This window comes from Kribbella sp. NPDC049584 (assembly GCF_040675555.1).
Classification (GTDB): Bacteria; Actinomycetota; Actinomycetes; order Propionibacteriales; family Kribbellaceae; genus Kribbella.
In genome coordinates this window covers 114249-226672 of record NZ_JBFAPF010000014.1, presented here as the reverse complement: position 1 = coordinate 226672, position 112424 = coordinate 114249, and the positions used below count along the sequence as shown (strand labels likewise).

General features: G+C 67.9%; 114 protein-coding genes, 2 tRNA genes and 2 pseudogenes (2 of these 118 cut by a window edge). 56 read left to right on the top strand and 62 right to left on the bottom strand.

What is annotated here, in order from left to right:
* Positions 1 to 360, top strand: partial view of a GH92 family glycosyl hydrolase gene (locus AB0J62_RS36660; RefSeq protein ID WP_363881467.1) — the final stretch only. The gene continues 3594 nt to the left of window position 1, outside the view; 360 of the gene's 3954 nt are visible here — the last part of the coding sequence; the start codon falls outside the window, past its left edge; its stop codon occupies positions 358 to 360.
* Between the two features lie 180 nt (positions 361 to 540).
* Here the strand turns inward: AB0J62_RS36660 and AB0J62_RS36655 are convergent, their stop codons facing one another.
* The 5 genes from AB0J62_RS36655 to AB0J62_RS36635 all read right to left on the bottom strand — a co-directional run bounded on the left by AB0J62_RS36655 (position 541) and on the right by AB0J62_RS36635 (position 6624).
* Entirely contained in the window at positions 541 to 855 is a 315-nt protein-coding gene (locus tag AB0J62_RS36655; protein ID WP_363881465.1) for a hypothetical protein, read from the bottom strand.
* Positions 856 to 902: 47 nt separating this feature from the next.
* Positions 903 to 2096, bottom strand: coding sequence for a mannosyltransferase family protein (locus AB0J62_RS36650; protein ID WP_363881463.1), 1194 nt, complete (start codon positions 2094 to 2096; stop codon positions 903 to 905).
* A 113-nt stretch (positions 2097 to 2209) separates the two neighbouring features.
* Positions 2210 to 2635 (bottom strand): hypothetical protein, encoded by a 426-nt coding sequence (locus AB0J62_RS36645; RefSeq protein WP_363881461.1) that lies wholly within the window; start codon positions 2633 to 2635, stop codon positions 2210 to 2212.
* A 70-nt stretch (positions 2636 to 2705) separates the two neighbouring features.
* Positions 2706 to 4952, bottom strand: coding sequence for a transglycosylase domain-containing protein (locus AB0J62_RS36640; protein ID WP_363881459.1), 2247 nt, complete (start codon positions 4950 to 4952; stop codon positions 2706 to 2708).
* Positions 4953 to 5142: 190 nt separating this feature from the next.
* Entirely contained in the window at positions 5143 to 6624 is a 1482-nt protein-coding gene (locus tag AB0J62_RS36635) for a TIGR00366 family protein (protein WP_363881457.1), read from the bottom strand.
* A gap of 202 nt (positions 6625 to 6826) precedes the next feature.
* Between AB0J62_RS36635 and AB0J62_RS36630 the strand changes: the two genes are divergently transcribed.
* The 6 genes from AB0J62_RS36630 (at position 6827) to AB0J62_RS36605 (ending at position 12173) form a co-directional block, all read left to right on the top strand.
* Positions 6827 to 7411 (top strand): PadR family transcriptional regulator, encoded by a 585-nt coding sequence (locus tag AB0J62_RS36630; RefSeq protein ID WP_363881455.1) that lies wholly within the window; start codon positions 6827 to 6829, stop codon positions 7409 to 7411.
* Entirely contained in the window at positions 7408 to 8487 is a 1080-nt protein-coding gene (locus AB0J62_RS36625; protein WP_363881453.1) for an inositol-3-phosphate synthase, read from the top strand. The genes AB0J62_RS36630 and AB0J62_RS36625 overlap by 4 nt, the downstream gene beginning before the upstream one ends.
* Positions 8488 to 8629: 142 nt before the next feature.
* Positions 8630 to 9460, top strand: coding sequence for a DUF72 domain-containing protein (locus AB0J62_RS36620; RefSeq protein WP_363881451.1), 831 nt, complete (start codon positions 8630 to 8632; stop codon positions 9458 to 9460).
* Positions 9461 to 9546: 86 nt separating this feature from the next.
* The gene (locus AB0J62_RS36615) at positions 9547 to 9756 is read left to right on the top strand and encodes a hypothetical protein (RefSeq protein ID WP_134106502.1); all 210 of its coding nucleotides are present in this window, start codon (positions 9547 to 9549) and stop codon (positions 9754 to 9756) included.
* Positions 9753 to 10784, top strand: coding sequence for a hypothetical protein (locus AB0J62_RS36610; protein WP_363881448.1), 1032 nt, complete (start codon positions 9753 to 9755; stop codon positions 10782 to 10784). Before AB0J62_RS36615 ends, AB0J62_RS36610 begins: the two co-directional genes overlap by 4 nt.
* A gap of 201 nt (positions 10785 to 10985) precedes the next feature.
* Positions 10986 to 12173 (top strand): M20 family metallopeptidase, encoded by a 1188-nt coding sequence (locus AB0J62_RS36605; protein ID WP_363881446.1) that lies wholly within the window; start codon positions 10986 to 10988, stop codon positions 12171 to 12173.
* A gap of 66 nt (positions 12174 to 12239) precedes the next feature.
* On the opposite strand, the gene AB0J62_RS36600 is transcribed toward AB0J62_RS36605, so the two are convergent.
* A complete protein-coding gene (locus tag AB0J62_RS36600; protein WP_363881444.1) occupies positions 12240 to 13670 on the bottom strand; it encodes a pre-peptidase C-terminal domain-containing protein in 1431 nt (476 codons plus the stop codon).
* A 104-nt stretch (positions 13671 to 13774) separates the two neighbouring features.
* Positions 13775 to 15220, bottom strand: a complete 1446-nt coding sequence (locus AB0J62_RS36595; protein ID WP_363881442.1) for a M12 family metallo-peptidase — start codon at positions 15218 to 15220, stop codon at positions 13775 to 13777.
* Positions 15221 to 15369: 149 nt separating this feature from the next.
* On the opposite strand from AB0J62_RS36595, the gene AB0J62_RS36590 reads away from it, so the two are divergent.
* On the top strand, positions 15370 to 15807 hold the full coding sequence (locus tag AB0J62_RS36590) for a YciI family protein (protein WP_363881440.1): 438 nt from the start codon (positions 15370 to 15372) through the stop codon (positions 15805 to 15807).
* Here the strand turns inward: AB0J62_RS36590 and AB0J62_RS36585 are convergent.
* Genes AB0J62_RS36585 through AB0J62_RS36575 form a run of 3 tightly spaced genes read right to left on the bottom strand, consistent with a single transcriptional unit; the run spans position 15789 to position 18196 of the window.
* On the bottom strand, positions 15789 to 16934 hold the full coding sequence (locus AB0J62_RS36585; protein WP_363881438.1) for a zinc-dependent alcohol dehydrogenase family protein: 1146 nt from the start codon (positions 16932 to 16934) through the stop codon (positions 15789 to 15791). The genes AB0J62_RS36590 and AB0J62_RS36585 overlap by 19 nt on opposite strands.
* Entirely contained in the window at positions 16931 to 17347 is a 417-nt protein-coding gene (locus tag AB0J62_RS36580; RefSeq protein ID WP_363881436.1) for a thioesterase family protein, read from the bottom strand. The genes AB0J62_RS36585 and AB0J62_RS36580 overlap by 4 nt, the downstream gene beginning before the upstream one ends.
* A gap of 3 nt (positions 17348 to 17350) precedes the next feature.
* A complete protein-coding gene (locus tag AB0J62_RS36575) occupies positions 17351 to 18196 on the bottom strand; it encodes an SAM-dependent methyltransferase (RefSeq protein ID WP_363881434.1) in 846 nt (281 codons plus the stop codon).
* Between the two features lie 191 nt (positions 18197 to 18387).
* Here AB0J62_RS36575 and AB0J62_RS36570 point away from each other — a divergent pair, with 191 nt between their 5' ends.
* Positions 18388 to 19737, top strand: coding sequence for an MFS transporter (locus tag AB0J62_RS36570; protein ID WP_363881432.1), 1350 nt, complete (start codon positions 18388 to 18390; stop codon positions 19735 to 19737).
* Here AB0J62_RS36570 and AB0J62_RS36565 read toward each other — a convergent pair.
* The 4 genes from AB0J62_RS36565 to AB0J62_RS36550 are packed head-to-tail and all read right to left on the bottom strand — an operon-like array spanning position 19639 to position 23940.
* Positions 19639 to 20910, bottom strand: a complete 1272-nt coding sequence (locus AB0J62_RS36565) for an ABC transporter permease (protein ID WP_363881430.1) — start codon at positions 20908 to 20910, stop codon at positions 19639 to 19641. The genes AB0J62_RS36570 and AB0J62_RS36565 overlap by 99 nt on opposite strands.
* Positions 20904 to 21596, bottom strand: a complete 693-nt coding sequence (locus AB0J62_RS36560; RefSeq protein WP_363881428.1) for an ABC transporter ATP-binding protein — start codon at positions 21594 to 21596, stop codon at positions 20904 to 20906. The genes AB0J62_RS36565 and AB0J62_RS36560 overlap by 7 nt, the downstream gene beginning before the upstream one ends.
* Positions 21593 to 22885 (bottom strand): peptidoglycan-binding protein, encoded by a 1293-nt coding sequence (locus tag AB0J62_RS36555; protein ID WP_363881426.1) that lies wholly within the window; start codon positions 22883 to 22885, stop codon positions 21593 to 21595. Before AB0J62_RS36555 ends, AB0J62_RS36560 begins: the two co-directional genes overlap by 4 nt.
* Positions 22882 to 23940 (bottom strand): hypothetical protein, encoded by a 1059-nt coding sequence (locus AB0J62_RS36550; protein ID WP_363881424.1) that lies wholly within the window; start codon positions 23938 to 23940, stop codon positions 22882 to 22884. Before AB0J62_RS36550 ends, AB0J62_RS36555 begins: the two co-directional genes overlap by 4 nt.
* Positions 23941 to 24052: 112 nt before the next feature.
* Between AB0J62_RS36550 and AB0J62_RS36545 the strand changes: the two genes are divergently transcribed.
* From AB0J62_RS36545 to AB0J62_RS36525, 5 genes are read left to right on the top strand one after another with little or no spacing between them, the layout of a single operon-like run.
* The gene (locus AB0J62_RS36545) at positions 24053 to 24760 is read left to right on the top strand and encodes a response regulator transcription factor (RefSeq protein ID WP_134106487.1); all 708 of its coding nucleotides are present in this window, start codon (positions 24053 to 24055) and stop codon (positions 24758 to 24760) included.
* On the top strand, positions 24750 to 26609 hold the full coding sequence (locus AB0J62_RS36540; protein WP_363881421.1) for a HAMP domain-containing sensor histidine kinase: 1860 nt from the start codon (positions 24750 to 24752) through the stop codon (positions 26607 to 26609). Before AB0J62_RS36545 ends, AB0J62_RS36540 begins: the two co-directional genes overlap by 11 nt.
* A complete protein-coding gene (locus AB0J62_RS36535) occupies positions 26606 to 27277 on the top strand; it encodes a hypothetical protein (protein ID WP_363881419.1) in 672 nt (223 codons plus the stop codon). Before AB0J62_RS36540 ends, AB0J62_RS36535 begins: the two co-directional genes overlap by 4 nt.
* A gap of 36 nt (positions 27278 to 27313) precedes the next feature.
* Positions 27314 to 27715: an MmcQ/YjbR family DNA-binding protein gene (locus AB0J62_RS36530; protein ID WP_363881417.1), complete on the top strand. Its 402-nt coding sequence runs from the start codon at positions 27314 to 27316 to the stop codon at positions 27713 to 27715.
* Between the two features lie 20 nt (positions 27716 to 27735).
* A complete protein-coding gene (locus AB0J62_RS36525) occupies positions 27736 to 28269 on the top strand; it encodes a hypothetical protein (RefSeq protein ID WP_363881415.1) in 534 nt (177 codons plus the stop codon).
* A gap of 12 nt (positions 28270 to 28281) precedes the next feature.
* Here AB0J62_RS36525 and AB0J62_RS36520 read toward each other — a convergent pair whose 3' ends face one another.
* The 6 genes from AB0J62_RS36520 to AB0J62_RS36495 are packed head-to-tail and all read right to left on the bottom strand — an operon-like array spanning position 28282 to position 33721.
* Complete coding sequence (locus AB0J62_RS36520) at positions 28282 to 29229, bottom strand: LLM class F420-dependent oxidoreductase (RefSeq protein ID WP_363881413.1); 948 nt, start codon at positions 29227 to 29229, stop codon at positions 28282 to 28284.
* Positions 29229 to 29972, bottom strand: coding sequence for an SDR family oxidoreductase (locus AB0J62_RS36515; RefSeq protein WP_363881411.1), 744 nt, complete (start codon positions 29970 to 29972; stop codon positions 29229 to 29231). The genes AB0J62_RS36520 and AB0J62_RS36515 overlap by 1 nt, the downstream gene beginning before the upstream one ends.
* Positions 29973 to 30007: 35 nt before the next feature.
* Positions 30008 to 30661 (bottom strand): histidine phosphatase family protein, encoded by a 654-nt coding sequence (locus AB0J62_RS36510; protein ID WP_363881409.1) that lies wholly within the window; start codon positions 30659 to 30661, stop codon positions 30008 to 30010.
* On the bottom strand, positions 30662 to 31711 hold the full coding sequence (locus AB0J62_RS36505) for a phosphotransferase family protein (RefSeq protein WP_363881407.1): 1050 nt from the start codon (positions 31709 to 31711) through the stop codon (positions 30662 to 30664). It abuts the gene before it with no gap.
* A complete protein-coding gene (locus tag AB0J62_RS36500) occupies positions 31704 to 32483 on the bottom strand; it encodes an SDR family oxidoreductase (protein ID WP_363881405.1) in 780 nt (259 codons plus the stop codon). Before AB0J62_RS36500 ends, AB0J62_RS36505 begins: the two co-directional genes overlap by 8 nt.
* Positions 32480 to 33721 (bottom strand): acyl-CoA dehydrogenase family protein, encoded by a 1242-nt coding sequence (locus AB0J62_RS36495; RefSeq protein ID WP_363881403.1) that lies wholly within the window; start codon positions 33719 to 33721, stop codon positions 32480 to 32482. Before AB0J62_RS36495 ends, AB0J62_RS36500 begins: the two co-directional genes overlap by 4 nt.
* A 56-nt stretch (positions 33722 to 33777) precedes the next feature.
* On the opposite strand from AB0J62_RS36495, the gene AB0J62_RS36490 reads away from it, so the two are divergent.
* Positions 33778 to 34365 carry a TetR/AcrR family transcriptional regulator gene (locus AB0J62_RS36490; protein WP_363881401.1) on the top strand — a complete coding sequence of 196 codons (588 nt, stop codon included), beginning with the start codon at positions 33778 to 33780 and terminating at the stop codon, positions 34363 to 34365.
* Positions 34366 to 35131: 766 nt separating this feature from the next.
* Here AB0J62_RS36490 and AB0J62_RS36485 read toward each other — a convergent pair.
* Complete coding sequence (locus tag AB0J62_RS36485) at positions 35132 to 36586, bottom strand: M81 family metallopeptidase (RefSeq protein ID WP_363881399.1); 1455 nt, start codon at positions 36584 to 36586, stop codon at positions 35132 to 35134.
* A 39-nt stretch (positions 36587 to 36625) separates the two neighbouring features.
* A complete protein-coding gene (locus AB0J62_RS36480) occupies positions 36626 to 37651 on the bottom strand; it encodes a LacI family DNA-binding transcriptional regulator (RefSeq protein ID WP_363881397.1) in 1026 nt (341 codons plus the stop codon).
* Positions 37652 to 37764: 113 nt separating this feature from the next.
* Here AB0J62_RS36480 and AB0J62_RS36475 point away from each other — a divergent pair, with 113 nt between their 5' ends.
* Complete coding sequence (locus AB0J62_RS36475; RefSeq protein ID WP_363881395.1) at positions 37765 to 39660, top strand: discoidin domain-containing protein; 1896 nt, start codon at positions 37765 to 37767, stop codon at positions 39658 to 39660.
* On the opposite strand, the gene AB0J62_RS36470 is transcribed toward AB0J62_RS36475, so the two are convergent.
* Entirely contained in the window at positions 39620 to 40879 is a 1260-nt protein-coding gene (locus AB0J62_RS36470) for an amidase (protein ID WP_363881561.1), read from the bottom strand. The genes AB0J62_RS36475 and AB0J62_RS36470 overlap by 41 nt on opposite strands.
* Positions 40880 to 40952: 73 nt before the next feature.
* Between AB0J62_RS36470 and AB0J62_RS36465 the strand changes: the two genes are divergently transcribed.
* Positions 40953 to 41402: a GNAT family N-acetyltransferase gene (locus AB0J62_RS36465; RefSeq protein WP_363881393.1), complete on the top strand. Its 450-nt coding sequence runs from the start codon at positions 40953 to 40955 to the stop codon at positions 41400 to 41402.
* 12 nt (positions 41403 to 41414) lie between these two features.
* Here AB0J62_RS36465 and AB0J62_RS36460 read toward each other — a convergent pair whose 3' ends face one another.
* Entirely contained in the window at positions 41415 to 42029 is a 615-nt protein-coding gene (locus tag AB0J62_RS36460; protein ID WP_363881391.1) for a hypothetical protein, read from the bottom strand.
* Positions 42030 to 42047: 18 nt separating this feature from the next.
* Here AB0J62_RS36460 and AB0J62_RS36455 point away from each other — a divergent pair, with 18 nt between their 5' ends.
* Entirely contained in the window at positions 42048 to 42809 is a 762-nt protein-coding gene (locus tag AB0J62_RS36455) for an aminotransferase class IV (protein ID WP_363881389.1), read from the top strand.
* On the opposite strand, the gene AB0J62_RS36450 is transcribed toward AB0J62_RS36455, so the two are convergent.
* A complete protein-coding gene (locus tag AB0J62_RS36450; protein WP_363881559.1) occupies positions 42806 to 44227 on the bottom strand; it encodes a CCA tRNA nucleotidyltransferase in 1422 nt (473 codons plus the stop codon). The two genes, AB0J62_RS36455 and AB0J62_RS36450, sit on opposite strands and share 4 nt — an antisense overlap.
* Before the next feature lie 63 nt (positions 44228 to 44290).
* Here AB0J62_RS36450 and AB0J62_RS36445 point away from each other — a divergent pair, with 63 nt between their 5' ends.
* The 9 genes from AB0J62_RS36445 to AB0J62_RS36405 all read left to right on the top strand — a co-directional run bounded on the left by AB0J62_RS36445 (position 44291) and on the right by AB0J62_RS36405 (position 54724).
* Positions 44291 to 46633 (top strand): hypothetical protein, encoded by a 2343-nt coding sequence (locus tag AB0J62_RS36445; protein WP_363881387.1) that lies wholly within the window; start codon positions 44291 to 44293, stop codon positions 46631 to 46633.
* Positions 46626 to 48272: a murein biosynthesis integral membrane protein MurJ gene (gene murJ, locus AB0J62_RS36440; RefSeq protein ID WP_363881385.1), complete on the top strand. Its 1647-nt coding sequence runs from the start codon at positions 46626 to 46628 to the stop codon at positions 48270 to 48272. Before AB0J62_RS36445 ends, murJ begins: the two co-directional genes overlap by 8 nt.
* A gap of 102 nt (positions 48273 to 48374) precedes the next feature.
* Positions 48375 to 50042, top strand: a complete 1668-nt coding sequence (locus AB0J62_RS36435) for a protein kinase family protein (protein WP_363881383.1) — start codon at positions 48375 to 48377, stop codon at positions 50040 to 50042.
* Positions 50039 to 50755 carry an RNA polymerase sigma factor SigM gene (gene sigM / locus AB0J62_RS36430; RefSeq protein ID WP_363881381.1) on the top strand — a complete coding sequence of 239 codons (717 nt, stop codon included), beginning with the start codon at positions 50039 to 50041 and terminating at the stop codon, positions 50753 to 50755. Before AB0J62_RS36435 ends, sigM begins: the two co-directional genes overlap by 4 nt.
* Before the next feature lie 114 nt (positions 50756 to 50869).
* Positions 50870 to 51631, top strand: coding sequence for a hypothetical protein (locus AB0J62_RS36425; RefSeq protein ID WP_363881379.1), 762 nt, complete (start codon positions 50870 to 50872; stop codon positions 51629 to 51631).
* Positions 51632 to 51761: 130 nt separating this feature from the next.
* Positions 51762 to 52742 (top strand): thioredoxin-disulfide reductase, encoded by a 981-nt coding sequence (trxB, locus tag AB0J62_RS36420; RefSeq protein ID WP_363881377.1) that lies wholly within the window; start codon positions 51762 to 51764, stop codon positions 52740 to 52742.
* Positions 52743 to 52774: 32 nt separating this feature from the next.
* Positions 52775 to 53104 carry a thioredoxin gene (trxA, locus tag AB0J62_RS36415; RefSeq protein WP_134106464.1) on the top strand — a complete coding sequence of 110 codons (330 nt, stop codon included), beginning with the start codon at positions 52775 to 52777 and terminating at the stop codon, positions 53102 to 53104.
* Between the two features lie 56 nt (positions 53105 to 53160).
* Positions 53161 to 54297 carry an N-acetylmuramoyl-L-alanine amidase gene (locus AB0J62_RS36410; RefSeq protein WP_363881374.1) on the top strand — a complete coding sequence of 379 codons (1137 nt, stop codon included), beginning with the start codon at positions 53161 to 53163 and terminating at the stop codon, positions 54295 to 54297.
* Between the two features lie 76 nt (positions 54298 to 54373).
* A complete protein-coding gene (locus AB0J62_RS36405; protein ID WP_363881372.1) occupies positions 54374 to 54724 on the top strand; it encodes a VOC family protein in 351 nt (116 codons plus the stop codon).
* A gap of 2 nt (positions 54725 to 54726) precedes the next feature.
* Here AB0J62_RS36405 and AB0J62_RS36400 read toward each other — a convergent pair whose 3' ends face one another.
* A complete protein-coding gene (locus tag AB0J62_RS36400; protein WP_363881370.1) occupies positions 54727 to 56871 on the bottom strand; it encodes an MMPL family transporter in 2145 nt (714 codons plus the stop codon).
* Positions 56872 to 56955: 84 nt separating this feature from the next.
* Here AB0J62_RS36400 and AB0J62_RS36395 point away from each other — a divergent pair, with 84 nt between their 5' ends.
* Positions 56956 to 57282, top strand: a complete 327-nt coding sequence (locus AB0J62_RS36395; RefSeq protein WP_134106460.1) for a helix-turn-helix transcriptional regulator — start codon at positions 56956 to 56958, stop codon at positions 57280 to 57282.
* Here AB0J62_RS36395 and AB0J62_RS36390 read toward each other — a convergent pair.
* The 4 genes from AB0J62_RS36390 to AB0J62_RS36375 form a co-directional block, all read right to left on the bottom strand.
* Positions 57262 to 57900 (bottom strand): permease prefix domain 1-containing protein, encoded by a 639-nt coding sequence (locus tag AB0J62_RS36390; RefSeq protein ID WP_363881367.1) that lies wholly within the window; start codon positions 57898 to 57900, stop codon positions 57262 to 57264. The two genes, AB0J62_RS36395 and AB0J62_RS36390, sit on opposite strands and share 21 nt — an antisense overlap.
* 29 nt (positions 57901 to 57929) lie before the next feature.
* Positions 57930 to 58322, bottom strand: coding sequence for a DUF2784 domain-containing protein (locus tag AB0J62_RS36385; protein WP_363881365.1), 393 nt, complete (start codon positions 58320 to 58322; stop codon positions 57930 to 57932).
* Positions 58319 to 58978 (bottom strand): GNAT family N-acetyltransferase, encoded by a 660-nt coding sequence (locus AB0J62_RS36380; protein WP_134106458.1) that lies wholly within the window; start codon positions 58976 to 58978, stop codon positions 58319 to 58321. The genes AB0J62_RS36385 and AB0J62_RS36380 overlap by 4 nt, the downstream gene beginning before the upstream one ends.
* A gap of 61 nt (positions 58979 to 59039) precedes the next feature.
* Positions 59040 to 59240, bottom strand: coding sequence for a hypothetical protein (locus tag AB0J62_RS36375; RefSeq protein WP_134106457.1), 201 nt, complete (start codon positions 59238 to 59240; stop codon positions 59040 to 59042).
* Between the two features lie 197 nt (positions 59241 to 59437).
* Here AB0J62_RS36375 and AB0J62_RS36370 point away from each other — a divergent pair, with 197 nt between their 5' ends.
* The 5 genes from AB0J62_RS36370 (at position 59438) to AB0J62_RS36350 (ending at position 64012) form a co-directional block, all read left to right on the top strand.
* The gene (locus AB0J62_RS36370; protein ID WP_363881362.1) at positions 59438 to 60748 is read left to right on the top strand and encodes a PLP-dependent aminotransferase family protein; all 1311 of its coding nucleotides are present in this window, start codon (positions 59438 to 59440) and stop codon (positions 60746 to 60748) included.
* Between the two features lie 144 nt (positions 60749 to 60892).
* Complete coding sequence (locus tag AB0J62_RS36365) at positions 60893 to 61840, top strand: D-alanine--D-alanine ligase (protein WP_329004571.1); 948 nt, start codon at positions 60893 to 60895, stop codon at positions 61838 to 61840.
* An 8-nt stretch (positions 61841 to 61848) separates the two neighbouring features.
* A complete protein-coding gene (locus tag AB0J62_RS36360; protein WP_363881359.1) occupies positions 61849 to 62658 on the top strand; it encodes an SURF1 family protein in 810 nt (269 codons plus the stop codon).
* Positions 62655 to 63008, top strand: a complete 354-nt coding sequence (locus AB0J62_RS36355; RefSeq protein WP_238160120.1) for a DUF3817 domain-containing protein — start codon at positions 62655 to 62657, stop codon at positions 63006 to 63008. Before AB0J62_RS36360 ends, AB0J62_RS36355 begins: the two co-directional genes overlap by 4 nt.
* A gap of 182 nt (positions 63009 to 63190) precedes the next feature.
* The gene (locus AB0J62_RS36350) at positions 63191 to 64012 is read left to right on the top strand and encodes a class I SAM-dependent methyltransferase (protein WP_363881356.1); all 822 of its coding nucleotides are present in this window, start codon (positions 63191 to 63193) and stop codon (positions 64010 to 64012) included.
* Positions 64013 to 64359: 347 nt separating this feature from the next.
* Here the strand turns inward: AB0J62_RS36350 and AB0J62_RS36345 are convergent, their stop codons facing one another.
* The 8 genes and pseudogenes from AB0J62_RS36345 to rpmH all read right to left on the bottom strand — a co-directional run bounded on the left by AB0J62_RS36345 (position 64360) and on the right by rpmH (position 70223).
* Entirely contained in the window at positions 64360 to 65331 is a 972-nt protein-coding gene (locus tag AB0J62_RS36345) for a ParB/RepB/Spo0J family partition protein (protein ID WP_363881354.1), read from the bottom strand.
* An 80-nt stretch (positions 65332 to 65411) separates the two neighbouring features.
* The gene (locus AB0J62_RS36340) at positions 65412 to 66347 is read right to left on the bottom strand and encodes an AAA family ATPase (protein ID WP_166679568.1); all 936 of its coding nucleotides are present in this window, start codon (positions 66345 to 66347) and stop codon (positions 65412 to 65414) included.
* A 521-nt stretch (positions 66348 to 66868) separates the two neighbouring features.
* Positions 66869 to 67504 (bottom strand): 16S rRNA (guanine(527)-N(7))-methyltransferase RsmG, encoded by a 636-nt coding sequence (gene rsmG / locus AB0J62_RS36335; RefSeq protein WP_363881352.1) that lies wholly within the window; start codon positions 67502 to 67504, stop codon positions 66869 to 66871.
* A 46-nt stretch (positions 67505 to 67550) separates the two neighbouring features.
* Complete coding sequence (locus AB0J62_RS36330) at positions 67551 to 68063, bottom strand: R3H domain-containing nucleic acid-binding protein (protein ID WP_363881557.1); 513 nt, start codon at positions 68061 to 68063, stop codon at positions 67551 to 67553.
* A 335-nt stretch (positions 68064 to 68398) separates the two neighbouring features.
* Positions 68399 to 69379, bottom strand: a pseudogene (yidC, locus tag AB0J62_RS36325) (membrane protein insertase YidC); the annotation flags it as partial.
* A gap of 9 nt (positions 69380 to 69388) precedes the next feature.
* The gene (gene yidD / locus AB0J62_RS36320) at positions 69389 to 69718 is read right to left on the bottom strand and encodes a membrane protein insertion efficiency factor YidD (RefSeq protein WP_363881350.1); all 330 of its coding nucleotides are present in this window, start codon (positions 69716 to 69718) and stop codon (positions 69389 to 69391) included.
* Positions 69718 to 70059, bottom strand: a complete 342-nt coding sequence (gene rnpA, locus AB0J62_RS36315; protein WP_363881348.1) for a ribonuclease P protein component — start codon at positions 70057 to 70059, stop codon at positions 69718 to 69720. Before rnpA ends, yidD begins: the two co-directional genes overlap by 1 nt.
* 26 nt (positions 70060 to 70085) lie before the next feature.
* Positions 70086 to 70223: a 50S ribosomal protein L34 gene (rpmH, locus tag AB0J62_RS36310; RefSeq protein ID WP_130386492.1), complete on the bottom strand. Its 138-nt coding sequence runs from the start codon at positions 70221 to 70223 to the stop codon at positions 70086 to 70088.
* A 1355-nt stretch (positions 70224 to 71578) separates the two neighbouring features.
* On the opposite strand from rpmH, the gene dnaA reads away from it, so the two are divergent.
* The 7 genes from dnaA (at position 71579) to AB0J62_RS36275 (ending at position 79343) form a co-directional block, all read left to right on the top strand.
* Positions 71579 to 73195: a chromosomal replication initiator protein DnaA gene (gene dnaA / locus AB0J62_RS36305; protein ID WP_363881555.1), complete on the top strand. Its 1617-nt coding sequence runs from the start codon at positions 71579 to 71581 to the stop codon at positions 73193 to 73195.
* Positions 73196 to 73642: 447 nt separating this feature from the next.
* Positions 73643 to 74788 carry a DNA polymerase III subunit beta gene (gene dnaN / locus AB0J62_RS36300; RefSeq protein WP_363881345.1) on the top strand — a complete coding sequence of 382 codons (1146 nt, stop codon included), beginning with the start codon at positions 73643 to 73645 and terminating at the stop codon, positions 74786 to 74788.
* Positions 74789 to 74813: 25 nt separating this feature from the next.
* Entirely contained in the window at positions 74814 to 75737 is a 924-nt protein-coding gene (gene gnd / locus AB0J62_RS36295) for a phosphogluconate dehydrogenase (NAD(+)-dependent, decarboxylating) (RefSeq protein WP_363881343.1), read from the top strand.
* A gap of 1 nt (position 75738) precedes the next feature.
* Positions 75739 to 76878, top strand: a complete 1140-nt coding sequence (recF, locus tag AB0J62_RS36290; protein ID WP_134106445.1) for a DNA replication/repair protein RecF — start codon at positions 75739 to 75741, stop codon at positions 76876 to 76878.
* Positions 76871 to 77458, top strand: a complete 588-nt coding sequence (locus AB0J62_RS36285; protein ID WP_363881341.1) for a DciA family protein — start codon at positions 76871 to 76873, stop codon at positions 77456 to 77458. The genes recF and AB0J62_RS36285 overlap by 8 nt, the downstream gene beginning before the upstream one ends.
* Before the next feature lie 202 nt (positions 77459 to 77660).
* The gene (locus tag AB0J62_RS36280; RefSeq protein ID WP_363881339.1) at positions 77661 to 77954 is read left to right on the top strand and encodes a hypothetical protein; all 294 of its coding nucleotides are present in this window, start codon (positions 77661 to 77663) and stop codon (positions 77952 to 77954) included.
* Positions 77955 to 78083: 129 nt separating this feature from the next.
* Positions 78084 to 79343, top strand: a complete 1260-nt coding sequence (locus AB0J62_RS36275) for a hypothetical protein (RefSeq protein ID WP_363881337.1) — start codon at positions 78084 to 78086, stop codon at positions 79341 to 79343.
* Positions 79344 to 79349: 6 nt separating this feature from the next.
* Here AB0J62_RS36275 and AB0J62_RS36270 read toward each other — a convergent pair whose 3' ends face one another.
* Genes AB0J62_RS36270 through AB0J62_RS36260 form a run of 3 tightly spaced genes read right to left on the bottom strand, consistent with a single transcriptional unit; the run spans position 79350 to position 81138 of the window.
* Positions 79350 to 79907 (bottom strand): hypothetical protein, encoded by a 558-nt coding sequence (locus AB0J62_RS36270; RefSeq protein WP_363881335.1) that lies wholly within the window; start codon positions 79905 to 79907, stop codon positions 79350 to 79352.
* Positions 79904 to 80506, bottom strand: coding sequence for a hypothetical protein (locus tag AB0J62_RS36265; RefSeq protein ID WP_363881333.1), 603 nt, complete (start codon positions 80504 to 80506; stop codon positions 79904 to 79906). The genes AB0J62_RS36270 and AB0J62_RS36265 overlap by 4 nt, the downstream gene beginning before the upstream one ends.
* Positions 80503 to 81138, bottom strand: a complete 636-nt coding sequence (locus tag AB0J62_RS36260; RefSeq protein ID WP_363881331.1) for a hypothetical protein — start codon at positions 81136 to 81138, stop codon at positions 80503 to 80505. Before AB0J62_RS36260 ends, AB0J62_RS36265 begins: the two co-directional genes overlap by 4 nt.
* Positions 81139 to 81587: 449 nt before the next feature.
* On the opposite strand from AB0J62_RS36260, the gene gyrB reads away from it, so the two are divergent.
* From gyrB to AB0J62_RS36225, 7 genes are all read left to right on the top strand, one after another.
* Positions 81588 to 83564: a DNA topoisomerase (ATP-hydrolyzing) subunit B gene (gyrB, locus tag AB0J62_RS36255; protein WP_363881553.1), complete on the top strand. Its 1977-nt coding sequence runs from the start codon at positions 81588 to 81590 to the stop codon at positions 83562 to 83564.
* Between the two features lie 42 nt (positions 83565 to 83606).
* Positions 83607 to 86264 carry a DNA gyrase subunit A gene (gene gyrA, locus AB0J62_RS36250; protein WP_363881329.1) on the top strand — a complete coding sequence of 886 codons (2658 nt, stop codon included), beginning with the start codon at positions 83607 to 83609 and terminating at the stop codon, positions 86262 to 86264.
* 386 nt (positions 86265 to 86650) lie between these two features.
* Complete coding sequence (locus tag AB0J62_RS36245; protein ID WP_363881327.1) at positions 86651 to 87154, top strand: DUF3566 domain-containing protein; 504 nt, start codon at positions 86651 to 86653, stop codon at positions 87152 to 87154.
* Positions 87155 to 87251: 97 nt separating this feature from the next.
* A tRNA-Ile gene (locus AB0J62_RS36240) sits at positions 87252 to 87325 on the top strand.
* Positions 87326 to 87368: 43 nt separating this feature from the next.
* The gene (locus tag AB0J62_RS36235) at positions 87369 to 87497 is read left to right on the top strand and encodes a DLW-39 family protein (protein WP_305000375.1); all 129 of its coding nucleotides are present in this window, start codon (positions 87369 to 87371) and stop codon (positions 87495 to 87497) included.
* A gap of 10 nt (positions 87498 to 87507) precedes the next feature.
* A tRNA-Ala gene (locus tag AB0J62_RS36230) sits at positions 87508 to 87583 on the top strand.
* A gap of 617 nt (positions 87584 to 88200) precedes the next feature.
* Positions 88201 to 88467 carry a hypothetical protein gene (locus AB0J62_RS36225; protein WP_363881325.1) on the top strand — a complete coding sequence of 89 codons (267 nt, stop codon included), beginning with the start codon at positions 88201 to 88203 and terminating at the stop codon, positions 88465 to 88467.
* 97 nt (positions 88468 to 88564) lie between these two features.
* Here AB0J62_RS36225 and AB0J62_RS36220 read toward each other — a convergent pair whose 3' ends face one another.
* Complete coding sequence (locus AB0J62_RS36220) at positions 88565 to 88768, bottom strand: hypothetical protein (RefSeq protein WP_363881323.1); 204 nt, start codon at positions 88766 to 88768, stop codon at positions 88565 to 88567.
* Between the two features lie 180 nt (positions 88769 to 88948).
* Between AB0J62_RS36220 and AB0J62_RS36215 the strand changes: the two genes are divergently transcribed.
* On the top strand, positions 88949 to 89608 hold the full coding sequence (locus AB0J62_RS36215; RefSeq protein ID WP_363881320.1) for a DUF402 domain-containing protein: 660 nt from the start codon (positions 88949 to 88951) through the stop codon (positions 89606 to 89608).
* A 91-nt stretch (positions 89609 to 89699) separates the two neighbouring features.
* Here the strand turns inward: AB0J62_RS36215 and AB0J62_RS36210 are convergent.
* The 7 genes and pseudogenes from AB0J62_RS36210 to AB0J62_RS36180 all read right to left on the bottom strand — a co-directional run.
* A pseudogene (locus AB0J62_RS36210) lies at positions 89700 to 89945 on the bottom strand (YciI family protein); the annotation flags it as partial.
* A gap of 296 nt (positions 89946 to 90241) precedes the next feature.
* Positions 90242 to 90685: a hypothetical protein gene (locus AB0J62_RS36205; protein WP_363881318.1), complete on the bottom strand. Its 444-nt coding sequence runs from the start codon at positions 90683 to 90685 to the stop codon at positions 90242 to 90244.
* A gap of 68 nt (positions 90686 to 90753) precedes the next feature.
* Positions 90754 to 91221: an NUDIX hydrolase gene (locus AB0J62_RS36200; RefSeq protein ID WP_363881316.1), complete on the bottom strand. Its 468-nt coding sequence runs from the start codon at positions 91219 to 91221 to the stop codon at positions 90754 to 90756.
* 26 nt (positions 91222 to 91247) lie between these two features.
* A complete protein-coding gene (locus tag AB0J62_RS36195; RefSeq protein WP_363881314.1) occupies positions 91248 to 91769 on the bottom strand; it encodes a DinB family protein in 522 nt (173 codons plus the stop codon).
* 36 nt (positions 91770 to 91805) lie between these two features.
* Entirely contained in the window at positions 91806 to 92291 is a 486-nt protein-coding gene (locus AB0J62_RS36190; RefSeq protein ID WP_363881312.1) for an NUDIX domain-containing protein, read from the bottom strand.
* Between the two features lie 10 nt (positions 92292 to 92301).
* Complete coding sequence (locus AB0J62_RS36185; protein ID WP_363881309.1) at positions 92302 to 92997, bottom strand: VOC family protein; 696 nt, start codon at positions 92995 to 92997, stop codon at positions 92302 to 92304.
* A 43-nt stretch (positions 92998 to 93040) separates the two neighbouring features.
* Positions 93041 to 93433, bottom strand: a complete 393-nt coding sequence (locus AB0J62_RS36180; RefSeq protein WP_363881307.1) for a nuclear transport factor 2 family protein — start codon at positions 93431 to 93433, stop codon at positions 93041 to 93043.
* A gap of 54 nt (positions 93434 to 93487) precedes the next feature.
* Between AB0J62_RS36180 and AB0J62_RS36175 the strand changes: the two genes are divergently transcribed.
* The gene (locus AB0J62_RS36175; RefSeq protein ID WP_363881305.1) at positions 93488 to 94039 is read left to right on the top strand and encodes a TetR family transcriptional regulator; all 552 of its coding nucleotides are present in this window, start codon (positions 93488 to 93490) and stop codon (positions 94037 to 94039) included.
* A 37-nt stretch (positions 94040 to 94076) separates the two neighbouring features.
* Positions 94077 to 94856, top strand: a complete 780-nt coding sequence (locus tag AB0J62_RS36170; protein ID WP_363881303.1) for an LLM class flavin-dependent oxidoreductase — start codon at positions 94077 to 94079, stop codon at positions 94854 to 94856.
* Here the strand turns inward: AB0J62_RS36170 and AB0J62_RS36165 are convergent.
* Genes AB0J62_RS36165 through AB0J62_RS36140 form a run of 6 tightly spaced genes read right to left on the bottom strand, consistent with a single transcriptional unit; the run spans position 94853 to position 100971 of the window.
* Positions 94853 to 95599, bottom strand: a complete 747-nt coding sequence (locus tag AB0J62_RS36165) for an ATP-binding cassette domain-containing protein (RefSeq protein WP_363881301.1) — start codon at positions 95597 to 95599, stop codon at positions 94853 to 94855. The two genes, AB0J62_RS36170 and AB0J62_RS36165, sit on opposite strands and share 4 nt — an antisense overlap.
* Positions 95592 to 96596, bottom strand: coding sequence for an ABC transporter ATP-binding protein (locus AB0J62_RS36160; RefSeq protein WP_363881299.1), 1005 nt, complete (start codon positions 96594 to 96596; stop codon positions 95592 to 95594). The genes AB0J62_RS36165 and AB0J62_RS36160 overlap by 8 nt, the downstream gene beginning before the upstream one ends.
* Positions 96593 to 98104, bottom strand: a complete 1512-nt coding sequence (locus AB0J62_RS36155; protein WP_363881297.1) for an ABC transporter substrate-binding protein — start codon at positions 98102 to 98104, stop codon at positions 96593 to 96595. Before AB0J62_RS36155 ends, AB0J62_RS36160 begins: the two co-directional genes overlap by 4 nt.
* 37 nt (positions 98105 to 98141) lie before the next feature.
* The gene (locus tag AB0J62_RS36150; RefSeq protein ID WP_363881294.1) at positions 98142 to 99008 is read right to left on the bottom strand and encodes an ABC transporter permease; all 867 of its coding nucleotides are present in this window, start codon (positions 99006 to 99008) and stop codon (positions 98142 to 98144) included.
* On the bottom strand, positions 99008 to 99934 hold the full coding sequence (locus tag AB0J62_RS36145) for an ABC transporter permease (RefSeq protein WP_363881291.1): 927 nt from the start codon (positions 99932 to 99934) through the stop codon (positions 99008 to 99010). The genes AB0J62_RS36150 and AB0J62_RS36145 overlap by 1 nt, the downstream gene beginning before the upstream one ends.
* Entirely contained in the window at positions 99931 to 100971 is a 1041-nt protein-coding gene (locus AB0J62_RS36140; RefSeq protein ID WP_363881289.1) for a LacI family DNA-binding transcriptional regulator, read from the bottom strand. The genes AB0J62_RS36145 and AB0J62_RS36140 overlap by 4 nt, the downstream gene beginning before the upstream one ends.
* A 160-nt stretch (positions 100972 to 101131) precedes the next feature.
* Here AB0J62_RS36140 and AB0J62_RS36135 point away from each other — a divergent pair, with 160 nt between their 5' ends.
* The 3 genes from AB0J62_RS36135 to AB0J62_RS36125 all read left to right on the top strand — a co-directional run bounded on the left by AB0J62_RS36135 (position 101132) and on the right by AB0J62_RS36125 (position 104312).
* Positions 101132 to 102943 (top strand): beta-L-arabinofuranosidase domain-containing protein, encoded by a 1812-nt coding sequence (locus AB0J62_RS36135; protein ID WP_363881287.1) that lies wholly within the window; start codon positions 101132 to 101134, stop codon positions 102941 to 102943.
* A gap of 50 nt (positions 102944 to 102993) precedes the next feature.
* Positions 102994 to 103632, top strand: coding sequence for an SDR family NAD(P)-dependent oxidoreductase (locus tag AB0J62_RS36130; protein WP_363881285.1), 639 nt, complete (start codon positions 102994 to 102996; stop codon positions 103630 to 103632).
* Between the two features lie 68 nt (positions 103633 to 103700).
* Positions 103701 to 104312, top strand: coding sequence for an FMN-binding negative transcriptional regulator (locus tag AB0J62_RS36125; protein WP_363881283.1), 612 nt, complete (start codon positions 103701 to 103703; stop codon positions 104310 to 104312).
* On the opposite strand, the gene AB0J62_RS36120 is transcribed toward AB0J62_RS36125, so the two are convergent.
* The 4 genes from AB0J62_RS36120 to AB0J62_RS36105 all read right to left on the bottom strand — a co-directional run bounded on the left by AB0J62_RS36120 (position 104309) and on the right by AB0J62_RS36105 (position 107511).
* Positions 104309 to 104941: a response regulator transcription factor gene (locus AB0J62_RS36120; protein ID WP_363881281.1), complete on the bottom strand. Its 633-nt coding sequence runs from the start codon at positions 104939 to 104941 to the stop codon at positions 104309 to 104311. The two genes, AB0J62_RS36125 and AB0J62_RS36120, sit on opposite strands and share 4 nt — an antisense overlap.
* Positions 104938 to 106155, bottom strand: a complete 1218-nt coding sequence (locus AB0J62_RS36115) for a sensor histidine kinase (protein ID WP_363881279.1) — start codon at positions 106153 to 106155, stop codon at positions 104938 to 104940. The genes AB0J62_RS36120 and AB0J62_RS36115 overlap by 4 nt, the downstream gene beginning before the upstream one ends.
* 1 nt (position 106156) lies before the next feature.
* Complete coding sequence (locus tag AB0J62_RS36110) at positions 106157 to 106570, bottom strand: hypothetical protein (RefSeq protein WP_363881277.1); 414 nt, start codon at positions 106568 to 106570, stop codon at positions 106157 to 106159.
* A gap of 113 nt (positions 106571 to 106683) precedes the next feature.
* Positions 106684 to 107511, bottom strand: coding sequence for an endonuclease/exonuclease/phosphatase family protein (locus tag AB0J62_RS36105; RefSeq protein ID WP_363881275.1), 828 nt, complete (start codon positions 107509 to 107511; stop codon positions 106684 to 106686).
* A gap of 246 nt (positions 107512 to 107757) precedes the next feature.
* Between AB0J62_RS36105 and AB0J62_RS36100 the strand changes: the two genes are divergently transcribed.
* Positions 107758 to 108408 (top strand): VanZ family protein, encoded by a 651-nt coding sequence (locus tag AB0J62_RS36100; RefSeq protein ID WP_363881273.1) that lies wholly within the window; start codon positions 107758 to 107760, stop codon positions 108406 to 108408.
* Positions 108409 to 108491: 83 nt separating this feature from the next.
* Here AB0J62_RS36100 and AB0J62_RS36095 read toward each other — a convergent pair whose 3' ends face one another.
* Entirely contained in the window at positions 108492 to 109094 is a 603-nt protein-coding gene (locus tag AB0J62_RS36095; RefSeq protein ID WP_363881270.1) for a pentapeptide repeat-containing protein, read from the bottom strand.
* A 111-nt stretch (positions 109095 to 109205) separates the two neighbouring features.
* Between AB0J62_RS36095 and AB0J62_RS36090 the strand changes: the two genes are divergently transcribed.
* Positions 109206 to 110096 (top strand): NAD-dependent epimerase/dehydratase family protein, encoded by an 891-nt coding sequence (locus tag AB0J62_RS36090; RefSeq protein WP_363881268.1) that lies wholly within the window; start codon positions 109206 to 109208, stop codon positions 110094 to 110096.
* 13 nt (positions 110097 to 110109) lie between these two features.
* Positions 110110 to 110865: a protein phosphatase 2C domain-containing protein gene (locus AB0J62_RS36085; RefSeq protein WP_363881266.1), complete on the top strand. Its 756-nt coding sequence runs from the start codon at positions 110110 to 110112 to the stop codon at positions 110863 to 110865.
* Here the strand turns inward: AB0J62_RS36085 and AB0J62_RS36080 are convergent.
* Together AB0J62_RS36080 and AB0J62_RS36075 are read right to left on the bottom strand one after the other, a co-directional pair.
* Positions 110853 to 111806: a DUF4328 domain-containing protein gene (locus tag AB0J62_RS36080; protein WP_363881264.1), complete on the bottom strand. Its 954-nt coding sequence runs from the start codon at positions 111804 to 111806 to the stop codon at positions 110853 to 110855. The genes AB0J62_RS36085 and AB0J62_RS36080 overlap by 13 nt on opposite strands.
* Before the next feature lie 40 nt (positions 111807 to 111846).
* Positions 111847 to 112424, bottom strand: the final stretch of a protein-coding gene (locus AB0J62_RS36075; RefSeq protein WP_363881262.1) for a glycerol-3-phosphate dehydrogenase/oxidase. Its footprint extends 952 nt past the window's final position; the window shows 578 of its 1530 coding nt (coding positions 953-1530); its start codon lies beyond the right edge, outside the window; the stop codon is at positions 111847 to 111849.

Genomic DNA, 112424 nt, shown 5'->3' with positions numbered 1-112424 from the left:
GGCCGCCCGGTCGGCATGTACACGCTGACCAGCGGCACCACCGGTACGGCGCCGTCCGCGTGGACGCTGGAGGGGTCGAACGACGGCACGACGTGGTCCACGGTGGATCGCCGCAGTGGCGAGACGTTCGCGTGGGCGTCGTACACGAGGTCCTTCAGCATCGCGTCTCCCAAGGCGTACACGCAGTACCGCCTGGTGCTGACCCCGGCGGCGGGCGCTGACGGCGTCACGCTCGCCGAGATCGAGCTCCTCGGGACGCTGAAGGGCGTCGAGACCGGCACGCACCCGAGCGACAAGCGCGTCGCCGAAACGAAGCCGAGCCCGACACCGTCACAGTCCATCGACCGCAACTGGGGCTGACGGCATGACGCGAGGGCGGCGGCTGTGCCGTCGCCCTCGGTGTGGATTACCCGACGGAGCCTGCCCCTGAAAGGTTCCGCCGGAGATCTGGTGTGACGAAGTGTGATGAGGGGTGGCGGTCCCCGCCCGGACTGCCACCCCTTCATCTCTAACGACGCTCGAACCCTCCCGAGGGTTGCCTCACCGCAAAACAGTCCACATGTCGGACATCGTCAGGAACCAGACCAGATTCACGGCCACGACTCCGGCCGTGGCGAGGACCGTGAACGCCCATCCGAGCCCGGCCCGCAGCGCCAGCACCGGGAGCGCCAGCGCGGTCGCCACCCCGCCCAGCTGTACGGCGAACAGAGCGCCACCGGTCTCAGCCGCACAGCTCACCGCGGTGGGAGCGCAGAGTGGGGCGCCGACCTGCCTCATCATCGCGTACGCGACACCTGCCACCACACCGACGAAGGCCGCCTGCACCGTGACCCTGCCGATCGTCCGGCCATCCATAGGATCACGCTAAGGACGCAGCGCGCGGAGTGCCTGAGCAGAACTACTCAGCCGGACCAGCGGCCGGTGAAGAAGCCTGCCGCCCAGATGCCGGCCAACGGTATGGCCACGGCCAGGTAGAGCCGGCCGATCCAGGGCCTCCGCCGGGCCAGGACGGCCAGGCCGATCCACAGCGGCCACATGAGCAGGGTGGCCCGGGTGAGTGAGTAGATCCAGAACGACGTACAGAACGCGCCGACGGTCGCGGCGACCCAGGCGGCCTCACCCCAGGACCGGCGCCAGAACAGCCAGACGAGGAGCAGGAGCAGGGCGAACAGCGCGACCAGCTCAGCGCGGAACATCCAGGTCCAGTCGCTGTGGTCCGGCGAGAAATGGCCCCTGCTCGCGGCCTGGAACGTGTGCTCGAGCGAGATCCACGGCCAGGTGAACTCGCGCGCCCAGCCCTTCTCCTGCGCCTCCTGCCAGGCGAACCACGAGCCGTGGATCTGCTTCAGGTACGCCATGAACCCGAGCACCGGTACGGCGGGCAACGCCAACCAGGGCAGCGACAGCCAGTCACGCTTCTTCGAGGTGACGAACTCGACGAGCAGCGCGAAGATCAGGAAGATCCCGGACACGCGCACCGTCGACGCCAACGCGACGAAGACGGCCGCCCGGGCCCAACGCCCCTGCCGCGCGGCCAGCCACGCAGGGAAGGCGAACGCACAGAACAGCGCCTCCGTGTACCCCGCGGCGAGGAAGACACCGACCGGAGCGCCGTACCAGAACATCGCCGCGTTGGGGCCGATGCCCTTCAGCTCCGGGAACTCGTACTGCGCCAGCCGCGCCAGGTATACGCCCGCGAACGCACTGGCGACCGCGGAGACCACGAGGCCCGCGCCGACGTACCCGATGCCTGTGTAGCTGACGAGCCGGACCAGCAACGGGAAGCCCGGGAAGAACGCGGCCAGCGGGGCGCCGGACGGCTCTCCGTGGTTGTAGCCGAACTCGGCGACCGCCTTCAGGTGCCAGACGTCCCACTGCAGCCAGGCATGCCAGACATTCGGATAGTCGTTGCCCCGGTTGAACAGCAGCGGCGCCGAGACCGACAGCACGAACAGAGCGATCCGGCTGACCAGCCACCACCCCAGCACCTCGCGGGCCTGGGCCGTCGGCATCCACCGCTGCCAGCCGACGCCGTCCACCCGGGCCCGCCGAGCCCGCCCCGGCTTGGGGTCACCGGCGGCCGTGCGCTCAAACACGCGCACACCACCACACACCACAGTCCGCCCGAGTCACGCCTCTATCGTCTCCCACATCGAACCGGCCGACGCCACCCATGGGCTCCGGCCGGTCCCCCGGTCGACGCGCCGCCCTATCTCCAGAAGTTGTACTGGTCCCCACACGCGTTGTAGCCATCAATCAGGGAGCAGACCGTTATGCGGATTCGGTCGATGCCTCCGACGCGGTTCGGATCACCGATAGCAAAGGGAGGAAAATCGATAAGATGCACGTTAGGTCCCACGCTTCCCGCCGCCGTGTCGACCTTCGTCGTGCCTGCAAAGGCTTCGTAGGTGGCTGTCGTGTACCAGGTGGCATTCGTCGGATGGTCAAGCCACGCACGAAGTGTGGCGGTTCGATTGTTCCAGACTATGGTTCCGCCGGTTTCTCCCGTGCCAGGGCAGCTCACATCCTGGCAGGCATAGAACTCTTTGTCGGTGGCGTTGGCAGGTGTTGCGTTGGTCAGAAGAGTGAGCGGCAACAGCACCGCTGCGATCAAAGCACCGATCCGATGACGCATGATGAGAAGTCCCCTCCGCAAAGGCCAGGATTGCGACCAGCAATCGCTTTCCAGGTGACCGTACCAACAATCACTGTCCGCCACCCGGTGCTCTCGGAGTGTCGGTTGGTTTGGTCGGACCGCCGGTTGGGAGGGTCGGAATGACCGGCGTCGTCGTGCGAGTCGGTTTGGTCTTCGTCGGCGTGTTCGTCGGGGTGTTCGGAGGCGGTGTGTTGGTCGGCGGCGTGCTCGGCGGAGGTGTGCTCGGGGGCGGGGTGTTGATCGGCGTGCTCGGCGGCGGGGTGCTCGACGGCGTACTGGTGGGCGTCGGGCTGCCCTCGCTGACGGCATCGCCGCTAGGCTCCGCGAAGTCTGCCGGCTGGGTACCGTCGAGGGCCTTCGTCATGAACGCGAGCCAGGTCTTCAACGGCCACGTACCGCCGAAGAACGCCTTTTCGTCGGTGTAGTCGTCCAGATTGCTTTCGCCGGTCTTGCCGGCCCGATACACGACAGACGTGGACAGGTCAGGTGTGTACCCGGTCCACCAGGAGGTCAGCGTCGCGGAACCGTCCTTACAACCGCCACATGCCTTGTTCTTCGCCCGGTCCTCAACGGCGACTCCGCCCGCAGTACCAGTCTTGCCTGCTACCGGACGATCCAGGTCCTTCGCGCCGGTACCCGTTCCCTTCTTCACTACGTCCTGCAGCACGTAGTTGACCATCCTGGCGGTCTCGACCGGGATCGCCTGCTTCTGCTGCTTCTCGAGGCTCTTGTCCGACCAGAGCACTTTGCCGTCCGGCCCCTTCACTTCTTTGATGGTGTGCAGCGGGGCGTACTTTCCGTCGGCCGCGAAGGTCGCATAGGCCTCCGCCATGTCAACTGCCGACGCGTAGGGATCCGGACCGAGAACGGTCGACGGGTTCTGCCGGCCGGCCTCAAGGTACTTCGTCTTCGGGATCCCCGCCGCTTCGGCGACGTTGACGAGCTTGTCCGGCCCGTTGTCCATCTGATTGTCGACCAGGTCGTAGAAGGCGGTGTTGATGGATTGCTCGGTGGCTTTGAGCAGGCTCACATCGCCGTAGTCCTGATTGAACTCGTTGTTCAGCTTCAGACCCTGGATCTCGATCGGACTGTCACCCTGGAGCGTGTCCCAGATCGATTTCCCGTCCTCCAGCGCGGCAGCCAAAGCAAAGGGCTTGAATCCGGAGCCCGGTCTGGCCTTGCTTGTTGCCCAGTTCAACTGACTCTTCAGATAGTCCGGCCCGCCGTACATCGCGACCAGTTCCCCAGTGCCCGGTTTCACCGACGCCATACCGACGTGCAGGTTGTCGCGCTTGTCGGGCAGCTCGTTCTCGGCGGCCTCGACGATCCGCTGCTGCTGGTCGTAGTTGAACGTAGTCGTCACCCTCAGGCCGCCACCGCTGATGGTGTCCTCGTCGAAGCCTCGCTGCAGGAGCTCCTTCCGGGCCATGTCGAGCAGGAAGCCGGACGCGCCTTTGTAGCGGTTGCCCTTCTTCTTCTGATGGGTCAGATCAGGCAACGACTTCCCGTACCGCGCCTCCTGCGCTTCCGTGATCGTGCCGTTCAGCCGCATTCCGTCCAGAACGTAGTGATACCGCTCGACGATCCTCTTCTTGGTGCGCGGGTCAGTGTCATTCACGTCGAAGAGAGTCGGGTTGTTCAGCACCGTCGCGAGTAAGGCAGCTTGCTGCACCGACAGCTTCCGCGGGTCGGGCTGGCTGAAGTAGGCATCGCCGGCTGCCGAGATGCCGTAGGCACCTTCACCGAAATAAACGGTATTGAGGTAACCCTCGAGGGTTTTGCTCTTGTCCTGCTGCCGACCGAGTTTCGTGGCGATGAACAGTTCCTTGATCTTCCGGCCGACTGTTCGCTCCTGGGTCAGGTACATGACCTTGACGTACTGCTGGGTGATCGTCGAGCCGCCCTGTAGTTGCTCACCGCGCGCGATGTTCACCGCCGCGCGGAGCATGCCGGACGGCGAGATGCCCGGGTTGGTCCAGAATGTCCGGTCCTCAGCAGCTATGACCGAGTCTTGTACTTGCTTGGGAATCTGGGCCAGCGGCACCGAATGCCGGTTCTGGTCGTAGAAAGTACCCAGCGCGCGGGAGCCGTTGTCCCACGTCACGGTGGTCGTGTTGGTGGCGAACTCTTTGTTCGGGTCGGGGATCTTTGTCGTCTGGTAGACGATGAAGAAGGTCGCGACCGCGCCGATGATGCCGAGGAAGACGAGCGCGGCGAGCCAGCCGAGAATGCGGACCGCCCAGTGCCTCTTCTGCCGACGGCGGGCCGGGGCGGCCTTCCTACGAGCTTCACTCACGCTGCAATCCTCGACGATCTGGCTGGAGTCATTGCCCCACAGACTACGGTGGGTGTGGTAACGCGCCCGAATCCGCTCCGGATGCTAGCAACCACGGGGCGTCCAAGTGAAAACGGTCCACCGGGCCCTATCCGCTGACGTCTTACATCGTTGGAAGGTTTGCTTCCCGATGCAGGTTGTGACGCGCCTCTCACGAGGTCACGTGGGGTGCCAGCAGGGTCACGGCGACCAGGGCGGCCGGGAAGCAGGCCAGGAACATCGTGAACGTGTAGCCCATGATGTCGCGCGCCTTCAGTCCCAGGATCGCGAGCGTCGGCAGCATCCAGAACGGCTGCAACAGGTTGGCGCTCGCCTCGCCGAGGTCGTACACCACGACCATCCAGCCCGCGTCGACCTTCAGCTCGTTCGCCGCCTGCAGCACGTACGGCGCCTCGATCACCCACTTGCTCCCACCGCTCGGCACGAAGATGCCGAGGACACACGAGTAGATCGCGACCAGCGGCGGGAACAGGAACTGGTTGCTTGCCTGGACCAACCAGCCGGCCAGCCGCCCGGAGATCCCGGTGTACGCGATCATGCCGAAGATGCCGCCGTACAAGGGGAATTGGAGCAGTACGCCGGCTGCCGCCGGGGCACCGTCGCGTACTGCGCGAGCCATCCGCCAAGGCCGCCAGTGCAGGAGCAGGGCGAGCAGGAACAGGATCAGGTTGACGGTGTTGAGGTCGAGCGCGTTGAAGAAGCTCTTCCCGCTGAAGTAGCGGACCAGATAGACCGCGCCGAGCAGAACGATCAGCAGACTGAACAGCGGTGAATGCTCGAGCCAGTCACCAGGCCTACGTGCCTCTTGACGCTGACCGTTGTACGGCGACCCGCGGCCGATCAGCGGTTTGAGCTCGATGCCCAGATGCTCCGCCGTCCGCGAATTGCCTTCACCCGGTGCGATGAACCACGCCATCGCGACGCCGACGACGTACACGATCAACGTCGCGACGATCGCCTGCCAGGTGAAGATGGTGTCGCTGAGCGGGATCAGACCGCTGGCGTGCCCACTGGCCTTGATCACGTCTTGCACCGGCGGCGGACTGCTGCTCGCACTCGCCACCTGGAGCGCGGCCGAGCCGGACAGCCCTTGCGCCCACACAGTCCCGAGGCCGAGGAACGCCATCGCTCCGAGCGCGCGGTAATCGGCCTTCGGCACGTTGCGTGCGACCTCGCGAGCCAGGATCGCCGCGAAGATCAGGCTGAAGGCCCAGTTCAGGTACGACGCCAGCATCGCGATCGCGGCGACGAACGCGACGGCGCTCCGCGGGTTCTTCGGGATCCGCGCCAGCCGGGTGATCAGGCGGGCGACCGGTCCGCTGGTCGCGACGGCGTACCCGCCGATGATGATCATCGCCATCTGCAGGGTGAACGTGATCAGCGACCAGAATCCGATGCCCCAGGCATCGACCATCCCGAAACCCTTGGTCGCGGCCGGGTCGTCCGGGCGTTTCAGCAGCGGCTCTCCGGTGACGAGGCCGAACAGCAGCACCACGAAGGTGCCGACCAGGACGAACCCGAACGCGTCCGGCAGCCACTTCTCCGTGAACGCGGTGAACCGCAGTGCCAGCCGCGCAAGCCCGACGTCGGCTTCGACCTCGGACCTGGCGTGCTTCCCATGGCTGTCGGCCATGACCCTCCGCTCCGATACCGCGACTCTGAGTGTCACTCGATTAACGCGGATCGGCGTCTGACGTAACAGGTTTCTTGCCGTGGGTGACAAAGGTCGCCTTTGTCAAGAGTTGTCCACAGGCCAGCGCTCTGCTTACAGTGGCGGAGCGATGTATCGAACCGATACATCAGGTCATGACAAACTAGACCGAGGGAGGTGGCTCATGGGAAACCGCAGTGGGGTCCTGGAGCTCGCCGTACTCGGTCTGCTGCACGAAGCGCCGATGCACGGTTACGAGCTCCGCAAGCGCGTCAACGCCCAGTTCGGCTGGGGACGCGTGCTGTCGTTCGGTTCGTTGTACCCGTGCCTGAAGGCGATGCTCCGCAACGGCCTGATCACGGCCGACCCCGGGACACCGGAGTCGGGTCGCCGGCCGAAGATCGTCTACACGATCACCGCCGACGGCAAGGACTACTTCGCGCAGGCGATGCACGAGGCCGGTCCGTCGGCCTGGGAGGACGACACGTTCGGCGTCCGCTTCTCGTTCTTCGGCCGGACCGATCCGGCCACCCGGTTGCGCATCCTCGAGGGCCGCAGGGCCCGGATGGAGGAGCGGCTGGCCAACTTCCGGGCGGCGATGAGCCGGACGGCGGAGCGGGTCGATACCTACACCCTCGAGCTGCAACGGCACGGCCTGGAGTCGGCCGAGCGCGAGGTCCGCTGGCTGAACGAGCTGATCGACGGCGAGCGGCGGCAACAGCGGCCCCCTGAACAGCACCAACCGCCTACCCAAGGAGATTCCAGATGACCTCGATCCGCGTAGCGATCGTCGGTGTCGGCAACTGCGCCAGCTCGCTCGTCCAGGGCGTGCACTACTACCGTGACGCGAAGCCCGAGGAGCGCGTCCCCGGTCTGATGCACGTCCAGTTCGGCGACTACCACGTCCGCGACGTGGAGTTCGTCGCCGCCTTCGACGTCGACGGCAAGAAGGTCGGCCTGGACCTCGCCGACGCGATCGGCGCCAGCGAGAACAACACGATCAAGATCTGCGACGTGCCGCCGACCGGCGTCACCGTCCAGCGCGGTCACACCCTCGACGGCCTCGGCAAGTACTACCGCGAGACCATCACCGAGTCCGACGCCGACCCGGTCGACGTGGTCGCGGCGCTGCGCGAGGCTCAGGTCGACGTACTGGTCTGCTACCTGCCCGTCGGTTCGGAGCAGGCTGCCAAGTTCTACGCGCAGTGCGCTATCGACGCGGGCGTCGCGTTCGTGAACGCGCTGCCGGTGTTCATCGCCGGCACCAAGGAGTGGGCGGACAAGTTCACCGCGGCCGGCGTGCCGATCGTCGGCGACGACATCAAGTCGCAGATCGGCGCGACCATCACGCACCGCGTGCTGACCAAGCTGTTCGAGGATCGCGGCGTCACCGTGGACCGGACGTACCAGCTGAACGTCGGCGGCAACATGGACTTCAAGAACATGCTCGAGCGCGAGCGGCTGGAGTCCAAGAAGATCAGCAAGACCCAGTCGGTCACGTCCCAGCTGCGCGAGGAGATCGAGCCCCGCAACGTGCACATCGGCCCGTCGGACTACGTGGCCTGGCTGGACGACCGCAAGTGGGCGTTCATCCGGCTCGAGGGCCGCAACTTCGGCGACGTACCGCTGTCGCTGGAGTACAAGCTCGAGGTCTGGGACTCGCCGAACTCGGCCGGCATCATCATCGACGCGATCCGCGCGGTGAAGATCGCCAAGGACCGCGGCATCGGCGGCCCGATCCTGTCCGCCTCGTCGTACTTCATGAAGTCCCCGCCGGAGCAGTACGCCGACGACGTCTGCCGCGACCTCGTGGAAAAGTTCATCCGCGGCGAGGTCGACCGCTAACCGCGATAACACGCGCCCCGGCACCCGGTTCCGGGTGCGGGGGCCGCGTGCCATCATGTCCCCGGATGACCAAGATCCGCTCCTACCGCGACCCCGACGGCTTCTCGCTGGTGCACGTCGGTCGGCAGTATGTGCGGGTGCTATGAGGTTGCATGTCGGGTGTGCGCAGTGGACGCATCCTGCGTGGCCGCAACCTTCTCGGGACAAGCTGCGGGCGTATGCGTCCTGGTGCAACGCGGTCGAGAGCAACACGACGTTCTACGGCACGCCGTCGCGGGCGTCGGTGGAGAACTGGGCCGCTCAGACGCCGGCTGATTTCCGCTTCGTGGTGAAGCTGCCGCAGGTGATCACGCACGAGCGACGGCTCACGAACGTCGAGGCCGAGTTCCGCAACTTCCTCGACGCGATCGAGCCGCTCGGTCCGCGCAACCACGCCGTGTGGATCCAACTGCCGGCCGCGTTCTCCCCCACCGATCTCGGCGCGCTCGCCGCCTTCCTCCACCAGGTGCCCCGCGACTTCCGGTACGCCGTCGAGGTCCGCCATCGCTCGTTCTTCGACGAGCCGGAAGCCGCCGCCAACCTCGAGCGTGTACTCGCCCGCGTCGACGCCGAGTGGATCCCGTTCGACACCGGGACGCTTTTCGCCCAGCGCCCGACCAGCCTGGCGGAGCGTGATGCGTGGATGAAGAAGCCGCGCGTGGCCCGTCGTACCCGAGCCCTGACCGCGTACCCGATCGTTCGCTACATCGGCCGCGACTCGGTGACCGAGACCATCGACGGCTGGGGATATCTCGTCGGCCTGGTCGTGCACTGGCTCTCCGAGGGCCGATCGCCGACGATCTTCCTGCACACCCCCGACAACGTCGAGGCGCTGAACCTCGCGCGCCACTTCTACGCGACCGTCGCCGCCGCCGTCCCCGAGCTCGCCCCGCTCCCCGAGCCGGTCGCAACCGAACCGCCAACGCTCTTCTAGTTATCCACAGTTTCAGAATCGGCCGCTGCTTTCGCGGCCGATCTCCGTATGTTCTCCGCCGACTTCACACCTCGGGAGGACATCTCATGGAGCACCCATCCGGTACGACGCTCGGCTCAACCCCTGATCACGAGCAGGCTGCTGCAGCGACCATTGCCGAGCGGCGGGCCCGGGCCGACTGGCTCATCACCGAGTTCGGCCGCCTCGCGGCGCAGGCCGACGACCCGCGCGACCAAGCCCGCTTCCGCCGGACAGCCGACTCCCTCGTCCGTCTGGCGATCGCGTTCCGCTCATGACCTGCAGTTCAGTCGACGAGCTGCTGGCGGCAAGTGGCGAGACCGCACGTGCTCTCGCCTCGGCCGACCAATCCGCGTGGAACGGTCGCATCATCGAGTCCACCGGCGCCGTCCTCGGGCTCGCGCATTGGGACGGCACCCTGTACCTCGACGGCGAAACCATCCTCGATCCGCTGCGTCAGCTGTATGAGCATGCCGGCGAGCAGCAACCGACCGCCAGCCTTGTCCGGTATCGCGAGTCCCTGGCCACGGTGCTCCACGAACACGCCCACTTCCTCGGCCCGTCGGGATCAACGCAGGAAGCCGCCCGCGAGGCGTTCACCAAACCCGGCAGCCGCGAACTCGAGGAGGGCGTCACCGAAGCCTGGGCGCAGGATCACCTAGACGACTACATCCGTCGACTGGGTGTCGACAAAGTTGCCCCCGGCATCGAATCCGTCCAGGCCGGTGGATACTACGCCGCGTTCGTCCCCGCCGTCCGCAAACTCACCAGCGACCTGGAGTCCCGCAACGACCTGCCCCGTGGCGAAGTCGTCGATCTCCTCAACCGCCAGACTGCAGCCGGTCAACTCCCCTTGCTCGTCACGCTCGTCTACAACTCCACTCGCCTCCCCGAGCTGGAGCCGGTCGGCGCCGACACCCGATCCCGTTTGGAGTCCATCCTTCGCGCCGGTCTCGACCACCTCGACGCCTACGAGCTCACCGCACCCGGCTTCGCCGCCGCCAAGTCCATCTCGACCGCCGACCAACTCCTCGACTACCTCAACCAGGAGATCCAGTCCGCCGAGTCCGCCTACACGTTCAGCCCGATCCACGCCGACGGCACCCCGACCCACGCCAACGCCTGCACCCTCCCACCACCAGTCCCAAGCCACCGCACCCCATCCCCCCAGGAAGCAGCCCTGTCCGGCCTCACACCCCCATCCGCACCCCGCAGCCAATCCGCCCACCTGCCCCCATCCCGAGGCCGACCCGCCACCGCACTGACCTCTCACGCCCATGAACGCTGTCGTGAACGCCATGGATGACCTGCACCCCGGTAGGTGATCCTGCGGACGCCGGTGGTGAATGCGGAGGACAAGCTCCGGGTCGTGATCGGCGGGCACTGTCCCGAACGCTCGGCTGGGACCGGGGCGGGAATCGGCGGGGACGGGGGCGGGTGGTTGTCGAGGTGGGGTGGGTACGGTGGCGGGGGTTCGGGTGGGTTGGGTGGTGAGCGGAGGCGTTTGGTGGAGTTTGTTGGTGAGGGCGCGGGGATCGGTGCTGGGTTGGTGGAGTTGCGGCGGGCTTTGCATCGCTCGCCTGAGGTCGGGTTGCAGCTGCCGGGGACTCAGGCGTTGGTGCTCGACGCCATTGGTGGCTTGCCCCTGGAGGTGACGGCCGGGAAAGAGCTGACCTCGGTGGTGGCGGTACTGCGAGGCGGTGCGCCCGGGCCGACGGTTTTGTTGCGCGGCGATATGGATGCCTTGCCGGTGGTCGAGGAGACCGGCCTCGAGTACGCGGCGGAGAACGGGAACATGCATGCCTGCGGCCACGACCTGCACACCGCGGGTCTGGTCGGAGCGGCCCAGTTGCTCAGCGCTCATCGCGAGGAGCTGCGGGGCAACGTGATCTTCATGTTCCAGCCGGGTGAGGAGGGCCTCGGCGGAGCGGGGTACATGCTGCGCGAAGGTTTGTTGCAGGCGACAGGTGACTTGCCGATCGCGGCGTACGCGCTGCATGTCTGGGCGCAGGCCGGGAAGGGCGTGTTCCAGATGCGTCCCGGCACCATGATGGCCAGCTCGAACCAGCTGCACATCACGGTACGAGGCAAGGGTGGGCACGGGTCGATGCCGGACCGGACAGTCGATCCGGTGCCGGTGGTGGCGGAGTTGGTGCTCGCGCTGCAGACGTACGCGACCCGGCGGGTGAACGTGTTCGATCCCGTGGTCATCACCGTGACGCAGCTAGAGGCCGGCGTCGCGATCAACGTCATCCCCAACGCGGCCCGCCTCGGCGCGACCGTGCGGACGTTGTCGGATGCAACGCTCGAGCAGTTGACGCGCGAGCTGCCGGCGCTGGCCGAGCGGATCGCGGCCGCGCACGGCTGCACGGTCGACGCGCGGCTCAACCCGCAGTACCCGGTGACCGTGAACGATGCCGCTCGTACGGCGGAGACCTCGCGGATCCTCACCGGCCTGTTCGGGGAGGACCGGGTTCAGGACCTGGAGAACCCGTTGATGGGGGCCGAGGACTTCTCGATGGTGCTGAAGGAGATGCCCGGCACGTTCGTGATGGTCGGCGCGCGACCGGACGACGTCTCCGCGGAGGAGGCGCCGTCGAACCATTCGAGCATCGTGCGGTTCGACGACGCCGTCCTCACCGATCAAGCGGCGGCGCTGGCGCAGCTCGCCGTCCACCATCTGATTCCGGCGTAGGACCAGACGGGCCCTGAGCCCGGCCTGGGGCTGGTCAGCCCGCCAGAGACCGACCAGCCCCAGGGATCAGGAGGGCGAAATGTTGAGGGTGTACGCGCCGCGACTGCCGTACGTCGAGTAGCCGGTGTTGAGCGGGTCGCCGTAGCCGACGTTGTCGATCCGCAGGTAGTACCTACCCGGCTGGAGGGTGCCGCTAACGCTCGCGCCGAGACCCGTCGGCGTACCGGCGTCGCTCTGTCCGGAAGCCGGGTCGTTCGAGGCTACGACCGTGCCGGAGCCGTCCAGGAGGTCCAGCTTCATGTCGAGGTTGCCACCGGTCGGAGCCGGATTCGCCGTTGCCGTGTAGTTGCCCGCGGCACTCACGTCGACGCGATAGACGTCGGTGTCGTCCTCCGCTGCGATGATCCCGGACACTGGCGTACCGACGGTCAGCGCGGCGGCGTCGTCAGTCGTGCCACCGGCCTCGTCGGCGCGCAGAGCCAGGCCGTGTGTGCCGACGACCGCGTAGTCGTCTTCCTTGTTGTTCGCGTCGGCATACTCGCCCTTGCTCCACTGACTGATGCCGCGGTAGTACCCGACTCCCATGATCGGGGCCCAGGCGCCATGGCCCTGGTAGTACCCGACCGTCGACGTACCGTCGTGCGAAAGCCCGACGTTGTGACCGGCCTCGTGCGACGCGGCCTCGGCGAGGTTCTTCGCACCGGTGCCGACGCCCTTCGTGAACACCAGTGCCGGCTGGTAGTAGTCGTGCTGGCTCGTGCTGTCATACACGCCGACGTATGCGACCCCGCCGCAACCACAGCCCGACTGGTACCAGGTGTCCGGGTCGATCAGCACGCGGGTGCCGTACTGCTCGTCGGACGCACCAGATCGGTCGATGGCGGACTGCGGCGGCTCCTGTGTCGTCACGTCGACGTCGAACGTCGAGTAGTCCTCGGCCACGCGGGCCCACACCTCGTGGACCACGTCCTGCTCGGCGGTGCTGTAGTTCGCCGGGTCGCCATCGGTGTCGTACGCCGACACGTTCACCGGGTCGATGCCCTTCGACGCGTTCCACGCCGTACCGGTGATGGTGTGGCCGTCGAAGTCGAGGTAGAGCACGCGGTTCGAGCCGGGCTTGCTGTGCAGCTCGAACGCCGGGCCGGTCGCGCCGGCTACGGCGGTGCGCGCCCACCGGGGCGACGCCTCGGGAGCCTTCTGGGCAGTGGTCAGACCAGGCTCGCGGAAGAACAACTTGCTGTCGGCATCGAGCCACGCGGTCTTGTCGGTGGCAAGGATCTGCCGCAACTTGTCCACAGGCATCCGGTTGTGGTCGGCAACGTCCGCGAGTCTCGACTGAAGCCTGCCGAGCGCGGCACCACCCGCCAACGGCTGCGACAGCAGCTGATCGACAGGTGTCTGCTGCGCATCGGCCTGGGTGCCTGCGGCGACAGCCAACCCTCCAAGAACAAGAGCACCGGCACACGCGAGCGCACCGGTACGGCGGAATCTGGTCACTCGGAATCCTCCTCACAGGATTCCCCCCGGTTTGGGCGGCGGTTCCCCCCAGAACCCGGGGCCGTCGATCTCGGTGGGATCGACGGCCCCGGGTGGTTCGGGTGTCAGCTCGCGGTGACGCGGACCGAGTAGGCGCCGCGACTGCCGTACGTCGAGTAGCCGGTGTTCAGCGGGTTGCCGTACCCGGTGTTCTCGATCCGCAGGTAGTAGCGGCCTGCCGTGACCTGGCGGCTGATGCTCGCGCTCAGACCGGTCGGCGTGGCCGCGTTGGACTGGCCGGATGCCGGGTCAGCGGTCGCGACGACCGCGCCGGACGAGTTCAGCAACTGGAGCTTGATGTCCAGGTCCGCACCGGAAGCAGCCGCCGAGGCGGCGAACGTGAACGTGCCAGCCGCCAGGTCGATCCGGAAGGTGTCGACATCCGAGTCGTTCGCGTAGATGCCCTTCACGCTGGTTCCGAGCGTCAACGCAGTGGCGTCCGACGTACCGTTGCCGTGGTCGTCGGCCCGCAGCGCCAGCCCGTTCTGGCCGATCACCGCGAAGTCGTCTTCCTTGTTGTTGGCGCCGGTGTACTCGCCCTTGCTCCACTGGCTGATCGCCTTGGAGTAGCCGACGCCCATGATCGGCGCCCAGGAACCGTGGCCGGCGTAGTACCCGACAGACGCCGTGCCGTCGTGGGACAGCCCGACGTTGTGACCGGCTTCGTGCGACGCGGCCTCCGCGATGTTCTTCGCGCCGGTGCCGACGCCCTTCGTGAACACGAGCGCGGGTTGGTAGTAGGAGTGCTGGCTCGTGTTGTCGTACACGCCGACGTACGCGACCCCGCCGCAACCGCAGCCGGACTGGTACCAGGTGGTCGGGTCGATCAGCACACGTGTGCCGTACTGCTGGTCGGAGGACCCGGTCCGGTCGATCGCCGCGGCGGTCGGCTCCTGAGTGGTCACGTCCACGTCGAACGGCGCGTAGTCCTCGGCGACCCGGGCCCACACATCACGTACGACGTCCTGCTCGGCGGTACTCCAGCTGTTGGGGTTCCCGTCGGTGTCGTACGGCGTGACGTTGACGGTGGCCGGCTTGCCGCCGGTGTTCCACGCCGTACCGGTGATCGTCTGGCCGTCGAAGTCCAGGTAGATGACCCGGTTCGAGCCCGGCTTGCTGTGGAGCTCGAAGGCCGGACCCGTCGCGGCAGCGACCGCGGCACGAGCCCAGCGTGGGGACGGGGCGGCGGCGGACTTCCGCTCGGCCGCGGTCGCGACGGGCTCGCGGTAGAACAGCTTGCCGCCGTGGTCGAGCCAGGCGGTTCTGTCCGTCGCGAGAATCTGCCGCAGGTGGTCGGTGGACAGCTTGTTCTGGTCGGCGACCTCGGCGAGCCGGGACTGGACCCGGCCGAGCGCGGACCTGCCTTGCAGGTCCTGGCCGAGCAACTGGTCGATGGGAAGAGGAACTGGCTGCTGGGCGTCGGCCTGGTTGCTGACGACGACTGCGACGGCTCCGAAGACAACTGCACCGGCTACGGCGAGGGCACCGATCCGGCGGGGGCGGGTGAGCATGCTTGGGGTCCTCCTCAGGGACTCCGCGGGGCGGCCTCACATCTCGTGCGTGGGCACGCACTGTGCGTAGCCTGCCCGAAGCTCCCCTTCGCTGTATAGATTCGTCTCGGGATTTAACGCCGACTTGGGAGGGCCCTCAGATGCGCTACATGATGATTTTCAAGGCCAGCGAGGAGTCCGAGGCGGGTGAGCTGCCGAGCCAGGAGAGCCTGACCGCGATGGGTCTGGTGATGGCGGAGATGGCCGAGAAGGGCGTCCTGCTGGCAGGTGACGGACTGCTGCCGAGCTCGATGGGTTTCCGGCTCGGGTTCGACGACGACAAGCAGCGCCGGGTGATCGACGGCCCGTTCGCCGAGACCAAGGAGCTGATCGCCGGTTTCTGCCTGATCGAGGTGGCGTCCCGGGAGGAAGCGATCGAGTGGGGCTGGCGCTGCGTGGCGGCCGACGGCCGCACGGACGGCGAGCTGGAGATCCGTCCGGTCCCGACCGCCGACTTCTTCGGTGACAACTACACGAGCGAGGCGCGCGACCGCAACGAAGAGACCTTCCAGAAGGCTGCGGAGAACCTTCAGAACAGCAATACCTGACGGATCGACGTACCGGCGGCCAGGTCGTCGAAGGCCTGGTTGAGGTCGTCGAGCCCGACGGTCGCGGTCAGCAGCCGGTCGACCGGGAGCCGACCGGCCCGGTACAGGGCGACGTACCGCGGGATGTCGCGGGACGGGATCGACGAGCCGAGGTACGAGCCCTTCACCGTCCGTTCCTCCGCGACGAGGCTCACGGCCGGAACGCTGAACGACTGCGAAGGATGCGGCAGGCCGACCGTGACCGTGGTCCCGCCACGTCTCGTGGCGGCGTACGCCTGCTCGAGCACCCTGGCGCTGCCCACGGTTTCGAAGGCGTAGTCGGCACCACCAGCGGTGGCTTGTCGCACCTCCTCCACCGCGTCGGCATCGCGAGCGTCGACGACGGCGGTTGCGCCGAGATCGAGCGCCAACGAGAGCTTGGCCGGCACGACGTCCACGGCGACGATCGGGTGTGCTCCGACCAGGACAGCGCCGAGCAGTGCTGACAGTCCGACGCCGCCGAGGCCGAAGACGACCGCGCTGCGGCCCGCGCGGACCTGTGCTGTGTTCACCACTGCGCCGACGCCGGTCATGACTGCGCACCCGAAGAGAGCGGCGATCTCGGGAGGGAGAGACGGGTCGATCTTCACGGCCGAATGCGCCGAGATCACCGCATGATCCGCGAACCCGGACACGCCCAGGTGGTGGTGCAGGTCGGCGGTGGCCGAGCCGCCGATCGACGAGCCGTGCGGGCTGGTGAGGCGGCGGGTGCCACCCAAGAGGGCGCCGGCAGTGTTTGCAGCGGCGCCGGGCTCGCACAACGCCGGTCGGCCCTCGGCGCACGGGCCGCAGGACCCGCAGGCGGGAACGAACGCGCAGGCGATGACATCACCCGGCGCGAAGCCGCGAGCCTCGGACACGACGACTTCACCGGTCGCCTCGTGACCGAGGAGCATCGGCATCACGCGTGGGCGGGAGCCGTCGATGACCGAGAGGTCCGAGTGGCACAGACCGGCCGCGCGGATCCGGACGAGCAGTTCGCCCGGACCGGGCGGTGCCAGCTCCACGTCTTCGATCCGCAACGGACGCGACGACGCGTACGGCGCCGGCAGGCCCATCTCCCGCAGTACGGCGCCGCGCACGATCATCCTGTGATCCCTTCGAGTGCGGCGCGGATGCGATCGGGGACCGGCACCGGGCGGCGATCCTCGCGCGCCACGAAGACGTGCACGAACCGCCCGGTCGCGGCCGGCTCGTCCGATCCCTCACGGAACAAGGCGATCTCGTACCGCACGCTGGAATTGCCGAGCTGCCCGCACCGCAACGCCGCATCCACGACGCCCGGGAACTCCAGCGGTTGCTTGAACGTGCACTGCGAATCCACGCAGAGCCCGATCACGTCACCGCCGTGAATGTCGAGACCACCCGACCGGATCAGGAAGTCGTTGATCACGGTGTCGAAGAAGCTGTAGTACTCGACATTGTTGACGTGCCCGTAGACGTCGTTGTCCTTCCACCGCAGCGTGATCGCGAGGTGGTGCGGGTACCCGCTACGGTCCATCCGTCAGGGCTTGCGGCCGACTCCGACCCACAGGCTGCACATGATGTCGGTGAACTCGCCCTTGTCGACCAGACGCTGCGTCTCCTCGTCCGGATACCACCGGAACGGCGACACGACGCCCGGCTCGATCAGCTCGGTGCCCTCGAAGAAGCGGGTGACCTCTTCCTTCGAGCGGACCTGCGCGTCACCGCCGTCGGCCTTGTAGACCACCATCGCCCGCTCCCACAGCTCCGGCGCGAAGTCCGGGGTGCAGTGCGAGAAGATCAGCAGCGATCCCGAGGCGAGCGGCTCGACGAGCTGGCGAACCAGGTCGTACGGCTTCAGTGCGTCGGGCAGGTAGTGGAAGACGCCGACGATGCTGAGCGCGACCGGCTTGCTGAAGTCGATCAGCTCCTTGACCTCGTCGGACTGCAGGATCGCCTGCGGGTCCGTGACGTCGGCCTCGAGGTACGCCGTCTTGCCCGCCGGGTCGCTGACCAGCAAGGCCCGGGAGTGCGCGAGCACGATCGGGTCGTTGTCGGCGTAGACCACATGCGCGGACGGGATGATCTTCTGGACGACCTCGTGCAGGTTCGGCTCGGTCGGGATCCCGGTGCCGATGTCGAGGAACTGGGTGATGCCCTGTTCGGCGGCGTACTTCGCCGCGCGGTGCATCCACATCCGGTTCGACAGGGCGGCCGTGCGGAAGCCGGGGAACGCCTGGAGCAGGTGCTCGGCGGCCTGCCGGTCGATCGCGAAGTTGTCCTTCCCGCCCAGGAAGTAGTCGTACACCCGAGCGCCGTGCGGCCGGTCGAGCTTCAGCTGCTCGTACATCCGCGGGTCGACGTCGGCATCCTGCGATTCAGCCATGAAATTCCCATCCGCGCTGCGCCCAGAACTGAAGAGCCATCGTAACCGGTGCACAACGGACTGTGACACCGGCAGATCGACCCTATCGCTTCCGCGGTCTCCTGCCATCGGCTCCGGCGCGTCCGCCGACGGCCTTTACAGAGGATTGAATCGCGACTGTGCGAGCCATGTACTGCGGTTACAGTGCAGGCGTGCGGTTTCTCCGGGATTTGTGGACGTTGCTGCAGCGTCGCGATTTCCGGCGGCTGTTCGCGGTGCGGCTCACGTCGCAGTTCGGCGACGGTGTGTTCCAGGTGGCGCTGGCGTCGTACGTGTTGTTCTCGCCGGAGCGGGCGCCTGACGCGGCAGCGATTGCCGGTCTGTTCGCGGTCGCGCTGCTGCCGTACTCGATCCTCGGCCCGTTCACCGGCGTACTCCTCGATCGGTGGTCGCGCCGGCAGATCCTCTTCGCCGCCAACCTGACCCGTGCCGTGCTCGTCATCGGAGTCGGAGCGATCGTCGCGGCCGACAACGCCGGCGTGCTGTTCTACGTCGCCGTACTGCTCACCCTCGGCGTCAACCGCTTCCTCCTGTCCGGTTTGTCCGCGGGTCTCCCGCACGTCGTCGAACGCGACGAACTGGTGATGGCCAACGCAGTCACCCCGACCAGCGGTACGGCGTTCTTCCTGATCGGCGGCGGAGTCGGCGCCGGGGTGAAGCTGATCGTCGACTCGGATCTGACCGTCCTCGGGCTGACCGTCGTCATCTACACGGCCGCCGCGCTACTCGCCCTCCGGCTGCGCCGCGACCAACTCGGCCCGGACCTGAACGGCGACGAGCCGGGCATCGGAGAGGCGCTCCGGAGCATCGCGGCCGGTCTGATCGACGGCGCTCGGCACCTCAAAGCACGCCCACAGCCCGCGCTCGGCCTGGCAGCGATCGGCTCGCTCCGGTTCTTCTTCGGGCTGATGACGGTCGCGATGATCCTGCTGTACCGCAACTACTTCTACGGGCCCGGTCAGCTTGATCAAGCGTTCGGTGCGCTGGCGATCGCGACCGGTGCGGTCGGAGCCGGGCTGTTCGTCGCCGCGCTGGTCACGCCGTGGGGCACTCGCCTGATGGCGCTCCGGCAGTGGATCACCTGGCTGTTCGTGGGCGCGGCAGTCGTGAGCGCCGTACCGATCGGGTTGTACACAAAGCCGGCACTGGTGGCCGGTGGGTTCCTCACTGGTTTCTGCGCGCAGGGCATCAAGATCAGCGTCGACACCCTCGTACAGACGGGTGTCGACGATGTGTACCGCGGACGGGTGTTCTCGCTCTACGACATGATCTTCAACGTCGGGCAGGTCTCCGCGGCCGCACTCGGTGCGGCGATCCTGCCCGACAGCGGGAAGTCCTACGCCGTACTGGCGTTCATCGTGGTCGGCTTCGCCGTGACCGCCTTGGTGTACGGGCGGCTGAGCTCACGTGCCGCGCAGCGCGGTGATCGGCTGGATGGCGGAGGCCTTCCAGGCGGGATACGTGCCGGCGACCAGACCGATGAACGCACCCAGCAGGGGTGAACCGAACGCCAGCCGGTTGTCGAGGATCGGCGTCCAGTCCCGGATCCACGACACGCTCACGGTGAGGATCACGCCGACCGCCGTCCCGAGCAGGCCGCCGAGGAATCCGACGATCACGCTCTCGACCAGGAACTGAACGGCGATATGTCTTCGTGCCGCTCCCAACGCCCGTCGCAGGCCGATCTCCGAGATGCGTTCCAGGACCGACAGCAGCGTGACGTTCGCGATGCCGAGACCGCCGACCAGGAGCGCGACCGCGCCGAGCAGCAGGAACAGCGCGTTCAGGTCGGACTCGACCCCCTTCCGGACGGCGCCCTGCTTGGGCGGAGCGTCGACGCGCAAGGTGCTCGGGTTGTTCGGCTCGATCGCGATCGGCGCCTGCTCCGCGATCAGCTGCGCCGCGCCGACCGCCGTACGGATCTCGACCGCGTCCGGCGACTCGAGGTCGTAGGCGTTGCGGGCCGCGCCGTTCGGCATGATCACCGCGTCGTTGAGTTCGGCCCGGCCGCTGACCGAGTCGAGGATGCCGATCACCGTGTACGGCTCGTCGCCGATGAACACCGCGGGCTGCGAGTCGACCCGGTTGATCCCGAGCCGCTCCGCGGCATGCTTGCCGAGGACAACTACCTTGTCGGCGCGCTGGTCGTGGCCCTGGTCGAAGAACCGGCCGGTCTGGAGGGTCGCGCGTACGGCGTCCCACAGGCCTGCGGACCCGGCCATCACCTGAAGGGCCTTGCCGGCGCCGTTGTCCAAACCGGTCACGTTCTGGACCAGGTCGTCGCCGATCTCCAGGTTGCTGACGGTGCCGACCGCTTCGACGCCGTTCAGCCGTTTGATCCGGTCGGGCGCGTCCCAGGGCAACTGCGTCGCGGCTTCGCCTTCCTGTCGGTCCTTGTCGTCGGGTTGCACGACCACGCGAGTCGCCGCGGCCAGGTCGAACCGCTGCGTGATCTGCCCGGCAGCGGTCTGCCCCAGCCCGACCGTCCCCACCAACGCGGCAACACCGAGCACGGTGCCCAGCGTGGTGAGGATCAGCCGGGTCGGACGGGCGGCAACCCCGGCCAACGCCTCGTCGAGGAGATCTCGTACGGCGGGACGAGATCTCAGCCGCCGGCGTCGCCGGGAGGTGGACGGCCCGCCGGCGGGATCCGGGGGGCCTGCTTGGGTTACCACTGGAGGGTTCCGTCGACGATGCGGACCTGCCGCTGAGCCCGGCGGCTGACCTCGGCGTCGTGGGTGATGACAGCCAGCGTCATCCCTTCGGAATGCAGTTCGTCGAACACTTGCAGGATCGCCTCCGCGTTGACGCTGTCGAGGTTGCCGGTCGGTTCGTCCGCGAGCAGCAGGCTCGGTTCCGCGACCAGCGCCCGAGCGATCGCGACCCGTTGCCGCTCACCGCCGGAGAGCGTGGTCGGCGCGAACTCCATCCGGTGCGCGAGTCCCACCCGCTCCAAGGCGACCCTGGCGCGAGCCAGTCGTTCCCGGCGCGGCACCCCGACGTACACCATCGAGAGCGCGACGTTCTCCAGCACGGTCCGGTGGTCGAGCAGATGGAACGACTGGAACACGAACCCGATCCGCTCCCCGCGCAGTACGGCGCGACGCCGCTCGCGCAGGCTCATCGTGTCGACACCGTCGAGCCGGTAGACACCTCCCGTTGGGTTGTCCAGCAGTCCGAGCAGATGCAGCAGCGTCGACTTCCCCGACCCGGACGGGCCGACGATCGACAGGTACTCCCCCTGCCCGATGGTCAGATCGACCCCGTTGATCGCCCGTACTTCGGGTGGTCCCTCGAAGAACCGCCGTACGCCGATCATCTCGACAACCGGAGCTGGCAACGCAACAGCAGTCGCGGTCATTTGCCCACCACCACCTGATCGCCCTCGATCAACTTCGCGTCGCCCTTGGGCGTGACCTGCGCGAACCCGTCCGCGGACAGCCCGACGGTCACCGGCACCAACTCCACCTGACCGTTCCGCAGTACTTCGACCCGCGAGCCGCCGTCGGACCCGGACGACAACGCCGCCAGCGGTACGGCGAGAACCTTGCCGCTGGTGCTCTTCACCGGGATCGTCACCCGCACGTTCGCCTCCCGCAGCAGCGCCAACTGGCTCGCGGTCAACGTGTTCGGCGCGACCACGACGTCGTACGTGCTGCCGTTCTTCGCGACCCGGCGGACCTTCGCCGCGATCGCCGTACCGTCGAGATCGAGCGATGCGACCATGCCGGCCTTCAACCGCTGCGCCGTCTCGGCGTCGACCTTGAGCGTCACGACCAGGGACGAACCGCTGGCCGACATCACCACGCCGTTCACCGTGCCGCCACGCTCGACCTTCACGTCGTCGACGCGGCGCGGCAGCGTCTTCACGTAGACCACCTCGGACACCGGCAGCGGCGTACCCGCCTTGAACTTGGCCTCGCTCTCCGCATCCTCGGCGTCCGCGAGGTTCTCCTCCGCGTCGTCCACGGCACCCTGCTGCACCGACGTGTCCTTGGCCTTGGCCGCCTTCGCCGCCTTCAGCTGGGCCTGCGCCTGCCGGAGCTGGTTCTTCGCGGCGTCCACCTGCTTCTTCGCCTGGTCGACAGCCTGCGTCAATCGCTCCTCCGGCTCCGGGGCGTCGTACCCGGCGTCCTCGTACAGTTGCTCGACCGCGGCCGAGGTGTCGAGCGTGTACTCGTCATCGACCGTCCCCGGGTCGAACCCGAGCCGGTCGAGCGTCTGCTCCAGTTGCAGCACGTCCGGTCCCTTGCTCCCGGGCGAGAGCGTCCGATACATCGGCAGTACTCCGGCCAGCCCGATCACCGGCCGGCCGGTGATCTCGAGCAATGCCTTGCCCTCGGTGAGCGTCGACCCGACCGTCGGCACCTTTCCGGTCACGATCGCCGGCGTGGTGAGCCCGCTCGTCTCGACCCGGATGTTCACCGCGCCGTCGAACGAAGCATCACCGCGGCCCACCACCTTGCTCGACAGCACCTTCTTCGCGACCGGCACAGTGATCTGGGAGGCCTTCGGCGGCGCGGTCTTCGCGGCCGCGTCCTCCGGCGAGCTGATCCGGCTGCCCGCGGCCACGCCGACGCCGAGCGAGACGACGGCGACCCCGGCCACGCTGACGAGGACCCGGCGGCGGGACTTGGGCGAAGCGGTCACCGGTTCGCCATCTCGTCGCGGTACGCCTCGAGCTCGGCCTTGTGCTGGTCGACGAACTCCTTCTCGGCGGCGTACTGCACCTTCTTGTAGGCGTCGTCGTACCCCTTGGCCTTGCACTTCTGGTCCGCCACCGCGAGATCGATCTCGAACTTGCGGAGGTCGGTCAGCTTGGCCGCGTCGACCTTGTCGAACGACGGCGGACCGGTGATCGTCTTCGACGGACCGCCCTTCGGCGGCGGTGTGTTGCCGGTCAGCGCGTCCAGCTTCTGCTGGACCTTGGTGCGTGGGTCGTCGACCTTCGTGAACCCGGAGTGCCCGGCGTCGGCCATGCAGTCGGACCAGGCGCTGGTCGCGTCGACGACCCGCTGGTCGGATTCGATCCGCTTCTGCAGCGCTTGGATGTCCTTGAACAGGCTGTCGAACTTCTTGAAGTTGGCGGCCCGGTCCTCGCCCTTGCCGTACACCTGCTCGACCGCCTTGCCCCGGCAGCCCAGGTCCTGCTTGCCGCTGTCGGACGGGCCGCCGCCGCCCTGGATCACGACGGCGCCGCTCCCGGTCGCGTTCGGTCCGTTCAGCGCCTTGTCGTACGCCTTCTGCGCGGCCGGCGAGAGCGCGTTGCGGATCTTGGTGTTCGGGTTCGTGTCGTCGTCGCCGGCCTTCGACCAGTCGATCGTGCTGATGCCGTACCCGTACTGCTGGGCGAACTTGTCCGGCGGCAGGTTGAACGCGTCGGCGAACTTGCTCTTGGCGTTCTGCTCCGGCGGTACGGCGACGTAGTCGAAGCCGGCCGCCTTCATGCACGCGGCGGTCGCGTCCTCGACCTTGCGCTGCTTGGCCAGCTCCTCCTCGCTCGGCTGCTGCCCGCCGCCGGCGCGCATCGCGATCTTGAACCCGCCGCCCGACGAGCTCGTGAACCCGTCACCCATGTACTCCGCGAGCGGGCTCTTGTCGCTGTTCTGGTCATCGGACGCGACCGGCGCTTTGTCGTTCCCGCAGCCGGCCACCGCGAGGATGGCCAGCAGGGCCAGCGCGGATGCGGTTCGTGAGGTCTTCATGGCGATCGAGCGTGCCGTCGCGGCAGTGAAGAACCTGTGAAGGACCGGTATGCACCCGATGCTCTCAGCCGATCTTCATCGGATTCTCATCAACCTCAGGGACATTGTCGTTATGCCAGCGCGGATCCTGGTCGCCGAAGACGACCTGAAGCAGGCCGAGCTGATCCGGCGGTACCTCGAGCGGGAGGGGCATCTGACCGTCGTCGTGCACGACGGCCGGGCCGCGATCGACGAGGCCCGCCGGCGCAGCCCGGACCTGCTGGTGCTCGACGTGATGATGCCGAAGGTCGACGGCCTCGACGTCTGCCGGGTACTGCGTGCCGACGGCCCGGGCGATTCCGGGGTGCCGATCATCATGCTGACCGCCCGCTCCACGGAGGACGACCTGCTGCTCGGGCTCGACCTCGGCGCGGACGACTACCTGACCAAGCCGTACAACCCGCGCGAGCTCGTCGCCCGCGTGCGCACCGTGCTGCGGCGGACCCGCGTGCGCGCCGAGGGCGAGGTGTACCGCGTCGGCGAGCTCGAGATCGACCCGGGCCGGCACGAGGTCCGGCTGGCTGGGGAGCTGATCGACCTGACGCCTGCGGAGTTCAAGATCCTTGCCTGTCTCGCTGCATCGCCGGGGCGGGCGTTCTCACGGCAGCAGCTGCTCGAGCACGCGTTCGGGTTCGACCACTATGTGTTCGACCGGACCGTCGACGTACATGTGATGAATCTGCGGAAGAAGATCGAGCCGTCCGCCGTTCCGACGTACCTGAAGACCGTGTACGGCGTCGGGTACAAGCTGGCCGACAAGGTGGTCAGCCATGCGTCGTAGTGTGCTCGTCCGGTTCCTCGGGCTGTCGCTCGCAGTAGCGCTCGGTGCGGTGATCGCGACCGCGCTGATTGCGACGTACAGCACGTCGGAGAAGTTGCAGGGCGAGATCGACGCGAACACGGGGCAGCTCCAGGTCGACGGTGAGATCTACGGGCAGTTGTCGAAGTACGCCGCGGACCACCCGACCTGGTCGGGCGTGGACAAACTCGTGCACGAGCTGGGCGACAAGCTCGGCCGCCGGGTCGCGGTGACCGCCGACGACGGCTCGGTGATCGCGGACTCGGCCCGGATGCTCGGCGCCGCGCCCGCACTCCCTTCGGTGCCAGCGGCAACCATCGACGCGCGGGGTACGGGCGTGGGCAAGTTCGCGGGCGCGAATATCTACTCCACTCGTAAGACGATTGCCGCCGGCGAGGCCGGCAGCTTCGTCGCGACGGCCCTGATCTCACCGTACGGGGGCTACCCCGGCTGGGGCATGACCGCCGAGGAGAGCAAGCAGCGCGACCAGCTCGCCCGGCAGGCGGTGAACTGCTACAACGCCAAAGGCAAGGCGGCGAGCGTGGTCCGGGCGGGAAGCTCCGTCCCGCAGGTGATGATCGAGTCGAAGGAGTCGCTGGCCGGGGTTCAGGTGAAGTCGAGCGCCCTGACCAAGGACGACTGCACGCCGCCGGGGCTGAACGCGCCTAGTGCCAAGGCGAAGATCGTGAACGACGACGAGATCCGCCGGGCGACCGCATGCCTGGACTCGGCCGGGCTGAAGTACAACATCAACGATTTCGAGGGGCTGAAGGCAGTCGCGCCGAAGACCCAGAGCGATGTCGGAGACGCCTTCGACAACTGCGCGACCCAGGCGCGGGTGCAGGCGTTGACGCCGTACGTCGCGCCGCCGGCGAAGCTGTATCTCGGTGCGAAGAGCACGTTCAACGTGTTCTCCGGCGAGGGGCTCCTGCGTACTGCGGCGACCGCGCTCGGCGTACTGCTGATCGCGGCGCTGGTGATGATCTTCGCGGGACGGCGGCTGGTCCGGCCGATCGTTGCACTGACCGGTGCGGCGCAGCGGATGCGGAACGGGGATCACGCGGCCCGCGTACCGGTGAGCGGGAAGGACGAGGTGGCTCGGCTCGGGCATGCGTTCAACGACATGGCCGAGTCCATTCAGCGGCACGATTTCCAGCGGAAGGCGATGGTCAGCGATGTCGCGCATGAGCTGCGTACGCCGCTGGCCAACATCAAGGGCTATCTGGTCGCGTCCGAGGACGGCGTGGTGCCGCTCGACGGCGAACTCGTCACGTCGTTGCTGGAGGAGACCGAGCTGCTCGAGCATCTGGTCGCGGATCTCCAGGACCTGGCGCTGGCGGATGCCGGCATGCTCCGCCTGCATCCGGCTCCCCGCGACCTCACCGAACTCGCACAGCAGGTCGTCGCTGCCCACCGCCCGAGCGCCGACGCCGCGGATGTCACTGTCACGGCTGTTGGCGGACCCTCGCCCGCGAGGGTCGACAGCGCACGGATTCGTCAGGCGCTGGGCAACCTGGTCTCGAATGCCATCCGCTATACGCCGCCGGGCGGCAACGTGGTGGTCAGCGTACGACGGGTGGGCGACGGCTACGACTTGAGCGTCACCGACAACGGCAGCGGGATCGCGGAGGAGCACCTGCCGTATGTGTTCGACCGCTTCTATCGCGCGGAGCACTCGCGCAGTCGGAGCACGGGTGGAAGTGGGCTCGGCCTCGCCATCACCAAACACCTGGCCGAGGCGCACGGCGGCAAGATCACGGTCACCAGCCGCCTCGGATCCGGGTCCACCTTCACGATCTGGCTCCCCGCGGCTGCCACACTGTCCGGGTGACGCAGCCTCCGTACCCGTCCGGACCCCAGAACAGTGGCTGGCAGCAACAGCCCCCACCCGGCACCCCCGTCGGCCCCCCAGGACCGAACGGACCAACCGGACCGGCGTGGGACGGGCGGGGGTATGCGCCCGGGTTCGGTCCGCGTGCGCCGCGTCGGTCGCGGACGACCTTGTACGTGGTGATCGCGGCCGCCGGGATCATCGTGTTTCTCGGCGTCGTCGCGCTGCTGCTTCCCGGCCTGATGGGCGGTGACGACGACCAGGGCAGCGGCCCGACCGCGCCGTCCCCCGCGGCAGCTCGGCCGACCGACTCCCCGCAGCCGACCGCCCAACCATCGCAGACCCCCGGCGGCCCGCGCCTCACCGAGGCCACGACGCTCGCCACCAGATTCCTCGCGTACCTGAACGCAAACGACCAGAAGCACGCGACAGCACTCGCCTGCGCGGACAGCAAGAACCTGCTGGCCGGCCAGTTGATCGTCATGATCGACCCACCGACCAAGCTGGCGGTGAGCGGACCCGCCGCCGCGGTGAGCAGCTACTACCCGCGCATCTCGGTCCCGTTCTCCGGCACCACCAAGGGCGGCGTCCCGCTGGCGGGTACCGTCGACATCATGGATCAGCCGACCCGTCCGCTCTGCGTCCGTCTGACGTCGCTCGCGCACTGATCGGTCCTGCTCCGGATGGCGCCGAGGAAAGCCCGCGTGGCCGACGTACACGAGATCGCGTCGGGGATGCCGCATGTCACCAAGTGGGAGCGCGACGACGGCACGGATCGTCCCGTGTACCAGGTCGGCGGGAAGTCGTTCGTCTTCTTCCGTACGCCGCGACCGGACGCGGTCGATCCCGTGACCGGCGAGAAGTACGACGACGTGATCATGATCTGGGTCGAGTCCGAGGACGAGAAGCTCGCACTGGTCTCGGACGAGTCGACCCCGTTCTTCACGACACCGCACTTCGACGGCCACCCATCCGTCCTCGTTCGCGGCAGCGAACTGGGCGAGATCTCCAAGCAGGAGCTGACCGAGATCATCCAGGACGCCTGGCTCTCCAGAGCATCCAACCGCCGCGCGACGACGTGGCTCAAAGAACACCGCTTGAGCTGATCAGGCTTCACACTGAGTGGGTGAGCTCACCGCCCTCCGGACCGGACTACAGCTGGCAGTCGCAGCACAAGGACTACAAGTCGGCTCCCACCTACGGCCAGCCGCCGCGCCAGAGCCGCGCCGGTCTGATCATCGCGCTCATCGTCGTCTTCGCCCTGGTCGGCATCGGCGCCGCCGGCATCCTCGTCTACCGCCTCGTGTCGGATCACCTGAACACGACGTCCGGCACGGCGACGCCCGCGACTGAGGTCGCTCCCGCGGCAGCCGCGACGCAACGCGCCCGCCAGTTCGTCGCGCAGCTCAACGCGAACAAGTCCGCCGCGGCGGTCGCCCTGTCCTGCGAGGACTCGAGGCAGATGATTCCGAACCTCATCCAGGCCGTGACCGCGCCGCCCACGAGGCTCACCCTCGGCGCCCCGTATTACCAGGCCGACGTGATCGTGTTCCCCCTCACCGGCACCACCAAAGGATCCACCGTGACCGGCACCCTCGTCCTCCACCAAAGGGCGCCGGAAGGCCTGTGCGTGAGTGAATTCCAACTCACGGCACGCTGACGAACTGCTCGTCTACCGCGGAGCCAGAGCGCGCGCGGTGTCCAGCAAGTCGGTGCCGGTGGGGAGGGTGGCGATGATGGGGGTGTCGAGGCCGTTCTCGACGTACCGGTTGATGTGGGTGCGGCACTGTTCGGGCGTGCCGTGGACGATCAGATCGTCCAGGACCTCCACGGGTACGGCGGCCATCGCGGCGTTGCGGTCGCCTGCGGCCCACGCGTCGCGCATCGGTTTCATCGCTGTACCGCGGCCGAGCCAGTCGTGGAAGGCGGCGTACCCGGGCACCGTCAGATAGGTCGCGATCAGGAAGCGGCCGATGTTGCGCGCCATCTCCGCGTCCTCGGTGACGCAGACGAAGATCCGCGCGGCCAGCTCCTTGTCCGGCCCGAGCTCGGCGCGCACCTGCCGTACGTCGTCCGCCGACAACCAGTTCGTGATCGCCCCATCGGCCTCACGCGCCGCCAACCGCAGCATCTGCGGGCGCAACGCAGCCAGCATGATCGCCGGCGGCACGTCCGGCGCCTTCTCCAGCCGGAACCGGTTGATGGTGAAGCTGTCGAACGACCCGTCCACCCTCTCCCCCGCAAACGCCTGCCGCAGGAACCGCAGTACGTCGCGGGTCCGCGCGTACGGCGGGTCGTACGCGATCCCGTTCCACCCGGTCACGATGGTCTCCGACGACGCCCCGATCCCGAGCACGAACCGCCCCGGCGCGAGATCCGCCAACGCCGCCGCGCTCATCGCGAGCGCAGCCGGCCCCCGCGTGTGCACCGGCACGACCGCTGTCCCCAACCTCAACCGCTGATCCCACTCCGACGCCAACACGAGCGGCGTGAACGCGTCCGCCCCGGCCACCTCCGCCGACCACAGATCCGTGTACCCGAGCTCGAACAACTCGGAGATCAGCGACCGGTGGTCCCGCAGCGGAATCCCGGTCAGCGGAACGGTCAATCCCCAGCGCATCACAGCATCCTCTTCAGTACGGCGACCGGCGCGAACCGCATCACCTGAGCCAGCGGCCGCCACGGCCACGACGGTACGTACGCCTTCGGCTTCTCGGACTCGATCGCGGCCACCATCGCCCGCACGCCCGGCACGGTGTCGACGATCAGCGGCGTGTGCGCGACCCGCTCGTTCATCTCGGACCGGATGTACCCGGGGAAGATCATGCTCACCGTGATCGGCTGCCCGAGCAGCTCGATCCGCAACCCCTCGGCGAGCGAGGCGATGCCCGCCTTGGTCGCGGCGTACGTCGTCACCGTCTTCGGCAGCCCGCGCAGTCCGGAGATCGACGAGATGAAGACCAGATGCCCCGCGTTCCCGGCGCGGAACAGCTCCATTGCCGCCTCCGCCTGGGCGAGCGCGCCGACGAAGTTGGTCAGCGCGGTCTCCCGATTCGCATCGAACCGGCCGGTGCCGAGCGGCGCGCCCTTGCCGAGACCGGCGTTCACGATGATCCGGTCCAGCGGCAGCTCGGCGTCGATCGCGCGGAACACCCTGAACACCTGGTCGTGATCGTTCACATCCAGACTGTGGATAACCACCTGAAGCTGTGGATAACGCTCGGCCAGCTCAGACTGCAGCGCCTCCAGCCGGTCGGTTCGGCGAGCCGTCAGGGCCAGATTATGGCCCTTCGCGGCGAACTGCCGCGCCATCTCCGCACCGAGCCCGGAACTGGCGCCGGTGATCAGGATGTTCCGTCTCATCGCTGTTCCCAACTCTCTGGTCCCAACTGGCTGGCCTATCTGTACGAGAGCATCTCGGTGCCGACGTGGACATGCTCGTTGTAGCTCACCACAGTCAGCCCACTGCGTCCGGACACCACCTTCGTGATCGCGGTGTTGATCGTCACCGGGTTCAGCTTCGCCCACAGGCCGTCGCCGCCGGACAGCAGCCGGCTCACCACCGCCGCGATCGGCCCGCCGGACGTGAAGACGAGCGCCGTTCCACCCTTCCCGAGCCGCTCGGCCGTCCGTCGTACCGCTGCCTCGGACCGCTCGCAGAACGCCTCGAATGTCTCGGTGTAGCCGTCGCCACCGTCGATCCACCGCTGCGTGGCCGAGCTGAACATGTCCTGGAACGCCCGCTGCGGATTACCGGTCCGGGCCAGATCGGCAAGCATCACCGGTCGCACGCGGTACGCCGGTTTGTGCGCGATGATCACCTGCTCGTGGTCGAACTCGTCGTACCCCTTGTCGACCTCAGGCGTGAATCCGGCGAGCGTCGCGGTCTGCTCGTGCCTGCGCATCGAACCGGACACCACCACGTCGGGCTTCACGTCCGACAACGTCTCACCGAGCCGCCGCGCCTGCTGCTCGCCGAGCGATGACAGCTTGTCGTAGTCGCGGGCGCCGAACGACGCCTGCGCGTGCCGGATCAGGTAGATGACCGCCATCTAGGCCTGCCGGATGATGCGGCGGCAGCGGCGCTCGAGCAGGTTGACCGGAAGCCAGAAGTTCTTGAAGCGCGGATTCCTGGTCTGCTTGTGGTGGTAGCGGTAGTAGATCTGCTGCGCGATCACCGCGAGCCGGAACAGCCCGAACACCTCGTAGAACGCCCAGTTGTCCGCCACAAGCCCGGACCGCTTCGCGTAGTACTCCACGATCTCGTCGCGTGTCAGCATCCCCGGCACATCGGACGGCTGCAGCCTGAACCGGCGGAACGCCCAGTCGTCATCGGCCTGCACCCAGTACGCGAGCGCGCTGCCGAGGTCCATCAACGGATCGCCGAGCGTGGCCAGCTCCCAGTCGAGTACGCCGACGACGTGCAGCGGGTCGTCCGGAGTGAGGACGACGTTGTCGAGACGGAAGTCGTTGTGGATAACGCACGTCCGTACGTCGGCCGGCTGGTTCGCCGCGAGCCAGGCCATCACGCGTTCGTAGCTCGGTACGTTCCAGGTCTTCGCCTTGCGGTACCGGTCGGACCAGCCGGCGACCTGGCGCTCGACGTACCCGGCACCGCGCCCGAGATCGGACAGACCCGCCGCTGCAGGGTCGACGGCGTGCAGCTCGGCGAGCGTGTCGATCAACGTGAACCCGAGCTGCCGGGTCTGCTCGGGCGTCAGGTCGACGCCGAGCTTGTGGTGACCGGGGATCGTGCCGGCGACTCGCTCCATCACGTAGAACTCGGAGCCGATCACCGAGTCGTCGTTGCAGTGGGCAACCATCTCGGGGACGTACCGGAACACCGGCTTGAGGCCCGCCTGGATCCGGTACTCGCGGCCCATGTCGTGCGCACTCTTCGCCTTCGTCCCCGCCGGCGGACGGCGAAGGATCAGGTCGTGGCCCGGATAACTCAGCAAATAGGTGAGGTTGGACGCGCCGCCGGTGAACTGCTTGACCTCAGGCAGACCGTCCGGCACCTCCGTCCGCTGCCGCAACCACGCGTCGACGGCGGGCACGTCGAACGCGTCCTCGTCCCGGACCGCCCGCGCGGCATCACCCATTCGTCGTCTCGGCCCGCTGCCGGGCGCGCTCCGCGATCTTGCGCATCTGCCGGTTGTACAGCGGCCGCGCGAAACGCTTCGTACGCCAGGCCATCGCGGCCGGCCGGTCCGGGATGATCAGGAACTGCTTCTTCTTGATCCCCGCGAGTACGGCGGCCGCGATGTCGTCGGCGGACCGCGGCGACTTCTCGATCAACTGCCGTGCCGTCGCGCCCATCGCGCTGTCCGCGCCACGGATCGAATCGGCGAGATTCGTCCGGAAGAACGACGGGCACACGACGGACACGGTCACGCCGTACGGATAGAGCTCGTGCGACAACGTCTCCGACAGCGCGACCACGCCGGCCTTGACCGTGTTGTACGAGCTCATCATTGGCGGGTGGACCAGCCCGGCCGCGGACGCGGTGTTCACGATGTGACCGGAACGCTGCCTTTTGAACAGCGGGGCGAACGCGCGGCAGCCGCGCACCACGCCCATCAGGTTGATGTCGACGACCCGATCCCACTCGTCCAGCGTCTCGACATCGATCCGCCCGCCGGTCGCGATCCCGGCGTTGTTCACGAGGATGTCCAGGCCGCCCCAGTTCTGCTCGCACCACGCGACCGCGGCATCCCAGTCCTCGGCCCGGCGTACGTCCAGCTTCAGGTACGCCGTGCCCTCGCCGTCCTCGGTCACATCCGTCGACAGGACTTGGTGGCCTTCGGCAACAAACTTGGCGACCAGCGCCGCACCCAGCCCGCTGGCGGCGCCGGTGACGAGAACTCGGCTCACTTGGCCTCCTGAGCAGCAGACAGGTACGACGCGAGCTCGATCCTCGCGATCACCCCACGATGCACCTCGTCGGGCCCGTCGGCCAGTCGCAACGCGCGCGCACTCGTCCACGCGGCCGCGAGCGGGAAGTCGTCGGACAGCCCACCACCGCCGTGCAGCTGCATCGCCATGTCGATCACGTCCTGCGCCATCCGCGGTACGGCGACCTTGATCTGGCTCACCTCGCTCAACGCACCCGCGAGCCCTTCGGTGTCCAGCAGGTACGCCGTTTGCAGCACGAGCAGCCGTGCCTGGTTGATCGCGATCCGCGCATCGGCGATCCGCTCGCGGTTGCCGCCGAGGTTCACGAGCGGCTTGCCGAACGCAGTACGACTGGTGCCACGCTGCAGCGCCAGCTCGAGTGCCTTCTCCGCAAGGCCGATCAGCCGCATGCAGTGGTGGACACGCCCCGGACCGAGGCGGCCCTGTGCGATCTCGAACGCTCGGCCCGGTCCCATCAGGATGTTCGACGCCGGAACGCGCACGTTGGTGAACGAGACCTCGCCGTGGCCGTGCGGTTCGTCGTACCTGTGCATCGCCGGCAGCAGGCGCTCGACCTTCACGCCCGGGGCGTCGCGCGGGACGAGCACCATCGTGTGGCGTGCGTACCGGTGGGCGTCCGGGTCGGTCAGGCCCATGAAGATGAGGAGCTGGCAATCCGGGTGGCCGACGCCCGTGCTCCACCACTTGCGTCCGTTGATCACGACCTCGTCGCCGTCGATGACGGCGGTCGCCTCCATGTTGGTGGCGTCGGAGGAGGCGACGTCCGGCTCGGTCATGCAGAACGCGGACCGGATCGTGCCGTCGAGCAACGGCTCCAGCCACTGCTTCTTCTGCTCGTCCGTGCCGTAGCGGAGCAGGACCTCCATGTTGCCGGTGTCCGGCGCGTTGCAGTTGAAGATGTACGGCGCGATGAACGACCGGCCGGTGAGCTCGGCGATCGGGGCGTAGTCGAGGTTGCTGAGGCCGTCGCCGTACTGCTCGTTGCCTGGTTCGGCGGGTGGCAGGAACAGGTTCCACAGGCCGGCCTCGCGCGCCTTCGCCTGCAGGTCCTTGATCATCGGTTGCGGCTGCCACGGGTCACCGGCGGTACGGATCGCGGTGTGCAGCTCCGCCTCGACCGGCTCGATCTCGCTGCGCAGGAAGGCATCTACCCGCGCGACAAGATCCTGAGCCCGGGCCGAAGGTTCGAACCCCATCAAGACTCCCTTCCTCGCCTTGACCGTAGCTCAGCTTCTAAGCAATGCTCAATAGCATGGATCACCGACTGTCGGCGGAGGACCGCAAGAAGCAACTGGTCAAGATCGGCCTGATGATGCTGCGGACCAAACCGATCCACGAACTGTCGATCGATGCCATCGCCGGCCAGGCCGGGATCTCCCGCGGCCTGCTGTTCCACTACTTCCCGAGCAAACGCGACTACTACGTAGCCGTCATCTCCGCCGCCGGCCGCCGCCTCCTCCGCGTCACCAAGCCCGATGAGTCCCTCCCGCCCGAGGAGCAACTGCGCGAGATGCTCACGCAGTTCGTCGCATTCATCGAGCGCCGTCGTACTGCGTACATCTCATTCGTCCGGGGCGCCGCCGGCGGAGACGACTTCGCAGTCAAGGTGTACGACGAGACCCGCGCCGGCCTGACGAAGCGCGTCCTGACCTACATCGGCACGCCCGAAGTGGCAGATGAGCCCAAGTCGCCGGACTACTTGCGGATCCACGCGTGGCTCTCCTACGCGGAGGACCTGGCCATCGAGTGGTCGGGCCTGCGCGAGGAAGACCGCCCCTACACCGCGGACTACCTGATCGACCACGCCATCGAAGCTCTCCACACCCTCCGCAAGCTGTAATCCCCGCGCGCAGCAGACCCCCCGCGCGCTACGCAGCCGCTTTCTTCGTCGCTCCGCTCCTCAGCGCGTCCACTCCGCACGCTCCCACCCACCCCCCGGCTGCCGCCGGTGCATCCCTTCCGGCTACCGCCGGACCTGGCGAGCTGCCGGTCGCGAGCGACTACGGGCTTATCGCCAGGTGCCCCAGCTTGACCCAGAGAGCGCGCTGATCCCGAACCCGCTGCTCCACGCAGGTATCCCGGAGCCGGTCTCCGCCTTGGCCCTCAGCACACCCTCACCACTGGCCTCCTCCTCGTGAACGGCGCGGTCGTGGATCACGACGGACTGCTCACCGCCGACCGAGCCGACCTCACTGGCGAGGTCCCTCGCATGCAGTCCGAGCTTCTAGCCTGGGCGGCAACAGTCCCTGGGGACTGGCGATAGGCAATGGCTTATCGCCAGTCCCCAGCGGCTGTCCACAGATGGGCAAATCACGCGCGGCGGGGAGCTGCGACGCGAGCATGAGATTGGAAGTGTTCGCGGCAGAACGGGGCGGCTGGTTCAGCGGCAGACTCGAGCCGGAGGTCTGGCGAGGAGCCGGACGGCCCGGGGCAGGCCAGCGCCCCGGCGATTAGCCCGTAGTCAATCGCGAGCGGTAGCCGCCACGTCCGGCGATAGCCGGAAGGGGTGCACCGGCGGTAGCCGGGGGGTGGGTGGGGCGCGCGAAGCAGGCGCGGTGAGGAACGGAGTGACGAACGGAGCGCCTGCGTAGTGCGCGGGGTTTCTTCTACGGGAGAAGCTCGGGGGTTAGGTCGGGGGTGGGCATGTTGGGGTCGAAGGGGAAGAGGGGGCGGAGGACGCCGTGGTGGCCCAGGCGGAGGAGGTCTTGATCGACGCCGCCGGGGGTTAAGGCTAGGAGCCAGTCGGCGGCGAGGTTGTAGAGCTCGGGCTCCAGGTACCCGATCTTGACGATGACCAGGTCCGTCGCGGAGGGGTCGAGACCCAGCAGCGTGAAGTCGGCGATGTGGTGGTACGGCTTGCGGCGGGTGGTGAGGATGGAGTGGAGGCCGCCGACCTTGACCACGGCGACCGTCCCGCCGACCGGGTCCTCGGACAGGGAGAAGACGGTGCCGGACATCGGGACCGGGCCGGCAGGGATGTTGTCGACCTTGCCGCCGGCGGTGACCTGCACGTCGTTGCCGACGCCGGCCGCGACGCAGGCGGCGACGGCTTCGGGGTCGGTGATGCTGGCGTGGATCGCGGTCGCCTTGCCGGAGGTCAGGTCCTCCATGGCGAGCAGTTGGCCGAGTGTCCACGAGGTGTCGCCCGCGCCGCCGGCGGTCGGGTTGTCGCCGGAGTCGCTGATCAGGAACGGCCGCGCCGTGCTCGCCAGGCCAGCGGCCACGCACTCCTCCAACGTCCCGGTCGGAGCAACAAACTCGAAGCCATCGCGGGCATCCCAGTACGCCTGCGCCAACTCAGCAGCGCGCGCAGTGATCACCGAAGAGTCATCACCAGTCACAACCACGGCAGCCCGGCACCGCGGCTCGTCGGCCCACGCGTACCCGACCCACACGGCCGCATCCAGCACCCCGGGCTCGTCCGCGATCTCGCCGACCCGGTGATAGATCGACTTGGCCGGCTCGAGTCGGGTCGACGTCTTCTCGCCGGGCAGCAGCACCGGCACCTGGACCCACGCCTTGCCCGGCTTGCCCAGCCCGGAGCGGAGCCGCTCGACGAGGTTGCGCAGGGCGCGCTCGCGGCTCTCCATCGCGTCCTCGTGCGGCGCCATCCGGTAGCAGGTGATGAGATCCACCGCCGTACCGAGCTCGCGCGACACGTTCCCGTGCAGGTCCATCGAAGCCGACATGAGTACGTCGGGACCGATCACGGCCCGGATCCGGGTGGCGAGATCCGCCTCGGCGTCCTGCCGTCCGACGACGCTCATCGCGCCGTGGATGTCGAAGAAGAACCCGTCCAGCTGGCCCGCCCCTTCAAGCCGGGTGATGATCTCCGCGGACAGGTCGTCGTACACCTCCGGCAGTACGGCGCCGCCCGGCAGCGAGCGCGCGTGCAGCAGCGGGACCCAGTCGATTCCCTGCGCCCAGTCCTTCCCGAGGAACTCGTACCGCTCCATCAGGTGGTCACCGCGCCGTACGTCGAAATCGGACAGACCGGCCCGATGCGGCGAGAACGTACTGGACTCGATAGCGATCCCGGCAATGCCGATCCGAAGGTTCATGTCTAAAACCTGCCACAACCGAGCCGTTTCGCGCACTGCCTACCCTGCGATTGTGGACGCCGGACCCGTGCTCCCCCGCACGATCAACTCGGTCGCGAGCTCGACATGCAGCGCCTCCACCTCATGACGGTCCAAGAGGCGGGTCAGCAGGCTGACTGCCATCCGGCCCATTTCCTGCAGCGGCTGACGGACCGTGGTGAGTTGGGGCGTGGTCGCGCGGCTGAGGTCGAGGTCGTCGAAGCCCGCGATGGAGAGGTCGCCCGGGACGGACAGACCGCGTTCGGTGGCGGCCTGGAGCGCGCCGATCGCGGCCTTGTCGTTGAACGCGACCAGGGCGGTCGGGCGCGGCTCGAGGTCGAGCAGTGAGACGGCGGCCCGATAGCCGTGCACAGTGGTCGGTTGGTCGTGGCGGACCAGCGACGGGTCGGGAAGGATGCCGGCGTCGGCGAGCGCGGCGGCGTGACCACTCAGGCGGGCGTCGGCGGCCAGCCATTCGCGTGGCCCGGCGATGACGCCGATGCGGGTGTGGCCCAACGCGGTCAGATGGGCAGTGAGCTGGCGGGCGCCGGAGTGGTGAGCCGCCGAGACCGACGGGATGTCGCGGGGCAGCGCGGTCCGTGGATCGACCACGACGAACGGGAAGCGCCGCGAGCTCAGCCGCACCAGGTCGTCGCTCGACTCCGGCGGAAGAATGAGTACGGCGCCACCGACGTCCCGCCGGGACGCCAAACCACGCAGTACCGGATCGTCCTGCGTCGCCTCACCGGCGTTGAGGATCACCTGTCGACCGTGCCGGTCGAGGGCCTCGGCGATCGACGAGACGATCAGGCCGAAGTAGTCGGTCAGCACGTACGGGCAGCGAACGTAGACGGCACCCTCGACCGGCTTCGGCGTACCGCCCCGGGGCACGGGCGCGGGCAGCCCGAGCTCCTCGATCGCCTGCTCCACCAGCCGTCGAGTCTCCGGCGCGATGCCGCCGACCTGATTGACCACACGGGACACGGTCGCGAGTGACACCCCGGCCGCGGCCGCGACGTCGCGCATCGTCGCTCTAGCGCGCGGCATTTGTTACATCGCTTTGTTTCACGCTCAGCACTCTAGACCTACGCTCCCAGGTCTTGACAGTGGTCGATCGCGGGCGTGTCCTGAGGCCGTTTGTTTCATTCCTGAGGAGTGCGATGAGAACATCCGCCTTCGGCGTCGCCCTTGCTCTCACGGTGGCGTCACTCACCGGACCTGCCCAGGCCCACCCCCCGACGACCCAGGTCAATGTCTGGGTCACCACACCGGACCGCGCCGAGTTGCTGCACCAGCGCGCGCCCCTCACGTTCGACGACGGAGCTAGTGACCGGACCACGATCACGGTCGACCCGCGGACGTCGTACCAGACCATGGACGGGTTCGGCGCCTCGATCACCGACTCGTCCGCGAATGTGCTGTACCGGCTCAGCCCGGCCGATCGCGAGCAGACGATGCGCAAGCTGTTCGACCCGCGCCAGGGGATCGGCGTCAGCTTCCTGCGTCAGCCCGTCGGCTCGTCCGACTTCACTGCCGCGGCCGAGCACTACACCTACGACGACGTGCCGGCCGGCCAGACCGACTTCGGCCTGAAGCACTTCACCATCGCGCACGATCAGCAGCAGGTGCTGCCGTTGCTGCGGCGGGCGAAGCAGCTGAACCCGCAGCTCAAGGTGATGGCGACGCCGTGGAGCCCGCCGGCGTGGATGAAGACCGGGGACTCGCTCGTCGGCGGACGGCTCAAGGACGACCCCAAGGTGTACGACGCCTACGCGCGCTACCTGGTGAAGTTCGTCCAGGCGTACACGCAGGCCGGCGTACCGGTCGACTTCCTCTCGATCCAGAACGAGCCGCAGAACCGCAAGCCGAGCGGGTACCCGGGCACGGACATGCCGGTTCGCCAGGAAGCAGCAGTGATCACCGCCCTGGGTCCACTGCTGCACAAGGCGAGTCCGCGCACGAAGATCCTCGGCTACGACCACAACTGGACCACGCATCCCGGCGACGTCGCCTCGACCCCGCCCGGTGAGGATCCGGAGACCGACTACCCGTACAAGCTGCTCCAGACGCCGGCGGCCAAGTGGATCGCGGGTACGGCGTACCACTGCTACTCCGGCGACCCGTCGAAGCAGACCGATCTGCACAACGCGTTCCCGTCGAAGGGCATCTGGTTCACCGAATGCTCCGGCTCACACGGGCCCACCGACACCCCACCGCAGATCTTCCGCGGCACGCTGACGTGGCACGCGCGCACGTTGATGCTCGGTACGACGCGCAACTGGGCCAAGTCGGTCGTGAACTGGAACATCGCGCTCGACTCCACCGGCGGCCCGCGTCTCGGCGGCTGCGACACCTGCACCGGCCTGGTCACGCTGCAGCCGGACGGGACGGTCACGACGGATGCGGAGTACTACACGATCGGCCACTTGTCGAAGTTCGTGAAGCCGGGCGCGGTGCGGATCGGAAGTACGTCGTACGGGACGACCGGATGGAACGGCCAGCTGATGTCCGCCGCGTTCCGCAACCCGGACGGCAGTACTGCGCTCCTGGTGCACAACGAGAACGACGACCCGCGATCGTTCGCCGTGGCGGTCGGCGAGAAGTCCTTCGAGTACGAGTTGCCTGGTGGCTCGATCGCCACCTTCACCTGGGATCACCTCAATGCCGACGTACCGCAGCAGCTGCCCGTTTCCGGTGCGACGGCGAGTGTGAACGCCGCGGATGCCGGCCTGTTGACCGATCAGGACGGATCGACCGTGTGGCAGACCAAGGCCGCGCAGGCGCCCGGTCAGTGGGTGCAGGTGGATCTGGGCAAGGCGCAGACGTTCCGCTCGGTCGCTCTCGACAGCGGCGGGAATGTCGGCGACTACGCGCGCGGGTATGAGGTTGCTGTCAGCAAGGATGGTCTGAGTTGGCAGACCGTTGCGTCGGGTGCGTCCACGGGACAACTCACCACGGTCAAGCTCCGGCCGACGCAGGCGCGCTTCGTGCGGGTGACGTCGACAGGATCGGCTGCTAACTGGTGGAGTCTGGCCGATCTCCGAGTCTATCGCTGAGCCAGCAGGCGATCGCGGCGGCCTTCTCGTTGCTTGCAGCAATGATCTGCAAGCCGACGGGGAGGCCGTCGGTCGGTAACGGGATGCTGACCGCGGCGTGCCGGGTGAGGTTCGCGAGGCGCGTGTTGTTGAGCACCTGCTTGCGTACTTCGAGACCGCCGTCGGCCGTGGCTGCTTCGGTGATGAGTGGTGCAGTCGTTAGAACGGTCGGGGTGAGCACTGCGTCCACCTGCTGCAGTACGTCGTCCAACTGTCGTGTGATCGCCACCGCGTCTTCCTGTGCACGCGTGTAGTCGGCCGGCTGCACAGCCGAGGCCTCACGCAGCCGCTGCTGGACATCTGGTTGATACCGGTCGTGGGAACGCGCCAAATGATTCGCCACCGCTTCAGGACCCTGGAGGTTGGCTGCGGTGGTGAAGCTGTGAGACCAGTCCGGTAGCTGTACTTCGACGAGGTCGAGTGCGTTCAGTGCAGCTGACCATGCACCGCGAGCCTCAGGAGTGAGCTGCAAATACTCCGGGTTGGTCGCCAAACCGAGGCGAGGTGTTGTCACCTCTGCGGGCGGCAGGTCGGCGAGGGCGGACAGGGCATAGGCAGCGTCGGCCGCGGTGCGGGTCAGGACGCCCACGTGGTCCAGCGACTGCGACAGTGGAAACACCCCGTCACAAGGGATCGTGTTGTACGACGGTTTGAACCCGACGATCCCGCATAGCGCAGCGGGGATGCGGACCGAGCCCGCAGTGTCGGTCCCGATCGCCAGCGGCACCACACCGGCCGCTACAGCAGCTGCTGATCCGGAGCTGGAGCCACCGGTCATCCGCGACAGGTCATGTGGGTTCCGGCACGGGCCGACGCGGTTCGACGTACCTGTGCAGCCGTACGCGAACTCATGCGTGTGTGACAGCCCGATGACGATCGCACCGGCCGCGCGCAACCGCCGTACAACCTCGGCGTCCTTCCGGGCAACCTCATCCATGGACGCGGACCCGCACCGGTACGGCAGGCCCTCGACCTCGACGATCTCCTTCACCAGCACCGGGACGCCTGCCAGCGCTCCAGTCCGGTCGTGCGCGGCGGCGGTCTTGCGCGCGCCCTCAACATCCAGGTGCACGACGGCATTGAGCTCTGCCGCGCCGGCAGCCCGCGCCAACGCGCCCTCAACCAGCTCGACCGGGTCGAGCGACCCGTCACGCACCCCGGCGGCGGTTTCCTCCAGCATCCTCACCGACCCATCAGACCACGGAGAGGAAACGGAAACAGCAGCGTCATGCCGTCTTGCTACCGTCCGAGCCATGGTGATCGAGGGAGTGGAACTGCAGGAAACACCCGCGACGGACCCTGCCATCCGGGCGTTGATCACCGCCCAGCAGGCCGAGCTCGCCGCGATGTACGGCGAGGACCAGCCGCTCGTCGCCCTCCATCCGGACATCACGTTCACGCTCCTCACCCTCGACGGCGCCCCGGTCGGCTGCGTCGGCCTCCAACCGGTCGCCCCCACCCTCGGCGAGATCAAGCGCATGTACGTCGCTCCCACGGCCCGCGGCTGGGGTCTGTCCCGCATCCTCCTGGACGCCGTCGAATCCCAAGCCCGCGCAGCCGGCCTCACCCGCCTACGCCTGGAGACCGGCACCAAACAAGTCGAAGCAATAGCCCTCTACACAAACCACGGCTACAAGCCGACCCCGCCGTACCCGCCCTTCGAACACGAGCCGGTCTCGCTCTGCTACGCCAAGGACCTGTAAAGATCGTCAGTCTTACCGCAGGTTCAGGACCACGTGGTCGCCGTCGCGGTGGAAGCCGAGGTTCTTCAGGTACGGCGTGGAGTCGCGCATGCGGGGTGGCGCGAGGACCTGGTGGAAGCCGTGGTCGGTGAAGACGTCGCTGCGGCGGTAGACGAACTCGCCGGGGGTGAAGTCGCGGTACTTCGGGACGACGTAGTCGAGATCGATCTGCGCGCGGCCGGTGCCGGCGTCGTGGGCGAGGACCACGCCGACGGTGCGGTCGTCGTGCTGGACCAGGAACGCGTACTCGCTAGCACCGGGCGTGAAACCGGGGTTGAACCGGGTGATGTCCTTCGCATGCCGATCCAGGACGTACCCGAGGTACGCGTCGGTCTTGTCGACCTCGAGCACCTGGTACGCCGTCTCGTCGTGCCGGTGCCGCAGCAGCCGCCACAGATGGACGACATTGATGACCGCCAGCACCGCGTTCATGCCGACCATCGGCCAGACACCGACCGCGGCGTTGAATCCGACCAGGATCACGCAGCCGATCAGGTTCAGCACCCGCAACCGCAGGATCCGCGTCTGCAGCAACGACCACACGACGAGCGCGGATCCGCCCCACCCGATGATGCTCCATACGTCCACACCGCGAGACTAGAGCGCGTGACCGATTTTCTGCTGCTGGACGGCGCCTTGTTGCGCGCGGTCGACCCGGTGTTGCTCCGCGCAACCACCTTCGGCCACTTCACCTCGCTGCAGGTCCGCGACGGCCGCGTCGACGGACTCGATCTGCACTTCGACCGCCTGGACCGCAGCACGCGGGAGGTCTTCGGCGAACCGTTGCCCGCCGGCCGCGTCCGCGCCGACCTCCGGGCGGCCATCGACGAGGCCGGCGTGGGCGACCTCTCCCTCCGGGTCAACGTCTTCGCGACCACGCGGCTCCACCTATTGGTCCGCGTCGGCCCACCGGTACCACCGGCCACCGAAGCGGTCCGCCTCCGGAGTTATGAGCACGAACGATCGGTCCCGCACCTCAAGCACACCGGCACGTTCGACCTCACCTACTACGCCCGCAAGGCGACGCGCGAGGGGTACGACGACGCCGTCTTCCACACCGCGTCCGGCGAGATCTCCGAGGCCTCGATCTGGAACATCTGCTTCGCACGAGGCACCGAGCTCGTTTTCCCGTCCGCACCGGCCCTCCCCGGCATCCGCCGGCAGGTGCTCCAACGCGGCCTGCCCACCTACACCACCGCGCCGGTCCCACTGACCGACCTCACCACGTACGACGCGGCGTACCTCACCAACTCGATCGACCCCGCGTTGCCGGTCGCATCGATCGACGACACGACGTACGAGCCGCACCCGGAGTCGGCCAAGGTCATCGCGCAGGCGTACGCGAGCCAGCCGCCGCAGCCGGTCTAGCCGCGCGAGGACCACCAGTCGAGGAGTTTCTCGCGGGCGCGGTCCTCGCCGAGCGGGCCCTCGTCCAGGCGGAGTTCCATCAGGAACTTGTACGCCTCGCCGACCTCGCGGCCCGGCGGGATGCCGAGGATCTGCATGATCTGGTTGCCGTCGAGATCGGGGCGCAGGGCATCGAGCTCCTCCTGCTCCTGCAGCCGCGCGATCCGTGCCTCGAGGTCGTCGTACGCGGCCCGCAGCATGTCGACCTTGCGCTTGTTGCGGGTCGTGGCATCGGCCCGGGTCAGGACGTGCAGGCGCTCGAGCTGGTCGCCGGCGTCGCGGACATAGCGGCGTACGGCGGAATCCGTCCACTCGCCGTCGCCGTACCCGTGGAAGCGCAGGTGCAGCTCGATCAGCTTGCTGACCTGCTCGATCTGCTCGTTGCTGAACCGCAGCGCCTTCATCCGCTTGCGGGCCAGCTTCGCCCCGACCACGTCGTGGTGGTGGAACGTCACCTTCCCGCCGTCCTCGAACTTCCGCGTCTTCGGTTTGCCGATGTCGTGGATCAGAGCGGCGAACCGAACGACGAAATCGGGCGTCGGAACAGACAGGCGGGATTCCAGCTCGATGGCCTGGTCGAGGACGGTGAGCGAGTGCTGATAGACATCCTTGTGCCGGTGATGCTCGTCCCGCTCCAGTTTGAGCGCCGGCAGCTCCGGCAGCACGTACTCCGCGAGCCCGGTCGACACCAGCAGGTCGAGCCCGATCCGCGGCTGGTCCGCGCAGATCAGCTTCTCCAGCTCGTCCCGGACCCGCTCCGCGGACACGATCGTGATCCGGTCGGCCATCGCCGTCATCGCGGTCACCACCGCCGGATCGGGCGTGAACCCGAGCTGCGCGGCGAACCGGGCCGCGCGCATCATCCGCAGCGGGTCGTCGGAGAACGAGTCCTCCGGCGTGCCCGGCGTCCGGATCCGCTTGTGTGCGACGTCCTCGATCCCGCCGTACAGATCGACGAACTGGCGCGACGGCAGCCGGACCGCCATCGCGTTCATCGCGAAGTCCCGGCGGGCCAGATCGCCCTCCAGGCTGTCGCCGTACGCGACCTCGGGCTTGCGCGAGGTGGGATCGTAGGTTTCCGACCTGTAGGTCGTGATCTCCAGAACCCACTCGCCCTTACGACAACCGATGGTGCCGAACGCCTTGCCGATGTCCCACACATGGTCCGCCCACCCGGACAGCAACCGCTCGATCACATCGGGGTGCGCTGACGTGGTGAAGTCCAGATCCTTGCTCCCCCGGCCGAGGAGAATGTCCCGGACAGGACCGCCGACCAGGGCGATCTCATGGCCGGCGGCATCGAACCGGGTGCCCAGTTCGTCGACCACCGGAGCGAGTTGCAGCAAGGCCTGGACGGCTCGTCGCTGCACTGCGGGCAACGATCCGGCGGAGGCTGACTGGTCGGCAAAGGGTGACACGGGGAACTAGGTTACGGTGACGGCGTGTTCAGACGGCGACTGAGGCCTTCCGCGGTGGTGGGCGCGTGCCTGCTGGTTGCTGCTTCGGCAGCGACTCTGGGCGCTCCGGCCGACGCCGCTCCGGCCGACGATCCGGCCGTCCAGGTCACGATCGACTCGTTCGGCCCGGTCGCGCCGAAGCCCGGCCAACCGGTGGTGATCAAGGGCCGGGTGACGAACACCAGCTCGGTGACGTTCAACGATCCGCAGGCGCTGGCCTGTATCGACCGCACCCGGCTCGCGAGCACCGCGGCCGTCGACGCGATCCCGACCGAGCAGAACATCCCGATGAACGACCGGGACAGCTGCAGCAACCTGACCAACGACCCGCAGACCTTCAAGCCGTTCGACCAGCCGCTGGCGCCGAAGCAGACCGTCGAGTTCTCGCTCACCGTGCCGTGGAAGGAATGGCGGATCCAGGACCAGACCGGCGTGTACGTCGTCGGCGTCACGTTCCGCGGCGAACCGCCCAACAGCACCCGGATCATGGCCGGCCGCGCCCGCACGCTGATGCCCGTGGCGGGTACGACGCCGTTGGCCCGCACCGTCGACACCGCACTCGTCATCCCGCTACGGCACCGCCCGACCCAGCTCGGCGGCAAGAACTTCGCCAACGACTCCCTCGCCCAGGCGCTGGCGCCGACCGGCTCGCTGAGCCGCCTGCTCGCGCTCGGCAAGACGCGTAAGGTCACCTGGCTGCTCGACCCCGCGATGCTCGACGAGATCCGGCAGATGGCGAAGGGCTACGTCATCCTCGGTCAGAACGGTGAGTCCACTCCGGGCAGCGGACAGGCCGACGCGACGGCGTGGCTGAAGGACTTCGACGTCACCCGCGCCCACGGCAGCCAGGTCATCCTCCTTCCGTACGGCGACCCTGATGTCGCCGGACTGCTGGATTCGGGCGACCCGCTGAAGAACCTGGTCGCCCGGGCCCGCCAGACGACCCAGGGCTACGCCCTGTCCGGCAGCGTCGAGGTGCCGGCCTCGTTCACCAACGGGCTGTGGCTCGAGGGAGGCGCCGCAGCCGGCCGCTACCTGGGCGCAGCCTCGGGCGGCTTCGCCGGCGCGAGTGAGAGCGACCTCAACCTGGTCAGCAGCTCCTCCTGGTCCGCTGCGACCCGGCCGGTGCTTACGTCGACGCCGGTGTACGACGTGATCACACCCGGCCCGGACACCTTGGTGCGGACCGTCATCGCCGACTCGTCACTCACCAGCGGCGGACCGGACCAGGAGACCGCCTCCAGCCCGCTGCAGGTCCGCCAGCGCTTCGCGGCCGAGACCGCGCTGATCGCCGCCGGCGGCAAGGGCACCGCCGCCTCGGTAGTCGTGCTGCCACCCCGCGGCTGGGACAACGACAGTGCTGCCACCGCACAGCTGGCTGCCAGCCTGTCACTGCCGTGGATCAAGGCAACCGACGTCAACACCGTCGTGGCGAGCAACCCGAAGCCGCAGGTCACCAGAGCACCGAAGGCCGCGCAGACAAACGGCGTACTGACCGAGACGCAGCTGAGCAGCGTCCGGGACCTCGACACCGCGACCAGCACGATGCAGAACCTGCTCGTCGACGAGAACGCGCTGCCCGAAGTGATGACGCACGCACTGCTGCGGTCCACGTCGTCCGGCTGGAACGGCCATCCGGAGGAGTCCCGGCACTTCGCGGCGATCGAGCTCGGCTCGGCGAACCAGCAGCTCGGCAAGGTGCACCTGGTCAACGCCAGCGTCGACCGCGGCCTGCGCAAGGAGATCAAGGTCAATCTGGCCGGCAGCAAGGGCACGTTCCCGCTGACCATCACCAACGACACCGAATGGTCGGTCCGGGTCGGCATCGAGGTCGCTGCCGCCAACCGCTCCGACCTGAAGATCACCCCGCCGCAGACCGCCGTCCTCGGCCCGAAGCAGAAGTGGACGCCGCGGATCACCGCGAGCGCCGAGCAGAACGGCCTGATCCGCGCCAACGCCCAGGTGGTCACCGCGGGCGGCCAGCCGGTCGGCAAGTCGCAGGAGCTGCTGATCCAGGCCAGCCAGTACGGCAGCGTCGGCTGGATCCTGGTCGGCGCCGCCTGCGCCCTGCTGTTCGGTACGTCGTTCGTCCGCATCTACCGCCGGATCCGCACCGAGCGCCGCAACCCGGCTCCCACCACCGAAACGACCGCCGAAACGAACCCCGAAGCGAACCCCGAAGCGACCGTCGAAGCCACGGCAGAAGCCACCGCCGAAACTGCTGACACGCCTGATCCCGCCCACGATCGCCCGCAGGCGAACGGCGTACCCGAAGCTGCGGCTCCGGATGCGTCCTTGAAAGAAGGAGTCGGTTCGAAGGATGGCTGACCGCACCCTGCGATCCGCGGCGGTGATGGCAGCCGGAACTGTGCTGTCCCGCCTGCTCGGATTCGTCCGGATCGCCCTGCTCGCCGCCGCCATCGGCACCGCGCTGCGCGGCGACATCTTCACCGCCGCGAACACGATCCCGAACAGCCTCTACATCCTGCTGGCCGGCGGGGTGTTCAACACCGTGCTGGTCCCGCAACTGGTCCGCGCGATCAAGAACCACGACGACGGCGGTCAGGACTTCACCAACCGCGTGCTGACGTTCGGCTTCGTCGTCCTCGCCGTCGTCACCGTGGGGTGCGTGCTGCTGGCGCCCGCGATCGCGGAGCTGTACCTCCCGAAGGAGCTGCACGATCCGTCCCGGGTGACCGAGAAGGCGAACATGGTGATGTTCGTCCGGCTCTGCCTGCCGCAGATCTTCTTCTACGGCGCGTTCGTGCTGGTCGGTCAGGTGCTGAACGCGCGGCGCCGGTTCGGTCCGATGATGTGGGCTCCGATCGCGAACAACATCGTCGCGTGCGCCTCGATCGTCATCTTCCTGTTCATCTACCGCGTGGGCGACACGCCTCCGACGTACAGCCACGGCGAGGAGCTGCTGCTCGGCCTCGGGCACACGCTCGGTATCGCCGTACAGCTGCTGGTGTTGCTGCCGTACCTGAAGGCGAGCGGGCACAGCTACCGGCTGAAGTTCGGGCTCCGCGGTACCGGTCTGGGGCACACTGCCCGATTGGGCATCTGGACGGTTCTTTTCGTCGCCGTGAACCAGGTGACGCTCGTCGTGGTCACGCAGCTCGCCATCGCCGGTAGCGCGTCGGACGACCCGGGCGCGAAGGCAGGTCTGTTCGCCTACAGCACCGCGATGCTGATCATCCTGGTGCCGCACGGCATCGTCACGGTCTCACTGGCGACGGCCGCACTGCCGCAGATGTCCGCGCTGGCGGCCGACGGCGACACCGCCGCTGTGGCCCAGATGTCGGCGCGTTCGATCCGGCAGACGCTGGCGATCGTCGTACCGGCTGCCGCCGCGATGATCGCGTTCGCCTATCCGATCGTCACGCTGATCGCCGGATACGGCTCGGGCCGGAACAACCTGACGTTGATGTCGTACACGCTGATGACGCTGGCGCTCGGCATCGTGCCGTTCACCGTGCAGTACTTCCAGCTGCGCACGTTCTACGCCTTCGAGGACACCAAGACTCCGTTCTTCCTGCAATGCGTGATCGCGGCAACCAACATCGCCGCGGCCGTGATCGGGGTCCGCGTGCTGCTCGACGCCGAGCACCTGCGGTTCAGCGGCGTGCTGCTCGGAGCGGCGTACGCGCTCGCCTACCTGGTCGCCGTACTGATCTCCCGGCCGGTACTGCGGCGGAAGGTGCCGCGCGTGCCCGGCTCGGGGATCGGCCTCCCGCTGCTGGCGATGGTGATCGCTGCCGTGGCCGGCGCCGGCACGGCCCGCCTGGTGATCTGGGTGCTGAGCCTGCGGATCGAATGGTCCGGACCGCTCGGCGCGATCCTCGAGCTGGCGATCGCGGCGGTGGTCATGCTCCCGGTGTACGCCGCTGTGTCCCGGGTACTCCGTATCCACGAGGTGAATGATGTGGTGTCCATGGTCACATCGAAGTTGCCTGTACGCCGCTGAACCGGAACGCTTGTGCGTTCGTGCACCACGTGTCGCGTCAGCGGGGCACTAACATAGGGCTGCGAAAGGGCCGCTGGGGCATCAAGGAGGGCGAGAGACACCGTGTCGAACCAGACCGTGAGTCCTGGTGCCCTGTTGGCCGGGCGGTACCGGATCGCCGAGTTGCTGGCAGAGATCGACGGTGCGCGGGTGTGGCGGGCCGTGGACGAGGTCCTCAGCCGCGCCGTCGTCGTCGACGTGCTGCCGGTCGGTGATCCGCGGACGAACCTGCTGTTCGACGCTGCCCGCCGCGCCGCCGCGGCGAACGACCCGCGGTTCCTGCGGGTGCTCGACTGCGACATGCACGACGGCGTGACGTACTGCGTCCGTGAGTGGGCAGGCGGGCGGTCCCTGGAGCGCATGCTCGGCACCGGGCCGCTGACCGGACAGCAGGCGGGCTGGCTGGCCCGCGAAGTCTCCGAAGCTCTGGAGAACCTGCACCGCACCGGCTACGCGCACGGAGCGATCAGCCCGGCCACTGTGATCATCACCGACGCCGGCGCGATCAAGGTCGTCGGTGTCGCCACCGAGGCGGCGCTGCGCTCGTCCGGAGCGGGTTCCCCGGAAGAGGACGTCCACGCCCTGGGCGAGCTGCTGTTCGCGTCGCTGACCGGCCGCTGGCCCGGTCCGGCGCCGGCCTGGGGGCTCCAGCCCGCACCGGTCGAGCACGGCCGGCTGCTCAGCCCACGCCAGGTGCGAGCCGGCGTACCGCGCTCGCTGGACGACATCAGCGACCGGCTGCTGGGCGACCCGCCCCGGCACCACGCCCCGCCGATCACCAGCGCTGCCGGCCTGTCCGCCGCGCTGTCCGGAGTCGTCGGCAGCTCGCACGAGCCACCGAACCAGATGGACGAGACCGTCCAGGTCGCCCGGCAGAACGGCAGCATCGACGACGCCACGCAGGTGGTGCCGCAGGCCGGACCGCCGGCGCTCGATCCGACCCCGCCGCCGACGTACGCCGCCGAGCCGAACGGGTACCGCCAGCCGCAACCGGCGTACAACGCCGCGGCCGAGACGCGGCCGGTCCGCCGCCAGCCTCCCCCGCCGTCGAACGGGAACGGCCGGCGCCGGCACGACGAGCCGAAGCCGAAGGGTTCTTGGGGCGGCCGGATCCTGATCTTGCTCGCGATCCTCGCGCTGCTGTCGGTGATCGCGATGGCGCAGTTCCTGCTCAAGGGCGCGATGAACAACGACCAGGACAACAACAGCGGCGGCGCGAAGAGCAGTGCCCCGCCGCAGACCAGCACGCCGCCGTCCGCGACCAGTGGTCCGGCGAAGATCGTCGGCGCCAAGGACTTCGACCCGGAGGCCGACGGCGGGAACGGCGAAGAGCACAGCGAGGACGTGCCGAACACCTACGACGGCAAGGTCAGCACGACCTGGCAGACGCAGACGTACCACAACAAGCCGAACCTGGGCGGCACGAAGCCCGGCGTGGGCATCGTGTACGACCTCGGCGCGAGCACGCCGATCGCGAGCGTGGCCGTCGCGGTGCAGGGTGACGACACGAGCATCCAGCTGATGGTCCCGAAGGGCGACGCCACCAAGTCGCCGGACTCGGTGAGCGGCTGGAAGGCGGTGGACACCAAGGCGGACCAGCCGGAGGGTACGGTCACCTTGACTCCCCAGTCGCCGACCACCACGCGGTACGTCCTGGTGTACCTGACCAAGCTGCCGAAGGCCGACGGCGGATTCCGGGGCATCATCTCGGAGGTCTCAATCCAGAAATGACGGCCCACCTGGACTCGGGCGACCAGCCGCCCCGCCCGGACGTCCCGCGCATCGGCGCCGGCGAACCGGTGACTCAGACTGCGCACACCGGTGCGCCGACGAGTTACGACCAGCTCGACGACCACGAGCTGCTCCGGATGCACGTGGCCGGCAACCCGGACTCGTTCGGGTTCCTGGTCAAGCGGCACCGGGATCGGATGTGGGCGGTCGCGATCCGCACCCTCGGTGAGCCCGAGGAGGCGGCCGACGCGCTGCAGGAGGCGTTCATCTCGGCGTTCCGGCGGGCCGACTCGTTCCGCGGGGACGCGAAGGTGACCACCTGGTTGCACCGGATCGTGGTGAACGCCTGTCTCGACCGGATCCGCCGACGCCAGGTGCGAGCGGCCGACCCGCTGCCCGAGGACGAGGACCGCGCCGCCGAGTTGGCCGGACCGTCGGAGGAGGACCCGGCCGAGGTCCGCGAGCGCCGGCTGGATGTGCTGAACGCCCTGAAGCAGATCAATGAGGACCAGCGCGCCGCGCTGGTCCTGGTCGACATGGAGGGCTACTCGATCGAGGAGGCGGCGGCGATCCTCGACTGTGCTCCCGGTACGGTCAAGTCCCGCTGCGCCCGCGGCCGCGCCAAGCTCCTCCCGCTGCTGCGACATTGGCAGACGACGCGGGCGTCCGACGTACCGGAAAAATCCGCCGCGGAAGCGGTGGGAACCGAATGAACGGGTACCCCGTCGAAGCGAGGTCGCCTGCCTCTGGCGGCCGGACTGCTGATGCCTTCGACCCGGAGCTTTATATGATCACGCCGCGTACCTCCTGTGAGGAGGCGAGCCCCGATGACCGAATCCGGTCTGCCGACCAGTGAACACCTCGAGCACCTGGATACGGACACGATCGCCGATCTGATCGAGAACCTGCTGCCTGCGCCCGAGGCACACCGCGCTCGTGAGCATGTGAAGGCGTGTCCCGAGTGCCAGCAGACGTACGACGCTCTGGTGAAGCTGTCCGAGGACCTCGCCGAGGAGGGTCGCGCCGACATCCCGATGCCGACCGACGTCGCCGAGCACCTGGACGCCGTCATCGTGTCGGAGTCGGTACTGCGGGCGTCGACGGTCGGCGTGCACTCGTTGGCCCAGATCCGCGAGGAGCCCCGCCGCCACCTGCCGAAGCTGCTCGGCGCGGCGGCCGGCGTCGTACTGATCGCCGCGATCGGCATCGGCGTGGTGTTCGCCACCAAGGACAACGCCACCGAGGGCGCGGCGAGCACCGACCAGAACACCCCGCCCGCGGACGCGGTGACGATCACCACCAACGACCTCGGCCCACGGATCCAGCAATGGCTCGAGCACACGCCGAGCGCGATCATGCACGGCTCGGCGGCCGAGCAGGCCTGCGCCCGGACATTCGCGTCCGGCCGGCCGAACCCGAACGTCCGGCTGGTCCAGCCCGCCAAGATCGACGGCAAGCGGGCCACGATCATTGGCCTGCAAGGCGGCTCGTCGCGCGACATCCAGGTGTTCGCGGTCACCGGATGTAGCGAGCCCGGTGGAGTAGCCAGCCCGTTCTACGACACCACGGTGACACTCCGCAACCGATGACGCCCCACCCCGTCAGGGTGGGTACCGTATAAACGCGGCCCCACCCCTCCGCCCCGGTCAGGGGGAATGGACGGCCTCTAGGATCCGTTGAGTACGTCGTACCAATCTCGACTCCCCGAGGAACGCCTGAATGAGCGACTCCACAGTTCGCAACGTCATCATCGTCGGCTCCGGCCCGGCCGGTTACACGGCCGCCGTGTACGCCGCTCGCGCGGCACTCGAGCCGTTGGTGTTCGAAGGCTCCGTGACCGCCGGTGGCGCGTTGATGAACACCACCGAGGTGGAGAACTTCCCCGGCTTCTCGCAGGGCATCCTAGGCCCGGCCCTGATGGACGAGATGCGCACCCAGGCCGAGCGCTTCGGCGCCGAGCTGGTGCCGGACGACGTCATCAAGGTCGACCTGACCGGCGACATCAAGGTGGTCACCGACTCGGCGGGCACCGAGCACCGGGCCAAGACCGTGATCCTGGCCATGGGCTCGGGCTACCGCAAGCTCGGCCTGGCCGACGAGGACCGGCTGTCCGGGCACGGCGTGTCCTGGTGTGCGACCTGTGACGGCTTCTTCTTCCGCGAGCACGAGATCGCGGTCGTCGGCGGTGGCGACTCCGCCGTCGAGGAGGCGACCTTCCTGACCAAGTTCGCGAAGAAGGTGCACCTGGTGCACCGCCGCGGCGAGCTGCGGGCATCGAAGATCATGGCCGACCGCGCGTTCGCGAACGACAAGATCGAGTTCCACTGGAACTCCGCCGTCGACAAGATCCACGGTGAGGACAAGCTGACCCACCTGACGCTGAAGGACACCGAGACCGGCGAGACCCGCGAGCTGCCGGCGACCGGCCTGTTCATCGCGATCGGGCACGACCCGCGCTCCGAGCTGGTCAAGGGCCAGGTCGACCTGGACGAAGAGGGCTACGTGCTGGTCAAGCCGGACAGCACCGAGACCAACCTGCGCGGCGTGTTCGCGTCCGGCGACCTCGTCGACCACACCTACCGGCAGGCGATCACCGCCGCCGGCACCGGCTGTGCGGCGGCTCTGGACGCCGAGCGCTACCTGGCCACTCTTGAGGACGCGGAGCACGCGGCCGCCAGCACCCAGCCTGTCTCTGTCTGACCTGACTCAAAACCACTGAAGGAGATACGCCCATGGGCGAGAAGATGAATGCCGTCACCGACTCCGAGTTCGACCAGACCGTGCTGAAGAGCGACAAGCCGGTGCTGGTGGACTTCTGGGCCGAGTGGTGTGGCCCGTGCCGCCAGGTCTCGCCGATCCTGGAGGAGCTGGCGCAGGACCACAGCGACAAGATCACCTTCCTGAAGATGAACGTCGACGAGAACCCGGTCACCCCGAGCAACTACAAGGTCACCGGTATCCCTACGATCAACGTCTACGTGAACGGTGAGCTGGCCAAGTCCATCGTCGGCGCCAAGCCGAAGGCAGCGCTGCTGAAGGAGCTGGCGGCCTTCACGGACTGACAGAGCATCGCCTGATCTACCCAGGACCCCCGTCCGCCACGGCAAGGAGCAGTTGCATGGCAGTGTCACCGTCTGGCCCGCACGGCTTGTACCGGATCGGCGACAGCGGTGAGGCGGTCGCCGAGATCGTCGGCAAGCTCCAGCGGCTGGGGCTGTTGGACGGCGGTCACGACGTCTACGACGAGGCGACCGCGCACGCTGTCCGGGGGTTCCAGCAGCAACGCGGACTGATGATCGACGGGATCGTCGGCCCGCAGACCTATCGAGCGATCGACGACGCACGTTGGCGGCTGGGCGACCGGCTGCTGACGTACGTCCCGTCGCACCCGCTGTCCGGTGACGACGTACTCGCCCTGCAGGCGAAGCTGCAGGAGCTCGGGTTCGCGGTCGCCCGGATCGACGGGATCTTCGGCGCCGACACCCAGCGCGCGGTGACCGACTTCCAGCGGAACATGGGGCTTCCTGCCGACGGGACCTGTGGACCCTCGACGTTCAAGGCGCTGCAGCGGATCCGCCCGATGGCGACCGGTGGCCGGCCCGACGCACTGCGTGCGCGCGAGGCCGTCCGCGCCGCCGGCCCGCGGTTGTCCGGCAAGACCGTGGTGATCGACCCTGGCCACGGCGGATTCGACTACGGCTGGGAGGGCTACGGCCTGCGCGAGTCCGACATCGCATACGACCTGGCGGCCCGGATCGAGGGTCGGCTCGGCGCCACTGGCGTCCGGGCGTATTTGTCACGGGGCCGCGATCAGGGGCCGGACGAGCTGGCCCGGGCCGCCTTCGCGAACGAGACCGACGCGAACCTGTGTGTCTCGCTGCATACCGACGGTTCGATGAACCCGGAGGCGCAAGGCGTCGCGACGTACTACTACGGCAATGACCTGCACGGCGCCTCGTCGAGCGTCGGTGAGCAGTTCGCCGGCCTGGTCCAGCGTGAGATCGTCGCGCGGACCGACCTGCTGAACTGCCGCACCCACGCCAAGACCTGGGATCTGCTGCGGCGGACCAAGATGCCCGCGGTGCGGCTCGAGATCGGGTACGTCACGAACCCGCACGACTCCGCCCGCCTGGCCGACCCGGCGTTCCGCGATGTCATCGCGGAAGCGATCGTGGTCGCCATCCAGCGCGTCTACCTGCCGCCGGAGCAGGACGCCGCCACCGGCATGCTCCGCTTCGGGCAACTGACCGTCTGAGCCGATTTCCGGCTGGTCGATTTCTGGATGGGCCGTTCGTCAACTGGTTGAGCATCAGTTGACCTAGGAGGGGCTCATGGCACATCCAGTCGTCCACGCCGAGATCCGATCGGCGGATCCGGACAAGACCCGGCAGTTCTTCGCTGAGCTGTTCGGGTGGAAGGTCGCGTCCGAGGGCGCGTACCAGGGGTACACGTTCATCGACACCGGTACGCCGGAGGGGACGTACGTCGCGATCGGCCCGCGGCAGAACACCGAGGACGAGGTGCTGTTCTTCGTCGGGGTCGAGGACGTCGCGGCCACGCTCGCGCGCGCCCAGGAGCTGGGCGGACAGATCGTCCAGCCCGCCCAGCAGGTCCTCGGCACGAGCTTCGGCGTCTTCGCCGATGCACAAGGACACAGGATCGGCGTGGCCGCCAACGGCTGAGGTCAGTCCTTCTCGAGGGCGATCCGCGGCAGCGTCCGGTCGAGCCAACGAGGCAGCCACCAGGCGCGGTTGCCCATGAGGCGCAGTACGGCCGGGACGATGATGCAGCGGATCAGGAGGGCGTCGAGAAGGACCGCGGTCGCCAGGCCGAGACCGAACTGCTTCAGCATCCGGTCCGGGCTCAGCAGGAACGCGCCGAACACCACGATCATGATCGCGGCCGCCGCGGTGATCACACTGCCCGTGGTCGCCAGTCCTTCCCGGACGGCGGCCCGGGCATCCTTCGTCCGTCGCCACTCCTCGTGGATCCGCGACACCAGGAACACCTCGTAGTCCATTGACAACCCGAAGACGATCGCGAAGATCATCACCGGGACGAACGCCTCGATCGGCCCCGCCTGCGCGCCGAACCAGCCCTGCTGGAACACCAGCGTGATCATGCCGAGCGAGGCGCCGATGCTGAGCAGATTGAGTACGGCGGCCTTCAACGGAATCAGCACCGACCGGAACACGGCCATCAACAGCAGCGCCGACAACCCGACCACCACGAGCACGAAGATCGGCAGCCGCTTGCTCACCGCCGAGGCGAAGTCGTCGGCCGCCGCGGTCGCTCCACCGACCAGGTACGTCGCCCTGGTCTCCGACTCGAGCTTCGGCAACGTGTCGTCGCGCAGTCGCTGGACGAGGTCGCTCGTCGCAGCGTCCTGCGGCGCCGACTTCGGGAACGCCAGCACGGTCGCGACCTTGCCGTCCGGCGTCAGCTGCGGCGGCGTCACCGCCGCGATACCAGGATCCGCCGCCAGCGTCTGACCAAGCAGCTGAGCCGCGGTCCGATCCCCCTCGGACACCACGACGAGCGGGCCGTTGAATCCCGGCCCGAACCCGTCGGCCAGCAGGTCGTACGCCTTCCGGCTGGTCTTGGCCGGATCGTCGGTCCCCGCATCGGCGAACCCGAGCCGCATGTTCAACGCCGGGAGCGACAGCGCCACCAACGCCACGACCCCGAGCAGCAACGGCACCCACGGCCCGCGCTGCACCATGCCGGCCAGCTTCCGCCAACCCTCACCCGGCGTACGACGCTGTTTCGCGGCGTGCTTGCGAACGCTCCGCTCGATCCGTTTCCCGAACAACGTCAGCAACGCCGGCAGCAACGTCACCGCTGCGAGCATCGTCATCAGCACGGTCAACGTGACACCGAGCGCAACGCCTTGCAGCGATCCGAGTCCGAGCGCCAACAACCCGAGCAAGGCGATCACGACCGTGCAGCCGGCGAACAGCACCGAACGACCCGCGGTGTCCAGGGCAACGATCGCGGCCGTCTCCCGATCCGTCTCGCTCTTCAACAGCTCGTGGCGATAGCGGGAGAAGATCAGCAACGCATAGTCGATGCCGACGCCCAGACCGACCAGCATCATCACGGGGGTGGTGTAGTCCGGCACCGTGAACAGATGCGACGCGAGCATCAGCAACCCGACCGTGCTGCCAACCGCGAACACCGCGGTCAGCAGCGGAAGTGTTGCCGCAAGCAACGATCCGAAGAGGAACACGAGGATCACCAGCGCGGCCAGGATGCCCGCGCCCTCGGACGCACCGCCCGAACTGTCCGCGGCCTTCCGGGCCAGATCCCCACCGACCTCGACCTGGAACCCCGGTGCCGCGAAGTCCTGCGCCCGCTGGACGATCGTCCGCACGTCCTCCACCGGCATATCCGCCTGTGCGACATCCAGGCTCACGGTCGAGTACGCCGTACGTCGATCTGTCGACATACTGCCTGGGGCGGTGAAGGGATCGGCGACCGAGGCGACGTGCGGCAGGGTCCGGACGACGGCCAGCATCGACGCCATCCGGCTCTTGTCCGCGTCGAGGCCGCCATCGGCCCGGACGACGATCTGCACCGAAGCCGTGTCGCCCTTCGGCTGGTGCGCCTGGAAGATGTCGGTCACCCGCTGGGAGTCCGTGCCCGGGAGCGAGTTGTCGTTCTTGTAGTTCGCGCCCACCACGGTCGCTGCGGCGGTGACGGCGGCCAGGACGAGCACCCACAGCAGGAGCGCGAGGCCGGCGTGCCGCATCGCCCAGCCGGAGACGCGGTGCAGTAGACCCGGCGGTTTCGTGCCGGGCGGTCGTCGTACGGGGGTGTCCACGGTCATCGCCGGGGCCTCCTCACTGCTTGATACGTAGATTGGCTACATGTTGCCTCTCGACACTAACAGACATATGAGTAGACTGGCTACATGAAGGCGGATGCGCTGCGTGGGCACCTCGATCCGATGATCCTGGCGGTCGTCGAGCACGAGCCGCTGCACGGTTACGCGATCATGGAGGCGCTGCTCGAGCGGAGCGGCGGCGAGCTCGACCTGCCGACCGGCACGCTCTACCCGGCGCTGCGACGGCTCGAGCGAGCCGGCTACCTGGCCAGTGAGTGGAGCACGGTCGGCGGGCGTAAGCGCCGGACCTACCAGCTCACCAGCGCCGGATCGAAGATGCTTGCCTCGGGCAAGCAGGAGTGGCTGACCTTCCGCGCCGTGGTGGAAGGGGTGCTACGCCCGCGCGAGGCGTAGCGCGCGGGCTGCCTGCACGCTCACGAGCGCGAGCGGCAGGACGACGAACATCCCGACGATCCCGTACGCCGGCAGGCCTGGAGCGTGGCTGCTGGTCGCGGTCATGGTGACGCCGATCCCCGCGATCAGCGCGGAGCCGGCCAGGGTGAAGAGTGCGGTGATCCGGCTCAGGTGCTCCCGAACCGACGGGAACCGCTGCCCGATGCCGGTGCCGAGCACAGCGAGCACAGCGCCGGCGATCACCACGCCGCCGACATCGCGGACCACGATCTGGAGCAGGTCGTTCAACGCGCTCGAATCGGTCTGGTCCTGGGTCCAGACCCAGGCGCCGCTCTGCCAGACGATCGGCTGGATGATCAGTGCCAGCAACAGCATCATCGCCGTACGCCGGCTCTGACTGATCGCCAGCTCGGACCGGTATCCCGGTGCGACGTCCTCGATCGCCCCGAAGTCGGCGACCGCGTGCTTCTCCGCGTCGTACCGGTCGAAACCGTCGGCCTCGAAGGCCTCGGTCGCGTCGGTCAGGTGGTCGCGGGCCTCGGCCAGCAGATCCGCCTTCCGGCGCCGTGGTCCCCGGAGCTGTTTGCTCAGCGCGGCGAGGTAGTCGTCGATGGGCACCCTCCCAGTATGGGGAGGCTTCGTCCGGCTCACGTCCGGGGTCCCACTGACTCTCCCCTGACCTTGGCCTTCCGACCGTGCCGTACGACGAAGAACCCGGCGTACCCGATCAGCACCAGCGCGAAGCCGATCCGCTCCGCCCATGGGGTCGCGCCCTCCGGCCAGAGGTGTCCTTCGAGGTAGTGGTGGATGTACCCGCCCGCGTAGACGCTCTCGCCGCCCTGCCGACGGAAGTACTTCTCGGTGGCCGTCACCGGGCAGCCGAAGTCGACCAGGACGATGACGAGGTTCCACACCACGATCGCGAGGTGGAACCAGATCAGCTTGGGCCACCGCCAGGCGAGGAAGCCGCCGACCACGAAGAACAGCAGCAGCGCACCGTGCACGACCATCACCACATCGGCCAGTGCGCGCCAGATCATGGGACCTCCGGACCCGACCTCAGCGCGTCCCGGACCGTCACCGGACCGGACGGCGCGGGCTCCGGGCGGATCGCGCCCATCAGCCGCTCGACGGCGGCCTCCATCTCGCTGCGCCAGGTGATCGCCGACCGCAGGTCGAGCCGGAGCCGCGGATTGCGCGGGTGCTCACGGACGACCGCGAAGCCGACGGCGCGGAGGAACTCGGTCGGCCAGACGCAGCCCGGCCCGTTCCACCGCGAGTCACCGAACGCCTCGACCGCCCGGAAGCCACGCTTCAGCACGTCCTTCGCGACCGCTTGGACGAGGATCTTGCCCAGGCCGAGCCCCAGATACCGCGGCTGGATCCGGCCGGTCGCGAGTACGACGGCGTCCGGGCTGACCGGAGCGGTCGGGAACGCCTGGACCCGGGGCAGGTACGTCGCCGGCCCGTAGAGCGCGAATCCGGCCGGATCGTCGTCGACGTACAGCACGACGCCCGCAGGACCCCAGTCGAGCAGGAGCTGGGACAGCCAGGCTTCCTTCTCCAGCGCGGTGTCGCCGTTGCGGTCGGCCTGGCGCGCGGCGACCGGGTCGAGCTCCCAGAACACGCAGTCACGGCACGGAAGCGGCAACTCGCCGAGGTTGGCGAGTGTCAGCGGTTCGAGCCGTCGGGCCATCAGCGCGTCCGGTCAGCGGTGCTGCGTCGATCGTGGCTTGTTAGCTTCGTCACGATGCGTGTCATCGCGTAGCGGGTTCGGTCGCCGGTTCCGGCACCGGGGCCGGGGTCCGCGCGTCCGTCGTGCGAGTCGCCTCGGGGGCGACGTACCGCTGTTGGACCTTCGCGGCGGGTTGCCGCCGGAACAGCTCGGCCGCGAATCCGGCCAGCACGCCCAGCAGCAGTCCGCCGAGGGTCCAGCCGGCTGTCTTGCCCACGCTCATCCCGAATCCTGCCTTCCGCAGTCCACCTCTCAGGCCGCCCCGCGCCGCCCTGGCTGTCTCAGCAGCCAGATCACGGCATGGTCGAACCTGCCCCTATAAGGCATGGTAGTGAGAGGTTGCGCCGATCCACAGCCCGGACTCGGGTCTGTCGACGTAACCTGGTGACTTCCCCCTCGATCACCGTTGGAGTGGCCCTCGTGAGTGCTGACGTGCCTGATGTCCGGCAGACCCGCCTCGACAACTATGTCGAAGCGTACGCAGCCCGGACCAAGGGCATGACCGCCTCGGAGATCCGAGCACTGTTCTCCGTTGCCAGCCGCCCCGAAGTGGTCTCCCTCGCCGGCGGCATGCCGAACATCGGTGGCCTGCCGCTGGACGTGGTCGGCGGCGCGGTCCGCGACCTGGTGATCGACAACGGCGCGGTCGCGATGCAGTACGGCTCCGGCCAGGGCGACCCGGCGCTGCGCGACCAGATCTGCGACATCATGCGGCTCGAGGGCATCGAGGCGCATCCGGACGACGTCGTGGTCACGGTCGGCAGCCAGCAGGCCGTCGACCTGGTGACACGGGTGTTCTGCGATCCGGGCGACGTGGTGATCTGCGAAGCGCCGTCGTACGTCGGTGCGCTCGGCGTGTTCCGTGCGTACCAATGCGAAGTGGTGCATGTCGCGATGGACGACGACGGCGTCGTGCCGGAGGCGCTGGAGCAGGCGATCGCCACGGTCCGCGCGGCCGGCAAGCGGATCAAGTTCTTCTACACGATCCCGAATTTCCACAACCCCGCTGGGGTTTCGCTGTCGGACGAGCGCCGGTCGCGGGTGCTGGAGATCTGTCAGCGGGCCAAACTGCTGGTGCTGGAGGACAACCCGTACGGGCTGCTCGGCTTCGAGGGTGAGCCGCAGCGCGCCCTGCGGGCCGACGATCGCGAAGGTGTGATCTACCTCGGATCGTTCTCCAAGACGTTCGCGCCCGGCTTCCGGGTGGGTTGGGCGGTCGCGCCGCACGCGGTGCGGGAGAAACTCGTGCTGGCACAGGAGTCCGCGACGCTCTGCCCGCCGACGTTCAGCCAGCTCGCCATCTCGTCGTACCTGGTCCGGCACGACTGGATGGGACAGGTGAAGCAGTTCCGCGAGATGTACCGCGAACGCCGGGACGCGATGCTCGCGGCGCTCGCCGAAAAGATGCCTGCAGCAACGACTTGGACGCGGCCGCGCGGCGGGTTCTACGTATGGCTGACGTTGCCGGAAGGCCTTGATGCGAAGGCGATGCTGCCGCGGGCGGTCACCGCGCGGGTCGCGTACGTGCCCGGGACGGCCTTCTTCGCCGACGGTTTCGGCTCGCAGTGCATGCGGCTGTCGTACTGTCATCCGACACCGGAGCGGATCACCGAAGGTGTCGGTCGGCTCGCCGCGGTGATTCATGAGGAGCTCGAGCTCCGCGAGACGTTCGGTCCGCTGCCACCTGGTGCGGGTCGTGACTACGACGCTCCGGGACCGGAGCTGAGTTAGACCACCCTGCTGCGACGAGCGCAAAGGTTGCGCAATGGATCTACGGGTGGCCGTGGGTCGCTGACGCGCTAGCGGTACCGTTCCAATGGGCCTCGGGACCGGCGCCCGTGCCGGAGTCGCCCACGAGTGATCGGGATATTTGTGATGAGTGATCTGGGTCGAGTGCTTGTTCTGGCCGGCGGGCTGTCGCACGAGCGGGACGTCTCGCTGCGGTCCGGCCGGCGGGTGGCGGACGCCCTGCGCAGCGTCGGCGTAGAGGTCGAGCAGCGCGATGTCGACGCGTCCCTGGTCGACCGGCTGCGCAACGATCCGCCGGACGCGGTCTTCCCCGTCCTGCACGGCGTGACCGGCGAGGACGGCGCGCTCCGCCAGGTCCTCGACCTGTACGGCGTTCCGTACGTCGGCGCCGACGCGGCCGCGTGCCGCACGGCCTTCGACAAGCCGGTCGCGTCGACCATGGTCGGAGCCGCCGGGCTGCACACGCCGGCGTCGGTCGTGCTCGGGCATGACACGTTCCGGGAGCTGGGCGCCGCGTCGCTGATGGAATCGGTGATCCACCAGATCGGGCTGCCGCTCGTCGTGAAGCCGGCCCGCGGCGGCTCCGCGCTGGGCGCCTCGATCGTGCGGTCGGCCGAGGAGCTGCCGTCCGCGATGGTGAACTGCTACGCCTACGGTCCGGTGGCGCTGATCGAGCAGTACATCGACGGCACCGAGGTCGCCGTGACCGTGGTCGACACGGGCGACGGGCCGCGGGCTCTGCCGGCGGTGGAGATCCGGCCGGACTCGGGGTTCTACGACTACGAGGCGCGCTACACGGCGGGGGCGACGCAGTTCGTCGTACCTGCCCGGCTCGAGCCTGAGGTCGCGGGTGCGTGCGCCGCGGCGGCCGTGCAGGCTCACCAGGCCCTGGGGCTGCGGGACCTGTCGCGGTCGGATCTCGTCGTGGACGCGGCCGGTGTGCCGTGGTTCCTCGAGGTGAATGTGGCGCCGGGGATGACGGAGACGTCGCTGGTCCCGTTGGCGGCCGAGGCCGCTGGGATCGAGCTCGGTGTGCTCTGTCGCGATCTGCTGGCGACGGCAGCTGCTCGCTGAAGGTTGTGATGCCCGACGTACCCCGGCCGCTGTGGCGGACCGTCCTGACACCGCGATGGATCGGCCTGCTTGTGCTGGCGCTGGCCATCGCTGCGGTGATGTCGGTGATGGGTGTGTGGCAGCTGGGTGTGTACAAATCCAAGACGGCCGACGCCACGGCCCACCGCGCTCAAGCTGCACCGGTGGCGCTGCAGTCGCTGTTCTCGATCGACGAAGGGCTGCCCTCCAAGGCGGTCAGTCGACGGGTGACGGTGGACGGGACATGGGGTCCGGCCGCGGATCAGGTCTTCATCGCCAACCGCTCGCAGGACTCGCGGGTCGGCTTCTGGGTCGTGTCGCCGGTGAAGCTCTCGTCGTCCGACGCCGTGATGGTGGTTCGTGGCTGGGTCCCGACGGTTGGAGATGCCGCTGCGAAGGCCCCTAGCGGCCCGGTGCGGCTGACCGGGACGGTGATCGCGTCCGAGGCGGAGGATTCCTCGGCCGATGCCGCCAAGGGACGGGTGCTCTCGTCGCTGCGAATCCCGACGATCGTCCACCTCGTCGACTACCGGGTGTACGACGCGTTCGTCGTCCAGCAGTCCGTGTCCGGCGGCGTACCGTCCCCCGCGCCGGCCGCCGTCCAGCCGCCCCCGCCGCCGACCGACCACGCCGGGCTGCGGAACATCGCGTATGCCTTCCAGTGGTGGATCTTCGCGGCCTTCACGCTGTGGATGTGGGCGAAGATGGTGCTGGACGCCAACCGCGTGATCGACGAGCCAGATCCGGACCAGGACCGGCCCGGAGAGCGTGTGGAGCCAAGCGGTACCGTTTCAGCGTGACCTCTCCAGCCGACCCCGCCACCTCCGCCGGCTCGCAGCCGTTGACCCCGGCCGTCCGCGGCGCGCTGATGCGCTACCGCGTGATCGCGTACGTCGTCGGCGTGATGCTCCTGCTGTTGGTGTTCCTCGCCATGCCGCTCAAGTACTTCGCGGACAGCCCCGGCGCGATGGACGTGATCGGCCCGACGCACGGGTTCCTGTACATGGTCTACCTGCTGCTGACCTTCGACCTGTTCCGCCGGGTTCGTTGGTCGTTCCCGCGACTGGTGATGATGGCGCTGGCCGGCACGATCCCGTTCCTGTCGTTCTACGCCGAGCGCAAGACGTCGCACGAACTGCTGGGCCGCTAATCCCGTTGTCCCGCAGGGGTTCCGGCCCCTAGTGTCCCGGAAGGGCTGTGGCTTGGACGATAGCGGTGTCCAGGTGCGTGCATCGGGGTGCTTGGTCAGTGGCCTCGATGCGGAGCATCGTGGGCGCTGGCCAAGTGCCGCGAGGTGCGTGCCTGGGCGCCGATAGCGTCAAGCCACAGCCCTTGCGGGACACTGACGTCAACTCCGTGCTGCATGACATCACGGAGTCGAACCGCGCCAGCTGGAACCAGATCCACGCTGCGCGCCCAGGGCAACCAGCGTCGTACTTCGCCGACGGTGGCTCGACGCTGTCCGCCGACGAGCTCGCAGCGGCGGGCGAGGTCCGCGGCTGCCGCGTCCTGCAACTCGCCTGTTCCTGTGGCGACGAGGCCCTGTCCTGGGCCCAACTGGGCGCCGCGGTCACCGGTGTCGACATCTCCGAAGTGGCGCTGGATCTGGCGCGCTCGAAGTCCGTTGCCGCTGGCATCCAGGTCGACTTCCGCCGCGCCGACATGCTCGCCCTCCCGGCGGACCTCACCGGCTTCGATCTCATCTACCTGAGCTGGGGCGCGATCTGCTGGGTCCCCGACCTGACCGTCTTCGCGACTCTGGTCGCTTCACGCCTGGCACCTGCTGGCTCGATCCTCGTGGCCGACCATCACCCCGTCTGGGAAATCCTCGCCGTCCAGGGCCCCGGGGAGTTGACGGTCACCGCCGACTACTTCGGCCGCTCGACCGCGCGCGCCACCATCGAAAACACCAAACTCCCGACCGGCGCCCGCAACAACCCTGCCGCTCCCTCCTTCACGGCCTTCATCTGGCCTCCGAGCGACATCATCACCGCCCTGTCGGCGGCCGGCCTCACGCTGGCCAGGTTCCAGGAGTTCCCCAACCCGGAGATGTACGCCGGCCTGGGCCCCACCGCGAGCCTGCTCCCCGCCACCTACCTGATCAAAGCCACCCGCAATGTTTCACATGAAGCATTGCAGCATGTCCCCAAGTAACTATGTCGACAAATCTCGCATCGGCCCACGAGGTTTGCCACCGGACCGCGCACACCGAGCACCTCGGCCGAGGCGGCTTAGGATCCCGCTGACAGAGGAATCCGGCCCTCGCGGGAGGCTAGTTGTACTGCCCAGGAGTTGGATGGCGGTGGCGGCTTTCCACGATCAAACGCGCCAGCCGCAAACGGGTGCGCGGAGACACCGCAGCGTGAGCGTGGAACGCGAAGGCCTCCTGGCCGTGAGGTGGTTACTAGACATCTCCACTTCACGCCGGGAGGCCTTCACCTATCAACCACGTTCACAACGTGTCATCACACAAACTGAACCAACCTGCCTGGGCAGTACAGCTAGTCGTTCTGCTTGTTGGGGTCCATCAGCGTGACAATGCGTTCGAGGTCGTCCAGGGAGGCGAACTCGACGGTGATCTTGCCCTTGGTCTTGCCGAGATCCACCTTGACGCGCGTCTCGAAACGGTCGGAGAGCCGGTCGGCTAGATCGACCAGGCGCGGGGCCACTGGCTTGTTGCGGCGGCGGGGCGGAGTGGGATCCTCGGCGTTCATGTCGCCCAGGGCGACGATCTCTTCGACGGTGCGGACCGAGAGGCCCTCGGCGACGATGCGCTGTGCGAGGCGCTCGATGGCGTCGCCGCTCGGGAGACCCAGGAGAGCTCGAGCGTGGCCCGCGGAGAGAACCCCGGCAGCAACGCGGCGCTGGACGCCGGCGGGCAACTTCAGGAGTCGCAACGTGTTGGAGATCTGCGGGCGCGACCGGCCGATCCGATTGGCGAGGACTTCCTGGGTGCAGCCGAAGTCGTCGAGCATCTGCTGGTAAGCGGCAGCTTCTTCGAGCGGGTTCAGTTGGCTGCGGTGCAGGTTCTCCAGGAGCGCGTCCCGGAGCATCGCGTCGTCGGAGGTGTCACGGACGATCGCCGGGATCGTCGCCAGGCCCGCCTGCTGCGTCGCCCGCCACCGCCGCTCGCCCATGACGAGTTCGTACTTGTCGCCCTCGAGCCGGCGAACGACGATCGGCTGCAGGAGACCGATCTCCTTCACCGAGTGGACGAGCTCCTCCATCGCCTCCTCGTCGAAGACGCTCCGTGGCTGCTTCGGGTTCGGCGTGATCTTGTCGACCTCGATCTCGGCGAACGAGGCGCCCGGTACCGCGGCCAGCTCCGGACCCTGCGGCCCCTGCTGCTCAGCCGGTTTCGCGATCGGGGGCGCCCCCGGGATCGAGCTCGACTTGCTGCCGAGAGTCGTGGTGCCGGGGGCCGGCGAGCTGGGGATCAGCGCGCCAAGTCCGCGTCCGAGTCGGGTGTTCATCGCGCTCCCTCGAGATCGACATCCTGAGTCACTGCTGACGTTCCCGTTTCACGTGAAACGGTGCCACACCGATCCAACGATCAGGCGTTGTTCCGCATGGCGATCTCACGAGAAGCCTCCAAGTACGACAGTGCGCCCGCCGACGCCGGGTCGTACGCGAGCACGGTCTGCCCGTGGCTCGGGGCCTCGGAGATACGCACCGAGCGCGGCACGGCAGTCCGCAGTACGGCGTCCTTGAAGTGGCCGCGGACCTCGGCGGCGACCTCGCCGGCCAGCTTCGTCCGCGCGTCGTACATCGTCAGCAGGATCGTCGAGACGTCGAGGCCGGGGTTCAGGTGCGACTTCACCATGTCGATGTGGCGGAGCAACTGGGACAGGCCCTCGAGTGCGTAGTACTCGCTCTGGATCGGGACCAGCACCTCGCGCGCGGCCGTCAGCGCGTTCACGGTCAGCAGGCCGAGCGACGGCGGGCAGTCGATGAAGACGTAGTCGTACTTCTCCCCCGCGGCCTCGCTCTTGGCCAGATACGCATCGAGCACGTTCTTCAACCGGCTCTCGCGGGCGACCACGCTGACGAGCTCGATCTCGGCGCCGGCCAGATCGATGGTCGCCGGGATTACTTGGATGCCGGGGTGTTCAGCGCACGGCTGGATCAGGTTGTCGAGTGCCTCGCCCTCGATGACCGCCTCGTACACGCCGGGCGTTCCTTCGGCGTGGTCGATCCCCAGGGCCGTCGACGCGTTGCCCTGGGGGTCGAGGTCGATCACCAGGATCTTCGCGCCGTACAGCGCCAGGCCGGCGGCGACGTTCACGGTTGTCGTGGTCTTGCCGACGCCACCTTTCTGGTTGGCGACCACGAAGACTCGGGTCTGGTCGGGCAGCGGGAACTCGCGGCCCATCGTGCGTCCTTCATTCACCAGCAGGGTCCGTTCGGTCGCGGCGGCGATCGGAGTCTCGAGAAGTCGTCGCTGAAGCTCGTCCGACGTGGCCCGCGCGGCGATCTGTGCGGCAGTCATAGCGCCCATTCCAAGAGGTGCGGGACTTGGCCCGAAGAGGATGTCGGTAGGGGTCGGGGCGGGTCTGCCCCCAGCTCCGTCCACAGGCTGCTGTGGACGAATTCCCGTGTGCAGAGGCAGTTTCATGCGGTGGTCATCCACAGGTGGTGGAGAGTCCGCGAAGCCCGGTTCGGCGTCCACCAGTGACGCCGATTCGGGCTCGGAACCATCATCGCGCATGTCGGGCGTTTCACGTGAAACGGTGCCGTCGCCGGTCGCTCCGGGTACGTCGAGACCAGCCGCGGCAACGGCCCGGAGGCCAGAACTGTCGATCGGTGGCGTCGCCACGATCGGGTCCGGAAGCTCCGGAGAAGAAGAAGTCTGGACAGGAGGTGCCGGCGCGGGGGTGAGATCGGGAGCCGGTTCGTGGGTGACCACGCGAACGCTGGATTCCGGATCGGTCGGCCAGCCGATGCCCTGCGAAGACCTCGGCTCACCGGTGCTCTTCTCGGGCCATCCGAGGGCACGACTCACCAACCCGCTCACCTCCCGTGTCGTCCGTGCCGGGATCCCCCTGCAGCACGTCCGGCCACAATACTCACCACAGTCGTGGGGAGGGCCAGTTCCTCGCCGCCGAGTTGATGAATGTGCCAAAGCTCTGCCCCGAGCTTCGCCAATTCGCGTTCCGAGGCGTCCAGTTCCTCCTCTGCGGACTCGCCCTTCATCGCCAGCATCAGTCCGCCCTCGACACAGAGCGGCAGACACCAGCGTGCGAGTTTGCCGAGAGGAGCAACGGCCCGGGAGGTCACCACGTCGTACGACGCCCGTGGCAGATCCTCGGCCCGCGACCTCACCACTGTCGCGTTGTCGAGCTCGAGTGCGTCGACCGCTTCCTGGAGGAAGGTGGTGCGCCGGAGCAACGGCTCAACGAGCTCCACCTGGAGATCGGGACGGACGATCGCGAGCACGATCCCTGGCAGGCCGGCGCCGGTGCCGATGTCGGCAACCAGGGCCTCCTCCGGGATCAGCCGCTCGACGACGGCACAGTTCAGCAGGTGCCGATCCCAGAGTCGCGGCACCTCGCGCGGCCCGATCAGCCCCCGCAGGGTGCCTTCGGTCGCGAGCAACTCGGCGTACGCCGAAAGCCGGACCGCCGCCCGTGGAAACAGCTTGTCCACGAGCGGCGGTGTTTCACGTGAAACGAATTCGGTCACTGGCGTGCGTTCATGGCTGGACCACCACGCGGCGGCGGGGCTCCTCGCCCTCGGACTCTGACGTGAGGCCCGCGGCGGCGACCACGTCGTGCACGACCTTGCGCTCGAACGGCGTCATCGGGTCGAGCCGGACCGGGGTCCCGGTCGCCTTCGCCTCCTCGACCGCCTTCCGGCCGACCTCTTCAAGCTCGGCCTTCCGGTTCGCCCGGTAGTTCGACACGTCCAGCATCAGCCGCGACCGCTCCCCGGTCTCCCGGTACACCGCCAGCCGGGTCAGCTCCTGGAGCGCCTCCAGCACCTTGCCGTTCTCACCGACGAGGTTGTTGAGCTCCGCACCGACGATCGACACCGCGGCGCGATCGCCGTCGATGTCCATGTCGATGTCGCCGTCGAGATCGGCGATGTCGAGCAACTCCTCGAGGTAGTCCGCCGCAATATCGCTCTCGGCCTCGAGCGCCTTCAGGCGATCCTCGGCCGAACGGTTCGTACCGGCGGACTGCTCCGCCGCCTCAGTGTTCTGCATGCCGTCGCTCACGGCCACTCCTTCGCAATATCGGAATCCGCCCCACGGGGATCCCGTCGTTCACAAGTCAGGATGTGCAAGCACGAAGAGCTCGCGGGTCAGCGCGAACCGCCGGAGCGCTTCTGCGCCGCCCTCTTCTGCGCGGCCCGCTTCTGGGCGGCCGACTTGGCGGCAGGCTGGCGCTTGGTAGAGCCGGCCGGCTGCTTCTTGGCGACAGCGCCCTGGGCGTTCTTCGGCGCGTCCTGGGGCCGCGGCTCGTCCTGCGGTGCCGTCGTCTGGCCGTTGCTCGACGCCGTCGAGTCGGAGGCGGTCGCGGCACCGGCGGCCGGGCCGCTCTTGCGGTCGCTGCGCGACTGACGCTTCGGCTGCTGACGCTGGGCCGGACGACGGTCCGAGGTCGCGGTCTCCGTCGCGGCGCCCGCCGTACCGGGAACGCCGTCGTCGACCGGCCTGCCGTGCCGCACGTTGTGCTCGCGCTTGCGGGCCTGCATCGCGTCGTACGCCGGGGTGCCCGGAGCGGGGTTGCGCCGGATCACGTAGAACTGCTGGCCCATCGTCCACAGGTTCGAGACGAACCAGTAGATCAGCACACCGATCGGGAAGTTGAAGCCACCGATCAGGAAGAAGACCGGGAAGACGTAGAGCATGACCTTCTGCATCTGCGCTGCCTGGCCGGTGAGGGCCTCCTTCGGCATGTTCTTGCGCATCAACTGAAGCTGCGTGGTGAACATCGTCGCGGTCATCAGGATGATCAGCACGATCGCGACGACCTTGACGTTGCCCGCACCGGGGCCGCTCGCCTTCAGGAAGGTCTGCGAGATCTCCGCACCGAAGATCTTCGCATGCTGCAGCGAGCTCACGTACGGCTTCATGATCTCGCTGTGCCACTGGCCCTTGGCGGCGTAGTCGAGCACCCGGAACAGCGCCAGGAAGATCGGCGACTGCAGCAGCAGCGGAAGGCACGAGGAGAACGGGTTGGTGCCCGTCTCCTTGTACAGCTTCATCATTTCCTGACCGAGCTTCTCCCGGTCATGGCCGTACTTCTTCTGCAGCTCCTTCATCTTCGGCTGCAGCAGCTGCATGTTCCGGCTGGAGCGGATCTGCCGGACGAACAGCGGGATCAGCAGCGTCCGGATGACGATGGTCAGGCCGGCGATGGACAGCGCCCAGGCCCAGCCGCCGTCAGGGTCCAGCACCTGGCTGAGCAGCCAGTGCCAGCCGACGAGCAGCGCCGAGACAGCCCAGTACAGCGGCGTCATGACCGTGTTGAACAGATCTACGATCCCGTCCCAAACGGCGAGCCCGGGGATGGCCAGAAGAGTCACTCATGCACCTCGCTGCACAGGCCCGGCGTCGGCTGACGGTCCGGGCTGGTTGGCGGAGTCGTGAAGACAGGAGTCCTCATGATCTCCGCGCTGGTCGACATCTGTGGGTGGAACGGGGTCGTAGCCTCCGGGGTTCCACGGGTGGCAGCGGATGAGTCGTCTCATCGCCAGCCAGCTACCGCGCACCGCACCGTGGCGCTCGACCGCCTCCAAGGCGTACGCCGAACAACTCGGGTAGAACCTGCAGACCTGCCCGTACATCGGGCTGATCAGCAGGCGGTACAGCTTCAGGAATCCGATGATCCCGCTCCGCACGGGATTGATCCGCATCATGACTTCAGCAACCGGGTCAGAGCACCGTCGACATCCGCAGCGAGCTCGTCGTACGACGCCGAGGCGGACGACGGGAGCGCACGGACGACGGCCAGGCTGCCGGCCGGAAGATCGGGGAGCCGCGTTGTCAGCACAGCACGCAGACGGCGGTGGACCCGGTTCCGCAGAACCGCGTTGCCCACCGCCTTGTTCACAACGAATCCGACACGTGGAGGCTCGGTGCAGCCGTCCTCCACCAGCAGGTGGAGAACCACCGCGCGCCGCGACGCGCGACGTCCCGACCGGACGGCGCGACGGAAGTCGTCGGACCGGCGGAGCCGGTTCGACGCTGGCAGCACGAGGTGGTCACCGTCGAGCAGGTCGCTCAGGCCGCGAGGCGCTGACGACCCTTGCCACGGCGGGCGGCGATGATCGCGCGACCCGCACGGGTACGCATCCGAAGACGGAAGCCGTGCTTCTTGTGCCGACGACGGTTGTTCGGCTGGAACGTCCGCTTGCTCACTGGAATGACTCCGGTTACTCGAGATCACAGAATGTCGACAAATCCACTGATTGGATCTGTCCAATGTAGCCGTCCTACACACCACCGGAGGAATCCGCAGGGAGCGCAGCACGAAACGGCCGGCTCAACACCGACTGATCCACGGTACGTGGCCGCCTGTGGACAGGTCAAACCAGGTATCCCCAGACTTTTCCACAGGCTTGTGGACAGGATAGTGGGCAACGTCAGCACCGGGCCGTGGTCACCCTCCGATCCGGACAGCCACAGAGAGCGATCACAAACCATGACTACGCTCCGGCGTCTACCCGACACGCCGCAAGTTGCCCCCAATTTCCTGTTCATAGCCTGTGGATGACGGCTTGAAGCTGCCTACTCAGACTTGTTAGCGTCACTCCCTCACACCAGAGGTCCCACACCCCGCGATTGGTAACCAACCTGCTCCTGCGGTCGTTCACAACTGTGGACAACCGTGTGGACAGTGCGGCGGTCGGGTCGAATGGTCGCGCTACCCGGGTCCGCCCGGGACGCGCCGGCCACCGCAGCGATGAATCGGGGAGCAACGCGTGGTCGAGGACCATTCCGCCAGTGCGGAAGTCACACCGGTGGGATACACAACAGCCGAGGACCGGACGGAGCACTCCGGCGACGGCCGCCAGGACCTCCGCCCCGAACCCGACGCAGGCCTCCGCCCCGAGCCGGAGGCGAACTTCCGGACCGAGGTCCCGCCCGCCCCCGAGCCGCAGCCTCGGGCGGAGACCGCGCCCCCGGTCGAGAACAGCCCGGCTCCGCGGATGGATCCCGCCGACTACCTCAGCCCATCCCTTCCGATCCCGATGCCGGAGCAGCCGGCGCCCGGTTACCGGCCAGCGCCGCCGCCGGGTCCGTACGGTTACCGCTCCGAGCTCGAGCGCGCGGCAACCGATCTGCCGGCCGGCTCCCTGCAGCCACCAGCACTACAACCGCCGGCACTACAGCCGCCGGTAGGTACGGCGTACTTCGGCGCGGCGCCGACCATCGGCAATGTCCGCTACCCCGGTGAGAACACCGCCTGGGGCAGCGCTCCCGAATGGGGTACAGGCAGCGGAGACAGAGCGGGCTCGGCAGCGAACGAGGGTGATGGACGTGCGGACAACGCAACCAGCAACCAGTGGTCACCGGATCACCGGCCCACTCAACAGAATGCTGAGCAGCCCGCCGAGACCCAGACCCCCGGGCAGCACACCCCGGAGCAGCATGCCCCGATCCAGCACGCTCCCGAGCAGCAGCCCCAGCAGCAGCCTCACCAGCAGATCCCTCAGCAGCACGCACCCCAGCCAGCGCCACAGCCGGTGCAGCAGCCTGCGCCCCAGCAGGAGGTGGCAGCACCGGTGACGGATCTTGGTGATGCCTGGACCCGCGTACTCGCAGGCCTCCCGCCGAACCAGCGCGCCTGGCTGACCAATTCACGTCCGGTGACGCTGCACGAGAGCACCGCGATCGTGGCGGTACCCGACGACTTCACCCGCGGTCAGCTCGAGACCCGGCTCCGTCCTGACCTCGAGCGGATCCTCACCGAGAGCTTCGGCCGCGACATCCGGATCGCCGTCACCGTCGACCCGTCCCTCGACCCCGAGCTCCGCGAGCAGCAGGCCGCACAACAGGCCGCTGCCCAGCAGCCCCAGCAGTACGCACAGCAGCAGCCACCACAACAGCAGCACCACCAGCAGCAACCCGCCGTACGCGAGCCGCTGCGTACCGAAGGCGCATACCAGCCGACCATCCAGTCAGCGCTGACTGACCCGGACAACGGACCGCAGTACAACCAGCCGCGTCCGGATGCAGCGCCGCAGCACTTCCAGCAGCCGGCGCCGCAGCAGCAGTTCGGTCAGCCGATGGGCTCCGTCGCACCGCCGCCGAACGGTTCGCCCACCCAGTCGGCCACCGAAGCGCAGGGTGAAGCCAGGCTGAACCCGAAGTACACCTTCGAGACCTTCGTCATCGGCAGCTCGAACCGGTTCGCCCACGCCGCCGCGGTGGCGGTCGCCGAGGCGCCGGGCAAGGCGTACAACCCGCAGCTGATCTACGGCGACTCCGGCCTGGGCAAGACCCACCTGCTGCACGCGATCGGGCACTACGTGCGCAGCCTCTACACCGGCGCCCGCGTCCGGTACGTGTCCAGCGAAGAGTTCACCAACGACTTCATCAACGCGATCCGCGACGACAAGGCGTCCCAGTTCCAGCGCCGGTACCGCGACGTCGACGTACTGCTGATCGACGACATCCAGTTCCTCGAAGGCAAGATCCAGACCCAGGAAGAGTTCTTCCACACCTTCAACACGCTCCACAACGCGAACAAGCAGATCGTGATCAGCTCCGACCGCGCGCCGAAACGCCTGGAAGCGTTGGAGGATCGGCTGCGCAACCGGTTCGAGTGGGGTCTGATCACCGACATCCAGCCGCCCGACCTCGAGACCCGGATCGCGATCCTCCGGAAGAAGGCAGCGACCGAGCGGCTGACGGCTCCGCCCGAGGTGCTCGAGTTCATCGCGTCGAAGGTGCAGACGAACATCCGTGAGCTCGAGGGCGCACTGATCCGCGTCACCGCGTTCGCCAGCCTGAACCGGCAGCCGGTCGACCTGAGCCTGGCCGAGATCGTGCTGAAGGACCTGATTCCCGAAGGCAGCAAGCCCGAAGTCACCGCCAGCATGATCATGGGCCAGACCGCGTCGTACTTCGGTCTGTCGATCGACGACCTGTGCGGTTCGAGCCGGAGCCGCGTGCTGGTGACCGCACGACAGATCGCCATGTATCTGTGCCGCGAGCTCACCGACCTGTCCCTACCGAAGATCGGCCAGCAGTTCGGCGGCCGCGACCACACCACGGTGATGCACGCGGAACGCAAGATCAGGCAGCTGATGTCCGAACGGCGCAGCGTTTTCAACCAGGTCACCGAGCTGACGAACCGGATCAAACACCAGGCGAAGCAGCAGTAGAAGAACCGCACAGGCTGGGGACACAGCTGTGGAAAACTGTGGGTATTGCCGTGGACACAGCGGTCAATCGTGTGGACGCCCTGTGGGGACAGAATCCGTCATCCGCAGGCGTCCCCAGCACGACCGAGACTCGTCCACACGCCGTCCCCACCCAGAAATGCGGTCTGACCTGCGAACTCGTCGCTTTTCCACAGTATCCACCGGTGCGAAGAACACTATGGAATCTGTAGAGAGGTCCCAGGCCACAAAACGAACGGGCGGCCCGATCTGGGGAAAACCCCGATCTCGCGTCGATCGCACCGACCTGTCAGGCTGTTCCCGTAACGACCCGCAGCACGACGCCGACGCGACCCGCCCGAAGCGCCACGTCAGGCCCGATGGGCGCACAGCACCTTTGTCCGTGGCAGGATCTGCCTGGCACACAGCCGAATCAGGAGGCACCCAGCGGTGAAGTTTCGCGTCGAGCGCGACGTACTGGCCGAGTCGGTGGCCTGGGCCGCGCGCAGTTTGCCCAGTCGTCCCAGCGTTCCGATCCTTGCCGGCCTTCTGGTCGAGGCCGAGGACGGGCAGATCACTCTGTCCGGCTTCGACTACGAGACCTCGGTCCGCGTCACCGTGCCCGCGCAGGTGGCGGACTCCGGCAAGTGCCTGATCTCCGGCCGGCTCGTCGCCGACATCTCCAAGAGTCTTCCGAACCAGCCCGTGGACTTCGCCGTGGACGGAGCGAAGGCTCAGGTCACCTGTGGCAGTTCGCGGTTCACGCTCCAGACGCTTCCTACAGAGGAATATCCGGCTCTGCCGGAGCTTCCGGCCGCCAGCGGGACGGTCAAGGCCGATGTCTTCGCCCAGGCCGTCTCCCAGGTGGTGACCGCGGCCGGGCGTGAGGACACGCTGCCGGTGCTGACCGGTGTCCGGGTCGAGATCGAGGGCTCCACGATCTCGCTGCTCGCCACCGACCGCTACCGGCTCGCGATCCGTGAGCTCGAGTGGAACCCGCAGTCCCCCGACGCGTCCGCGGCCGCGCTGGTGCCGGCCCGGGTGCTGTCCGAGACCGCGAAGGCGATGACCGGCTCCGACGTGATCGTGTCGCTGGCCGCCCCGGGCAGCGGGGACGGCATCGTCGGCTTCGAGGGTGAGGTGTCCGGTGGCAACCGGCGCGCCACCACCCGGCTGCTCGACGGCGAGTTCCCGAAGGTCCGCGGCATCATCCCGACCGACGCCGCGATCGCGACCCGGGTGCGGATCGACACCGCGACCCTGGTCGAGGCGGTCAAGCGTGTCGCCCTGGTCGCCGAGCGCAACGCCCCCGTCCGGCTGACCTTCGAGGAAGACAGCGTGACGCTGGACGCCGGCAGCGGTGACGAGGCGCAGGCGTCGGAGTCGCTCGAGGCGCGGGTCGTCGGCGAGCCGGTGACCGTAGGCTTCAATCCGACGTACCTGCTCGACGGCCTGGGCGCGATCGGGACTCCGGTCGCACACCTGGCCTTCACGCAGGCGACGAAGCCGGCCGAACTGACCGGTGTGCGGGACTTCGAGGGCGAACCGATCAGCGAGTTCCGGTACGTGTTGATGCCGGTCCGCCTCAACAGCTGAAAGCCAATAGAACAAGGGGATTCAGATGGAGCTCGGCCTTGTCGGTCTCGGCAAGATGGGCGGCAACATGCGCCAGCGGATTCGCAACGCCGGCCACACCGTGGTCGGGTTCGACCACAACCAGGACATCTCCGATGCCAAGGACCTGGCCGACATGGTCGGCAAGCTCACCGCCGACGGCCAGCCGAAGGTCGTCTGGGTGATGGTGCCGGTCCAGGCCATCGATCCGGTCGTCACCGAGCTGGCCGAGCTGCTCTCCCCCGGCGACATCGTGATCGACGGCGGCAACAGCCGCTGGACCGATGACACCCGCCGCGCCGCACAGCTCGCCGAGAAGGACATCCGCTTCGTCGACTGCGGCGTCTCCGGCGGCGTCTGGGGCCTGGAGAATGGCTACGCCCTGATGTGCGGCGGCGACAACGACACCGTCAACACCGTGATGCCGATCTTCGAGGCGCTCAAGCCCGAGGGCGAGTTCGGTTTCGTGCACGCCGGCAAGGTCGGCGCCGGCCACTTCTCGAAGATGGTCCACAACGGCATCGAGTACGGCATCATGCAGGCGTACGCCGAGGGCTACGAGCTGCTCGAGGCGTCCGACGTCGTCGAGAACGTGCCGGAGGCGTTCCAGTCCTGGCGCGAGGGCACCGTGATCCGCTCGTGGCTGCTCGACCTGCTGGTGAACGCGCTCGAGGACGACAACCACCTGGAGAAGATCCGCGGGTACGCCGACGACTCCGGCGAGGGCCGGTGGACCGTCGAGGCCGCGATCGACCTCGCCGTACCGGTGCCGGCCATCGCGGCCGCGCTGTTCGCCCGGTTCTCGTCGCGGCAGGACGATTCACCGGCGATGAAGGCGATCGCCGCCATGCGCAACCAGTTCGGCGGTCACGCGGTGAAGGGCGCCGAGGCCGCCGACCCGTCGTATGCGACGCCCCCGATCAAGCACTGAGGTGTACGTCACCGCCCTGGGTCTGCTCGACTTCCGGTCCTACCAGCAGGCGGAGGTCCAGCTCACCCCGGGCGTGACGGCCTTCGTCGGGCCGAACGGCCACGGCAAGACCAACCTGGTCGAGGCGATCCACTACACCGCGACCCTCGGTTCGCATCGGGTGGCGAACGACGCGCCGCTGGTGCGGGCCGGCGCCACCCGCGCGATCGTGCGGACCGAGATCCGCAGCCAGTACGACCGGGATGTGGTCGTCGAGCTTGAAATCAATCCTGGGAAGGCAAATCGGGCCCGGATCAACCGATCGCCGGTTCCGCGACCGCGGGAAGTGCTCGGGCTGCTGCGGACCGTGCTGTTCGCGCCGGAGGATCTCGCGCTGGTGAAGGGCGATCCGTCCGAGCGGCGGCGGTTCCTGGACGAGTTGCTGACGCTGCGGTCGCCCCGGATGGCCGGCGTACGGCAGGACTACGACCGGGTGCTGAAACAACGGAACTCCCTGCTGCGGAGCGCGTCGCAGGCCCGTCGGCAGAACCGGACGAGCGCGGCCGAAGGGCAGCTGCGCACGCTCGAGGTCTGGGACTCGAACCTGGCGCGCGTCGGATCCGAGCTGCTCGCGACTCGGTTGGAGCTGCTGGAATCTCTGCGCCCGTTGGTGTCCAGCGCGTACGACGCTGTTGCCCGGGGCAAGGGTGATGCGCGGCTGGAGTACAAGTCCTCGGTCCTGCTCGAGCCGGGTGTGACGTCGCGCGAGCAGCTGGCCGACGTACTGCTGGAAGCGGTTCAGGAGAAGCGGCGGGACGAGCTCGAGCGCGGTGTCTCGCTGGTCGGTCCGCACCGCGATGACGTCGTACTCGGGCTCGGGGACTTGCCGGCGAAGGGGTACGCGAGTCACGGTGAGTCTTGGTCGTTCGCGCTCGCGCTGCGGCTGGCGTCGTACGAACTGCTCCGTGCGGACGGGGGTGAACCGGTGCTGATCCTCGACGACGTGTTCGCCGAGCTCGACACACAGCGCCGGGACCGGCTCGCCGAGCTGGTCGCGCCGGCCGAGCAGGTGCTGGTGACCGCAGCCGTCGGCGCTGACGTGCCCGCTGAGCTCAGCGGTGCGCGCTTCGAGGTCGGTGAAGGGGTCGTTCGGCGTGCCTGAACCCCCGGATTCCTCTGAGAGCGGCACCGAGAGCGACCTTGAGAGCGGCCCTGAAAGTCGCTCTGGGAGCGAGGAAGAGCACGACAAGCAGGGCCTCGAGCTGGCGAAGTCGCTGGCGGGACGACTCAAGCAGCAGGCGGCCAAGGGCGGCATCATGCCGGTCAAGCGCCGCCGCCGGCCGCGGATCGACGGCGCCCAGATCAGCAGCGCCCGCCCCGACGACCGCGACCCGCAGAAGCTGACCAACACGCTCGGTCGGCTGATGCGCGACCAGGGCTGGGAAATCGACGTCGCCGTCCACGGGGTGATGGCCCGCTGGCCGTCCATCGTCGGCCGCGAGATGGCCGAACACTGCAAGCCCGAGTCGTACGAGGACACCGTGCTGACCGTCCGCACGTCGTCCACCGCCTGGGCAACCCAACTGAAGCTGCTGGCTCCCGACCTGGTTCGCCGCCTGAACACCGAACTCGGCGAAGGCACCGTCACCCGCGTCAACGTCCAAGGCCCCCACACCCCCTCCTGGCGCAAAGGCCCCCGAACCATCCGCGGCGGCCGAGGCCCCCGCGACACCTACGGCTGACGCTTGCAACAAGCTGCAAAAGGGTTTCAGTCAGGTCTGCCAAGGAAGGATCCTCTGGACAACCGCCCCAGTAGAATGAGGTACGCAGATGCGTCGGCTTGATGCACTTTGGCTCAGCGGAGCTGTGGTTCTCACCGCCCTGACAGCAGTTCCCACGAATGCTCAGGCCATCGAGACCACATACCCCACGAAGGACTTCAGCATGGAGGTCGGGGCCACTTGGACATCCGGCCAGGTGATCTTCTACAACCGCTCTGTCCGGGTGCAAGGCGAGGTACATGCGACAGAGTCGTCCCTCAGCGGCTGTCGATACACCAAGGCGACTGTGTTAGGAATCACCAAGCAGAGCGCGATCGCCTGTAACGAGACCAAGCCGTTCCAACTGGACTTCCCTGCGGACGTGCTCGGTGGGGCCGCGTACGCGGACGTGTCGTTCTGGGACTACCGGGGTGATCGCCCTGACCTCGAGTTGCGGTCGCAGAGAATAGCCCGTTGAAGTAGCGGGCGGCGGCGCACCGCTGATGCCCTAGGATCGGGCGCGATGCGCACGCTCGTTGACGGCTTTCGCGAGATGGTCCACCTGATCGGAGACACCTTCCGACTCTGGTGGAAAAACTTGCTGCCCATGACCACTTGGTGGGTCGCGGGCTTCATCGGGTTCACGGTGTGCATGCAGGGCGCGATGTGGCTGGGGAAGCATCAGCACTCCAGCCTGGGGACCGGTCTGTTCGCGGTCGGCGTGCTGCTGCAGATCACAGCTTCTGTTGGCATGATCCGGACCTGTGCGATGTCGCTGTACCGCTGGCGGGATGCCGCGACCAGCGAAGCCGAGGAGACGTCAGACCCGACGCAGCGCGGGCTGCTCGAGTTGCTGGCCATCACGCTGCTGCCGCTGGTAGCGGTCTGGTCGGCATGGGGTTTCTTCGACGAGCAGATCAACCAACTCTCGGCGACGAACCTGGTGCAGAACGGAACGCAGGCCGGCTCACAGTTCTTCAAGCTGGGCATCCACAGCTGGCACAGCTACCTTCCCGCGCTGGTCATCCTCTTGGTGCTGCGTCGCGTGCTGCAGGCCGTCGACGACCGCTGGCCGAACAGGCCGGTGAAGTTCGCCCAGGTCTGGGCCGAAGCCTTCTTCGTGCTCCTGACCTGCGTCATCACTCCGTTCGCGATTGCCGAGGGCAAGCTCTGGTTCCAGAAGCGGACCTTCTGGTACTGGTCGGTGGACTGGTGGGACGGCCTCAAGGACTTCTTCGCCGGCATCCACATCCCGCTGCCGGCCGGCATCGAGTTCCTCTGGGTCTTCTTCTGGGACACCCTCTGGCCGCTGTTCAAGCTCGGTGTCGGTGAGCCGCTGACCTGGCTGGCCATCACGACGGTCGTCTTCGGCCACCGGGTGCTCTCCGGCGGCGGTGTCTTCCGCGGCACACGGCTCGAGCGACGACTCGGCGGCCAGGCGGAGCAGGAAGGACCGCAGCGGGGCCGGTTCGTCGAGCTGACCTACAAGGCGCCGGACCTGGTGCTCGGCGGTCTGCGCGAGAAGTTCTACCCGGCGATCAACGCGTTCCGGCTGCTGGTTCGGGTCGGACCGGTCTTCCTCGGCGTGGTCTGCATGGTCTACACGCTCTGGGTGCTGGCCGACGATTGGGCGTTCGTCCTGGTCCAGCGGCTGATCGGTATCCACGGCAACTACTGGGGTCTGATGAACCAGGAGATCTCGAGCATGATCGAGCGGCTCATCTTCGAGCCGCTGCGCATCGCACTCCTGGCGGCGGCGTTCGACCTGTGCATCTCGGTCGGCATCCAGCGGCGCAACGAGGCAGCCGCGGCCGCACAGCCCAAGGAGAAGAAGGAAGCCGAGCAGCCGGCACCCGTCGCTGTCTGATCGGCCTCAGGGCGTGATCAGGACCCGGCGGTAGTCGGAGAAGTCCTCGATGGTCACCCCGGCGAGATCCGGTACGACGGACTTCGGCACCACGTACACCTGCGCGATCTGTTGCGGCTTGTCCATCGTGAACGGGTAGTCGTCGTCGCCGCAGTACGTCGGCAGCGGGTAGTCGAACGGCTGCCCACTGTCCCAGGTGTTGCCGTGGGTGTCGCGCAGCGTCGCCTCGCAGGTGAAACCCTTGTCCTTGAGGAACAGACCCTCGCGCGGCGTCACGGTCAACGTGGCGACGATGATCGTGGAGCCTGCCGGCCCACCCATGTCGATCGCTTCGTCGTCCTTGTCGAGGATGGTGGTGTACGCCTTCAGCGAGTCGAGCTTCCACTCCACGTGCGCGACCGTGACCGGACCCTGGTTGACGACCTCGTCGATCCGGCCCTGTTCGTAGATCCGCTCCGTGTCGGTCAGATAGGGCCGCAGCATGATGATGGTGGCGGCGGCCAGGAGGGCCACCAGCAGCGCGATCTGAACGGTCAGCCGGGACGCCCGGCTCGCAAGCCTCACGATGCCACCCTGGTGACCGACTTCTCGACGATGTACTGCGGGGCCGCGGTGTCGACCATCTGCTGAGCGATGGCGTCGGTCGGGACCCCGAGGTCGACCTCGATGTCGGAGTTGTAGTAGTTGAAGATCATCGTCGGGTGCAGCTTCAGCGTGAGGCCTGTCATGTCCGCCGGGTTGAGCTCGAACACGACCGTGCCGGTCTTGGCGAAGCCAGCGTCCGGAAAGTCGATTCCGCTGTTGGACAGTCCTTCGACCGGCTCGTACACGCTGCCGCCGTCGGCCAGCAGGGTGGCGTTGATGTTGTCGGGCTTCTTCGCGCCACGGACCGCGTCCCATTCGATCGCAACGTAGATGCCGTTGGTCTCGAGCGGCTTCTTGTCGCTGTCGGTGCTGTCGATCACCGCGCGGGTGAACTTGATCCGGGTGATCTTCATCGTCGATCCGCTGCCGGTGTAGTCGAGAGCCTGACCGATCGTGCCGCGGACGACCTTGATGTTCTGCTCGTCGTACACCTGGTCGGGCGCCGCGAGCCGGGTCACGCCGCCGAGCAGCACGAAGAGGACGCCGACCAGGATCGTCGCGGGGCGATAGAGCTTCACTTGCTGCCCCCGTTGTCGGTCACCACGGTCGGGTCCAGCCGCACAACCGCAACCGGCGCCTCGGCCTGCCAGAACTCGTTGTCGTTAGCGCCGAACACCCCGCTGACCGCTTCGTAAGACTCGCCGAGAACGCCGATCTCTACGGTCTTGGCCGCGAAGTCGGGATCGACCTTGAACGTGGTGAAGCAACTCTCGGGCGGAAGTCCGTACACGAGCTGCCAGTTGATCTCGCCGTGGCAGGTGACGCCGTCGCTCTCGATGTTCTCCGCACCGCCGCCCGGAACCAGAACCATCAGGTCGCTGTCCGGGTTCTTGCTCTGGTGCTCTTCGGTGTCGACATTCTTCGCGTCGAAATACACCTTCAGCTTCGACTCGGCCTCGTCGTACTCCGTTTTGGGTGTGCGGACGATCTCGGCCTTGGTGAAGCTGTACTCGAATCGGCCCGCCGTCACGGTCGTGGGGGCGGTCAGGGTGGGGACTGTGCGGCCTTTCTTTTCCTTCCAGCCGCCGGTGGCCAGGATGACGAGGACGGCCACCACGACGAGGGCGATCACCAGCAGCCAGATTCGCCGGTGCCGGTGAATCACCCGGTCGGCGATCATCGCGTCGATGACCTCGTCGAGACTTTCCACGGCAGCGATCCTAAGGGGCGGTGGGTGCGCGCCAGGCACTGCTTGTCCACGGGGCGTTGGACCCCGGTTCGGAGCCGGTCAACCGGTCTGGACCGGTCGGGTCCGGGACGGTCAGTCGCGAAACACCCGGAGGCCACTGAGCGGCCGTGAGCGCTTTTCTGACCCCCACCCGCGAGAGGGGACATGGAGAAGAGGGAGAAAAGACGCCCTGATGCGAGTTTCGGGCGGCTGGTGGCAGGTTCTGCTTCGGTCGACAGGTAGAATGGACCGTGTAGGGCGAGCCGCGCCTCTACTATCACCGTAGAGGGCGGCTCTACTGTGCCGCGATGCCTCGCGAAGGCGGGGTCCGAGGAGGACAACCACCGGTGACCGACGAGCCGATCGAGATCGACGCCAACCAGTCCGCCGACCCCATCGGCAACCCCGCACCCAGCGAGGCGCTCCCGGAGATGCTCGACCAGATCCCGTCGAACGTCGTCGAGCGGGAGTACGACGCGAGCGCGATCCAGGTCCTGGAGGGACTGGACGCGGTCCGCAAGCGCCCGGGTATGTACATCGGGTCCACCGGTGAGCGCGGCCTGCACCATCTTGTCACCGAGGTGGTCGACAACGCGGTCGACGAGGCGATGGCCGGGTACGGCGACCGCATCGTCGTGACGCTACTGGCCGACGGCGGTGTCCGGGTCGAGGACAACGGCCGCGGTATCCCCGTCGACATCGTCGAGTCCGAGGGCAAGCCGGCCGTCACCGTCGTACTGACCGTCCTGCACGCCGGCGGCAAGTTCGGCGGCGGCGGTTACAAGGTGTCCGGCGGTCTGCACGGCGTCGGCGTCTCCGTGGTCAACGCGCTGTCCACCAGGCTCCAGGTCGACGTCAGGCTGAAGGGCAAGCTGTACACGCAGTCCTTCACCAACGGCGTCCCGGACGCTGACCTCGCCGAGATCGGCACCTCGACCTCGAACGGTACGACGATCACGTTCTGGGCCAGCGAGGACGTCTTCGAGACCACGACGTACTCCTACGAGACGCTCGCCACCCGCTTCCGCGAGTACGCATTCCTGAACAAGGGCCTCGAGCTGGTGATCCGGGACGAGCGTCCGGACCACTTCGACGAGGACGGCAAGCCGCTCGAGCAGTCCTTCCGGTACGACGACGGCCTGGTCGACTACGTGAAGTACCTGACCGGCATCCGCGAGACCGTGCACCGCGACGTGATCTCGTTCGAGGCGGCCACCGCCGACGACACGATGAGTCTCGAGGTCGCGCTGCAGTGGAGCGGCTCGTTCCAGGAGTCGGTGCACACCTTCGCGAACGCGATCAACACCCACGAGGGCGGCACCCACGAAGAGGGCTTCCGGGCCGCGCTCACCTCGCTGGTGAACGGCTTCGGCGAGGACCAGGGCATGATCAAGAAGAAGGAGGACAGGCTCACCGGCGACGACATCCGGGAGGGCCTGACCGCGATCATCTCGGTCAAGCTGGCCGAGCCGCAGTTCGAGGGCCAGACCAAGACCAAGCTCGGCAACACCGAGGTCAAGGGCTTCGTGCAGCGGGTCGTCAACGACAAGCTCGGCGCCTGGTTCGAGCAGAACCCGGCCGAGGGTCGCGAGATCATCCGCAAGGCGTCCGCCGCGGCGAGCGCCCGGATCGCGGCCCGCAAGGCCCGCGACCTGGCCCGCAACCGCAAGGGTCTGCTCGGCGGCGGCGGTCTGCCGGGCAAGCTGGCCGACTGCCAGTCGACCAACCCGGAGGAGTGCGAGGTCTACATCGTCGAGGGTGACTCGGCGGGTGGCTCCGCGAAGGGCGGCCGCGACCCGAAGTTCCAGGCCATCCTGCCGATCCGCGGCAAGATCCTGAACGTCGAGAAGGCCCGGATCGACAAGGTTCTGCAGAACAACGAGGTCCAGGCGATCATCTCCGCGCTGGGCACCGGCATCCACGAGGACTTCGACGAGGACAAGCTCCGGTACCACAAGATCGTGATCATGGCCGACGCCGACGTCGACGGCCAGCACATCCGGACCTTGCTGCTGACGCTGCTTTTCCGGTTCATGCGACCGCTGATCGAGCGTGGTCACGTGTACGCCGCACAGCCGCCGCTCTACAAGATCCGCTGGAGCAACCAGCCGCACGAGCTCGCCTATAACGACGCGGAGCGCGACGGGCTGCTCGAGGCGGGTGCCGAGGCCGGCAAGAAGCTGCCCAAGGAGAACCCGATCCAGCGCTACAAGGGTCTTGGCGAGATGAACGCGAACGAGCTGTGGGAGACCACGATGGACCCGGCCAACCGGGTGCTGCTGCAGATCACCCTGGACGATGCGGTGCGGGCCGACGAGACGTTCCAGACGCTGATGGGCGACGACATCGAGGCCCGGCGCGGGTTCATCCAGCGCAACGCCAAGGACGTTCGCTTCCTCGACATCTGATCTTGCTGCCCTCCGACGTACTGATCTGAACGGGACTTATTCATGACCGAGACCCCCACCTCGCCCGGCCACGACCGGGTCGAGCCGCTCGACCTGCAGACCGAGATGCAGCAGTCGTACCTCGACTACGCGATGGCGGTCATCGTCGGCCGCGCGCTGCCCGAGGTCCGCGACGGCCTGAAGCCGGTGCACCGCCGCATCCTCTACGCGATGTACGACGGCGGCTACCGGCCGGACCGCGGTTTCAACAAGTGCTCCCGCATCGTCGGTGACGTCATGGGTCAGTACCACCCGCACGGCGACTCGGCGATCTACGACACCCTGGTTCGGCTCGCGCAGCCGTGGGTGATGCGGGCGCCGCTGATCCAGGGCCAGGGCAACTTCGGTTCCCCGGGCAACGACCCGGCGGCCGCGATGCGGTACACCGAGTGCCGGATGGCGCCGCTGGCGATGGAGATGGTCCGCGACATCGACCAGGACACGGTCGACTTCCGGCCGAACTACGACGGCAAGTCGCAGGAGCCGGTGATCCTGCCGGCCCGCTTCCCGAACCTGCTGGTCAACGGCTCGTCCGGGATCGCGGTCGGTATGGCGACCAACATCCCGCCGCACAACCTGCGTGAGGTCGCGGCCGCGGTCGACTGGGCGCTGGAGCACCCGGACGCGACCCGCGAGGAGCTGCTCGACGCCTGCCTGCAGAACATCAAGGGCCCGGACTTCCCGAACGGCGCGCTGATCGTCGGCTACAAGGGCATCGACGACGCGTACCGCACCGGCCGCGGCTCGGTCACGATGCGCGCGGTCGTGGACATCGAGGAAGACGCGAAGGGCCGGACCAGCCTGGTCGTCACCGAGCTGCCGTACATGGTCAACCCGGACAACCTGGCGCTGAAGATCGCCGAGCTGGTCAACACCGGCAAGATCAACGGCATCGCCGACATCCGCGACGACAGCTCGTCGCGGACCGGGCAGCGGCTGGTCGTCGTACTGAAGCGTGACGCGCAGCCCCGCGTCGTACTGAACAACCTCTACAAGCACACGCAGCTGCAGGACACCTTCGGCTGCAACATGCTCGCGCTCGTGGACGGCGTACCGCGGACGCTGAGCGTCGACCTGTTCATCAAGCACTGGATCGACCACCAGATCGAGGTCATCCAGCGGCGGACCCGCTTCCGTCTGCGCGAGGCCGAGAAGAACGCGCACATCTACCGCGGGTACGTGAAGGCGCTGGACGCGCTCGACGAGGTGATCGCGCTGATCCGGCGCAGCCCCGACGTCGACGAGGCGCGGACCGGGTTGATCCAGCTGCTCGACATCGACGAGATCCAGGCGCAGGCGATCCTGGACATGCAGCTGCGCCGGCTGGCCGCCCTGGAGCGGCAGAAGATCATCGAGCGGTTGCAGGAGCTCGAGGCGATCATCGCCGACCTCGAGGACATCCTCGCCAGCCCGGAGCGGCAGCGCACGATCGTCAAGGACGAGCTCGGCGAGATCGTCGAGAAGTACGGCGACGAGCGGCGTACCGAGATCATCGCGGCCGACGGCGACCTGTCGGTGCAGGACCTGGTGCCGGACGAGGACGTCGTCGTCACGATCTCCCGCGGCGGCTACGCGAAGCGGACCAAGACCGACCTCTACCGGACCCAGAACCGCGGCGGCAAGGGCGTCCGCGGCGCCGCACTGCGGGCCGAGGACGAGATCAACCACTTCTTCGCCACCACGAACCACCACTGGATGCTGTTCTTCACCACCAAGGGCCGGGTCTACCGGGCCAAGGTGTGGCAGCTGCCCGAGTCGGCCCGTGACGCCAAGGGTTCGCATGTCGCCGGCCTGCTCTCGTTCCAGCCTGACGAGGAGATCGCGCAGGTTCTGACGCTGCGCGATTACGACCAGTCCGATTACCTGGTGCTCGCGACCAAGAAGGGCCTGGTCAAGAAGACCGCGCTGCGGGACTACGACTCGGCGCGGCAGAGCGGCATCATCGCGGTCAACTTCCGCGAGGAGGACGACGAGCTGATCGGCGCCGACCTGGCTACCGCTGAGGACGACCTGCTGCTCGTGTCCCGCAAGGGGCAGTCGATCCGCTTCACCGCGAACGACGAGCAGCTGCGGCCGATGGGCCGGGCCACCTCCGGCGTGACCGGCATGAAGTTCCGCTCCGGCGACGAGCTGCTGTCGATGTCGGTGATCCGGGCCGGCTCCGAGGAGGACGCGCAGTTCGTCTTCACGGTGACCGACGCCGGGTACGCCAAGCGCTCGCGGGTGTCGGAGTACCGGCAGCAGGGTCGCGGCGGTCTCGGCATCAAGGCGGTGAAGCTGAACGACGAGCGCGGTTCGCTCGTCGGCGCGATCATCGTCGTCGAGGACGATCAGGTGCTGGCGATCAAGGCGAGCGGGCAGGTCGTCCGCAGCCGGGTCGACAGCGTGCCGGTCAAGGGCCGTGACACGATGGGCGTCCGGTTCGCCGGGGTCGGTGAGTCCGACGCCGTCGTCGCGATCGCGCGGAACACCGATCTGACCGTCGCTCTGGAGGAGTCGGAGGCGGCCGAGGAGGGTACCGTCACCGAAGGTGCCCAGAATGTGGACGGATCGACAACCGAATCCACCTCTGAGAGCGTCCAGAATGATGACGAACGTTCGACGGACGTGGACGGCGCGGCTACCGTCGAAGACGACGAAGCCGGCCAGGAGGGTGACTGATGACCAACCGCGCGAGGCCGACATGGCCTGAAGGTGCGGCCGACAGCTCCAAATCCCAGCGCACCGCGCCGGGTGGGAAGCCGTCTGCCGCCCCGGCCAACCCGGCTTCCAACGGTCGCTCCAATGGTTCGCCGGGCGGCCAGCCGAGGACTGCGAACGGTCAGCGCCCCTCGTCGTCGGAGTACCGCCCGCAGCCGCGGCCGGCCACTCCCGGCGCCGGCGCTCCGGCGCGTCCTCAGCAGCCTGCTCCCAGCACGCCCGGCCGGCCGGAGCCTTGGTCTCCGCCGGGTACGACGTCTCCCGCGGCCGCCTCGCCGTACGAGGCTCCCGGGGCTCCCGGAGCTGTTGGGGCTGCCGGGGCGAAGACTGAGTCGTTCGGTGACCGGGTGAGCGCTGCGCGTCAGGCGGTGCTCGACAAGGCCTCCGCGGTGACCGCTGCCAAGCCGGAGAAGGCCGACCGGGAAGCGGTGCGGCAGGCGCGGCTCGCCGAGAAGGACGCCAAGACCTCCAGCCGGCCACAGACCCGCAAGGCGCGGCTACGGATGTCCCGGATCGATCCGTGGTCGGTGATGAAGACGGCGTTCCTGCTGTCGATCGCCTTCGGCATCGTCACCTGGGTCGCGGTATTCATCATCTGGTCCGCGATCGGTGCGGCGGGTGTTTTCGACAACATCAACAGCACCGTGCAAGAGGTCCTGGGTACGCCGACCGCCGAGCCGTTCCGGGTCGAGAACTACATCAACACCGGCAAGGTGATGGGCTTCACGACGCTGCTGGCCTGCGCCGACGTACTCATCATCACGGCGCTCGCGACGCTCGGATCGTTCCTCTACAACATCGCCGCCACGTTGCTCGGCGGCCTCGAAGTCACGCTGGCGTCGGAGGACTGATTCCTCCGGCCGGGCCCTGGTCGGGCCTGGCCGGAACCGGTTTGGGAGTAGAGCACTTGGTGCGGTAATCTCTCCCGGGTTCGACACCGCAGTACGCGGGCCTATAGCTCAGACGGTTAGAGCGCTGCCCTGATAAGGCAGAGGTCACTGGTTCAAGTCCAGTTAGGCCCACCCTCACGTATGTGAAACCTCCGATTCCCGAGGAGTCCCAGTGCTGAAGAAGCTCCTGCTGGTGCTGCTGGCCGGCATCGGTGGATACTTCGCCTACAAGAAGACCCAGCAGTCCCGCGCCGACAAGGACCTCTGGGCCGAGGCCGTCGACCCGGTAACCCCGGGCCGCTGACCACCCTCACGGGGGCGTAGCTCAACTGGCAGAGCACTGCCTTTGCAAGGCAGGGGTTAGGGGTTCAAGTCCCCTCGTCTCCACCACCAAGTCCGCGCAGCTCAGAGCGCGATTCGCCGCTCGCCCCGCCGTCCTCTCTTGCTTCGTTGAGAGCCTGCGTGCCCCGCGCGTCCTCGTCGACCTGGGCGCGAGCCTCCCGCAGCCGGGCCCGGCAAGGCTGACGACCTGTCCGCTGCTGGAGCCGACGCTGTTATCGGCTACATCGCCGAACTCACCGAGGCGATCCGGAGCTAAGATTCTGCGGCTGTCGGAACTACGGGCCGATAGTGCACGTGGTTGCGTGTCAGGCACTCCGGACCCCACGCAGCGCGACGTGCTCTCTGCCGAGTTTGGCTCTTATGGATCAAGGGCCCCGGACTGCGGGCGGCGCCGGGCGACGGGCCAGGAGTGGGTGTCGCAGCCTTGTGTACGGCAGGATCTCCGCGTGGAGATATGGAATCGCAATGACGATGCCGGAGACGGTCTCAGTACGGCACTCGTAGGACCAGCAACCTGGCCTGAGCTCACGGCTGCCTTCGACCCATCCGCCCCCTTCGTGCTCCTGCCAGGCTTCACTCCAATTCAGGCATTCGACTGGCAGGACGCGCTCATCCCTCTCACACCGGAGGGAGCGATGGAGCCAACTCGCGTCCCCGTCCGTAGCGTGACAGTCGACGCCCTGCTCGGTACTTCCGAGTTCGTTGAGCTCGCCGGCAAGTTGGGCGACGCCTGTACGCAGGTAATGCAGTTCCGTCTGAAGCCTCGCTCAGACGTGAACTACGAGGATGCCCGGCAGCATGTGCGGGTGGCGAGATACAGGGCGGCCGAGCTCACGATTCGCATCGACCTGCCGCATGCCAGAGAAACAGCGCTCATCACAGCGGTCGACCCTCATGAGCTCGGGGCAGCGACAGCGCGCCTGATGAGCTGAACGGACAAGCTTGCCCTCGTGGAGTCGAAGTCGTGCCCGCTACGTGCCCTCCCGAGCAAGCAGAAATGGGCTCGGCCGGTCGCCCCGCCGGACGCCCCTAGTCGTCGTCCTCGTCTACCCGGAATGCGTCGACGGCCCGCTCGCGCAGGATGTCGAGTTGAACGGTGAGGACGCCGATGACCTCCTCGACGTTCATACCTTCGGTCTCGCGGAACGCCCAGCTTGGACGGCCTTCGTCGTCCAGGGCCTTGACCAGCACGATGCCTTCCAGGGCGGTCCAGCCTGGTAGCAGCGCGGGCACTCGAAAACTGTCGCCCAGGACCTGACCAATCGGTTCTCCGTAGTCGCTCGACATGAGCCGATGCTGCCAGGTCATCGCGGCCGCTGCTACCGCCTCTGCGCTCCGAGTGCCTTTCCCAGCGTCTTTGAGTCCGCATGGCCGGGCTGCGGCGTGGACTGGAGACGGCCGTAGCATGACCCGATGGTCTTCGCTCCTGGTCGATCGATCGCCCGGCGCGACGTCCATCTCAACAGGATGATCGCCGCGGTGCAGACCACGCGGGTTGTGCGCGACGACGCGGAGGCGCTGCTCACCTGGACCGCGGCAGGATCGGACTGCATGCTGCGCGGCACTCGGGACGGCGCGTCGATCCGGAAGATGCCGCTGGCGGAGCGCGACCGTACGCCGTCCATGCTCTGGCCCCGGCACTGGGAAGGGCGGCACGCGCTGATCCGCACCGAACCCGAGGCCGACCATTCGGTGTGGTGGTTCTTCGACCTGGAGATGCGGTTCGAAGGCTGGTACGTGAACCTGGAGTCCCCGGTACGCCGCTGGTCCGCTGGGATCGACATCCTCGATCACGCGCTCGACATCCTGGTCACGCCCGATCGCAGCTGGTCGCTGAAAGACGAGGACGAGCTGGCCGAGCGTATCGACCATCCGGCGTACTGGACGGCAGCCGAGGCGGACCGCATCCGCGCCGCCGCCGAGCGCATCACCGGCGACATCGAGGCCGGCCGATTCCCGTTCGACGGCCAGTACACGGATTTCTGCCCCGATCCGTCGTGGAAACCGGCCGACCTCCCGCCGTACTGGGACGTCGAGGTGACGTCCCGCCGATCGTCACCACCAGTCGCCTGATCCAGAGCGCGGGGATTGGCTGGACGTGGCGGGGTCTTGCTCGATCAGGCGTTGTCGGCAGGTTGCGTCCGCCTGCCAACCTCGCGGTGGCGATCTTGGCGGCCCACTTCAGGGCTTCTTCGCGGGTGGGTACGTTGACGACGGAGAAGCCGCCGACGACCTCCTTGGTTTCCGGGTAGGGGCCGTCGGTGATCAAGCCGTCCGGGTCGACGAGGGTTGCCTGCTGCCGCTCGAGGCCGCCGCCGTACACCCAGACGCCGGCGTTCACGGCCTCCCGGACGACCTCGTGCGAGGCCTTGCCGACGTCGGGCCAGTCCTCGGCGGGGATGTGGTCCATCGCGCCGTCATTGAACGTGATCAAGTACTCCGTCATCCCACGACTCCCATGTCCCGGCGGCCGCCTCGACCGCCTCTCGTCTGTACTACGAACTACGCGCCTCGAATCCGACGCTATGCCCAAAGAAGTTCTGAAGGATCGAACTGACGGGCGGACTCAGGTCGTGGCGTCCCACTGGTAGTAGTCGGGTTCTGGGTCGACTGCGAAGCGGACGGCATCTATCGTCGTCCGGCCGCTGAGCCACGCCTTCGAGATTCTGTGACCGCCGTCCATCAACCGCCCGTCCGCAGACAGGATCACTGGATAGAGGTACTGCGCAGCGAGGCGTTGCCCAGTGCGGCGGCGATTGTGTCGTACTGCGGGTGGTTGACGCGGATGACGATCGACTGGGCCTCGTCGGAGAGGGAGACGATGTCGTCGCCGGCGGAGTTCCAGACAGTCGCGTCGTACGCCCAGGGGGCGAACTCCATGAAGGCCGACCAGACCTGGTCATCGGCGTAGGCGACGATGCCGGTTTGAGCGTAGCCGCCGCGTTCGACTCGACCCGTCCGAGCTGCGACACCGCGAAGGACCTCGGCGGCGGATATGACGTCTGGCGGCCAGTCCGCGGAAGCGACCGGTATGTCCGTCTCGTAGCGGTCCACGGAGCCTTGCACTGTTCGCAAGGTCAGGCGAACTGTCCGGGCCGCGTCGGCGTGAGTCGAGCCATCGCTGACGATGAACCTCTCCAGCGCCGTCATGCCGACAGCATCTCCCGCCGCCTGGCTAGTGGACGACTTGGTAGTCGACGAGGTGGCCGGTGGGTGTGCTAGCGGCAGAGGGTTGCGAGTGTGGCGTCTATAGGGAGCAGGTTGGTCAGTGGCTTGGTCGGGGTCCACCAGGTGGCGGCGGACATTTCGTCGTTCGGGGTGAAGGGTTGGGGGGAGTCGAGCTCGCCGCGGTAGATCGTGAGGTACTCGAGTCGGTCGTCGGGTGCGACGCGGATCTTCGCGACGCCGGCGAGATCGAGAGTGTCCGCGCGCTGGCCGCTCTCTTCGGCGAGTTCGCGTACGGCGGCTTCGCGCGCGGACTCGCCCGGATCGAGCATGCCGCCAGGGAGTTCCCACGCCTGGCGGTACCGGTTGAAGACCATCAGGCACTCATGACCGCACCACAGCACGACAAGGGATGCGGTCAACGGCACGGTCGGATCCAGCGTGCCGAGCTGATCTTCACGGAGTCGGTCGAAGCTGATCAGCGTCGACCCGTCGGAGTCCTCGACCGGAAGCCCATCCATGGCCGCCGAGTATTCCATCGTCCAACCTATTCGCCGGTGGTGCCGTCGAGGGATTCGCGGAGGAGGTCGGCGTGGCCTAGGTGGCGGGCGTATTCCTCTATTACGTGGGTGAGGATGAAGTGGATGTCGGTTGGGCCGAATTCGGAGTTGGGGATGATTCGGGTGAGGTCTTGGGGTGGGAACAGGGATCTGGAGTCGGCGCAGGCGGAGAGGTAGTCGGCGTACACGGTCCGGGCGGGGGTGGGGTCTGATTCGTCGAACCAGTCGGTGTCGGGGTTGGTTCGGTACGGGAAGTACTGCGGGGTCGTGCCGGCCAGGCGGTGTTGCAGCCAATAGCGTTCGACGCCCTGAAGGTGGCGCATCAGGGACAGCAGGGTCAGGTCCGAGGGCGGGATCGCGCGTCGGCGGAGTTGGGCATCAGTGAGGCCCTCGCATTTCCACAGGAATGCGGCTCGGTGGTAGTCGAGGTTCGAGGCGATCACTTCCAGCCAGGTCCCCGACAACGTCCGCTCCGGGCGGACGATCTTCTCGATCACGATGTCGTTCATACCTGTTCGATGCTCGAGGTCCGCCCCGATCGACAGCTACACGTTGGCGCCCCAGATGACGTCGGCGGTGGCGGCGGGTGGGACGTGCCCGGTTGGCGGCAGGGACTGGGCGAGGTTAATGCCGACGTCCACCAAGGCGGCCCGGTCCAGAGTGGGGACGGTGGAGACGGGTGTCCACACGGATTCGGCGGTTTCGCCGTTGGGTTCGGGGCGGAGGGTGCCGGCGGTGATGCGGACGGCGTAGTAGATGCCGATGTTCTGGTGGTCCTCGGGCCCGGGCAGACGGCGTTCGGCGGAAGGGATTACACGCGAGTCGACACCGAGCAGGCGCTCGACGACTGCCGTGCAGCCGGTCTCCTCCGCGACCTCGCGGACCACGGCGTCGAACGGGTCCTCGCACGGTTCGACTCCGCCGCCGGGAAGCGTCCACCAGGTGCCGTCGCCGTACGGCGAGACGTACCGCGCCAGTAGCACCCGTCCGTCCTCGATGCACACGGCGTACGCGGCCAGTCGTCTGCTCACCCCCGGGACTCTAGATGCAGAACGGATGACCGGCCGGGTCGGCGTACACGTGATGATCCGGACCGCTCGTCTGCAAAGCCTCCGCGCCGACCGATAGAGCATGAGCGCGCGCAGCCGGCACGTCGGACGTGAACAGGTCCAGATGCACCTGCTGCGGGTACGCCGGATCGGGCCAGCGCGGAGCGGGTGACGTGCTCTGCTGGAATGCGAGCTCCGGCGTACCGGCGAGGACCACCCGGGACGCCGTGTCGAGCAAGCGTGAAGGCCGGTCAAGCAGCGCGCTGTAAAACGCAGCGAGAGCTTGCGGGTCAGGGCAGTCGATGACGATACGCCGGATCTCCGCCCGGTCGGTCGGCCCGGAGTACAAACAGAAGGGGTGCTCGATCGGATCGGCGTACACCTGCCACTCGCCGTTGTCCCGCAGCAGCTGAGCCCCAGGCGGCGCAACAAATGAGGGTACGGCGAGATCGAGATGCATCTGCTGTGCACCATCGGGCCACCCCGGCGGCTGGTAGTCGATCGGACCGTCGCCGAACGCGAGCTGCAGGTCGGACGCCCCACCGCCGATGACGAACCAGTCCTCGCGAATAATCTCCATCCCGAGCAGATCCGCGTAGAACTGAGCGACCGGCCGAGCCCCGCGGTCGTAGCTCTCCGGTGTGTCCCCCGGGCACGCGAACACGACGTTCCGAATCGTCAGACTCACCCCTCCACCTCACCCGAGAAGCTCGGCCGACGCAACGGTCGAGTCAGGTCAGATCAGGGACGGACTGTGCACCCACGTAGTCGCGGAAGAGCTTGATCTTGCCGTCCTGGATCCGGAAGACCTGGATGCAGGTGGCTTGGAACGGTACGTCGGTCGTGGTGTGCCGCGCCTCGGTGACCAGTTCGAGGATCACGACCTCGGGATCGATGGTCCGGTGGAGCTGGACCGTGCGCAGGTCGGTGATGTCGACGGCGTGAGCGGCGGCCTGGAGCGAGAACTCGCGGATCGCTTCGCGGCCGACCAGACGATCCGGCAGGCCTTGGACGGCGAACGGCAGCTCGAGTACGGCGTCCTCCGCGAACAGGCTCACGAAGCCTTCGAAGTCGCGATCGATCAGGTACTGGCGGCGCAGTTCAAGTACTTCCTCAGGAGTCATTCAACGACCGTAGAACGAAATTCCCACAGATTCAACACCTGTAGAATGAATTCGGTGAACGAGACCACCCGCGACCGCCGCCGGATCGAGACGCAGGACCGGATCCTGACCGAGGCGCGCAGACTGTTCGCCGAGACCGGGTACGACCGGACGACGATCCGCGCCGTGGCCGCCGCCGCGCAGGTCGACCCGGGTCTGGTGATGCACTACTTCGGCAGCAAACAGCAGCTGTTCGCCCGTGCGGCCGAGACCGAGAGCCGGCCGATCACCGAGGGCACCGCCGAAGAGGTCGCCGAGCAGTTGCTCGAGCGGCTCCGCGAGTCGTTGATCGACGAGCCGGTCGCCTCTCTCGCGGTGTTGCGCTCGATGCTGACGCACCCCGATGCCGCCGACGAGGTCCGCGGCAACGCACACGTCCGCGGCAGCAACATCGGCAAGGCGATCCACGGCGTCGACGGCGCGCTTCGTGCCGATGTGCTGAGCGCGGTGCTGATCGGTGTCGTGCTCGGTCGTCACCTGCTCAAACTGGACCAGCTGGCTGATGCCGATCCGGACAAGATCGTCGAGTTGCTCGGCCCGGCGGTCCGGTCCTTGACCAACGGCTGACGGAATACGGTCGTCCGGGCCGGAGTTGGCCCGAGGTATGAGCCTTGAGATCGGAGTCATCCTTCCGACGTCGACGCCGGATCCCGAGCGCCCCATTCTCGGCGATGTCCGGGAGAGCGCCAGGTACGCCGAGAGCGTCGGGCTGGACTCGGTGTGGTCGACGGATCATCTGGTGGCGAGTGCGCCGCTCCTCGACAGCTCCGTCGTACTCGCGACCGCGGCAGCGGTGACCGAGCGGATCACGGTCGGGTACAACGTGATGCTCCTGGCACTCAGGCCGGTGGCGTGGGCGGCGAAGCAGATCAACACACTGCAGTTGCTGTCGAACACCCGGCTCGTCCTCGGCGTCGGCACCGGGAATCCGGCGCATGGCGACATCGGCTGGCGGGCCGCCGGTGTGGACTACGCGGAGCGCGGCCGGTTGACCGACGAGGCTCTCGCCGTACTGCGGGAGCTGATCGCCGGCAAGCCCGCGACGGTCGCGCAGGATCTCGAGGTGACGCTCTCCCCCGGCTCGCCGGTGCCGCCGATCTTTGTCGCGGGCAACGGTCCGCGCGCACATCGGCGAGCGGCGCGGTACGGCGACGGCTGGGCGACGATCGCGGCCACCCCTGACGAGGTCCGTACCAACCTCGACCGCATCAACGAACTTGCCGACGGCAAGCAACTGAAGGCCACCGTGGTCGCACCCCAGCTCAACGGCAACCCCGCCGAACAACTGGCCGAGTACGAAGCCGCCGGCGTGGAGCGCATCATCCTTCCGCCCACCGGCGACTGGCGCCGCGACTACGACAAGGCAGCCGAACTGCGGAACTAGCTGTTCAGCTCCAGAGCCGCGTCCAGCAGGCTCTGGGTGTACTCATGCTGCGGCGCGCTCAGTACGTCGGTGGCCGGTCCTTCCTCGACGAGTACGCCGCGACGCATGACCGCGATCCGATCCGCGATCTGGTGTACGACGCCGAGGTCGTGGGAGATGAACAGCATCGACAGGTTGTGCCGTTGCCGGAGATCGTCGAGCAGGCGAAGGATCTGTGCCTGGACCGAGACGTCCAGCGCAGACACTGCTTCGTCGCAGACCAGCAGCCGAGGCTTCACGGCCAACGCGCGGGCCAGGCTGACGCGTTGGCATTGACCGCCGGAGAGTTGACTGGCCCGCTGACCGGCAACGGATGGATCGAGCCCGACGTCCGCCAGCAGTTGATCAAGGTCGGCGTCGGCTGCCGACGGATGGGTGCGCCACGCCTCGCCGATGATCGACGCGACAGTCATCCGCGGATTGAGCGACGAGCGCGGATCCTGGAACACCATCTGGATCGCGCGCTGCAGCTCTCCAGGCCGCCGAGTGCCAGCTGGCACCGGGCGCCCGTCATAAAGGATCGAACCGGATGCCGGCCGGACGAGTCCGACGATCGAGCGGGCGACCGTGGTCTTGCCCGAGCCGGACTCCCCCACCAGCCCGACGGTCTCGTTGGCACCGACGGTCAGGCTGACCCCGTCCACCGCGACGAACGGCTTGCGGCGCGGGCCGAACGTCACCCGCAGATCCCGGACCTCAAGCATCGAGCACCTCCTCAGCGAAGTGACACGCGGTCCAGCGCCCCGGCGCAACCGCTCGCAGTGCGGGCTGTTCGGTCCGGCACCGCTCCCTCGCCAACGGGCACCGCGGGTGGAAAGCACACCCGGCCGGCCGATTCGCGGGCGTGGCCGGAGTACCAGGCAAGGGATGCGCCAGAGCAGTCTTCGTGCGTACTGCGGGAACGCTGTCGACCAACGCCCGTGTGTAAGGGTGTGCGGGCTGCCGCAGTACGTCGGACGTCGCGCCGCGCTCGGCCACGCGCCCGGCGTACATGACGACGACCTGGTGGGCGACGTGTGCCATCACCCGCAGGTCGTGACTGACCAGGAGCATCGACAGGCCGGCGTCCTCCTGGATCGAACGCAGCAGGCGAAGGATACGTGCCTGCACGGTCACGTCCAGCGCGGTTGTCGGCTCGTCGGCGAGGAGCAGCGAAGGACTCCCGGCGAGCGCCATCGCGATGACGGCGCGCTGGCGCATGCCGCCGGAGAACTCGTGCGGGAAGCTGCCGAGCTTGTCCGCCGGCGAAGGGATCCCCGCACGATCGAGTAACTCCACCACCTGCGAACGGACCGCGGACCGGGACTGACCGGAGCGACGCAGGATCTCGCCGACCTGGCGGCCGATGGTCTGGGTCGGGTTGAGCGCGGCCAGCGGGTCCTGGAAGATCATCGCGATCTCGTGCCCGCGCAGCTCCCGCCGGCGGGAAGAAGTTGCCGTCAGCAACTCCTCCCCGCGCCACGACAGCGAACCGGAGACCGCAGCGCCGTCGGGCAGGAGACCGATGAGAGCGTTCGCGGTCATCGTCTTCCCCGAGCCGGACTCGCCGATCAGGCCGACGGTGGTCGCCGACGGGATGTCGAAGGACACCTCGTCGACGACCCGCACCACACCCGACCGCCCCGGCAGGTCGACAGCGAGCCCCGACACCGTCAGCAGAGTCTCGACCGCGGTGCCGACGGACAAGTCGTCGCGAATCAAGAGTTGACCTGCAGCTTCGAGAAGTCCGGCAGACCGTTCGGGTCGGGGGTGAATCCGCTCAGGCGCTTGTTCCAGGCGTAGGCGTACTTGACCGCCATCGGGAACATGCCGACCGCGTCGTCCCAGATGATCTTCTCGGCCTCGCCGTACAGCTTGACCCGCTCCTGCTCGTCGGTGCTGGCCGCAGCCTGGGAGATCAGCTTGTCCAGCGCGGGATTGCAGTAGCCGTTGCGCTTGGCCGCGCACGGGTAGAGCCGGCCGACGGTGTTCGCGGCGTCGAGCATCGGGTTCGACAGTTGCTGGAAGTTGATGTCCCAGTTCAGCGCCAGCAGGTCCTTGGTGAAGACGGCCTGCTCCTTCTGCAAGAGGTCGACCTGTACGCCGATCTTCTGCAGGTCCGACACGACCGCCTGGTTGAACTGCTGGAACTCCGCGTTCGCGAACTGCAGTCGCAGCTTGGTGCCGAAGTCGAAGCCGGCCGCCGTCAGGGCTGCTTTCGCCGCTACCGGGTCGTACTTGACCGGTGTCTGGGCGACGTACCCGAGCGTCTGCTTGGACACCACGGAGTCCGACAGCGATCCGGTCTGCGGGTACAGCTTCTTGATGATCGTCGGGAAGTCGACCGCCTGCCACAACGCCCTGCGGACGGCAGCGTCCTTCAAAGCCGGCGTCGACGAGTTGAACCACATCGTGTAGACGGCGGAGCTCTGCACGATCTGCACGTTCAGCGTCGAGTCCTTCTGCACCTGGGGCAGCTGATCGTCCGGGATCCCCCAGACCACGTCCGCCTCACCGGTGCGGAGCGCGGTCAGCCGGGCAGCGAGCTCGGGCATCTTCTTGATCGTCACCTTGGTGACCTTCGGCGCGCCACCGTAGTACTGCGGGTTCGGCACCAGGACGATCTCGTTCGGGCTGAACTTGTCCAGCTTGAACGGCCCGGTCCCGACCGGCTTGTCGAAGAACGCGGTGTCGTTCGCGCTGACGCCCGACGGCAGAACGAAGAACACCGCGAGCTTGCGCGGGATCGCGGCGTCCGGCTTGGACGCCGTGAGTACGACGGTGTCGTCGGACAGCGCGGTCATCGTGTAGCCGGGGAAGTTCGCCGCGTTCGTGCCCTTGAGATCGGTGAACCGCTTGAAGGAGTCGGCCACGTCGGCGGCCTTCAACTCCTTGCCGTCGCTGAACTTCACGCCCTTGCGGAGCGTGAACGTCCAGGTTTTCGCGGTGGCATCGGACTTCCAGGAGGTTGCCAGGTCCCCCTCGACCGAACCGTCGGTCTTGGTCCGGACCAGCCGGCTGAACAGCTGCTGCTCGACCATCTGTGGTCCGGTGCCGCCGCCCTGCGGGCCGCCGGGGTCGATGCTGTCGACCGGATAGGTGCCGGCGATCACCACCTCACCGCCGCCGGAGCTCGAGCTGCCGCCGTTGGTGGCGCTGGAGCACGCCGTCAGGGCCATGGTGGCGCTCACCGCAAGGGTCAGTGCCGCCCGCCGGGTCAATGCGATCATGATGTTTCTCCTGCCTTCCGCGGGAGTCGACGCGTCATCAGTTGAGGTGTCCGCGTCCGTAACGGGCGGTGAGCTGGTCACCGAGGATGCCAATGTTGACGATCAGCAGCGACAGGGCGACACCCGGCAAGGCCGAGATCCACCATGCGCTGTCGAGGTATTGCTTGCCGTTGGCAATGGTTTGTCCCCAGGACACCGCCGACGGCGGCAGCCCGATCCCGAGGAAGCTCAGTCCGGCCTCCGCGAGGACGACGAGGGCGAACTCGAGCGTGGCCAGTGCGACCACCGGACCGATCGTGAACGGTACGACGTGGCGCAGCAGGATCGACGTACGCCGGACGCCGAGCACCCGGGCCGCATCGACCCAGGCGCGCTCCCGCAACGAGAGCGAGACGCTGCGGGTCACCCGGGCGAACGAGATCCACGCGGTCGCGGCCAAGGCGATCACGACCACCGGCACGCTGCGCTCGAACGCGCCGGCGATCACGATCGTCAGCAGGATCGCCGGGAACGCGAGCAGGATGTCGATGCCCCGGGCAAGGAACGTGTCGAGCCAGCCGCGGAAGTATCCGGCGACGGTGCCGATCGTGACGCCGACGACGCAGGAGACGACCACGGTCGCGATACCGATGAGGATCGACGTGCGGGCGCCGTACACGACCTGGGCGAGGACATCGCGGCCGAGGCCGTCCGTGCCGAGCCACGCGGTGCCGCCGCTGGACAGGTGCGAACCGGGCTTGAGCAGCCGGTCCTCGAGCGAGGTGCGGATCGGGTTGTAGTCGATCACCAGCGGGCCGATCGCCGCGACCAGTGCGTAGAGCGCTAGTACGACGTACGGGATCTTGCCGAGCCAGGTGCCGACCCGGCGTACGGCGAGCGGACGGGTCACCGCGAGCGTGGCCATCAGCTGCCCTCCAGGCGGATGCGCGGATCGAGCTGGGAGTAGACGAGGTCGGCGGCCAGGTTGAAGAGCATCACGATGCCGGCGATCACGAACGTCGCCGCCTGCACCACCTCGTAGTCGCGGTTGGTCACCGAGTCGACGACGAGCGAACCGAGGCCCGGCCAGGAGAACACGTTCTCGACGATCACCGCCCCGCCCATCAGACCGCCCATGTGCAGCCCGACGATCGTGACGACCGGCAGCAGTGAGTTGCGCAGTGCGTGCCCGAGCAGGACCTGGTGATCGGTGAGTCCCTTGGACTTCGCGGTCTGGATGTACGGCTCGCGCAGGGTCTCGGCAACGCTGGTCCGGGTCAGCCGCGCGACGATTGCCGTGAACGGAAGCGCCATCGTGATGGCAGGCAGGATCAGATGCTGCGGAGTACCCGCGCCGGAGCTCGGCAGCAGTCGCAGCGCCAATGCGAAGACCAGGATCAGCATGATCCCGATCCAGAACGTCGGGAACGACTGCAGCGCGATCGCGGCCGCCGACACCACTCGATCGACCACACTGCCCGGACGACCGCCGGCCAGCAGTCCGAGAGTCAGACCGAGCACCACCGCGATCAGAGTGGACGCCAGCATGAGCTCCGCCGTGGCCGGCAACCGCTCGAGTACTTCGGACATCGCCGGGTGCCCGAGCCGGTACGAGTCGCCGAAGTCAAGCCGTACGGCGTGGCCGAGGTAGTCGACGTACTGGATGGCCAGCGGGCGTTGCAGGCCGAGTGAAGCGCTCAGCTCCTTCACCTGGTCCTGTGTCGCATCCGGACCGAGCAGGATCGAGACAGGGTCACCCGGTGCGACCCGAACGATGAGGAAGATCAGCGACGCCGCGCCCCACATCACCAGGACACCGATCAGCAGTCGCTTGACCACAACGCGAATCATGGAAGCTCCTTGGGAGGCCCGACCGTCGCTCCCGGCGCGAACCCGCACCGGACGCTTTCACTGCGCGCACCGGAGTCAGGTGCCTCCAGCAGTTGCACCAGCAGGCCCATCGCCTGACGGCCCATCTGCTCGCGCGGCACGATCAGTCCGGTCCACGCAGTGCCGTCATGTCGCGCACCGGTCGAATCACCGAGTTCGACGACGCTCAGGTCATCCGGGATGGACAGACCGCGCCGAGTCGCACAGACCAGCAGCTCTTCGGCCAGTAGTTGCTGCTCCGCGAGTACTGCGGTGATGCCGCCGCGCTGCAACTCCTCCACCAGTCCGTCCACTTCCGCAACGGAGTCGAGCGTCCACACCGGTCCGGCAAGATGCTGGTACGGCGTTGCCTGGCGAAACCCGCCCTCGCGATCACGGCTCGGTTGTGCGCCGCCGTTGCCGATCCGTGCGTAGGCCACGCGCTGGTGTCCCAGCTCGAACAGCCGCTCGGTGAGTTGCTTGGTCGCACCGGCGTAGTCGGCCGCAACGTACGAGACCGGCGGACCCGAGACCTCGCGGTGGCCGACGTACACGAACGGGTAGCCGGAGTCGCGCAGTCGCTCGATCTCCTCGACGTTGGGATCGCGGCCGAGCAGGAGTGCGCCGTCCGCGTGCCAGAGCCGGGTCGATCCGTCGCGGAAGATCTGCCGCTCACCGCCCGCGCTGGTGAACAGCAGCAGGTCGTAGCCGAGCTCGGCCGCCTCCTGCTCCATGCCGAGCAGGAACGGGAAGTAGAAGTCCACACCGCTGGTCGGGAACACCGGTTCGAACGTGTAGACGCCGATGATCTTGTTCCGGCCGCCGGCCAGGGAGCGCGCCGACGCGTTCGCGACGTACCCCCACTCGCGCATCACCGTCAGCACGCGCTCGCGGGTTGCCGGGCTGATCCGGATACTCGCGTCGCGCTCGTTGAGCACCAGCGAGACGGTCGCCTGGCTGACCCCGGCAAGCCGGGCGATATCGGCCTGCGTGGGTCTCTTCGCCGGTGTGCGGCTCAAGGTGGTGACCTTCCTGCTAATACGCCCTACCACAGCGGTTCCGGAAGTTTCGCGAGCGTTTCGAGCAGGTGTCAAGAGGTCGCATTGATTAGCTGGGTATTAGCAGCTAATCCCCATTAGCACCTGGTGTTGGCGCTCGGGCTGCGGTTAGCGTCCCGGCATGCAGCCATCCCCTGCGGTACCGACCGCGGCCGCGGCAGTGACGTTGCGCCCGGTGTCCGAGGCACAGGTGACGGGCGGGTTCTGGGCCGGCCGGATGGCCGCCAACCGCGCCGCGATCCCGCTCGGCCGCGAACGGCTCGAGGCCGCCGGGAACCTCGGCAACCTGCGGATCGCGGCAGGCGAGGCGAGCGGCGACGCACTGGGCGCCAGCTTCCGCGACTCCGATGTCTACAAGTGGCTGGAGGCCGTGGCCTGGGACGGTTCGCTACCGGACCAGCTGGCCGAGCTGACCCGTACGATCACCGCGGCACAGCGTGCCGACGGCTACCTCAACTCCGCCATCCAGGTCCGCGGCGAGGAGCCCTACAGCCACCTCTGGAACAGCCACGAGCTCTACTGCGCCGGCCACCTCTTCCAGGCAGCCGTCGCTGCAACGAGAGTCACCGGCGACACCGCGCTCCTGAAGGTAGCCACTAGGTTCGCCGACCATCTCGCTGACACTTTCGGACCATCGGGACGCACCGAACTCGAAGGCCATCCGGTCATCGAGTCTGCACTGGTCGAGCTCTACCGCGAGACCGGCAACGGCCGCTACCTGGACCTGGCAAAGTACTTCGTCGACGCCCGCGGCCACGGCAAGGCAACAAAGCCAGGCTTCGATCCCTCCCACTACGGCGACCCGGCGCACTACTCCGACCGCGTCCCCGTCCGCGACGCCGAGACACTCGAGGGCCACGCCGTACGCGCGGTGTACTTCGCTACCGGTGCAACCGACGTAGCGATCGAGACCAACGATGTGGAGCTGCTGGACGCAGTACGCCGGCAGTACGACAACATGCGCCGGCGCAAGCAGCACGTGACCGGAGCCGTCGGGTCGCGGTGGGACGGTGAAGCGTTCGGCGACGACTACGAGCTCCCACCGGACCGTGCGTACGCCGAGACGTGCGCCGCGATCGGCGTACTGCAGTGGGCCTGGCGATTGCTGTTGGCAACCGGCGACCCGTCGTACGCCGACCAGATCGAACTCCTGCTGTACAACGCGATCCTGCCGGCGGTGTCGCTCGAGGACGCGGACTACTTCTACGTGAACACGCTGCACCGACGGACCGGCGCGCGTGGTGACGTGCAGCGCTCACCGGCGTACGGACGACGCCCGTGGTTCAACTGTGCATGCTGTCCGCCCAACGTGATGCGCACCCTGGCCAGCCTGCCGTCGTACCTTGCCACTGGTACTGCGGACGGCCTACAGATCCAGCAGTACGCCGCGAGTACGCTCCGCGCCGGATCGCTTGCTGTGGAAGTCGAAACGGAGTACCCGTGGGACGGGCGCGTCACGGTGACTGTCAAGGAAGCACCGACCGCTGAAGTTGAGTTGGCGCTGCGCATCCCCGAGTGGGCGTCCGATGCGACTGTCGACGACAAGCCGGTCGCGGCAGGCGACTACGCCCGCTTACGTCGCGTCTTCGAACCAGGGGACGAGGTAGTACTGCAGTTGCCTCTGGCGCCGCGACTACTGACCTCCGACGACCGAGTCGACTCGACCCGCGGCTGTGTTGCCGTTGCCCGCGGTCCGCTGGTCTACGCGCTGGAGCAGTCGGACCAGCAGCCTGGCGTGGTGCTGGAGGACCTCCGCCTCGACCCCGCAGCAGCAGTCACCACCGCTCGCACCGACCTGCTTGGCGGTATCACCACTCTGCACGCCAAGACGGCACCCGCCCACAGCACATCAGCCGACCTGACGCTCATCCCCTACTACACCTGGGCCAACCGAGGATTGCACCCGATGCGCGTCTGGATCCCTACGAGCTGACCCCGACCCCTGCACCACGTCGGTGACGCGTCAGCTTTACCCTCGGGACTATGGCTGGAGTTGTGGTGGTGGGGGTCGGGCCCGGGATCGGTCTCGCGGTGGCCAAGCGATTCGTGCGGGAGGGGATGAGCGCCGGACTGATCGCGCGCTCGGAGTCGACGGTGAAGGCCGCCGCGGAGAACCTCGCCGGCGCGGACGTACTGCCGCTGACCGCCGACGTGACGGATGAGGCCGGCCTGCGGTCCGCTCTCGATCGGATCGTCGAGGCGTACGGCGTACCGGAGGTCGTCGTCTACAACGCGGCCCTCATCCAGTCCGACCGGATCGGCGACCTGACCGCGCAGCAGCACCGTGATGCCTGGGCGGTGAACGTGGTCGGCGCGATCACCACCGCCGCGCATCTCGCCCCTGCGATGGCCGAGCGTGGTAGCGGGTCGTTCCTGATCACCGGCGGGATGCCGCAGCCGAAGCCCGACTACGTGAGCCTGTCGCTCGGCAAGGCCGGTGTCCGCGCCCTCATCACGCTCCTGCACCAGCAGTACGGCGCGGCCGGCGTCCACGCGGCAAGCGTCACCGTGAGCGGCGGCGTCGGACCGGGCACCGGGTGGGAGCCCGACGAGATCGCCAACCACTACTGGCGTCTACACCAGCAGGCGCCCGCCGACTGGATCGAGGAGATCGTCATCTGACGTGGCCTGGTGAAAGGCTGGTCGGATTGGACCTGCCGTTCAACCGGGGCGGTGAGGAGACTTGTGCCGTGTATGTTCCCAAGCACTTTGCCCCTGACGACGACGCAGTACAGGAACTGCTGGCCAACCACGGCGCCGCCGATCTGATCACGATGACGACCGACGGGCTGGTGGCGACCATGCTGCCGTTCATCTACGACCGCCCACGCAACCTACTGCTCGGACACGTTGCCCGTAACAACGATCACTGGCAGCGCGAGGCGATCGGCGACGCGCTGGTGATCATGCGCGGCCCGAACGCGTACGTGTCACCGGCGTGGTACGCGTCCAAGCAGGAGCACGGTCGCGTCGTACCGACCTGGAACTACGTCACCGCCCACGTCTACGGCGAGCTGACCGTGCACGACGACGCGGCCTGGGTCGAAGACGTCGTACGACGGTTGTCCGACCTGCACGAGCACGGTCGGGCCGAACCGTGGTCGGTCGACGACGCACCGGAGAAGTACGTGCAGGGGCAACTGCGCGCGATCGTCGGCGTCGAGGTCGCGATCCACCGGATCGAGGCGAAGTTCAAACTCAGCCAGAACCGGCCGGACGCCGACATCGACGGAGTGATCGACGGCCTGCACGCCGCCGGCGAAGACCCCACCGCCACCGCGGTCAGCCGCCACCGGCCCTAGCCCGCTGCGCTGAGTAGGCCCCGTCTGAACGCCTCGGCGACAGCGGAGGCGCGGTCCGGTACGCCGAGTTTGGCGTAGATGTTGAGCAAGTGCGTCTTGACGGTCGCCTCGCTGATGAACAGGTGGGCGGCGATCTCGCGGTTGGTGTTGCCGGCGGCGACCAACTCGATGACCTCGAGTTCGCGAGGACTGACGATGTCCGGCGTGGGCGGCGTGCGGACGTGGTTCATCAAGGTGTTCGCCACCGACGGCGCGAGCACGGACGTCCCGTCCGCGGCGGCGCGGACCGCGCGGAGCAGCTCGTCCCGCGGTGCGTCCTTGAGCAGGTAGCCTGTAGCGCCTGCCTCGATCGCGGGTACGACGTACCCGTCGGTGTCGTACGTCGTGAGCACGAGCACCCGGGCCGTCACGCCGCGCTCGGTGAGGCCGCTGATGGCGGCCAGCCCGTTCACCCCGGGCATCTGCAGATCCATCAGGATGACGTCCGGCCGCAACGTCTCGGCCAGTTGGATCGCCTCCGCGCCGTCGCCCGCCTGGCCGACCACCTCGAACCCGGGCTCGGCCGCGAACATAGCGGCCAGTCCGTCCCGTACGACCGGGTGGTCGTCCGCGATCAGGAGCCGGATCATGCCGACGCTCCTGGCAGCGGCACGGTCGCGGAGATCGCCGTACCGAGGCCCGGCTCCGACTCGACCGACAGCGTCCCGTTCAGGGCCTCGACCCGCTGGCGCATCGCGACGAGCCCGAACCCGCCGGCCACGGACGGAGTACTGCGGGACGGATCGAACCCGGCGCCGTCGTCGCGGACGTCGAGCGCGACCTCCTTCTCCATGTACGACAGCGTCACACCCACCCGGGTCGCCTGCGCGTACTTCGCGACGTTCACGAGCGCCTCCTGGGTCGCACGAAGCAGAGTCGACTCCGCCTCCGGTGTCATCACCCGTGGCGTGCCGGTCGTGGTCAGCTGTACGTCGATGCCGTGCAGCGCCGACCACCGCCGTACGACGTCCGCGATCGCCTCGCTCAGCGTCGCCGACTGCAGCGGCTGTGGACGCAGCGCGTGTACCGAGCGCCGCGCCTCGGTCAGGCTCTCGCGGGCCAGGCCGACCGCGGTCGACACGTGCCGCCGCCAGTCGTCGGCGTGCTCGGCGGCCTGGAGTTGGGCGACGATCCCGGTCAGGCCCTGCGCGAGGGTGTCGTGGATCTCGCGGGCCATCCGCTGGCGCTCGTCGGTGACGCCGGCCTCGCGGGCCTGGGTCAGGAGCTGCTCGTGCAGGTCGGCGTTCTCGGCGAGGGTGGCCTCGAGCCGGCGATTGGTCTCGGTCAGCGCGTCGACCGCGTCCTGCCGCTGTTGGCTGAGTACGTCGCCGCGCCGACCGAGCCACGCGGCCAGACACATCCCTGCCACGTTCACCCCGATGACGGCGCCGCAGCCGAGCAGGCCGAGCACGTCGGTCTTGGGGAGGTCGTACGACTGTGCCCACCCCGCGATGACCGCGACGGCCCCGATCCCGATCAGCTCGCCGGGCCACGACAGCAGGATGAAGGTGTAGAAGTACCCGGCCGGGGTGAGGAACCCGAACCACGGATCGCGGACCACGAGCACGGCGAGGAGCACGACGAAGCCGGCGATGAAGATCGCCATCGGACGGGTCTCGCTCCGTCGCGCCGGGCGGAGGGTGAACATCCCGAGGGTCCACAGCGCGATCAGCGCGCACAGCACCAGGTCGACGGTCAGCGACCCGGGCTGTTCGCGCTTGATCAGCACGGTGACGGCGGCGATGCACGCGAGCAACACGTACGGCACCACCGTCAGCCGCCGCGGCCAGACCTGCTCCGTCATGTCAGCTAGTGAACACCGAGCGGAGGTGCTTGCCGTTCACCAGCAGGGCGACGCCGAGCAGCAGCAGTCCGCAGACCGCCTGCTCGCCCTTCATCCACAGCGGGAAGACGCCCGGCAGCGAGATGATCACGACGATCGCGACCAGCATCACCGCCGACACGATCCGCAGCCGGAGGTATCCGCGCCGCGAGCCGCGCGCCGCGCTGCGGGCGAACAGGAAGGTCAGGAGCGCGCTGCCGACGACGATCGTGCCGCGGGTCCAGACCGCGTCGTTCACCATCGACGTGTGGTTGCGCAGGGCAATGATCGCGATCAGGGTCAGCACGCTGATTGCGAGGTAGCCGGCCACCAGCAGTTGCACGCTCCGCAACGCGGCCGCGCTCCGCGGGTGTTCGACGTTCACCGGGGTGGTCATCTTCGGTCTCCGTTTCGGGGTCGCTCTCGATACCCCGACTCTCCCGTGACGGCCCCGCACCCCACATCGCCCAGCCGGCCTGATCGCCCTCCACCGATCGGTTGATCCCGCGCTCAGGCGGAGCGGTGCCGCCAACGGAAATCGCACACGACGGCCCGGTGATCGGAGGGGAAGATTCCGTCCACGGCGTCGCCCGCGAGGACAGCCGACTCGACGTTGACGAGCTGATCCTCGTGACCCGGCCGGTACCAGATGTGGTCGATCCGCTGGTCGACCAGTTCCGGACCGGCTTCGAGCGGCGCCGACGGATGGGTCGACGGCAGCGTCACAGCCTCCGGCGTACCTCCGCCGGCCACCCAGGCGTCGATCAGGACGTCGCGGAGCGGACGCAGTACTGCGCTGTCGGCGGCCGCGTTCAGATCGCCCATCACCAGCGATGGGCACGGCCCGTCGGTGGACGGATCCGTCCCCAGGTCGGCCAGCAGTGCCGCCTGCGCCAGCCTGTCGTCGCTGAAGGTGGTCGCATGCTCGAGGCACGCCACCGCGATCGGCAGCGGCCCGGCCGGATGAGCCACCCGGGTCCGCAGTACGACGGGATCCCAGGACCGGTGACGCGCCGGCATCGGGATCGCGTCGTGCTCGACGATCGGCCACCGGCTCAACAGCGCGACGCCGAGCTCCACGCCGTCGTGATCCGGCGTCAGGATCCGCTCAGGCGTCCGCGGGTACGACGGTGCCGCGAACACCGCGTGGAACCCGAGCGCCGCGGCGAACTCGTGCGCCTGCGTCGTCCCATCGGCGGCCCAGACCTCCTGCAGCGCGATCACGTCGGGATCGAACCGCTCTATCGTCGCGAGGATCCCGGGTTGCCGTTCCCGCCAGCGTGGACCGAACCGCCACCAGATGTTCCAGGTCATCGCGCGAAGCTGTGGATCGGCCACGGCGGCTCCTTCCGAGTCGGGTGCGAACTCCTGGTACCCAGCCCGGGCAGGCACATGATCGTTGCCCTAAGCATCTTTCTTCCGTGTCAATTTGTGCACGGACTGTCACGGAGAGTTTGCGGCTGCGTGCAGATGTCCGGACACCTCTGGCGGCGGTGCGATCGGTCGGCAGATTGTCGAGTCAGGCAACGACATCGACGAGGAGAAGGTTCGAGGCAGCCGTCGACCACGGGAGGGTCCGGACGCGTGCTCGAGACTTATCGCGGTATCCCGCACTTGTTGGACACCTGGCTCGTGCTCACCGGCATGACCCTGCCGATCGCCATTTCCGCGCTCCGCCGTCCGGGCGACCTGATCCCCCGGCTGGCCGCGTTCTGCATGCCGGCCGCGTTCGCGCTGATCATCGCGGCGACACTCAGCCCGACCCCGCACCGCCTCAGCCAGATCGGCGAGTGCGGCACGCACCTGACCACGACCGGCGGGCTGACCTCGCTCCAGGGCCTGCTGAACATCCTGCTGTTCGTCCCGGCCGCCGGCATGCTCACCCTGGCCAGCGGCCGTCCGGGCGACGGCATCGCCGCCGGGGTCGGGATGTCGGCCGCGGTCGAGGCGGTCCAGGCGCTGATCCCACAGTTGGGCCGTTCGTGCCAACTGCACGACCTGATCGCGAACTCGATCGGCGCCGTCTGCGGAGTCAGCCTCGCAGCCGGTCTGCAGAGCCTGACCCGGAGCCGCTACCTGGTTGTCACCCCGCCGTACGTCGTCGAGCACGCCGCGCTCCTCGTCGTCCGGCGATCGCGGCGGTCGGCCCGCCATCGGCGCGGGACCCTCGTCCCGGCGAACCGGCCGGGCGCACCGGTCAGATATCACAGAACGAACACACAGTTATCCGGATAGTTATCCACAGGTTGTGGATAAAACAGGGGATGACCGCGTGATTACCTGGGGATATCCACAGCGCCGATGCCCACCGCCCCGGATCACGGCCGGACGTCCAGGCCGAGGGAGGCGGCGACGACCATCGCCTGGGTCATGTCGATCCGGGCGTCCCGCAGGGTGACGGTCAGTGGATCGAGCGTCGACAGGTCGGATCCGCGCAGGTCGGCGCCGGTGAGATCGGCCCGCTGAAGGCTGGCTCCGGACAGGTCGAGGTCTCGCAGCGACGCCTTCGCCGCCCGGATCCCGGTCAGCTCCGCCTCGCGGAACTTCGCCCCGCTGAACTCCGTCCCCTTCAGGTCGGCGCCCGGGAGCGCGGTGAACGACCAGTCCCCGCCGTTCACCTTCAGCAGGTTGTAGGTGCAGTCGTCGAAGAAGCTGCCGACCATCTTGCAGCGGGTGAACGTCGTGTCGAACAGCGAGCACCGGACGAACGTGCAGTTCACGAACGCGGCGTCGGTATGCGTCGACGCGTTGAACCGGACCCCGCGGAACGTGCACTCCTCGAACACCCCACCGTGGTTGTCCACCTCGGTCAGGTCGGAGTCGACGAACAACACCCGCCGGTAGGTCTGCCCGGACGGGTCCGCGTCGTCCCAGTCCCGGATCGTCGACTCGGTCGGCACACCTCGACGTCGGTCAGCCATGTCTCTCCCTCACGTATTCGGGCCTTCAGCCTGTCACGCCGTGCCGACACTGTGATGCTGACGACGGAGAACGGTAGGGCCACCGACAAATACGGACCGCACGATGGAGGGGTGACCGGAACAGAGCGGGTGATGGTGTTCGGCGCCGGGGGCTTCCTCGGTGCCAGGATCTGCGCGCTGCTCGACGACCGCGGGGTGGAGTACCGCGGTCTGAGCCGGACCCGGAGCGAGCCGTACCGGCGCTGCGACCTGGCTGCGATGCATCCGTACGCGCTGGACACCCAGATCGGGATGTACAAGCCGACCGTGATCATCAACGCGGTCGGCGCCACGCTGGGTGAGCCGGCCGAGCTGGTCCGGGCGAACGTCATCGCCGTCGAGGCGCTGCTCGCCTCGGTCCGGGACAACGCCGGGCACGCCCGGTTCGTCCAGCTCGGCTCCGCGGCGGAGTACGGCGGTGCGCCGCACGGCACGAGCCTCGACGAGCAGGCCGCGCCTCGTCCGCTCGGTCCGTACGGGCTGACCAAGCTGGCCGGCTCGGAGCTGGTCCAGCGGGCCCAGCGCGGCGGCGCGGATGCCGTCGTACTGCGGATCTTCGACGTGATCGGGCCGGGAGCGCCGGAAAGCACTCTCACCGGCCGGGTGATCGAGGACCTCCGCTCGCGGCACCTGATCGAGGTCGGGTCGCTCGACGTGTGGCGCGACTTCGTCGACGTACGGGACGTGGCCGAGGCCGTACTCGCGGTCGCCCTCGCCGACGCCACGCTGCCGCCGGTGCTGAACGTCGGCACCGGGCGGGCGACGTTGGCCCGCGACGTCGCCGGACAGCTCTTCGAGCTGAGCGGTCAGCCGGCGACGATCGTGGACGACGCCGACCAGGAGACCGCGCTCGGCGCACCGTGGCAGCAGGCCGACACCACGCTCATCGGCGAGCAGCTCGGGTGGTCGCCGAAGATCGCTCTCGACCAGTCCCTCGCCGACAGTTGGGCATCTGGACAATAGGGACAATAGGTAGGTGGAGATCCGCTCGATCAGTGAGGGCGCGCCGGATCGGCGACCACCCGCGGTCAACGAGGACCTGGTCCTGACCGGACCCGACTTCGCGCTCGTCCTCGACGGCGCCAGCGCTCCCCGGGTCTTCGTGGATTCCGGTTGCCGGCACACGGTGGCCTGGCTGGTCATGCGGCTGGCAACCGAGCTCGCGACCCCGCTCCTGACCCACTCGTCGGCCCCGCTGGCCGACCTGCTCGCCGACGCGATCACCGCGGTCCGCGGCTCCCACGCGGATACCTGCGACGTCAGCAACCCCGACAGCCCGTCGTCCACCGTCGCGATGGTCCGTTTCGACTCGGACCACGTCGAGCATCTCGTCCTGGCCGACTCGCCCATCGTCATGCGTTCGCCTGAAGGCCGGATCACCGTCCACAGCGACGATCGCGTCGACCTCCTCCCGGATCGGACTCTCGAGACGGTACGGCGCTTACGCAATCAGCCCGGCGGTTTCTGGGTCGCGAGCACCGAGCCCAAGGCGGCGTACGAGGCGATCAGCGGTACGACGGATCGCGCGGCCGTCGAGGCGATCGCGCTCCTGACGGACGGCGCCTCGCGCTACACCGAGCGGTACGGGCACTCGTGGGACGAGTTGTTCGACGTACTCACGAGCGAAGGTCCGCGGCAGTTGATCGACCGCGTGCGGCAGTACGACAGCGCGTCCACGTCAAGCGGCAAGCGGTACGACGATGCGAGCGTCGTCCTGCTTCAGGGTCCGTAGGTCGGGAAGTTCGGGCCGGGGCGGTGGTACCGCGGGGCGTACTGCGGAGGCCCGAACGGCCGCGGCTGGTCCTGGATCGGTGGAGGGGTGGCGCGGGTGTGCTGCCAGTCGGTGACCTGGAGCATCAGGAACGACGCGGCGACAGCGGCGACGATCAGCAGGACGGTCGCGACCGTGAAGCCGATGTCGACGCCCAGCGCGACGCGGACCATGAAGTCCTGCATGTCGTAGATGTCGACGTACGGGCTGCCCGCGTCGCTGCTCTCCGATACCTGGACCAGCCGGATGAACCAGACGATGAACCCGATCACCGCGACCGCGCCGCCGCCGACGAGGATCACCCAGAACGCGGTCCAGGTCGCCCACCAGCTGTACAGGAGCGTGCGCGCCCGGCCGGACCGCGGCGCTTCAGGCGGCTCGCTGGCCTTGGTGATGTCCTGCACGATCTGGAACGGGTACCAGAACTGCACGATCGGGCAGAACCAGGCACCGACGACCCAACCGCTCGCGCGCCGGTGCGGACCGCGCACCGGGTCGGCGGGGAAGGCCGGGCGCGGCGCGAAGGGTGAGTACAGGAAGTCGGTGTTCTCGCGGGCCTGCCACAGCCAGATCAGGAAGGCGATCCCGGTCCCCATCAGCAGGTAGCTGACCAGGTTCAGAAGCGGGCCGGTGCCGGAGATCGACTCGACGCCGCGGTCGATCTCCTCCTCGGAGAGCAGCCCGTACACGAGGCGCTTGACCTCGTCGTACGAACGCCAGAGCAGCACGGACTGGATCACCGCCGCGAGCGAGGTCAGCCCCATCAGCACGATGCTGACGATCGCGACCTTCCGCAACGGCCGGTACCGCGGCACGATCGGCGCCGGATACGGCAGCGGCGGATACGGCCGTTGCTGGTACGGACCTGGTCCTTGGTACGGCCCTGGATAAGGCTGAGTCACCCTTCCACCTCCCCGCAGCCAAGTTAACCCCACGCCCGACTCACACCGCGGCGAAAGTCTCCCGGACTGCGGGCAACGCGAGCTCGCGATCGGCAGCCGACAAACCGATCCGCGTTCGGCGGTCGAGGACGTCGTCCTCGGTCAGCGCTCCCTCGTGCCGGACGGCGAACCGCAGCTCGGCGTACGTCGTCCGCAGCCCCGGCGCGATCGGCTGCTGGAACTCCGGCGGACCGGCGATCACCTGCGGCGCCTCGACGCCGTACCGCTGCACGAACCGCGCCGGCGCCTTGACCGCGGCCAGCCGCACCCGGTCGGCAGCCCCGACCAGCGGGATCCGGTGCGTTTCACACGGCCGTCGTACGTCGAGGGACGACTGCTCGATCGCCTTGTCGAGCGCGTCCTGCGCCATCCGGCGGTACGTCGTCAGCTTCCCGCCGACGATCGTCACCACGCCGTCCGGGCTGGTGATCACCGCGTGCCGGCGGGAGATGTCCGCGGTCTTGTCCTCGCCCCTGTGGTGGCCTGTGTCGAGCAGCGGGCGCAGTCCGGCGTACGTGCCGAGGAGGTCCGCGCGCGTCACCGGCTGCTGCACCGCGGAGCTGATCGTGTTGAGCAGGA

Bases quoted from the DNA above. Each gene is read 5' to 3' on its own strand.
- AB0J62_RS36655 (WP_363881465.1), bottom strand. From the start codon at position 855: ATGGATGGCCGGACGATCGGCAGGGTCACGGTGCAGGCGGCCTTCGTC.
- AB0J62_RS36645 (WP_363881461.1), bottom strand. From the start codon at position 2,635: ATGCGTCATCGGATCGGTGCTTTGATCGCAGCGGTGCTGTTGCCGCTC.
- AB0J62_RS36635 (WP_363881457.1), bottom strand. From the start codon at position 6,624: ATGGCCGACAGCCATGGGAAGCACGCCAGGTCCGAGGTCGAAGCCGAC.
- AB0J62_RS36630 (WP_363881455.1), top strand. From the start codon at position 6,827: ATGGGAAACCGCAGTGGGGTCCTGGAGCTCGCCGTACTCGGTCTGCTG.
- AB0J62_RS36625 (WP_363881453.1), top strand. From the start codon at position 7,408: ATGACCTCGATCCGCGTAGCGATCGTCGGTGTCGGCAACTGCGCCAGC.
- AB0J62_RS36620 (WP_363881451.1), top strand. From the start codon at position 8,630: ATGAGGTTGCATGTCGGGTGTGCGCAGTGGACGCATCCTGCGTGGCCG.
- AB0J62_RS36615 (WP_134106502.1), top strand. From the start codon at position 9,547: ATGGAGCACCCATCCGGTACGACGCTCGGCTCAACCCCTGATCACGAG.
- AB0J62_RS36610 (WP_363881448.1), top strand. From the start codon at position 9,753: ATGACCTGCAGTTCAGTCGACGAGCTGCTGGCGGCAAGTGGCGAGACC.
- AB0J62_RS36595 (WP_363881442.1), bottom strand. From the start codon at position 15,220: ATGCTCACCCGCCCCCGCCGGATCGGTGCCCTCGCCGTAGCCGGTGCA.
- AB0J62_RS36590 (WP_363881440.1), top strand. From the start codon at position 15,370: ATGATGATTTTCAAGGCCAGCGAGGAGTCCGAGGCGGGTGAGCTGCCG.
- AB0J62_RS36585 (WP_363881438.1), bottom strand. From the start codon at position 16,934: ATGATCGTGCGCGGCGCCGTACTGCGGGAGATGGGCCTGCCGGCGCCG.
- AB0J62_RS36580 (WP_363881436.1), bottom strand. From the start codon at position 17,347: ATGGACCGTAGCGGGTACCCGCACCACCTCGCGATCACGCTGCGGTGG.
- AB0J62_RS36575 (WP_363881434.1), bottom strand. From the start codon at position 18,196: ATGGCTGAATCGCAGGATGCCGACGTCGACCCGCGGATGTACGAGCAG.
- AB0J62_RS36560 (WP_363881428.1), bottom strand. From the start codon at position 21,596: ATGACCGCGACTGCTGTTGCGTTGCCAGCTCCGGTTGTCGAGATGATC.
- AB0J62_RS36550 (WP_363881424.1), bottom strand. From the start codon at position 23,940: ATGAAGACCTCACGAACCGCATCCGCGCTGGCCCTGCTGGCCATCCTC.
- AB0J62_RS36545 (WP_134106487.1), top strand. From the start codon at position 24,053: ATGCCAGCGCGGATCCTGGTCGCCGAAGACGACCTGAAGCAGGCCGAG.
- AB0J62_RS36540 (WP_363881421.1), top strand. From the start codon at position 24,750: ATGCGTCGTAGTGTGCTCGTCCGGTTCCTCGGGCTGTCGCTCGCAGTA.
- AB0J62_RS36520 (WP_363881413.1), bottom strand. From the start codon at position 29,229: ATGCGCTGGGGATTGACCGTTCCGCTGACCGGGATTCCGCTGCGGGAC.
- AB0J62_RS36515 (WP_363881411.1), bottom strand. From the start codon at position 29,972: ATGAGACGGAACATCCTGATCACCGGCGCCAGTTCCGGGCTCGGTGCG.
- AB0J62_RS36510 (WP_363881409.1), bottom strand. From the start codon at position 30,661: ATGGCGGTCATCTACCTGATCCGGCACGCGCAGGCGTCGTTCGGCGCC.
- AB0J62_RS36505 (WP_363881407.1), bottom strand. From the start codon at position 31,711: ATGGGTGATGCCGCGCGGGCGGTCCGGGACGAGGACGCGTTCGACGTG.
- AB0J62_RS36495 (WP_363881403.1), bottom strand. From the start codon at position 33,721: ATGGGGTTCGAACCTTCGGCCCGGGCTCAGGATCTTGTCGCGCGGGTA.
- AB0J62_RS36490 (WP_363881401.1), top strand. From the start codon at position 33,778: ATGGATCACCGACTGTCGGCGGAGGACCGCAAGAAGCAACTGGTCAAG.
- AB0J62_RS36485 (WP_363881399.1), bottom strand. From the start codon at position 36,586: ATGAACCTTCGGATCGGCATTGCCGGGATCGCTATCGAGTCCAGTACG.
- AB0J62_RS36480 (WP_363881397.1), bottom strand. From the start codon at position 37,651: ATGCCGCGCGCTAGAGCGACGATGCGCGACGTCGCGGCCGCGGCCGGG.
- AB0J62_RS36475 (WP_363881395.1), top strand. From the start codon at position 37,765: ATGAGAACATCCGCCTTCGGCGTCGCCCTTGCTCTCACGGTGGCGTCA.
- AB0J62_RS36470 (WP_363881561.1), bottom strand. From the start codon at position 40,879: ATGCTGGAGGAAACCGCCGCCGGGGTGCGTGACGGGTCGCTCGACCCG.
- AB0J62_RS36465 (WP_363881393.1), top strand. From the start codon at position 40,953: ATGGTGATCGAGGGAGTGGAACTGCAGGAAACACCCGCGACGGACCCT.
- murJ (WP_363881385.1), top strand. From the start codon at position 46,626: ATGGCTGACCGCACCCTGCGATCCGCGGCGGTGATGGCAGCCGGAACT.
- sigM (WP_363881381.1), top strand. From the start codon at position 50,039: ATGACGGCCCACCTGGACTCGGGCGACCAGCCGCCCCGCCCGGACGTC.
- AB0J62_RS36425 (WP_363881379.1), top strand. From the start codon at position 50,870: ATGACCGAATCCGGTCTGCCGACCAGTGAACACCTCGAGCACCTGGAT.
- trxB (WP_363881377.1), top strand. From the start codon at position 51,762: ATGAGCGACTCCACAGTTCGCAACGTCATCATCGTCGGCTCCGGCCCG.
- trxA (WP_134106464.1), top strand. From the start codon at position 52,775: ATGGGCGAGAAGATGAATGCCGTCACCGACTCCGAGTTCGACCAGACC.
- AB0J62_RS36410 (WP_363881374.1), top strand. From the start codon at position 53,161: ATGGCAGTGTCACCGTCTGGCCCGCACGGCTTGTACCGGATCGGCGAC.
- AB0J62_RS36405 (WP_363881372.1), top strand. From the start codon at position 54,374: ATGGCACATCCAGTCGTCCACGCCGAGATCCGATCGGCGGATCCGGAC.
- AB0J62_RS36400 (WP_363881370.1), bottom strand. From the start codon at position 56,871: ATGACCGTGGACACCCCCGTACGACGACCGCCCGGCACGAAACCGCCG.
- AB0J62_RS36395 (WP_134106460.1), top strand. From the start codon at position 56,956: ATGAAGGCGGATGCGCTGCGTGGGCACCTCGATCCGATGATCCTGGCG.
- AB0J62_RS36385 (WP_363881365.1), bottom strand. From the start codon at position 58,322: ATGATCTGGCGCGCACTGGCCGATGTGGTGATGGTCGTGCACGGTGCG.
- AB0J62_RS36380 (WP_134106458.1), bottom strand. From the start codon at position 58,978: ATGGCCCGACGGCTCGAACCGCTGACACTCGCCAACCTCGGCGAGTTG.
- AB0J62_RS36375 (WP_134106457.1), bottom strand. From the start codon at position 59,240: ATGAGCGTGGGCAAGACAGCCGGCTGGACCCTCGGCGGACTGCTGCTG.
- AB0J62_RS36365 (WP_329004571.1), top strand. From the start codon at position 60,893: ATGAGTGATCTGGGTCGAGTGCTTGTTCTGGCCGGCGGGCTGTCGCAC.
- AB0J62_RS36360 (WP_363881359.1), top strand. From the start codon at position 61,849: ATGCCCGACGTACCCCGGCCGCTGTGGCGGACCGTCCTGACACCGCGA.
- AB0J62_RS36345 (WP_363881354.1), bottom strand. From the start codon at position 65,331: ATGAACACCCGACTCGGACGCGGACTTGGCGCGCTGATCCCCAGCTCG.
- AB0J62_RS36340 (WP_166679568.1), bottom strand. From the start codon at position 66,347: ATGACTGCCGCACAGATCGCCGCGCGGGCCACGTCGGACGAGCTTCAG.
- AB0J62_RS36330 (WP_363881557.1), bottom strand. From the start codon at position 68,063: ATGCAGAACACTGAGGCGGCGGAGCAGTCCGCCGGTACGAACCGTTCG.
- yidD (WP_363881350.1), bottom strand. From the start codon at position 69,718: ATGCGGATCAATCCCGTGCGGAGCGGGATCATCGGATTCCTGAAGCTG.
- gnd (WP_363881343.1), top strand. From the start codon at position 74,814: ATGGAGCTCGGCCTTGTCGGTCTCGGCAAGATGGGCGGCAACATGCGC.
- AB0J62_RS36280 (WP_363881339.1), top strand. From the start codon at position 77,661: ATGGAGGTCGGGGCCACTTGGACATCCGGCCAGGTGATCTTCTACAAC.
- AB0J62_RS36275 (WP_363881337.1), top strand. From the start codon at position 78,084: ATGACCACTTGGTGGGTCGCGGGCTTCATCGGGTTCACGGTGTGCATG.
- gyrB (WP_363881553.1), top strand. From the start codon at position 81,588: ATGCTCGACCAGATCCCGTCGAACGTCGTCGAGCGGGAGTACGACGCG.
- gyrA (WP_363881329.1), top strand. From the start codon at position 83,607: ATGACCGAGACCCCCACCTCGCCCGGCCACGACCGGGTCGAGCCGCTC.
- AB0J62_RS36215 (WP_363881320.1), top strand. From the start codon at position 88,949: ATGGTCTTCGCTCCTGGTCGATCGATCGCCCGGCGCGACGTCCATCTC.
- AB0J62_RS36205 (WP_363881318.1), bottom strand. From the start codon at position 90,685: ATGACGGCGCTGGAGAGGTTCATCGTCAGCGATGGCTCGACTCACGCC.
- AB0J62_RS36200 (WP_363881316.1), bottom strand. From the start codon at position 91,221: ATGGATGGGCTTCCGGTCGAGGACTCCGACGGGTCGACGCTGATCAGC.
- AB0J62_RS36195 (WP_363881314.1), bottom strand. From the start codon at position 91,769: ATGAACGACATCGTGATCGAGAAGATCGTCCGCCCGGAGCGGACGTTG.
- AB0J62_RS36180 (WP_363881307.1), bottom strand. From the start codon at position 93,433: ATGACTCCTGAGGAAGTACTTGAACTGCGCCGCCAGTACCTGATCGAT.
- AB0J62_RS36170 (WP_363881303.1), top strand. From the start codon at position 94,077: ATGAGCCTTGAGATCGGAGTCATCCTTCCGACGTCGACGCCGGATCCC.
- AB0J62_RS36165 (WP_363881301.1), bottom strand. From the start codon at position 95,599: ATGCTTGAGGTCCGGGATCTGCGGGTGACGTTCGGCCCGCGCCGCAAG.
- AB0J62_RS36155 (WP_363881297.1), bottom strand. From the start codon at position 98,104: ATGATCGCATTGACCCGGCGGGCGGCACTGACCCTTGCGGTGAGCGCC.
- AB0J62_RS36150 (WP_363881294.1), bottom strand. From the start codon at position 99,008: ATGGCCACGCTCGCGGTGACCCGTCCGCTCGCCGTACGCCGGGTCGGC.
- AB0J62_RS36145 (WP_363881291.1), bottom strand. From the start codon at position 99,934: ATGATTCGCGTTGTGGTCAAGCGACTGCTGATCGGTGTCCTGGTGATG.
- AB0J62_RS36135 (WP_363881287.1), top strand. From the start codon at position 101,132: ATGCAGCCATCCCCTGCGGTACCGACCGCGGCCGCGGCAGTGACGTTG.
- AB0J62_RS36130 (WP_363881285.1), top strand. From the start codon at position 102,994: ATGGCTGGAGTTGTGGTGGTGGGGGTCGGGCCCGGGATCGGTCTCGCG.
- AB0J62_RS36120 (WP_363881281.1), bottom strand. From the start codon at position 104,941: ATGATCCGGCTCCTGATCGCGGACGACCACCCGGTCGTACGGGACGGA.
- AB0J62_RS36115 (WP_363881279.1), bottom strand. From the start codon at position 106,155: ATGACGGAGCAGGTCTGGCCGCGGCGGCTGACGGTGGTGCCGTACGTG.
- AB0J62_RS36110 (WP_363881277.1), bottom strand. From the start codon at position 106,570: ATGACCACCCCGGTGAACGTCGAACACCCGCGGAGCGCGGCCGCGTTG.
- AB0J62_RS36095 (WP_363881270.1), bottom strand. From the start codon at position 109,094: ATGGCTGACCGACGTCGAGGTGTGCCGACCGAGTCGACGATCCGGGAC.